111 protein-coding genes (2 of these 111 cut by a window edge) are annotated in these 113669 nt (G+C 54.6%); 68 read left to right on the forward strand and 43 right to left on the reverse strand.

Going from position 1 to position 113669, the window contains the following annotated elements; translation table 11 throughout:
• On the reverse strand, positions 1-486 hold the 5' end (the start) of the coding sequence (locus Q354_RS0101020; protein ID WP_027855982.1) for a PAS domain-containing protein. Its footprint begins 3039 nt before the window's first position; the window shows 486 of its 3525 coding nt (coding positions 1-486); the start codon lies at positions 484-486; its stop codon lies beyond the left edge, outside the window.
• Positions 487-888: 402 nt separating this feature from the next.
• Here Q354_RS0101020 and Q354_RS0101025 point away from each other — a divergent pair, with 402 nt between their 5' ends.
• The 3 genes from Q354_RS0101025 (at position 889) to Q354_RS0101035 (ending at position 7374) form a co-directional block, all read left to right on the forward strand.
• Positions 889-2232, forward strand: a complete 1344-nt coding sequence (locus Q354_RS0101025; protein ID WP_027855983.1) for an NAD(P)/FAD-dependent oxidoreductase — start codon at positions 889-891, stop codon at positions 2230-2232.
• A 235-nt stretch (positions 2233-2467) separates the two neighbouring features.
• Positions 2468-3448, forward strand: a complete 981-nt coding sequence (locus tag Q354_RS24165; RefSeq protein WP_051559787.1) for a LysR family transcriptional regulator — start codon at positions 2468-2470, stop codon at positions 3446-3448.
• 413 nt (positions 3449-3861) lie between these two features.
• Positions 3862-7374, forward strand: coding sequence for a class I SAM-dependent DNA methyltransferase (locus Q354_RS0101035; protein ID WP_211252177.1), 3513 nt, complete (start codon positions 3862-3864; stop codon positions 7372-7374).
• Between the two features lie 327 nt (positions 7375-7701).
• Here the strand turns inward: Q354_RS0101035 and Q354_RS0101040 are convergent, their stop codons facing one another.
• The gene (locus Q354_RS0101040; protein ID WP_051559788.1) at positions 7702-8595 is read right to left on the reverse strand and encodes a HalD/BesD family halogenase; all 894 of its coding nucleotides are present in this window, start codon (positions 8593-8595) and stop codon (positions 7702-7704) included.
• A 154-nt stretch (positions 8596-8749) separates the two neighbouring features.
• Between Q354_RS0101040 and Q354_RS0101045 the strand changes: the two genes are divergently transcribed.
• On the forward strand, positions 8750-8968 hold the full coding sequence (locus Q354_RS0101045) for a hypothetical protein (protein WP_156948116.1): 219 nt from the start codon (positions 8750-8752) through the stop codon (positions 8966-8968).
• Here the strand turns inward: Q354_RS0101045 and Q354_RS28965 are convergent.
• From Q354_RS28965 to Q354_RS0101060, 4 genes are all read right to left on the reverse strand, one after another.
• Complete coding sequence (locus Q354_RS28965) at positions 8931-9047, reverse strand: hypothetical protein (RefSeq protein WP_407637238.1); 117 nt, start codon at positions 9045-9047, stop codon at positions 8931-8933. The genes Q354_RS0101045 and Q354_RS28965 overlap by 38 nt on opposite strands.
• A gap of 203 nt (positions 9048-9250) precedes the next feature.
• Positions 9251-10192 (reverse strand): transcriptional regulator GcvA, encoded by a 942-nt coding sequence (gene gcvA, locus Q354_RS0101050; protein ID WP_027855987.1) that lies wholly within the window; start codon positions 10190-10192, stop codon positions 9251-9253.
• Between the two features lie 123 nt (positions 10193-10315).
• Positions 10316-11950 (reverse strand): BCCT family transporter, encoded by a 1635-nt coding sequence (locus Q354_RS0101055; protein ID WP_027855988.1) that lies wholly within the window; start codon positions 11948-11950, stop codon positions 10316-10318.
• Positions 11951-12214: 264 nt separating this feature from the next.
• Positions 12215-13084, reverse strand: a complete 870-nt coding sequence (locus Q354_RS0101060) for a DMT family transporter (protein ID WP_027855989.1) — start codon at positions 13082-13084, stop codon at positions 12215-12217.
• Between the two features lie 445 nt (positions 13085-13529).
• Between Q354_RS0101060 and Q354_RS0101065 the strand changes: the two genes are divergently transcribed.
• The 5 genes from Q354_RS0101065 (at position 13530) to Q354_RS0101085 (ending at position 19801) form a co-directional block, all read left to right on the forward strand.
• Positions 13530-14717, forward strand: coding sequence for an aromatic ring-hydroxylating oxygenase subunit alpha (locus tag Q354_RS0101065; RefSeq protein WP_211252178.1), 1188 nt, complete (start codon positions 13530-13532; stop codon positions 14715-14717).
• Positions 14718-14825: 108 nt separating this feature from the next.
• Positions 14826-16268, forward strand: coding sequence for an aldehyde dehydrogenase family protein (locus Q354_RS0101070; protein WP_027855991.1), 1443 nt, complete (start codon positions 14826-14828; stop codon positions 16266-16268).
• A 63-nt stretch (positions 16269-16331) separates the two neighbouring features.
• The gene (locus Q354_RS0101075) at positions 16332-17699 is read left to right on the forward strand and encodes an FAD-dependent oxidoreductase (protein WP_027855992.1); all 1368 of its coding nucleotides are present in this window, start codon (positions 16332-16334) and stop codon (positions 17697-17699) included.
• Positions 17700-17988: 289 nt separating this feature from the next.
• Positions 17989-19320 (forward strand): NAD(P)/FAD-dependent oxidoreductase, encoded by a 1332-nt coding sequence (locus tag Q354_RS0101080; protein ID WP_027855993.1) that lies wholly within the window; start codon positions 17989-17991, stop codon positions 19318-19320.
• A gap of 124 nt (positions 19321-19444) precedes the next feature.
• Positions 19445-19801: a cupin domain-containing protein gene (locus tag Q354_RS0101085; RefSeq protein WP_027855994.1), complete on the forward strand. Its 357-nt coding sequence runs from the start codon at positions 19445-19447 to the stop codon at positions 19799-19801.
• A 138-nt stretch (positions 19802-19939) separates the two neighbouring features.
• Here Q354_RS0101085 and Q354_RS0101090 read toward each other — a convergent pair whose 3' ends face one another.
• The 5 genes from Q354_RS0101090 to Q354_RS0101110 all read right to left on the reverse strand — a co-directional run bounded on the left by Q354_RS0101090 (position 19940) and on the right by Q354_RS0101110 (position 27284).
• A complete protein-coding gene (locus Q354_RS0101090) occupies positions 19940-20812 on the reverse strand; it encodes a helix-turn-helix domain-containing protein (protein ID WP_027855995.1) in 873 nt (290 codons plus the stop codon).
• A gap of 90 nt (positions 20813-20902) precedes the next feature.
• Positions 20903-21367, reverse strand: coding sequence for a carboxymuconolactone decarboxylase family protein (locus Q354_RS0101095; RefSeq protein WP_027855996.1), 465 nt, complete (start codon positions 21365-21367; stop codon positions 20903-20905).
• Between the two features lie 89 nt (positions 21368-21456).
• Entirely contained in the window at positions 21457-22380 is a 924-nt protein-coding gene (locus Q354_RS0101100) for a GGDEF domain-containing response regulator (protein ID WP_027855997.1), read from the reverse strand.
• Entirely contained in the window at positions 22377-26261 is a 3885-nt protein-coding gene (locus tag Q354_RS27100; protein ID WP_051559789.1) for a response regulator, read from the reverse strand. The genes Q354_RS0101100 and Q354_RS27100 overlap by 4 nt, the downstream gene beginning before the upstream one ends.
• 15 nt (positions 26262-26276) lie before the next feature.
• The gene (locus Q354_RS0101110) at positions 26277-27284 is read right to left on the reverse strand and encodes an ABC transporter substrate-binding protein (protein ID WP_027855998.1); all 1008 of its coding nucleotides are present in this window, start codon (positions 27282-27284) and stop codon (positions 26277-26279) included.
• Between the two features lie 197 nt (positions 27285-27481).
• Here Q354_RS0101110 and Q354_RS28130 point away from each other — a divergent pair, with 197 nt between their 5' ends.
• From Q354_RS28130 to Q354_RS0101125, 3 genes are all read left to right on the forward strand, one after another.
• The gene (locus tag Q354_RS28130; protein WP_027855999.1) at positions 27482-27814 is read left to right on the forward strand and encodes a hypothetical protein; all 333 of its coding nucleotides are present in this window, start codon (positions 27482-27484) and stop codon (positions 27812-27814) included.
• Between the two features lie 59 nt (positions 27815-27873).
• The gene (locus tag Q354_RS0101120) at positions 27874-28209 is read left to right on the forward strand and encodes a pentapeptide repeat-containing protein (protein WP_051559790.1); all 336 of its coding nucleotides are present in this window, start codon (positions 27874-27876) and stop codon (positions 28207-28209) included.
• Positions 28210-28293: 84 nt separating this feature from the next.
• Complete coding sequence (locus tag Q354_RS0101125; RefSeq protein WP_027856001.1) at positions 28294-28761, forward strand: YehS family protein; 468 nt, start codon at positions 28294-28296, stop codon at positions 28759-28761.
• 69 nt (positions 28762-28830) lie between these two features.
• On the opposite strand, the gene Q354_RS0101130 is transcribed toward Q354_RS0101125, so the two are convergent.
• The gene (locus Q354_RS0101130; RefSeq protein WP_027856002.1) at positions 28831-29355 is read right to left on the reverse strand and encodes a cytochrome b/b6 domain-containing protein; all 525 of its coding nucleotides are present in this window, start codon (positions 29353-29355) and stop codon (positions 28831-28833) included.
• Between the two features lie 278 nt (positions 29356-29633).
• On the opposite strand from Q354_RS0101130, the gene Q354_RS0101135 reads away from it, so the two are divergent.
• Positions 29634-30299, forward strand: coding sequence for a response regulator (locus Q354_RS0101135; RefSeq protein ID WP_027856003.1), 666 nt, complete (start codon positions 29634-29636; stop codon positions 30297-30299).
• On the forward strand, positions 30296-31762 hold the full coding sequence (locus tag Q354_RS0101140) for an ATP-binding protein (protein ID WP_027856004.1): 1467 nt from the start codon (positions 30296-30298) through the stop codon (positions 31760-31762). Before Q354_RS0101135 ends, Q354_RS0101140 begins: the two co-directional genes overlap by 4 nt.
• Here the strand turns inward: Q354_RS0101140 and Q354_RS0101145 are convergent.
• The 9 genes from Q354_RS0101145 to Q354_RS0101185 all read right to left on the reverse strand — a co-directional run bounded on the left by Q354_RS0101145 (position 31718) and on the right by Q354_RS0101185 (position 41418).
• Positions 31718-32437, reverse strand: a complete 720-nt coding sequence (locus Q354_RS0101145; protein ID WP_027856005.1) for a hypothetical protein — start codon at positions 32435-32437, stop codon at positions 31718-31720. The two genes, Q354_RS0101140 and Q354_RS0101145, sit on opposite strands and share 45 nt — an antisense overlap.
• 377 nt (positions 32438-32814) lie before the next feature.
• Complete coding sequence (locus tag Q354_RS0101150; RefSeq protein ID WP_027856006.1) at positions 32815-33783, reverse strand: formate dehydrogenase subunit gamma; 969 nt, start codon at positions 33781-33783, stop codon at positions 32815-32817.
• 57 nt (positions 33784-33840) lie between these two features.
• Positions 33841-34455: a formate dehydrogenase FDH3 subunit beta gene (gene fdh3B, locus Q354_RS0101155; protein WP_027856007.1), complete on the reverse strand. Its 615-nt coding sequence runs from the start codon at positions 34453-34455 to the stop codon at positions 33841-33843.
• Positions 34456-34469: 14 nt separating this feature from the next.
• On the reverse strand, positions 34470-37328 hold the full coding sequence (locus Q354_RS0101160) for a formate dehydrogenase subunit alpha (protein ID WP_027856008.1): 2859 nt from the start codon (positions 37326-37328) through the stop codon (positions 34470-34472).
• Between the two features lie 20 nt (positions 37329-37348).
• The gene (locus tag Q354_RS0101165; RefSeq protein WP_027856009.1) at positions 37349-37552 is read right to left on the reverse strand and encodes a twin-arginine translocation signal domain-containing protein; all 204 of its coding nucleotides are present in this window, start codon (positions 37550-37552) and stop codon (positions 37349-37351) included.
• Positions 37553-37871: 319 nt separating this feature from the next.
• Entirely contained in the window at positions 37872-38510 is a 639-nt protein-coding gene (locus Q354_RS0101170) for a TorD/DmsD family molecular chaperone (protein ID WP_027856010.1), read from the reverse strand.
• 3 nt (positions 38511-38513) lie between these two features.
• Positions 38514-40190, reverse strand: coding sequence for a 4Fe-4S binding protein (locus Q354_RS0101175; protein ID WP_027856011.1), 1677 nt, complete (start codon positions 40188-40190; stop codon positions 38514-38516).
• A 243-nt stretch (positions 40191-40433) separates the two neighbouring features.
• The gene (locus tag Q354_RS24175) at positions 40434-40985 is read right to left on the reverse strand and encodes a DUF3306 domain-containing protein (protein ID WP_051559791.1); all 552 of its coding nucleotides are present in this window, start codon (positions 40983-40985) and stop codon (positions 40434-40436) included.
• Positions 40975-41418: a DUF3305 domain-containing protein gene (locus tag Q354_RS0101185; RefSeq protein ID WP_027856012.1), complete on the reverse strand. Its 444-nt coding sequence runs from the start codon at positions 41416-41418 to the stop codon at positions 40975-40977. Before Q354_RS0101185 ends, Q354_RS24175 begins: the two co-directional genes overlap by 11 nt.
• A gap of 353 nt (positions 41419-41771) precedes the next feature.
• Here Q354_RS0101185 and Q354_RS24180 point away from each other — a divergent pair, with 353 nt between their 5' ends.
• The 3 genes from Q354_RS24180 (at position 41772) to Q354_RS0101200 (ending at position 45747) form a co-directional block, all read left to right on the forward strand.
• On the forward strand, positions 41772-42623 hold the full coding sequence (locus Q354_RS24180; protein ID WP_036228159.1) for a formate dehydrogenase accessory sulfurtransferase FdhD: 852 nt from the start codon (positions 41772-41774) through the stop codon (positions 42621-42623).
• A complete protein-coding gene (locus Q354_RS0101195) occupies positions 42623-43585 on the forward strand; it encodes a helix-turn-helix transcriptional regulator (protein ID WP_245600962.1) in 963 nt (320 codons plus the stop codon). Before Q354_RS24180 ends, Q354_RS0101195 begins: the two co-directional genes overlap by 1 nt.
• Before the next feature lie 539 nt (positions 43586-44124).
• On the forward strand, positions 44125-45747 hold the full coding sequence (locus Q354_RS0101200; protein WP_156948124.1) for a GGDEF domain-containing protein: 1623 nt from the start codon (positions 44125-44127) through the stop codon (positions 45745-45747).
• A gap of 78 nt (positions 45748-45825) precedes the next feature.
• Here the strand turns inward: Q354_RS0101200 and Q354_RS0101205 are convergent, their stop codons facing one another.
• The 3 genes from Q354_RS0101205 to Q354_RS24185 form a co-directional block, all read right to left on the reverse strand.
• Positions 45826-48504 (reverse strand): response regulator, encoded by a 2679-nt coding sequence (locus Q354_RS0101205; RefSeq protein ID WP_027856015.1) that lies wholly within the window; start codon positions 48502-48504, stop codon positions 45826-45828.
• Between the two features lie 315 nt (positions 48505-48819).
• Positions 48820-50958, reverse strand: a complete 2139-nt coding sequence (locus tag Q354_RS0101210; protein WP_051559792.1) for a sensor histidine kinase — start codon at positions 50956-50958, stop codon at positions 48820-48822.
• Positions 50955-52343 (reverse strand): sigma-54-dependent transcriptional regulator, encoded by a 1389-nt coding sequence (locus Q354_RS24185; protein ID WP_036228162.1) that lies wholly within the window; start codon positions 52341-52343, stop codon positions 50955-50957. The genes Q354_RS0101210 and Q354_RS24185 overlap by 4 nt, the downstream gene beginning before the upstream one ends.
• Before the next feature lie 309 nt (positions 52344-52652).
• Here Q354_RS24185 and Q354_RS0101220 point away from each other — a divergent pair, with 309 nt between their 5' ends.
• From Q354_RS0101220 to moaA, 6 genes are read left to right on the forward strand one after another with little or no spacing between them, the layout of a single operon-like run.
• Positions 52653-53462, forward strand: a complete 810-nt coding sequence (locus Q354_RS0101220; RefSeq protein WP_211252179.1) for a substrate-binding domain-containing protein — start codon at positions 52653-52655, stop codon at positions 53460-53462.
• Positions 53463-53471: 9 nt separating this feature from the next.
• Complete coding sequence (locus Q354_RS0101225) at positions 53472-54170, forward strand: ABC transporter permease (protein WP_027856018.1); 699 nt, start codon at positions 53472-53474, stop codon at positions 54168-54170.
• Positions 54171-54181: 11 nt separating this feature from the next.
• Positions 54182-54862, forward strand: a complete 681-nt coding sequence (locus Q354_RS0101230) for an ABC transporter ATP-binding protein (RefSeq protein ID WP_027856019.1) — start codon at positions 54182-54184, stop codon at positions 54860-54862.
• On the forward strand, positions 54852-55448 hold the full coding sequence (gene mobA, locus Q354_RS0101235) for a molybdenum cofactor guanylyltransferase MobA (RefSeq protein WP_027856020.1): 597 nt from the start codon (positions 54852-54854) through the stop codon (positions 55446-55448). Before Q354_RS0101230 ends, mobA begins: the two co-directional genes overlap by 11 nt.
• Positions 55445-56701 carry a bifunctional molybdopterin-guanine dinucleotide biosynthesis adaptor protein MobB/molybdopterin molybdotransferase MoeA gene (locus Q354_RS24190; RefSeq protein ID WP_036228163.1) on the forward strand — a complete coding sequence of 419 codons (1257 nt, stop codon included), beginning with the start codon at positions 55445-55447 and terminating at the stop codon, positions 56699-56701. The genes mobA and Q354_RS24190 overlap by 4 nt, the downstream gene beginning before the upstream one ends.
• 11 nt (positions 56702-56712) lie before the next feature.
• Positions 56713-57705, forward strand: a complete 993-nt coding sequence (gene moaA / locus Q354_RS0101245) for a GTP 3',8-cyclase MoaA (RefSeq protein ID WP_027856021.1) — start codon at positions 56713-56715, stop codon at positions 57703-57705.
• 31 nt (positions 57706-57736) lie between these two features.
• Here the strand turns inward: moaA and Q354_RS0101250 are convergent, their stop codons facing one another.
• The gene (locus tag Q354_RS0101250; RefSeq protein WP_027856022.1) at positions 57737-58042 is read right to left on the reverse strand and encodes a c-type cytochrome; all 306 of its coding nucleotides are present in this window, start codon (positions 58040-58042) and stop codon (positions 57737-57739) included.
• A gap of 193 nt (positions 58043-58235) precedes the next feature.
• Here Q354_RS0101250 and Q354_RS0101255 point away from each other — a divergent pair, with 193 nt between their 5' ends.
• From Q354_RS0101255 to Q354_RS24195, 10 genes are all read left to right on the forward strand, one after another.
• Complete coding sequence (locus tag Q354_RS0101255) at positions 58236-59219, forward strand: hypothetical protein (protein WP_156948126.1); 984 nt, start codon at positions 58236-58238, stop codon at positions 59217-59219.
• Positions 59220-59222: 3 nt separating this feature from the next.
• Positions 59223-59861, forward strand: coding sequence for a 5,6-dimethylbenzimidazole synthase (gene bluB / locus Q354_RS0101260; RefSeq protein ID WP_027856024.1), 639 nt, complete (start codon positions 59223-59225; stop codon positions 59859-59861).
• Positions 59862-59976: 115 nt separating this feature from the next.
• Complete coding sequence (locus Q354_RS0101265) at positions 59977-60456, forward strand: FKBP-type peptidyl-prolyl cis-trans isomerase (RefSeq protein WP_027856025.1); 480 nt, start codon at positions 59977-59979, stop codon at positions 60454-60456.
• Between the two features lie 132 nt (positions 60457-60588).
• Positions 60589-61638 carry a methyltransferase domain-containing protein gene (locus tag Q354_RS0101270; protein ID WP_027856026.1) on the forward strand — a complete coding sequence of 350 codons (1050 nt, stop codon included), beginning with the start codon at positions 60589-60591 and terminating at the stop codon, positions 61636-61638.
• A gap of 324 nt (positions 61639-61962) precedes the next feature.
• Complete coding sequence (locus tag Q354_RS0101275; RefSeq protein ID WP_027856027.1) at positions 61963-62268, forward strand: hypothetical protein; 306 nt, start codon at positions 61963-61965, stop codon at positions 62266-62268.
• Between the two features lie 9 nt (positions 62269-62277).
• Positions 62278-62832 (forward strand): glutathione peroxidase, encoded by a 555-nt coding sequence (locus Q354_RS0101280; protein ID WP_036228166.1) that lies wholly within the window; start codon positions 62278-62280, stop codon positions 62830-62832.
• Between the two features lie 51 nt (positions 62833-62883).
• Positions 62884-63903 carry an NAD(P)/FAD-dependent oxidoreductase gene (locus tag Q354_RS0101285; protein ID WP_027856029.1) on the forward strand — a complete coding sequence of 340 codons (1020 nt, stop codon included), beginning with the start codon at positions 62884-62886 and terminating at the stop codon, positions 63901-63903.
• A gap of 68 nt (positions 63904-63971) precedes the next feature.
• On the forward strand, positions 63972-64892 hold the full coding sequence (locus Q354_RS0101290) for an AAA family ATPase (RefSeq protein ID WP_027856030.1): 921 nt from the start codon (positions 63972-63974) through the stop codon (positions 64890-64892).
• Entirely contained in the window at positions 64885-65862 is a 978-nt protein-coding gene (locus Q354_RS0101295; protein ID WP_456085362.1) for a DUF58 domain-containing protein, read from the forward strand. The genes Q354_RS0101290 and Q354_RS0101295 overlap by 8 nt, the downstream gene beginning before the upstream one ends.
• The gene (locus Q354_RS24195; RefSeq protein ID WP_051559794.1) at positions 65852-67840 is read left to right on the forward strand and encodes a transglutaminase TgpA family protein; all 1989 of its coding nucleotides are present in this window, start codon (positions 65852-65854) and stop codon (positions 67838-67840) included. The genes Q354_RS0101295 and Q354_RS24195 overlap by 11 nt, the downstream gene beginning before the upstream one ends.
• Here Q354_RS24195 and Q354_RS0101305 read toward each other — a convergent pair.
• Positions 67826-68419, reverse strand: coding sequence for a uracil-DNA glycosylase family protein (locus Q354_RS0101305; protein ID WP_036228168.1), 594 nt, complete (start codon positions 68417-68419; stop codon positions 67826-67828). The two genes, Q354_RS24195 and Q354_RS0101305, sit on opposite strands and share 15 nt — an antisense overlap.
• Positions 68420-68477: 58 nt before the next feature.
• The gene (gene ftnA, locus Q354_RS0101310) at positions 68478-69014 is read right to left on the reverse strand and encodes a non-heme ferritin (RefSeq protein ID WP_027856033.1); all 537 of its coding nucleotides are present in this window, start codon (positions 69012-69014) and stop codon (positions 68478-68480) included.
• Positions 69015-69388: 374 nt separating this feature from the next.
• On the opposite strand from ftnA, the gene Q354_RS27105 reads away from it, so the two are divergent.
• Positions 69389-70087, forward strand: coding sequence for a M48 family metallopeptidase (locus Q354_RS27105; protein WP_051559795.1), 699 nt, complete (start codon positions 69389-69391; stop codon positions 70085-70087).
• A gap of 73 nt (positions 70088-70160) precedes the next feature.
• Here the strand turns inward: Q354_RS27105 and Q354_RS0101325 are convergent, their stop codons facing one another.
• Positions 70161-70964: a response regulator gene (locus Q354_RS0101325; protein ID WP_245600963.1), complete on the reverse strand. Its 804-nt coding sequence runs from the start codon at positions 70962-70964 to the stop codon at positions 70161-70163.
• Positions 70965-71862: 898 nt separating this feature from the next.
• On the opposite strand from Q354_RS0101325, the gene Q354_RS27110 reads away from it, so the two are divergent.
• Complete coding sequence (locus Q354_RS27110; protein WP_051559796.1) at positions 71863-72474, forward strand: TetR/AcrR family transcriptional regulator; 612 nt, start codon at positions 71863-71865, stop codon at positions 72472-72474.
• Positions 72475-72555: 81 nt separating this feature from the next.
• Here Q354_RS27110 and Q354_RS0101335 read toward each other — a convergent pair whose 3' ends face one another.
• From Q354_RS0101335 to Q354_RS0101345, 3 genes are all read right to left on the reverse strand, one after another.
• On the reverse strand, positions 72556-73029 hold the full coding sequence (locus Q354_RS0101335; RefSeq protein WP_027856036.1) for a hypothetical protein: 474 nt from the start codon (positions 73027-73029) through the stop codon (positions 72556-72558).
• 129 nt (positions 73030-73158) lie between these two features.
• Positions 73159-73734, reverse strand: coding sequence for a YceI family protein (locus Q354_RS0101340; RefSeq protein WP_027856037.1), 576 nt, complete (start codon positions 73732-73734; stop codon positions 73159-73161).
• A gap of 8 nt (positions 73735-73742) precedes the next feature.
• A complete protein-coding gene (locus Q354_RS0101345) occupies positions 73743-74300 on the reverse strand; it encodes a cytochrome b (protein ID WP_027856038.1) in 558 nt (185 codons plus the stop codon).
• A 558-nt stretch (positions 74301-74858) separates the two neighbouring features.
• Between Q354_RS0101345 and Q354_RS0101350 the strand changes: the two genes are divergently transcribed.
• Complete coding sequence (locus Q354_RS0101350; protein ID WP_027856039.1) at positions 74859-75800, forward strand: LysR family transcriptional regulator; 942 nt, start codon at positions 74859-74861, stop codon at positions 75798-75800.
• Between the two features lie 55 nt (positions 75801-75855).
• On the forward strand, positions 75856-76503 hold the full coding sequence (locus Q354_RS0101355; protein WP_027856040.1) for a YceH family protein: 648 nt from the start codon (positions 75856-75858) through the stop codon (positions 76501-76503).
• Positions 76504-76576: 73 nt separating this feature from the next.
• On the opposite strand, the gene Q354_RS0101360 is transcribed toward Q354_RS0101355, so the two are convergent.
• Both Q354_RS0101360 and Q354_RS0101365 read right to left on the reverse strand, forming a co-directional pair.
• Positions 76577-77182 carry a LysE family translocator gene (locus tag Q354_RS0101360; RefSeq protein WP_027856041.1) on the reverse strand — a complete coding sequence of 202 codons (606 nt, stop codon included), beginning with the start codon at positions 77180-77182 and terminating at the stop codon, positions 76577-76579.
• A gap of 121 nt (positions 77183-77303) precedes the next feature.
• The gene (locus Q354_RS0101365; protein WP_027856042.1) at positions 77304-78218 is read right to left on the reverse strand and encodes a LysR family transcriptional regulator; all 915 of its coding nucleotides are present in this window, start codon (positions 78216-78218) and stop codon (positions 77304-77306) included.
• A gap of 117 nt (positions 78219-78335) precedes the next feature.
• Here Q354_RS0101365 and Q354_RS0101370 point away from each other — a divergent pair, with 117 nt between their 5' ends.
• On the forward strand, positions 78336-79247 hold the full coding sequence (locus Q354_RS0101370; RefSeq protein WP_027856043.1) for a LysR family transcriptional regulator: 912 nt from the start codon (positions 78336-78338) through the stop codon (positions 79245-79247).
• Positions 79248-79377: 130 nt separating this feature from the next.
• Entirely contained in the window at positions 79378-79989 is a 612-nt protein-coding gene (locus Q354_RS0101375; protein WP_027856044.1) for a LysE family translocator, read from the forward strand.
• A gap of 51 nt (positions 79990-80040) precedes the next feature.
• Here the strand turns inward: Q354_RS0101375 and Q354_RS0101380 are convergent, their stop codons facing one another.
• From Q354_RS0101380 to Q354_RS27125, 6 genes are all read right to left on the reverse strand, one after another.
• Entirely contained in the window at positions 80041-81258 is a 1218-nt protein-coding gene (locus tag Q354_RS0101380; RefSeq protein ID WP_027856045.1) for an EAL and HDOD domain-containing protein, read from the reverse strand.
• A gap of 146 nt (positions 81259-81404) precedes the next feature.
• Positions 81405-82487 carry a diguanylate cyclase gene (locus Q354_RS0101385; protein ID WP_027856046.1) on the reverse strand — a complete coding sequence of 361 codons (1083 nt, stop codon included), beginning with the start codon at positions 82485-82487 and terminating at the stop codon, positions 81405-81407.
• Positions 82488-82779: 292 nt separating this feature from the next.
• Entirely contained in the window at positions 82780-83385 is a 606-nt protein-coding gene (locus tag Q354_RS27115; RefSeq protein WP_027856047.1) for a PqiC family protein, read from the reverse strand.
• Positions 83382-85022, reverse strand: coding sequence for an intermembrane transport protein PqiB (pqiB, locus tag Q354_RS0101395; RefSeq protein ID WP_027856048.1), 1641 nt, complete (start codon positions 85020-85022; stop codon positions 83382-83384). The genes Q354_RS27115 and pqiB overlap by 4 nt, the downstream gene beginning before the upstream one ends.
• Complete coding sequence (locus tag Q354_RS27120; RefSeq protein ID WP_084332425.1) at positions 85019-85669, reverse strand: paraquat-inducible protein A; 651 nt, start codon at positions 85667-85669, stop codon at positions 85019-85021. Before Q354_RS27120 ends, pqiB begins: the two co-directional genes overlap by 4 nt.
• Positions 85647-86138, reverse strand: a complete 492-nt coding sequence (locus Q354_RS27125; RefSeq protein ID WP_051559798.1) for a paraquat-inducible protein A — start codon at positions 86136-86138, stop codon at positions 85647-85649. Before Q354_RS27125 ends, Q354_RS27120 begins: the two co-directional genes overlap by 23 nt.
• 27 nt (positions 86139-86165) lie before the next feature.
• Between Q354_RS27125 and Q354_RS28430 the strand changes: the two genes are divergently transcribed.
• A complete protein-coding gene (locus tag Q354_RS28430; protein ID WP_169828845.1) occupies positions 86166-86321 on the forward strand; it encodes a hypothetical protein in 156 nt (51 codons plus the stop codon).
• Positions 86322-86393: 72 nt separating this feature from the next.
• The gene (locus Q354_RS0101405; RefSeq protein ID WP_027856049.1) at positions 86394-87053 is read left to right on the forward strand and encodes an HAD family hydrolase; all 660 of its coding nucleotides are present in this window, start codon (positions 86394-86396) and stop codon (positions 87051-87053) included.
• Between the two features lie 2 nt (positions 87054-87055).
• Here the strand turns inward: Q354_RS0101405 and Q354_RS0101410 are convergent, their stop codons facing one another.
• A complete protein-coding gene (locus Q354_RS0101410) occupies positions 87056-87709 on the reverse strand; it encodes a glutathione S-transferase family protein (protein ID WP_027856050.1) in 654 nt (217 codons plus the stop codon).
• Between the two features lie 127 nt (positions 87710-87836).
• On the opposite strand from Q354_RS0101410, the gene Q354_RS0101415 reads away from it, so the two are divergent.
• The 10 genes from Q354_RS0101415 to Q354_RS0101460 all read left to right on the forward strand — a co-directional run bounded on the left by Q354_RS0101415 (position 87837) and on the right by Q354_RS0101460 (position 97881).
• Positions 87837-88697, forward strand: a complete 861-nt coding sequence (locus Q354_RS0101415; RefSeq protein ID WP_027856051.1) for a LysR family transcriptional regulator — start codon at positions 87837-87839, stop codon at positions 88695-88697.
• A gap of 135 nt (positions 88698-88832) precedes the next feature.
• Positions 88833-89498, forward strand: a complete 666-nt coding sequence (locus Q354_RS0101420) for an SGNH/GDSL hydrolase family protein (RefSeq protein WP_036228172.1) — start codon at positions 88833-88835, stop codon at positions 89496-89498.
• Between the two features lie 110 nt (positions 89499-89608).
• A complete protein-coding gene (locus Q354_RS0101425; RefSeq protein WP_027856053.1) occupies positions 89609-90121 on the forward strand; it encodes a cyclic nucleotide-binding domain-containing protein in 513 nt (170 codons plus the stop codon).
• Between the two features lie 588 nt (positions 90122-90709).
• Positions 90710-92083 (forward strand): malonyl-CoA decarboxylase, encoded by a 1374-nt coding sequence (locus tag Q354_RS0101430; RefSeq protein WP_245600964.1) that lies wholly within the window; start codon positions 90710-90712, stop codon positions 92081-92083.
• A 258-nt stretch (positions 92084-92341) separates the two neighbouring features.
• Entirely contained in the window at positions 92342-93115 is a 774-nt protein-coding gene (locus Q354_RS24220; protein WP_084332428.1) for an ATP-dependent zinc protease family protein, read from the forward strand.
• 9 nt (positions 93116-93124) lie between these two features.
• A complete protein-coding gene (locus Q354_RS0101440; RefSeq protein ID WP_027856055.1) occupies positions 93125-94648 on the forward strand; it encodes an inactive transglutaminase family protein in 1524 nt (507 codons plus the stop codon).
• The gene (locus Q354_RS0101445) at positions 94645-95589 is read left to right on the forward strand and encodes an alpha-L-glutamate ligase-like protein (RefSeq protein WP_036228175.1); all 945 of its coding nucleotides are present in this window, start codon (positions 94645-94647) and stop codon (positions 95587-95589) included. Before Q354_RS0101440 ends, Q354_RS0101445 begins: the two co-directional genes overlap by 4 nt.
• Before the next feature lie 102 nt (positions 95590-95691).
• Complete coding sequence (locus Q354_RS0101450) at positions 95692-95973, forward strand: HlyU family transcriptional regulator (protein WP_027856057.1); 282 nt, start codon at positions 95692-95694, stop codon at positions 95971-95973.
• A gap of 467 nt (positions 95974-96440) precedes the next feature.
• Positions 96441-96842, forward strand: coding sequence for a hypothetical protein (locus Q354_RS24225; protein WP_036228177.1), 402 nt, complete (start codon positions 96441-96443; stop codon positions 96840-96842).
• 1 nt (position 96843) lies between these two features.
• Positions 96844-97881, forward strand: a complete 1038-nt coding sequence (locus Q354_RS0101460; protein ID WP_051559801.1) for an NAD(P)/FAD-dependent oxidoreductase — start codon at positions 96844-96846, stop codon at positions 97879-97881.
• On the opposite strand, the gene Q354_RS0101465 is transcribed toward Q354_RS0101460, so the two are convergent.
• Entirely contained in the window at positions 97856-98293 is a 438-nt protein-coding gene (locus tag Q354_RS0101465) for an RrF2 family transcriptional regulator (RefSeq protein ID WP_027856059.1), read from the reverse strand. The two genes, Q354_RS0101460 and Q354_RS0101465, sit on opposite strands and share 26 nt — an antisense overlap.
• 328 nt (positions 98294-98621) lie before the next feature.
• Here Q354_RS0101465 and Q354_RS0101470 point away from each other — a divergent pair, with 328 nt between their 5' ends.
• On the forward strand, positions 98622-99284 hold the full coding sequence (locus Q354_RS0101470) for an HAD family hydrolase (protein WP_027856060.1): 663 nt from the start codon (positions 98622-98624) through the stop codon (positions 99282-99284).
• Positions 99285-99299: 15 nt separating this feature from the next.
• Complete coding sequence (locus tag Q354_RS0101475; RefSeq protein WP_027856061.1) at positions 99300-100334, forward strand: S49 family peptidase; 1035 nt, start codon at positions 99300-99302, stop codon at positions 100332-100334.
• A gap of 112 nt (positions 100335-100446) precedes the next feature.
• Here Q354_RS0101475 and Q354_RS0101480 read toward each other — a convergent pair whose 3' ends face one another.
• Entirely contained in the window at positions 100447-101025 is a 579-nt protein-coding gene (locus Q354_RS0101480) for a Maf family protein (protein ID WP_027856062.1), read from the reverse strand.
• 412 nt (positions 101026-101437) lie between these two features.
• On the opposite strand from Q354_RS0101480, the gene Q354_RS0101485 reads away from it, so the two are divergent.
• The 15 genes from Q354_RS0101485 (at position 101438) to Q354_RS0101550 (ending at position 113359) form a co-directional block, all read left to right on the forward strand.
• Entirely contained in the window at positions 101438-101962 is a 525-nt protein-coding gene (locus Q354_RS0101485) for a YceD family protein (RefSeq protein ID WP_027856063.1), read from the forward strand.
• Between the two features lie 13 nt (positions 101963-101975).
• The gene (rpmF, locus tag Q354_RS27775; RefSeq protein ID WP_084332429.1) at positions 101976-102158 is read left to right on the forward strand and encodes a 50S ribosomal protein L32; all 183 of its coding nucleotides are present in this window, start codon (positions 101976-101978) and stop codon (positions 102156-102158) included.
• Positions 102159-102160: 2 nt separating this feature from the next.
• Positions 102161-103177, forward strand: coding sequence for a phosphate acyltransferase PlsX (gene plsX, locus Q354_RS0101490; RefSeq protein ID WP_027856064.1), 1017 nt, complete (start codon positions 102161-102163; stop codon positions 103175-103177).
• 102 nt (positions 103178-103279) lie between these two features.
• A complete protein-coding gene (fabD, locus tag Q354_RS0101495; RefSeq protein WP_027856065.1) occupies positions 103280-104212 on the forward strand; it encodes an ACP S-malonyltransferase in 933 nt (310 codons plus the stop codon).
• A 21-nt stretch (positions 104213-104233) separates the two neighbouring features.
• The gene (gene fabG / locus Q354_RS0101500) at positions 104234-104977 is read left to right on the forward strand and encodes a 3-oxoacyl-ACP reductase FabG (RefSeq protein WP_027856066.1); all 744 of its coding nucleotides are present in this window, start codon (positions 104234-104236) and stop codon (positions 104975-104977) included.
• Between the two features lie 167 nt (positions 104978-105144).
• A complete protein-coding gene (acpP, locus tag Q354_RS0101505) occupies positions 105145-105378 on the forward strand; it encodes an acyl carrier protein (protein WP_027856067.1) in 234 nt (77 codons plus the stop codon).
• Positions 105379-105462: 84 nt separating this feature from the next.
• Complete coding sequence (gene fabF / locus Q354_RS0101510; RefSeq protein ID WP_027856068.1) at positions 105463-106701, forward strand: beta-ketoacyl-ACP synthase II; 1239 nt, start codon at positions 105463-105465, stop codon at positions 106699-106701.
• Between the two features lie 118 nt (positions 106702-106819).
• The gene (gene pabC / locus Q354_RS0101515) at positions 106820-107629 is read left to right on the forward strand and encodes an aminodeoxychorismate lyase (RefSeq protein ID WP_027856069.1); all 810 of its coding nucleotides are present in this window, start codon (positions 106820-106822) and stop codon (positions 107627-107629) included.
• A 2-nt stretch (positions 107630-107631) separates the two neighbouring features.
• A complete protein-coding gene (gene mltG / locus Q354_RS0101520) occupies positions 107632-108657 on the forward strand; it encodes an endolytic transglycosylase MltG (RefSeq protein ID WP_027856070.1) in 1026 nt (341 codons plus the stop codon).
• 8 nt (positions 108658-108665) lie between these two features.
• Positions 108666-109307 carry a dTMP kinase gene (gene tmk, locus Q354_RS0101525; RefSeq protein WP_027856071.1) on the forward strand — a complete coding sequence of 214 codons (642 nt, stop codon included), beginning with the start codon at positions 108666-108668 and terminating at the stop codon, positions 109305-109307.
• Positions 109304-110293, forward strand: coding sequence for a DNA polymerase III subunit delta' (locus Q354_RS0101530; protein WP_036228180.1), 990 nt, complete (start codon positions 109304-109306; stop codon positions 110291-110293). The genes tmk and Q354_RS0101530 overlap by 4 nt, the downstream gene beginning before the upstream one ends.
• Positions 110294-110309: 16 nt before the next feature.
• On the forward strand, positions 110310-110660 hold the full coding sequence (locus Q354_RS0101535) for a PilZ domain-containing protein (protein WP_027856073.1): 351 nt from the start codon (positions 110310-110312) through the stop codon (positions 110658-110660).
• Between the two features lie 27 nt (positions 110661-110687).
• A complete protein-coding gene (locus Q354_RS0101540) occupies positions 110688-111464 on the forward strand; it encodes a TatD family hydrolase (RefSeq protein ID WP_027856074.1) in 777 nt (258 codons plus the stop codon).
• Positions 111465-111728: 264 nt separating this feature from the next.
• Positions 111729-112829, forward strand: coding sequence for a malate dehydrogenase (locus tag Q354_RS0101545; protein ID WP_027856075.1), 1101 nt, complete (start codon positions 111729-111731; stop codon positions 112827-112829).
• A gap of 122 nt (positions 112830-112951) precedes the next feature.
• A complete protein-coding gene (locus tag Q354_RS0101550) occupies positions 112952-113359 on the forward strand; it encodes a secondary thiamine-phosphate synthase enzyme YjbQ (protein ID WP_027856076.1) in 408 nt (135 codons plus the stop codon).
• A 69-nt stretch (positions 113360-113428) separates the two neighbouring features.
• Here the strand turns inward: Q354_RS0101550 and Q354_RS24230 are convergent, their stop codons facing one another.
• A protein-coding gene (locus Q354_RS24230) for a chemotaxis protein CheW (protein ID WP_084332431.1) crosses the window boundary here: on the reverse strand, positions 113429-113669 show its 3' portion. 323 nt of this gene lie beyond the right edge of the window; 241 of the gene's 564 nt are visible here — the last part of the coding sequence; its start codon lies beyond the right edge, outside the window; it ends in the stop codon at positions 113429-113431.

Below are 113669 nucleotides of genomic sequence, written 5' to 3' on the forward strand. Positions count from 1 at the left end.
AATCTCCGTCAGGTAAGGGTCCTGGCCGGGCGATCCGGCGATCACCTGGCGGGAATCGACGGCATCCAGCATCGGGTTATCCGTAATATCCCGCTGTATCAGGCGTTCGCTGAACAGCCTGGTGTTGCGGTGATCCAAGGTGCTGGCCGCGAAGACCCGCCCGTCGGGCCTGGCGACCAGTATGTAGTTAATAAACGGATAGATAGCGGGAAGGTCGTTCAGGACCCGATTAATTCCTTGATTGTCATCCAGATGGAGGGCTTTTCTGATAGCCCGGTTCTGGGCCACGGTCCGTGTAATCTGATTAACCTGGGCCTGCTTGTCCTCGATGCGGGAGAGGGCAAACTCAAGGTTGCCATTGAGCTGTTTCGAAAGGGCTTCTGACAGGCTGCGCCGGGTTTCGCTCAGGAAAAAATAACCCATTGCACTCATTACCAGTGCGACGACCAGTATCCCGGCGAGGATGATCCTTGGGACAAGCTTCATCTGCTACTCCTGTTAAGCTGCACCGGGGACACCGGGAACGATGACGTCTGCATCTGGCCAGCGACTTTACGACTGCATGAGCCAGCCGATAGCCGTCAGACTGAGCCGCGGGTTGGTTAACACCATCAACTGCTTCTATTTGCTGTTTATCGTATCAGGTTAGAGAGGATTTTAAATTTGAACTTTCACCGGGAGTGTCCGCGCGATTTATGCCGCTGAGGCGACAAGGTATAAGCGTCTGTTTTGCGCATTATAAGACTCGCTAATAGTCAGGTTATTACCTTGCCGGACTGACTGAATTTATCAAATATAGGGCCACCAACGCGTTGCATGGCAATTATGCGTCGCGCAGCCGGAGCCTGTCTGCTCCCATATAAACCGAGTTTCCATAAGGATAAAAACATGGCATTTCCCAAGCACTCTCCTTACGTCATTGTTGGCGCCGGTATCCACGGCCTGAGCACCGCCTATCATCTGGCACTGCAACTGAAAGCACAGGGTAAGGGCAGCGGCGCAGATATTATTGTGGTCGATAAGTCCGGTATCAGCGCAGGCGCGACCGGTATTGCCTGCGGCGTTATCCGCAATAACTATTTCCAGCCGGCGATGCGCGAATTGATGGCGCACAGTGTAAAAGTATGGGAGAGCGATCCGGAAGCTTACAGCTATCATCCGGTGGGCTACATGCAGATCAGTCCTGAATCGATGCATGCCGACGTGGCGTCTATCTACGAGCAGCAGCAGGCGATCGGTTACGAGTCCCGCTTTATCGAAGGCGAAAAAGACTGCGCCAACTATATGAAAGATATCTTCCATGACTGGCAGGCGCAGGGTATCACATCGGTACTGCATGAGATGCCGGGTGGCTACGCCAACAACACCAAGGCGATGTACGGCCTGGCGGGCAAAGCAGAAGCCGAGGGTGTACGTATCATGTCCGGTGTGACTGTGACCGGCTTCAAGCACGCCACTGACGGTGCTATCACAGCGGTAGAAACTGACCGTGGCGAGATTGAAACCGACTACGTTGTCATCGGTGCCGGTCCCTGGGCCAAGACTTTCTGGGATATGCTGGAGATGCCGAACAGCGTCGACATCAAGAACCCGAACGATGGCTCTATCGCCACTGATATCCCGATGTGGGTGTACTGGTCGCTGCAGGAAGGCACCCTGGGGGTCGATCCTAAGATGCAGGTGACCAACGACGGCAAGATGCCACCGGTTATTCATGTCGACAGCAATGCACCACTGTACTCAGATGAAGATGGCTCGCTGATCACTGATGAGATGTGGGGTATCTACTACAAGCCTGACTTCCACTTCGGTGGCGTGCAGGGCGGTGCTGCGCCGTTTATCGTCGATAAGCCTGCCGACCAGGTGAAGGTTGATCCGTATGGCCCTGAATCTCCGGAGTTTATCGTAGGTGCCGAGTTCGCCCATATGTGGGTTTCCGCGCTGGCGCACTGTCAGAAGCGTTTCTCCGGCACCATCGTGAAATACAAGGATGAGCCATCCGGCGGTATCGGTTGCTTTACGCCGGACAGCTTCCCGGTGTTCGATACCGTGCGTAAGAACTGTTTCTTTATTGCCGATTCCAACCACGGCTACAAAATGCTGGGCGTGGGTAAACTGGTGGCAGAAGAGATCTGCGGAGACAAGCCTGCGCTGCTGGAGCCATTCCGTCTGTCGCGCTTCGCCGAAGGTAAGCTGCACCCGGTATCTAACAGCCCGTTTCCCTGGAGCTGATTGTCCTGCGATCGTTTTAGCCGCATCACTCTGCCGGCCTTATCCTCGCCGGCAGAGACACTTTGTTCCCTGTATTGAACGTCAGAGGGGTTTCAGAGCATCCGCTGAAGTCCCTTGTTTTTTATGCGTTTTCCGGCTGTCATTCGACGCCGCTCTCTTGATCCCCACCTCTATCTGCGAAATAGTAAGGCGATGGGCTCTCACGCCCCTTTAAGATGCCGGAAAAGGTCCAGCCATGCTGAAGCAGGAAAAGTTTGTCGAACTCAGTGCACTGCGTATTTTTACCGTGGTGGCTGATTCAGAAACCCTCACCCAGGCCGCAGAAAAGCTGGGTATCACGCAGTCGGCTGTGTCCCAGGCGCTGAAGCAGCTGGAAACCCAGATGAATGTCGAGCTGGTGGTGCGGCGCTCGCGGCCGCTCAAGCTGACCGCCAGTGGTCGGGTGATGCGCCGCTATGCCCGCAGTCTGCTGGAGGATCATCAGCGTATGCATGCGGCGGTAGGCATGGCTTCCGAACAGGGCCTGGCGAAGCTGCGGCTTGGCCTGATTGATTCCTTTGCCGATGCGGCGGGGCAGCAGATCCTGGAACAGCTGATGCCCTTTGCCGAGCAGCTGACCCTGCGTACCGGTCTGGTCGGTCCATTGAAAGAAGCGTTACTGGAGCGGGATATCGATATGCTGCTGACCAGCGACCCGATGCAGGACCACCCGGAGCTGGAGATGCTGCCGATACTGCGTGACCCTTTTGTGGCACTGGTGGCGGAAAAACACCTGCCGCAATGTGGCGAAAGTGTTATTCAGCTTGCGGCTAACCTGCCTTTTATCAGCTACAACCGCCAGCTCCGGCTGGGCGGGCTGACTCAGCTGATTGCCCGGCGTCTCGGTATTGAGTTGCCGATTCGTTACGAACTGGATAGCACCACGACCTTGCTGCGTTTTGTGCAGAACGGTCACGGCTGGGCGTTTGCCCCGGCTACCTGCCTGATGCAGAACCCGATGCTGTTGCAGGGGGTGCGGATACTGCCGGTTGAGCCGGGCAGCCATGCCCGCTATATCTGCCTGCTGGCGAGGAAAGGGGAGTTTGGCGACCTGCCCCGGCAGATCGCCCGGATTTGCCGCGATATCTACAGTCAGCAACTGGTACCGCAACTGCCGGTTGCGGCACCCTGGCTGGCCGAGCAGGCGTATCCGATTGAGGAGTTACCAGCACTTTGAATGGCTGAGAAATGCCACCAACTTAGCAGGCAAAGCTAAGCTCATTTTCTTTCCGCTGTAGTAAGTAATTGGCTTTAGGCTTGTTCCATCAAATTCCGATGATCCAACCGGAGTGAATAGTGTTTTGGGTAAAAATGGGCCAGGTTTTACGATCCGTAGCCTGCCTCGCAGAGAGTTATAGTATCGCCTCTAGTAATGGAATTGCAGGTGCCTGCTTTCGACCCTAAACGGACATTATTAGAGTTATCTCCCTAGGGAACTAACGATACTGTTGCCAATAGTAGATTGTTACTCCAGTCCGGATACCTAAAAGTAAAAGTACTGTATGCGAACGCCTCAAGCTGATTTAGGTACCGCATAAATCGTCCAGTTGGTATTCTAGCCGTTTTTGATAGACATAAGGATGTGCCGCTATGGCCAGTATTACCGAGCCTACGGATCTTAGAGCTTTACTTCTCGCTAACCTGCCAGACCCTCAAGTAGACCCGGATACCTTAGAAGCTTTTATTAGTCGCTGGAAAGATGCCGGTGGTACCGAGCGGGCCAACTACCAACTGTTCCTGAACGAACTTTGCGAAGTGTTGGGATTGCTCAAGCCGGAGCCTGCTCGAGATGACCAGCGCGACAACGCCTATGTTTTTGAGCGTCGTGTAACGGAAGAGTTTGTCGACGGCGGTAACACCAAACGCTTTATCGACCTCTACAAGCGGAGCTGCTTTGTCTGTGAGGCCAAGCAATCGGGACTGGCACTAGAATCTGGACGCTGGGACAAGGCCATGCGCAAGGCCTTTAACCAGGCTGAAGGCTATGTAAGGGCATTGCCAGCGGTTGAGGGCAGGCCGCCGTTTATTATTGTGACCGATGTTGGCCGTCATCTAGAACTGTATTCCGAATTCAGCCGCAGTGGAGGCAATTACACCGCCTATCCGGATTCGAACAACTACAAAATCAAACTGGAAGACCTACGCAAGCCGGAAGTTCAGCAGCGCTTAATTGCTGTCTGGAACGACCCGATGGAGCTAGACCCAAGCCGGGTATCCGCACGGGTTACTCGCCAGATTGCCGACAAGTTGGCTGAGTTGGCTAAATCTCTGGAAGCTGCCAACCACACGCCGGAGCAGACCTCCGGCTTCCTGATGCGCTGCCTGTTCACCATGTTTGCTGAAGATGTCGGTTTGCTGCCACATCGTAGCTTCACTGAACTGCTCATCAGGTTGGAAGACCACAAGGCGTTTGCTCCCATGCTGGAGAGCTTGTGGCAAACCATGAATACCGGCGGTTTTTCGCCCATCCTGGAAGACAAGGTACTGAAATTTAACGGTGGACTGTTTTCCGATGCCGAAGCCATTGAACTGAACCGCGATCAGCGCCTGCTGCTAATTGAAGCCGCCAAATGCGACTGGCGATTTGTGGAGCCAGCCATATTCGGTACCTTGCTGGAACGGGCGTTAGATCCCCGCGAACGCCACAAGCTCGGCGCTCACTATACCCCTCGCAGCTATGTTGAACGGTTGGTGATGCCAACCATTATTGAACCACTTAGGGAAGAATGGGAAAACGTACAAGCCGCAGCGGTATCGCTGGAGAGCAAAGGTAAGCATAGCAACGCCGTGGCAGAGATCCGTGCCTTCCATCTACGCCTGTGCAATGTCCGCGTACTGGACCCCGCCTGTGGCAGCGGTAACTTCCTCTATGTCACGCTGGAACACATGAAGCGCCTTGAAGGCGACGTACTGAACGTACTCCACGAACTGGGCGAAAGCCAAGGCTTGCTGGATATGGAAGGTATCACTGTCGACCCGCACCAGTTCCTTGGTATTGAAATTAATCCACGTGCTGCCAAAGTGGCCGAAATGGTGCTGTGGATCGGTTACCTGCAATGGCACTTCCGCACCTATGGCAACACCAATCCCCCGGAACCGGTATTACGTGACTTTCACAATATCGAAAACCGTGATGCCCTGATCGACTATGATAGCCGCAGTGAACTGCTTGATGAAAACGGCCAGTCAGCGACCATCTGGGATGGCCTAACAATGAAACTCAGCCCAGTTACAGGCGGGCTAATTCCAGATGAAAGCGCTCGTATTCCGGTTTACCAGTATCATAACCCCAAGCAATCTGACTGGCCTGAGGCTGATTTCATTGTGGGTAATCCACCGTTTATCGGGGAAAAGCGTATGCGACAAGCTTTAGGCGATGGATATGTTGGTGCTCTTCGCGACACATACTCTTCGTTGCCTGCCTGTGATCTCGTAATGTACTGGTGGCATGTCGCGGCAGAAAGAGTCCGTACCGGAATAAGCAAGCGCTTCGGCTTTATCACCACCAATAGTGTCACTCAACTGAAAAACCGACAGGTAATTGAGCCACATCTGTCATCCAATTTGCACATCACGTTCGCTATCCCAGACCATCCGTGGATCGATGCGGGAGATGGGGCTGCCGTTCGTATTGCCATGACCGTCGCAGCTGTAGAAGCCGAAAACGGATCTCTATTGCTGGTGGCAGAGGAAAACGACTCGGGGGAAGACGCCAAGAATATTAGCTTTACCCAACATTCCGGACAAATTCACGCTAACCTTCGTGTGGGCGCCGCACTCTCGAAAGCTATTACTCTGTCCAGTAATTCATCAGTTGTGTTTCAGGGCGTTAAACTTGTAGGGAATGGTTTCCTTCTCGATGAAACACAGCGTAATAGTTGGATTTCAGTCACTCCGCTCTGGGAACGTTATCTGCCCCGACTAATTGCCGGCGCTGATCTTACCAAAGGTAGGGAAGCACGCTATTGCATTGACTTCTTTGGACTTACTTGCGAACAAGCTGCGGCTGCCTGCCCTCCAGCCTATCAACAGGTGTTGACTGAAGTTAAGCCTATGCGTGATAACAACAACGACCGCTTTTTCAGGGAATACTGGTGGCTATTTGGTCGTGCTCGCGGGGATATGCGAGCAGCATTATCAGGGCTTGATCGCTATATCATTACCAGTGAAGTTTCCAAACACCGTTTTTTCACCTTCGCCTCCACCCAGCGAACTATTGCTGATGGCTCACTAGCTGTAGTCGCATCCGAAAGCGCAAGTTACCTAGGGATACTGAGTAGCAGGATACACGTCCTTTGGGCATTGAGTCAGGGTGGCCGAATGGGAGTGGGGAACGATGCTCGCTGGCAAAACGGCCCTTGCTTTGAGAACTACCCTTTCCCCGACACCAGCATCAAGCAACAGCAGACCATCAGTGCCCTAGCTGAGCACATCGACTCCCATCGTAAACGTCAGCAAGCCGCACACGACAACCTGACCTTGACCGGCATGTATAACGTGTTAGAAAAATTGCGCAAGCAAGAACCTCTGACTTCCAAAGAGAAAAGTATTTACGACGACGGACTAATTGGCATTCTTCGTGAGCTTCATGACGACCTTGACCGAGCCGTTTTAGATTCCTACGGCTGGAATGATCTAGCTGATAAGCTGGTAGGTTTACCCGGTGCGACCACACCGTACCAGGAAAAACCCGAGGCTCAGACCGAAGCTGAAGAGGAGCTGCTGAAGCGGCTCGTGGCACTCAATCATAAGCGTGCCGCAGAGGAGACTCAAGGCAAGATCCGCTGGTTACGCCCTGACTATCAGAATCCAGATTACGGAAAAGAAGGGGCCTCTACTTATGACTCTGTTCAACTTGAGGCGAATGTCACGGTTACTCCCAAAGCAACCAAAGCTAAAAAGCTCACTTGGCCAAAAATCATGCCAGAGCAAATCGCCAGTGTTAAAGACGCTCTCCAGAAAGGCCATTACACTGCCGAAGCCATCACGGCTTTATATAAAAGCCCGAAAACAACCTTACCCAAAGTTCAGGAAGCGCTGGAATCACTCGCATCCCTGGGTCTAGTGACTCACAGTGTCGACCAGTATCAGTTGGTTAGTTAGTGAAGTGAGAGATAGTCCTCAGAACCTTAATTAACTCGATGTCTATACCTGGTTTCATATTGAAACATTCAGGTCTCACTATCCCTGTGGCGGCCTGCTGATATTTCGTTTCGGCTCGATACTGAGCCCGTATGGTCCCGTCTAATGTCCGCTTTGTGCCGAAAGCGGACTACATCCTGGATGGTTAGGCTTTGCAGTAATACCTATCTAGATCGAAGAGTTAATAAGAACCCGGCCGATAAGCCGGGTTCTTTTTTACCTTATGCCAGAGAGATAAATGGTTTGGCCTTCATTTCAGGCGGTGAACTATAGCGATGAAATAGCTATTTAATCGGTTAGGGTATCAGGGCGGTTGGTTTCGCGTACAAAATGGATCGGCAGTGCCCGGCCGTAGAACTGTTTGGAGTGTTCCGGGCGGTTTACCGTGTCGGGATCAGTCATATAGGTTGGCAGGGCGGTAATCCAGGCACCCGGGCCTCTCACTTCCTGTACCCGGTGCAGGGCATAGCGGCCTTTGAACAGCTGCAGGTAGCCTGGCTTCCATTCCAGTTCATAGACCCCTTCTTTATCACCACTGAGTACCCGGTTTACCCCTTCGATATTTTCGTCTTCCACCGAACGGATATTGGGGGCGTATTCAAAGGTGCCGCCCTCTGCAGGCTGTTCCACGGAAACGCTGACCGTGAATTCATTACCGTCGAAGTGCCATGGAAAGTAGTCACCATCTTCGAGAACGCCGTATGGGCAGCGTGCCAGGGGATCGGCCCAGGTATAGATCGGCCAGATACCGAGGCATTCACCAATAAAGCGGGTCATGATGTCATTGTCATACATCGCCAGCATATCGGAGTCTTCAGGGATGATATCGGTATTGATAAATCCGGCGGTACGGTGCTGCAGGAAGCGGTTAGGGTGCTGTTGCGGCAGCTCTGAATCCTCCTTGGTCATATAGGGATTGTGCTTCTGCTCCGAGCGGAAGATGCATGGCATCAGGCGATGGGCTTCCTGTCGCATCCGTTCCTGCGCGTCTGGGCGGACAAAGTCGGCGATGACGCTGCAGCCGATATCGTCTAACTGTTCCCGGCAGCGTGCTACTAGTTCTCGGGTTATTGGATGATCGAGATCGTGGATCGGATAGCTGTCCAGATCGACGATCTGCGCCAGGCGCGCCAGTTGCTGGTCGTAGCTTGCAATGGTGTTTTCTGCTGTTAATGCCGTCATAAGAACCTCACAGGTTTATTTTTGTTCTGGCTCTATATTCGCTGTGGGAGAAACTTTGCGTCCAACGCAGAAAAATGGTCGCGAAGATCGGTTTTTTGAATGGGGCTTAATTGGCGGGGGCTGCGAGCGCGCTTTATAAGAACGATGGAAGTTTTTGATTTTTCGAAGTGTGATTTTCAATACTAAACGACTGCCGGTCTGCTTTGTTGCGGCTTTAGGTGCTGATTTTCTCACTGAAGATGAGATCGGCGTTTTAAAGTTGGTCGGCACAGATAAAGAACCCAGCCGATTGGCTGGGTTCTTTGAGGGGATTATGCGCTGGCTGTTGCTTCAGCCTATTGTGGCTGAAGTTGGGCGACTGGCTCTTCGTTGAGCGCCCGCCAGATAGAGATAGCCATCAGGATGACCATCATGGCTGAAGGCAGGCCGGCGCAGATTGAGGCGGTCTGCACTGTCTTAAGACCTCCGGCGACCAACTGGCCTGCTGCGATAGCGCCGACGGCCAGTCACCAGTTCATGCGGCTGATCTGCGTTGCTTCCAAGCTGCCTCGTGAGCTTAAGGAACAGGGCTCCAGCGTGCCGGAATCCGTTGAGGTAATGAAGTTAGTCAGCAGTAGCAGGGATGCCTGGTTCGACATCCCTTGGAAATCGAAATTTAGTCGTCCTGGGCCGGTGCCGCTGTATTCAGGCCTCCTTCCTGTGCCACCAGAGACATCAGCCAGCGTCTGAAACACTCTACGCCGGATTTCGGACGCTGTTGCTGGTCGGGTTCCAGCATATAGAACTGGGACTTGGTGATCAGTGTGGTATCGACCGGCGGTACTAACAGGCCGCTGTTTAGATAGTCATCGACCAGGTTGGCCCAGGCCAGTGCCAGTCCCTGCCCGTTCAGAGCTGACTGAATCACCAGCGGATAGTTGTTGATATTCAGCCGACGGGTGCTGTCCGGTGGCGCTGGCAGGCCGCTCTCCCGAAACCAGTCGGTCCAGCTGACCCACTCCTCATTGACTTCCAGCGACAGCAAGGTGCCCTGGGTCAGGTTTTCCGGGTCTCTGAGCTGGGGGTTTTTCTCCAGATAGGCCGGACTGCAGACAGGAAAAACCGTTTCGCTGAACAGCGGCGTGACCTGCAGGTCCTGCGGCGGCGTGCGGCAGTAGAACAGGGCGATATCGAATTCGCTCTGCCTGACATCGCGCAGTGAGTCCACCGCCAGAATACGCAGGTCGATCTCCGGGTGCAGTTCCTGAAACTCACCGTAACGGGGCAGTAACCAGAAAGAAGCCATGGCGTTGGTGGTGACGACCGTCACCTGCTGGTCGCCCTGCCACTGCAGGATATCGCCGGTAGCCCCGGCCAGCAGCAGCAGCGACTGCTGAACGCTGTCGTAATATTCCGCCCCGGTGGTTGTCAGGCTGAGGGCGCGCTTGTCACGGATAAACAGGTTGCGGCCGAGATAGTCTTCCAGATGACGGATCTGGCGACTGATGGCGCCTTGAGTGACGCTTAATTCATCCGCCGCGCGGGTAAAACTTAAATGACGTGCAGCCGCTTCAAAGGCCACCAGGCTATTGAGCGGCGGTAGTGGTTTGATTCGCATCGCCTTCACCCCAAGGCATATGAACGAAAAGCCCGCTACCAGGCGGTAACGGGCTCTCTGGAATTTCCTCTCAGGCCGATTGAGCGACATCCGGTCGCTCAATCGGCTGATCAGTTTATTTAATCACACCGCCGCAGTGGTCGCATCTTCCTCTGCGACACGGTGCAGTTGCGCGATCGGCTCATCGCGCAGGGCGCGCTGTATCGACAGGGCCATCAGAATCACCAGCATTGCAGCGGGCAGGGCGGCACAGATGGTGGCGGTCTGTACCGTCTTAAGTCCGCCGGCCCAGAGCAGGCCGGCGGCGATGGCGCCCACCATGATGCCCCAGATGACGCGACTGGCTTGCGGCGGTTCCAGGCTGCCTCTTGAGCTCAGGGTGCAGAGTACCAGGGTGCCGGAATCTGCCGAGGTGACGAAATAGGTCACCAGTAACAGCGTTGCCAGTGCGCTCAGCACGGTGCTGACGTTCGCGCCGGAATGTTCCTCGATCTTGTCGAACAGGGTAAAGATCGCCTGGGTTGAATCCGCTTTAGTGGCGGTCAGGATAGCGCCGCCTTCAAACTTCGCCGCATCATCCGTCAGTTGCTGGGTTTCCACCTGAGCCTGATGGGCGGCGCGGTCATCGTGTTCATACTTCAGCGCAGCACCGCCAAAGGAGGCGATCCAGAAGAAGCCGAACAGGGTCGGTGCCAGCAAAGCGCCACCCACCAGTTCGCGAATGGTGCGGCCCCGGGAGACGCGGGCGATAAACATGCCGACAAACGGCGCCCAGGTCAGCCACCAGGCCCAGTAGAAGGCGGTCCACCAGTTCTGCCACTGAGAGTCTTTCTGGGCATCGCTCCACAGGCTCAGGCCGATGATATTCTGAGCGTAGTCTGCGGTGCCTTCGAGATAGGTATGCAGGATGTAACGGGTCGGGCCAAACAGCAGCACGCCGGCCAGTATCACCAGCGACAGCACCATGTTCCAGACAGAGAGCAGGCGGATACCACGACCGACTCCGGACATCACCGACATGATCGCAATCAGCGAGATTACCGTGATCATAATGATCTGGTTAGTGATGCTGACCTCAATACCGAACAGTTTTTCCATGCCGGTGCTCATCTGCACCACACCGAGTCCGAACGAGGTGGCAATACCAAAGGCGGTAATGGCAACAATCAGGATATCGACGAAGTGACCGAGCCAGCCGTTCAGGCGTTGCTCACCGAACAGGGGGATCAGTGCCGAGCGGATAGTCAGAGGCTTGCCTTTGCGATAGGAGAAGTACGCCAGGCCCAGGGCGGTCATGATGTACAGTGCCCAGGGATGCAGTCCCCAGTGGAAGAAGCTGACCCGCATCGCGGTCTGTGCGGACTCTTCACTCAGAGAGGTCTCCGAAAAAGGGTTACCGGCATAGTGCCACATCGGCTCGGCCACCGACCAGAACAGCAGGCCGATCCCCATGCCGGCGCTGAACAGCATCGACAGCCAGGAGCCGAGGCTGAACTCAGGTTTCTCGTTGTCTTTGCCCAGTCTGATATTGCCAAAACGGCTTAGCATCAGATAAATCAGGAAAACCAGGATGCCTGAGGCCATTGCCAGATAGAACCATTTAAAATGGTGGAGGATATCGGTTGATATTTCGCTGAATAAAGCCCCGGCTTTATCCGCTAAAACGCCACATGTGATGACAAAACCGATAATTAGTATTTTTGATATCAGGGTGACGGTGGGGTCTATACCCCGAAATATCCCACTATCAGTGCGCATTTAAAGCTCTCCGTTTTTATTATTATCTGATCGCTTTTAAGTGGTCTTTGTCGTCCTCTGTCTTTCTAAAAAACAGCGTCAGAAATAGACGTTAAAAGCAGTACAGCATGACTGAATGGAATGGAAAGCCCCGCTATGCAGCGGCGGGGATTCGTCCATTCTTCTTCAGGGAACACATATTGGTTAAAACATTGATCTGCATCAAACGACTTTTCGGCCGTTGTTGGATGAGCTTTGGTAATGATGTCTGCACGGCTTCCAGCGCTACTCAGATGTAGCCGGTGATGCCTGCCTGAGTTGTGACCAGACCATTAACAACGCCGCGCCAATAACCAGAACGCCGCCCAGCAGGTTATTGCCACTCAGAGTCTCCTGCAGCAGTAACCAGGCCCAGAATACCGAAGCAATCGGCTCGACTGTGGAATAGATCGCCACATCAAATTGCCTGCGGATAATACCGATTCCCTTAATCAACAACAGAAACGGAATAAAGGTCGAGACAATACCCAGTGCCAGGGAGGCGCTCCAGCCCTGATAGGATTGAGGCAGTTCGGCATAGCCGAGGATAGCGGGGATGGAGAACACCGCGGCACCGCCAATCAGTGTCCAGGCCGATGATCCCAGCGCATCGCCCGGCGGCATAAAGCGGGGCGCGCCCACCAGATAAGCGCTGTAGAACAGTGCGGCGCCAAGGCCGAACAGCATGCCGGCCGCCGAGCCGGAGAAGTTGCCATCCAGGGTGCAATAGATGCCAAACAGCGCGCCGCCCAGCGCCAGCAGCTTCAGTGCGGACAGCTGCTCTTTACGGCGTATCCAGCCCTGCAGAAAGACAAACAGTGGGTAAAGGCTGAGCAGCATCACCGTCAGGCTGACACTGATATGTTGCAGGGCCAGGAAATAGCAGAGTGAGGCAAAACCGTTAAATATTCCCAGTACGCCGGGGCCTGCCCGCAGGCGGCCGGTTTGGCGGGGCAGCAACAGCAGTAGCAGCAGGCTGGGAATCAGAAAGCGCAGCCACACCAGGCCCAGGGCGTTGGCGCCATCGGCATAGACCTCTCGGGCGAATATCGGTTGCAGGCTGAAGCCAAGGGCGGCCAGCAGAATAAGCAGGGCGCCCTGAAGGTAGTGTTTCATGTTGATCCTTAGCGAATGAAGGTGTGTTCAGGTGCTGTTTGGCGGGTATCCGTTGCATCGTCAGGGTATTGACGGTCTCTTTCAGGTATTACTAAAGATCATCTTATCTGTTTATTTTTTCTGTACTCTGGCCGGTGCTGTCTCGCGGGCCTCCTGCAGCGGCGGGCGATATTACTCTCAGCCACAGGCTTAATGCGCCCTTTGCGGTCGTTATTGGTATGCGCTGTTCGCAATCAGAACAGTTCCGCCGGTGGCCGTGTCTGCTCTTGTAAGTTGATGAGTTTTGCTCATGACCTCAGAGCCGAAAAATCGTTTTTTTCGGTTTTTTTTTCTTCGTACTATCACTCTCAACCAATGGAAATTTACAAATTGCGGCGCGCGGGCCCAAGCCGGCGCCGCATATCTAATAAGAACAACGGTTCCCTGAATTAAGGTAGAGAGTTCAATGACAACTAAAACAACCACTTCCCGTATCCCGATGGCGACCCTGGACGCCGTGCGCCAGCCAATCGCCGAAGCCAATGGCATGCCAAACGCGGTCTATGACGATCCGGCACTGTTTGAGTACGAGCGCGATCATGTACTGGGACGCAACTGGGCGGGGCTGGAGTTTGCCAGCGAGCTGCCAAAGAATGGCTTTGCCAAGCCGGTTGATTTTATGGGTCTGCCGCTGGCAATCATGCGTAACCGCGATGGCGAACTTAAGGTATTTCATAACATCTGCAGCCACCGTGGCATGATTTTGCTGCGTGAAGAGACCGAAGTGGAAGGCATGGTGCGTTGCCCTTACCACTCCTGGACCTACGACCTGAACGGCAACCTCAAGGGCACGCCTCATATCGGCGGTGTTGGCAAACATAAGGCCGAAGGCTTTGTGTGCGAAAAGCATGGTCTGAGGGAAGTGCGCAGTGCGGTATGGAACGGCATGATCTTTATCAACCTGTCTGGTGATGCGCAGCCATTTGAAGACTTTATCGCACCGCTGGTACAGCGCTGGGAAGAGTTCACCGGTAAGGGTGGTTTTGAGAAAGTTGTTGTTGCACCAACCGGCAGCAGCATGGAACTGACCGTCAATGCCAACTGGAAGCTGGCGGTGGAGAACTACTGTGAAGCTTACCACCTGCCCTGGGTACACCCGAGCCTGAACACCTACTCGCCGCTGGATCAGCACTACAACCTGATCGTCAATGACGATATGTCGGGCCAGGGCAGCTACACCTATAACCTGTCCGACGTGGCCGGTACCAGCCTGCCGCAGTTTACCGACTGGCCGCAGGATAAGATCCGCCAGGCTGAGTACATCTCTCTCTATCCGAACGTGCTGCTGGGCGTTCAGGCAGACCATGTTTTTGCCATCATCCTGCAGCCTCAGGCCAATAACCGCACACTGGAAAAACTGCAGCTGGCCTATGTCGGTGCAGAAGCAACGGGCGATAAGTATGCAGCCTGCCGCTCGGCGGTACTGGAAAGCTGGAAAGTGGTCTTCGGTGAAGATGTATTTGCCGTTGAAGGGATGCAGAACGGCCGTAAGTCACCGGCCTTCACCGGAGGTGTGTTCTCGCCGGTGCTGGATGGGCCAACCCATCACTTCCATACCTGGGTGGCCGAACAGTATGCAAAAGACGCTGAATAAGAGATCCGCTTCAGCTCAGATGGCTGCGGTTTGATAGCGCAGCCATCGTATTGGCAGCGGCCTGAGGGCCGCTGTCCTCAATAACCATAACAAGAAGCTCCGAAAGCCATGACTAACCCAACAAATCACTGGCAGAACTATATCGGCGGCCACTGGGTCGATGCAGAACAGACCCTGGATATCGATGATCCTGCGACAGGTGCCGTGTTTGCCAGTATCGCCTGTGCCGATAAAAATGATGTTGATCGTGCCGTCGCTGCGGCCCGTCAATGTGTTGACTCCGGTGTGCTGAGTGACTGCCGTCCGGTTAAACGTGCCGAGCTGTTGCAGCGTATCGCGGCAGAGATTCGTAAAATCGCCGACAAGGGCGCGCCTCTGCTGGCGCGTGAAAACGGCAAAACCCTCAACGATGCCCGTGACGAGTTTCTGATTGCGGCCCGTTATTTTGAATACTATGCCGGTATGGCAGACAAGATCGAAGGCAAGTCGATTCCGCTGGGTGCGGACTACGTCGACTTTACCGTCTACGAGCCGGTCGGTATCTCGGCTCAGATTGTGCCGTGGAACTTTCCGGTGGATATCTGTGCGCGCTCGCTGGCGCCTGCACTGGCCGCCGGTAATGCCGTTATCGTGAAATCGCCTGAAATCTCTCCGCTGGGTATGACCTGGCTGGCTTCCGCCTGCCATCGTGCCGGTCTGCCGGAGGGTGCCCTGAGCATCATCTGTGGCTACGGCCATGAAGCAGGCGCTGCGCTGATCGCCCACGAGGATATCGACCAGATCGTCTTCACCGGTTCGGTCGCGACCGGCCAGAATATCCTGCGCTCTGCGGCTGAAAGGGCGATCCCGAGCGTGATGGAACTGGGTGGCAAATCGGCTGCGGTGGTGTTCCCGGATGCGGATATGGATCAGCTGCTGAGCAGCGTCAAGTGGGGCATCTTCTTCAATGCTGGCCAGGTCTGCTCGGCGATGTCGCGCCTGCTGGTGCACCGGGATATCTATGACGACGTAGTGGCAAAAGTGACCGAACTGGCACAGAGCCTGAAAGTGGGCAACGGCATGGATAATGCCGACCTGACGCCGGTGGCTTCGGCCCGTCAGCAGCAACAGGTACTGCGGATGTGCGATCAGGCAGTGGCTGAAGGCGCACGCCTGGTCACCGGCGGTCAGGCCCCGGCGGATCGTAAGGGTTACTTTGTCGAAGCCACGGTATTCGCTGATGTCACACCCGAGATGAGCATCTTTACCGATGAGGTGTTCGGTCCGGTGATCGCGATTACGCCGTTCGATAGTGAAGAGGAAGCATACGCGCTGGCGAATGGGACCGACTACGGTCTGGTCGCCGGTGTATTCACCCACGACCTGACCACCACCATGCGCGCAAGCCGTGCCCTTAAGGCTGGTCAGGTATTCGTCAACGAGTGGTATGCCGGTGGCATCGAAACTCCATTTGGCGGTATCAAGCTGTCCGGGTTCGGCCGGGAAAAGGGCCAGGAAGCCCTGTACAGCTATGTAAACACCAAGAATGTGGCGATCCGCGTCAGCAAATAACGAACTGAAAGCCCCGGGCGCGGCCGCGAAGGTTCTGGCCGCGTCACTATAAGAGGTGCCCCCATGAAGAAGTGGCTCTGTGTAATCTGTGGACTGATCTATGACGAGGCCAAAGGCTGGCCATCCGATGGTATTAACCCCGGCACGCGCTGGGAAGATGTACCTGAAGACTGGATCTGTCCGGACTGTGGTGTCGGCAAGTCTGATTTCGAGATGATCGAGATCACGAATACTGCCGTTGCGGATGCGGTGGCTGAAGCTCAGCCAGCGAAGGAAGCGCCGATCGTAATCATCGGTAGCGGATATGCCGGATACAACTTGGCCGAAGCCCTGCGTCAGCGCAACAGTGAGAGAGAGATCGTCCTGTTTACCGCCGATGATGGTGCCAACTACTCCAAACCGGGATTATCCAACGCACTGGCGCGGGATAAATCGGCTGACGATCTGGTAACCGAAACGGTCTTCGAGATCGAACAGCGACTGGGTATGCGTATCTATGCCCGCTGTAAGGTGCAGTCGATCGATGCCGAAGCACATCTGTTGCACACCGACTACGGCATCCAGGCATACAGCAAACTGATTCTGGCGACCGGCGCCGCGCCGATCCGGCTGCCATTGCAGGGTGATGCTGCTGATGAGGTACTCAGCGTCAACGACCTGGAGGACTACCGCCGTTTCCGTGCTCAGCTGGAGCCGGGCAAGCGGGTTGCTATTATCGGTAATGGCCTGATCGGCTGTGAATTTGCCAATGATCTGGCCGCTAAAGGCTATCAGGTGTCTGTGGTTGGCCTGACTGGCTGGCCGATGGATCGCCTGCTACCGCAGGAGATCGGCCAGCAGTTGCAGCACAACCTGGCGGGATTGGGTGTCGACTGGCACCTCGAGAATACGGTTGCCTCGGTAGACAAAGCCGCGTCTGGCTACAGCCTGACACTGTCCGGCGGCGAAAAGATCGAAACCGATCTGGTGTTGTCTGCGGTAGGACTGGCACCTCGCACCGAGCTGGCAAAGAGTGCCGGTATCGAATGTAACCGCGGCATCGTGGTGAACGGGGGACTGCGCACCAGCGTGGCCGATATCTATGCGCTGGGGGATTGTGTCGAGATCCAGGGGCAGCTGCTGCCTTATCTCGCGCCGATTAACTTTGGGGTGCGGGCACTGGCCGATTGTGTATTGGGCAGACCGACCATGGCGCAGTATCCATTGATGCCGGTGATGGTTAAAACCCCGGCGTTACCGTTGACCCTGGTCGCTCCGGCCGCAGGGCAGGTCGGGCGCTGGCAGGTGGAGGGCGGCGAAGGCGGGATGCGGGCTTTGTTTGTCGATGACCAGCAACAGGTGCATGGCTTCGTACTGGCAGGTGACCTTACCTCCGAGCGGCAGCAGTGGACCGACCGGATCACACAGCAACAGGCCCTGTCCGTTGCCTGATACCCTGACGTCGAACCTGACTTTGAGCCTATAACGTTCTTTTGATGTAACGCGCTCCGCAGTATCCACTGCGGAGCAACCTCAACCCACAACCCTGAACAGACTCATCTAGCGCCTACCAATGACCTGAAAGCAGCCCCTGTGCGTCTGCGACGCATCAGTGCTGCCTGAAATACGCACAAGCCGGGAAAGGGCACCTGAAAAGTAGCCGTGCTGACCCCGATATAAAACCCAACATCCGGTAACGGCATTATTTACACCGTTGCCAACAATAATAATGAGCAGGCCAATGACTAACATAAAACTGCCGGTCGATGACCACAGTTGCGGTTGGTATGAGATCTTACCGCAACCATTGCGAGAGCAGGGGGCCGAGCCCCGGCCCCTGCGCGGTATACAACAGACAGACTGGCTGGTGATCGGCGGTGGCTTTGTCGGCACCGCAGCCACTCGACGCCTTGCCGAGCTGAACCCCAATGACCGGGTTGTCCTCGCGGACGCCCAGGCGATCGGACATGGCACCTCTGGACGTAATTCCGGCTTTATTATCGACCTGCCCCATAAGGGCGATCTGGAAGGGCCGGATATCGAGCGTAAGAAGAAATTTATCGCCCTGAACCGCGCCGCGATCAGTTTTCTTGAAGAACGGGTACAGCAGCACAATATCCAGTGCGACTGGTCCCATGCCGGAAAGTTGCAGGGTGCGGTGAGTGAGCGTGGGGTTAAGTTTCTTGACCACTTTCGCCAGCTTCTTAAGGAGATGGACGAACCGCATGAGGTGCTGGACCGGCAGGCCTTAAAACATAAGGTCGGGACTGACTACTACGACAGCGCACTGTACACCCCGGGCTGCATACTGATGCAGCCGGCGGCGCTGATGCGCGGCATGCTGCAGCATATGCCGGAGAACGTTACGACCTGGGAAAACACTCCGATAGAAAAGCTGGAGCGACGTAACGGCGTCTGGATTGCGAAAACCCGTGACGGTGAGATTCAGGCGAAGAAAGTGCTGCTGGGGACCAATATCTTCACCGAACAGCTGGGCTTCCTGAAATCCCGCATGTTGCCGATTATGACCTTTGCCAGCATGACCCGGCCGCTGACTGATGCCGAGCTGGCAGCTTACGGCGGAACCCTGGACTGGGGCCTGACACCGGCTGACTACGCCGGCACTACCCTGCGTATGACACGCGACCGTCGCCTGATTGTGCGCAATCAGTATCGCTATGTACCGTGCTACGGCAGCAGTTTTGAAGAGCGCCAGAAGATCCGGCAGCAGCACCGGGAAGCGATGGATGTACGCTATCCGATGCTGAAAGACCTGCCGTTTGAGTACACCTGGGGAGGGGTCTGCACCTTGTCCCGTAACTACACCTCATTCTTCGGCGAGCTGGAGCCGGGACTGTTCGCGTCCTGTTGCCACAACGGTGTCGGTGCCGCACGCGGGACTATCTCCGGAAAACTGCTGGCGGAACAGGCATCCGGTGGCGATTCGCGCCTGCTGCGCTATATGCGGGAAGTGTCTGGTATGCCCGCATTAGTGCCGCCGAAGCCATTTCTCGGCGTCGGTGTTCGTGCCCGTCTGAAGATGGCGGAATGGGTCAGTCGCAGCGAAGTCTGATCCAGTCCTCATCTCAGTGCGGGTGCACGGAGCCTTGGCCTGCACCGCAGGCCCTTTTTATTCCATGCCGGTGCCAGCATTGCGCTGTCACCGGCGTTAAAAATCTGGTTAAGAGAACCATTCGATGACCAAAGCAAGACTGATTAAACACAACGAACTTGAGTTTCAACATCGGGGCGGGCCGCCGGGCAGCGCTTCTGTGGCCCGTGCCGTGGGCCCCGATATCAGCAACAGTATGGCCGCCGGTTTTGCCCGTTTTGATGGCTGCGAGATCAGCTGGACACTGTTGTACGATGAAGTCATCGTGGTGATGGAAGGAACTTTCCGAATCCGTACCCCGGAAGCGCTGCTGGAAGCGAAGCCGGGGGATGTACTCTGGTTACCGGACGGTACCGAGTTGAAATATGAAGGTGAGCAGGCACTGATCTTCTATGCCGTGCATCCGGGGGACTGGAAAGAGCGGTTTGGCATCGAACCCTGAAAATACGCTACCCCGTTGGCAAGCGCCTCTCGTCTGACTATTGATGATATGTCGGAATGAAGGTGCTGAGATTCAGCACTGTCCGGGACTACGAAGCATCACTTCACAACGCCAGTTGGGGCGCCGCGATGTCAGGTTTCAAATACAGGGGGAGTCGTAACTGGCTAATTCGGTATCCGCAGGAAGCGATATCTTCTCCGCCCTGCGGTCTGCGTCGATCTGACGTCGGTATGCGGCAGGTGTCAGGCCCACCATCTTCTTGAATTCACGTGTCAGGTGGGCCTGGTCATAATAGCCGGCGATCAGCGCCTGCTCACTCAGGCTGGTCTTCTGACTGCTGGCTTTAATGACCTGCCGGGCCCGCCCGACGCGGGCAACCTGGCAATAGCGCTTAGGTGTCATTCCTACCTGATGGTTGAAAAGGCGTTCCAGCTGGCGCTGGCTCAGGCAGACCTGTGCTGTTAGCTGATCCAGCGTGTGGGCGGGCGCGCATTGCCGCAGCCAGTTGACCGATTTCTTAATCGCCGTATGGACCTGATCGGCTGCGCAGAGTCGTTCCAAAAGCCATCGGTTAAGACAGTGCAGGCGTTGCTCGATCAGGGGGCGTTCGGCGAGTTGCTCGTGCAAGCTGTGCCAGTGTGAAGCCTGCCAGATATCGGTTGCCGGAAGGATTTCCTGAAACAGTTCGCACATGGGTTGCTGAACGAAAGGGTAGGCCATCCCCGGGTAAAAATGGATGCCGATCATATCGATTCTTTTGCCCGGCATAAATGCGGTGGTCTGAGTCGTGGGGCCGCGGTAGAGTGCCGCATCGGTGAATGGCTGCTGATTCAGGCAGACCGCATCGGAAAAGTTCAGGATCAGACAGCTACCGCCGTCACCCGGCAGGTATTCTGTCGTGCGGCTTACCGCGGCCACCGGTCTGGATATCGTCCAGTAGTGCTTGATAAAGGGGCGCAGCGCTTCAGCCGGGTGGTGGAGCTGGAAGTTGAGATAGGATCTGTCCTTCATCGAATATGCCCGGTGGTTGCTGTGAAGGTGGTGACAGTGTAACACCGGCCCGGAAAGCCGGGCCAATGTTCGGTCACTCTGAGTTTCTGGTTAATCTGCGGCTTCGAGCATTGCGTGATCTTTAAAACTGATCGCGATCCGGTTCCAGCTGTTAATGGTCACGATGGCTAATGTCAGGTCGACCAGTGCTGTTTCGCTGAATTGCTGCCGGGTTTGCAGAAACAGCTGATCGCTGATCTCTGTACTGGCAATCAGGGTATTGGCCTCGGCCCAGGCCAGTGCGGCCTGTTCCTTATCGCTATAGAAGGGACATTCTCGCCAGACGCTAAGGCAGTAGAGGCGCTGCTCCGTTTCTCCGTCCTTGCGGGCTTCCCGGGTGTGCATGTCGATGCAGTAGGCGCAGCCATTAATTTGCGATACCCGCAGTTTAATAAGGTGCAGTAATGACTTCTCCAGAGTGCCTTTAAGCTGGCATTGTGCGAGGTATTTTTCCAGCCCCATCATGGCCTGAATCGCTTCGGGAGATTGGGTGTGATAATCCAGACGTTTGCTCATAACTGACTCCATTGCATGGTTGAATGAAGCCAGCTTAAAGTGGCGCCGGACTGCAGGATTGTATAATTCCGACATGCTCGCAGGAACCGTCAGGCCGGATCAGGTTCCCGGGCAACCAGGGTGCAGTTTCGGCCGCGGTCCTTGGCGGCATAGAGGATCTCATCTGCCTGCGCCAGCAGGCTGTTCTGCATGAGGTCGGTATCGTCCGGGTCAATCAAGACAACGCCTATGCTCATGGTGATCTCCAGCGACAGCTCATCGATCTCGAACGACTGATCCGAGATGGCGTGGCGAATGCGTTCGAACAGCTGAAACCCCTGGGTATGTTCCGCAGTCAGTACGATCAGAAACTCTTCACCGCCGTAGCGGCCGATATGGTCATAGGGCCTCAGGGTCTGGCTCATCCGTTTCGAGACTTGTTGTAACACCTGGTCGCCGGTGAGATGGCCGTGGCTATCATTTATCTGCTTAAAATGGTCTACATCACAGAGGCCGATGCACAGTGGCTGATGCTGGCGCTGGCTCCTGGCGACCTCCTTTGTCAGTGCATCCATCACTGCGCGCCGGTTCATCAGGCCGGTGAGTTCATCGTGATTGGCCTGATACATCAGGTGGTCTTTCATCCGCAGCAGTTCCTGCTGCAGCTCAAGCATCCTTTTTGCTACCTGCAGCCGTGCTTGCAATTCTGCGATCTCAAACGGCTTTGCGATGTAGTCATTGGCACCGGCACCGAGTCCTTTAACAATATCCTCAGTCTTGCTGCGGGCCGTCAGCATAATGATAAAGCGAGGCTCATCGCCGGCCTGCTGGCGTACCCGCTGGCAGAGGGTCAGTCCGTCAATGCCCGGCATCTCCCAGTCCAGCAGTAACAGCTGTGGCGCATCATCTTGCTGCAACAGTTGCCAGGCCTTGAGTCCGTCTTCAGCTTCAACAGGATCAAACCCCCATTTACGGGTGACCGATGCGAGTATCGTCCTTGATGTCAGATCATCATCAGCTATCAGTAGCTTCAAAGTACTGCCTCTTCAATTTCGGCTTTTAGTTGCGTAAATCGGTTTTCAAGCTCAGCAATACCCCGCTGGAGGCTGCTTAACTCACCGCTTTTTCCGGCGTTTTCCAGCTGACCGGCCAGCTGGGCGAGTGCGCAGCCTCCGATATTGGCTGAGGCACCTTTAATCTTGTGAGTCAGGGAGATCGCCTGCTCAAAGTCGCCGGAAGTCAGGTATCTTCTGAGCTGATCAATCTGTGTGGTCATATCGCTGATAAAGCCCTGTGCAACATTGCGGATAAGTTCGGGGTCATTGAGCAGGCGTTCGCTCATGGCGGAGTAATCAAATATCACGGGCAGCGTTTCTGCTATATGGCTGGTTTCGCCGGCATCCGTGTTTTCAGGTTTATCAGTAGTGTCATCTTCTCCGGATGCCGCTATCGGTAACCACTTGCGCAATGCCTGCACAAGATGCTCCGGTTCGACCGGTTTGCTGATGTAATCATCCATACCCGCCGCCAGGCAGCGTTCCCGGTCGCCCTGCATGGCATTCGCCGTCATGGCAATAATCGGTATATCCGGATTGGCGGCCTGGGTCAGGCCACTGCGAATACGTTGCGTCGTTTCATAGCCATCCATCTCCGGCATCTGGCAATCCATAAATACCAGGTCAAATGCTTTCACACTCAGACAGTGCAAGGCTTCCTGACCATTCTCCGCGATCGTGACCGAGAGGCCGAAACTTTCCAGTATTCCACGGGCGACAAGCTGGTTAGTCGCATTGTCCTCCGCGACCAGCACCTCTGCTTCGAAGTGATTTTCATCTGTGCCTGACAGCGAGGGGGCCAGCAGGGTATCCGACGGGATATGGGCTGTCATAAGCAGGCTGTTAAACAGTTGAGACTGGTTGATCGGCTTGCTGACAAAGCCATCCAGGCCATAGCTGTTGAGGTTTTTTAACCGGCTACGCACCGAGTGCGCCGCCATCAGGACGCATTTGAGTGTTGCGAAGGCAGGGTCTTGCTTCAGCGTCTGACAGAAATCCAGGCCGCTTTTTTCCGGCATCTGAAAGTCGATTAATGCGGTTGTAAATGGCTGCCCGCATTCGAGCGCCTGTTTCAGTAGCTGGCTGGCGCTTGCCGGAGTCTCGGCCAGAGACGCCTCAGTGCCCCAGGCACTCAGCACATCGGCCAGCAACTGGCGGTAAGTGCCGTTATCGTCCAGCACGAGGATTTTCTCATCCTTAAGGGAGGGCAACGCTTCGGAAATCCGTCCCTTATCTGAGTTTTCCAGCTGGATGCTGAACCAGAACGATGATCCCTTGCCTGATTCGCTACTGACACCGATCTCCCCATCCATCATAGCAACCAGCTGTTTGCAGATAGCCAGGCCAAGGCCGGTGCCGCCATATTTTCGGGTGGTGGAACTGTCGGCCTGGGTGAATCGTTCGAACAGGGCCTGACGTTTCTCTTCATCCAGCCCGATACCGGTATCGGTGACAACAAAGCGCAGTGTCGAGGAGTGCTCATCCGAATGCACACATTCATAGAATACCGAGATTTCTCCGTGTACCGTGAATTTCAGCGCATTACTGAGCAGGTTAGAGAGGACCTGTCGAATCCTGACCGGATCGCCCTTAAACCACTGATGCCAGACAGGGTTCGCAGGGCAGATCAGCTCCAGTCCTTTCTCATCGGACTGTGCAGCAAACATTGCCGCGATATCTTCGATCAGTAATCCCAGGTCAAATTCGATCGACTCCAGGTTAAGCTTTCCTGCCTCGATCTTAGAGAAGTCGAGGATGTCGTTGATGATACTCAGCAGGGAATCTGCGCTGCGCCTGACCGTTTCGGCGTACTTCTGCTGTTCGGGGGCAAGTGCCGAATTGAGCAGCAGGCTGGTCATGCCGATGATGCCATTAATCGGGGTCCGGATTTCATGGCTCATATTGGCCAGGAAATCACTTTTGGCATTGTTGGCGGACTCGGCAGTCTCTTTGGCCCGTTGCAGGGCCAGTTCGGCCTCTTTGCGTTCAGTAATATCCAGGTGGGTACCGATCATCCTTCCCGGCGTTCCCTCAGACTCCCACTCCACGACCTGTCCCGTCGCCAGAACCCAGACCCAGTGCCCGTCCCGGTGTTTCATGCGGGCTTCGCAAATATAGGTGTCGCTTTCGCCGCGCCAGTGTTGTTCCAGCAGTTCGCCTGATCTTTTCAGATCTTCCGGGTGGGCAAACTTTATCCAGGTATCGATAGAGGTGGGCGAGATCTCCTGCAGTGTATAACCGATGATTTCAGCCCATCGCTCGTTGAAGCTGACGGTGCCGCTTTGTACCTGCCAGTCCCAGATGCCTACACCGGTACAGTTAATTACCAGCTGGATCTGGGTTTTACTTTCAGCCAGTGCAATCTCGGCCAGTTTGCGCTCGGTAATATCGGTGCGTATGGAGACGTAGCTCTGGATGGTACCGTGAAGATCCTTAAACGGCACGATAGTACTGTGCACCCAGTAAAGGCTGCCGTCCTTACGCCGGTTACAGATCTCGCCACTCCAGACCTGTCCTGCGGTGATGGTTTTATAGAGCGAGTGGAAAAATGCGGGGTCGTGATAGCCGGAATTGAGAATCCGGTGGTTTTCACCGACCAGTTCGCGCGCACTGTAGCCACTGACGGATGAAAATTTCTCGTTGGCAAAGGAGATCGTACCGTTAATATCCGTCACCGACACCAGTGCATGCTGGTCCAGCGCAAACTTCTGCTCCTCAAGTTCCGACAGGGCTGCTTCGCGTTTGGCAATTTCGATATCGAGGTAATCGATGGATGTCATATTGCGCTGCAGGTTGCGCGCCATCTGGTTGACTGCTTCCGCCAGCTGGCCAATCTCATCCCTGCCCAGGGTCGAGATGCGATAGTCCAGCTGGCCGGCACCGATTCTTTCTGTGCCACTGTGAAGTAACTGGATTCTCTTCAGCAACCCTTTGCGCAGCAGGGCATATAGCAGTAACCCCATTAGCAGACTGGCCGCCACGGTCACCTGAATAATAGTGTCGGTTATCTTGTTCAGCGGGGCCAGTGCCTGAATCTTGTCGTAAACGACAACCAGGTTACTGACACCGTTCTCCAGTTGCAGCGAGTCGGTTTTCCAGATCAGGTCGCTGGACGGGACAAAGTAATCACCTGAGCGGTATCTGTCCTGATTACGGGATAGCTGATTAAACTCATCGAGCAGAATTCTGTTGTCAGAATCGGTCAGAAGGGCCGCGACTACTGGGTTTTCAGTCGCATTGAGATCCGAGACATCGGTCCTGAGAATCTCTGAATTTACCAGGGTCCAGTTGATCGCCAGTACTGCAAAGCCCTCGGTTTTGCCATTGACTCTGATCGGTGCGGTAAACCACTGGGTCAGGCCTTCCGGAAGCTGGAGCAGCTTGCGGAAACTGTCCGATACCGGAGGGCCAGGCATAGCGCTGGATTTATACTGCCGGCTTAATCCCGGATGAGCGCCGATATTTTTAAGCAGAAGCTGCTCGCCTGCCAGGCGGGAGCCATCAAAGCGACGGGTGCTGGCTGCAAAGACCTCAAGCGTCGGATCGGTAATGAGCACGTAATCCAGGTATTTATAGGTCGCGGTAAAGTTGTTTAGCAGCTGATTGATCCCGCGACTGTCTCCGCTATAGAGTGCCTTGTGCAACTGCCGGTTGCGGGTAACGATCATCGATGCCTGGCGATAACGTGATTCTTCAGTTAACAGCTGAGTGCGATTGAACCGGACGTTTGCATTCAACTGGTGTTCAATCTCCTTAAGGACTCCCTTCTTGGTCTCACTCAAGGTGAAGTAACCCAGGCCGCACATCACAACAGCCACCACCAGAACGCCGGAGAGGACCAGTTTAGGAACCAGTTTCATGATAGGAATTCCTGTCTAATCAACGAGTCTCACCATTTCTTTGGCTTGCGGAGAAAGTTCGATATTGAGTTTTTGCAGGCTGGATCGGTTGGCGAGAAACAGGGGAGGGTTCTGATATTCTGTTTGCAGGCTGGCGGGGGCTACCTTGTCTTTTAATATTCGGGCGGCTTTGATGCCGGATATTTTTCCCAGGGTATAAAAGTCGGCGACCGGGCCAAAGGCCGAGCCGTTAATGATGCCGGCCTTATTAGAGCTGAGAATCGGAATCTTGTGCACGAGAGAGATTTCGATCAGGGCATCTTCTCCGCCATTCTGGATAAGCGTGTCTGTGGTGGTGATCAGCAGATCCGTCTTGCCTACCAGCGAGAGAGCCATCTGCTTCAATTCGTTAATATCCGATGCTTCCTGATCGAAGGTTTTGATACCTGCCCGCCGCAGCAGTCTGATCAGGTTGGCGCTCTGGATCTTTGAGTTTGGCTCGCCTTTACGATGGAAGATCGCAGCGCTGCTGGTTTGCGGCGATATTAACCTCAGCAGCTTAAGGTACTGTTGCAATGGCACATAGTTGCTGGTGCCAACCAGGTTATTACCTGAATACTCAAACGATTCGATCAGGCCTGAATCGGCAGGATAAGTGACGATAGAAAAAACGATAGGGAGGTCATTGCCAACGATCTCTTTGACGACAGAAGTCCCGGGAGTGGTGAGCGAGTAGATCAGGTCGACTTCCCGGCTGAGGAAACTGTGAACAACCGTTCTCTGGGTGATCGTATTGGCGGCCTTTTCACCTTCCAGCAGGGTCAGGTTGTCACCTTCAATCAGCCCGGCTTCGGCCAGCCCGTCCCTGAAGCCCCTGATATTGTCGGGGTATCCGCTCCACACCGCCATGCCGATAGTGTAATGCTCGCCAGCCTGAGCGAACGCTGCTGTCATCAGTGTTGCCAGCAGCAATATAGAGCGCAGCAGGTGTTTTAACAGCGTATCGGCGAGTCGGAAGGGGATACTCTGTTTCACTGGTCGCATAATGATTTCCCTATCATATCTGGTGATTCCGTCCGCAAGCGCAACAGTCTGCTGCGATATCGTGACTTGCTTAAGGCAGCAACCTGAGCCTGCCCGGAATCCGAGTGCGGACTTGAGCCAATTTCATAGCAGTATAGACTCCCCGCAAGGGTTGGCCTACTTTGAGTCAGTCAACGATTAAACAGAGGCAGGGGTAAATGGTTCAGGATGATCGCGATTTTGTGGCAAAGCGAAAAAGGCTGATTTCCAGCTGGCCTGCGGTGGGAATTGCATTGATCGGCCTTATCGTCGGGTTTAGTCTCTGGCTGTTTTTCAGTTCACGCTGGCTGATCGATCCCTGGTTTGTGATGCAGCAGATTCAGCACGATCAGATCAGTCTGACAACGCTTCAGACCATGGCGTTACTGTTGCCGGTGATGTTTCTTGTATGTCTGATCCTACTGGCGCTGATCACCTTGCTGGCGTTTGCCGCTTTCGCCAACGAAAAACGCTTAATAAGAATTATCACGGCCAGTGCCGGGTGCCTGTAAATACTGTTTCTAGCTGTCTACACTGTGGCCTTCTATCAGGCATAACATGGAGACGTTGTGTGATTAAACTGAATAACGCAAACATCACGGGTTCGGATTTTGATGATGTCAATCTGTCAGGAACCCGCTTCGACAATGTAAACCTCAGCGCTTCGAGCTTTCACTATGCGACCATGAAAGGCTCGGGCTTTGACGATATCAACCTGTCGCAGTGTCGTTTCAACAATATCCGGGCTGAAGCGGTCCGGTTTACACGAGTCAATCTGTCCGGGGCGGTACTGAAAGATTGTTGCCTGAAAAATGTGGTAATAGACGGCTCGGAGCTGGAGGGTATGACCATCGAGGGGATTGCCGTGAGCGAGCTGCTCGACAGCTATCGTCGTCATAATCCCTAAGCGCCGGGATATCTGTTAGAATCCGCCGCTGATCTCCTTTTAGGTGCCTCAGGCACTGCATTCATTATCTGTCAGGAATAATCTGTGACCAAGAACGATATCCTCTGCCGCCTCTGCAAGCTTTTCGATTTTGATGCGACCGCCGCCAGTGCAGTCTTTGCTGCGGCTGATCATGAAGTATCTCCGGAGCGGGTAGCCGACTGGTTCAAAAAGCCGGGAGAAACGGGTTGTCGTAACTGTGACGACAAGGATCTGGCGATCTTTCTCAATGGCCTGATTAATACCCGACGTGGACGCAAAGAGGGGGCTCAGCCCGTACCCGAAGAGCAGCTCAGCAATAATATGATATTTAATAAGCTGAAGATCGCACTGAACCTGCAGGCAGATCAGCTGATTGAAATGATGGCGGCGGAAGGGATCGAGATGAGCAAGCATGAACTCAGTGCTTTGTTCCGCAAGATCGATCATAAACACTACCGCCCATGCTCACAGCAGCAGCTGGCGGCTTTTCTGCGAGCCACAGAGAAGCACCTGGCCGGCAACAAAGGCTGAGCGGTTTTAGCTGAACACTGACGGGCAGATGCAGGATCTGCCCGTCAACTTTATTCTGACCGGGTCAGGTCAGCGGCCACGTACCATCTGACGGATCAGGTTTTCCGGCCCCAGTCGGCTGAGCAAAACCACTGCCGTCACGTGTAGCGATACCAGTGCCAGAGTGGCATTGGCAAAAAACTCATGTATCCCTTCCAACAGCTCTTCTGCGGGCAATATCTCGGCCTGACAGGCCCATCCGCTCAGCGCCGTCAGCAGCAATGACAGCATCAGGGCGATAACCATAGCCCCACCGACCGGATTATGACCTTCCGATGGCGTATGCCGGCCATGGTTGAGTAGTTCTTGCAGTGAGGCTTTAAATGAAGCGGCTGTAGGAACAAAGTTTATAAAGCGGGCGTTTTTTGAGCCGATAAAGCCCCATAGCAAGCGCAGTGTCAGCATGCCGAGAATCCAGTAACCCGCCCATTCATGCAGGCGCTTACCCTCTTCAAACAGGGTGAAATTCAATACAAAGGCCAGCGCGACCGACCAGTGAAAGAATCGGATAAAGAGGTCCCATTTATTGCCACCGGGTGTCGGGGTGTTGTTCATATTCAGTCTCCGCGAGCGTTCATCTACAACAGTCTGTTGACTGCCAAGTCGTTGAGGCGAAGTCTGGCGCTGAATCCTTAAAGGTTTCTTAAGGGATCGGAATTATGCCCAGCCTTTCAAATATGGGGGTTCTTAAGTAAGCGTTAAGAAATCGCTGGTATCCATAGCATGGGGAGCTGCAATCCATTGTTTTAAAGAGATTTTGAATGCATTGTTGGCAGCCTCCACGGGATCGGCGACTATATCGCCTCGGACTGAACTGATCGAAATGGAATAAGATGAAACTGCTGTTGGTAGAAGATGACCTATTGCTGGGTGAAGGGGTGGTGACTGCGCTGGAGAATCAGCGCTATCGTGTCGAGTGGGCTCGGGATGCGGCGGGTGCCGAAGCGCTTTGCCGGGCCGCTGAATTTGATCTGATGGTGCTGGATCTTGGCTTGCCTGATATGGACGGTATGACGTTGCTGAAGCGTTTGCGTAATCAGGGCGTTAAGGCTCCGGTATTGATCCTGACCGCGCGCGATGGCATTGAGGAGCGGGTGCGCGGGCTGGACGCAGGGGCCGACGATTTTGTCTGCAAGCCGTTTGACCTGCAGGAGTTCCTGGCGCGGCTAAGGGCACTGAGCCGCCGGGGGGCGGGTATTGTGTCACCGGTAATCACCCTGGGTAATATCGAGATCTGCCCGAAGTCCTTCAGTGTCAGGCAGGCGGGGGAGGTGGTCAGCCTGTCGCGTTATGAATTTGACCTGCTACTGCACCTGGCCTCCCATCCGATGCGGGTATTCTCCCGCGATATGCTGGTGGACCAGCTCTACAGCTGGGATAAGGAGATCGGTAGCAACACGGTGGAGGTGTATGTGCACCACCTGCGCAAGAAGCTGGGAAAGGCCGTGATCCGCACGGTTCGCGGTGTTGGTTATCAACTGGGTGAGGCATCGGCATGAACCGTTCAATCAGACGCGGGCTGATGTTAATGCTGGTGGCTGCAGTCGTATTGTTAATCGGCAGCAGCCTGGTGGTCAGTTATCTGGATATTGGCCATGAAAGTGAGGAGATGTATGACGCCGAGCTGGCGAAAACCAGCCGTATCCTGGAATCGCTGCTGCTGGCGACCCATAACGCTGAAACTATCCGCCAGCTGGATGATCGGCGGGTGGAACACAATATGCCCGAGCCGTCGCTCAATGTCAGGGGCGACGATAAGGACGAGTATGATGAATCCGGCCACAAATATGAGAACAAGCTGAGCTTTCAGGTCTGGCATCAGTCCGGCAAGGCCCTGATTGGTAGTGGTCAGAAGTCGTTCCTGGGGTTCCCGGCCGGGCCAGGCTTTACCTATGCCGACTCGGACCTCGGCGACTGGCGTACCTTTGCCCTGTTTAGCGATCGGCTGCAGAGCTGGATCATCGTTGGCCAGCGCATGGACCTGCGCGAGGAGCTGACCGAGGAGATAGCCGAACACAATGTCGTGCCGATGATGGTGGTGATACCGGTGCTGCTGGTACTGATCGGCTTTATTATCCAGCGTGGCTTTATGCCGCTGATCCGCGTCAGCGGCGAGATCTCGCAACGGGGGCCGGATATGCTGACGCCGATCTCTGAGGAGGGGGTTCCGGCAGAACTGACGGATATGGTCAGCTCGGTTAACCGGCTGATGTCGCGGCTCGAACAGGCACTCGAACAGCAGAAGCGCTTTACCAGCAATGCCGCCCATGAGATCCGTACACCGCTGGCGGCCATCCGTATCCACGCCCAGAACCTGCCTGCTGAAAGCGATGATGTAAAGCGGGTGCGGCAGCAGATCCTGTCCGGGACCGATCGCCTGACCCATATGGTCAATCAGCTACTGACCCTGAGCCGCATCGAGGCAGCGGAGTCCTGCGGCGATCGCCGCTGCACTGATCCGGCAGAGCTGATTGAAACCCTGCTGGGCGAATTCCGTTTACTGACTGCCGAGAAGCAGCAACAGATCGCCTTGCTGGTACCCAAACCGGTTAAGGCCGAACTGAACCCGGATGCCTTTCTGATCCTGATGCGTAACCTGGTGGACAACGCCGTTCGATACACCCCTGCCGGCGGCCAGTTGCTGGTGGATCTGAAAGCCGAGGAGCAGAGTCTCGTAGTGGTGGTGCAGGACAGCGGACCGGGCCTGACCGCCGAGCAGCGCCAGCAGGTGTTTGATCGTTTCTACCGGGCAGGTGGAAACGATGTGGAGGGCTGCGGCATCGGGATGTCGATTGTCGCAGAGATCTGCCAGCGTTGTGATTTCCGTATTGAGCTGCAGGATAGCGATATTGCGGATACCGGGCTTAAGGTAGTGGTGACCTGTGAGGCGGCTATCCTCGTCGACGAGGGTGCCGGTTCAGGAACAGGGCTGGGGCCAGCGTTGCAGGCTGAGCCGGTATAACTGGGCTTCAATCTGCTTGTAGCGGCTGTCACTGGCCGCCTGTTTCAGGCGTTGCGCCAGTGTCTGGTTGGCCTCGCGGTCGGGGGATAGCAGCCAGATAGTCTGGCAACTGGTATCTCCGATCATGAAGGGCATCCCCGGGGCGGCGTCGATCAGGGCATTAATCAGTCCGTCGATGCCGCCCAGCACACCGCTGAGGCGGTTAAGCGAGAGCAGTCGTAGTCCTTCCTGATAGCTGTCGATCGGTTCCAGCGGTAGCGGGTGCTGGTTGCGGATGCCAAATTCCAGCCCGCCGATACTGCCGACCGGGTTATTGGGATGGGCATTCTGACTGTAGAGGATACCGACCTCCAGCCGGGTCAGAGCCAGCAGGGGTTCGAACCGTTCGGGCAGGGTTTCAGGATCGCCCGCGACCAGCAGGTGATCGCTGCGCGCCGGGGCCAGTGCCTGCTCCTTATCCGACACCCGTATCTCTCCCTCTATCTCCGCCAGTTGCAGCAACGCCCGGGTCAGACTGACGATCAGGCCATCAGGTTGTGTCTCTCTGTTATAAGCGTAACTGCCCATTTCGATAACGACGATCTCGGGGGCTTTGGCCTGTGCAGGTTGTAACGGACCTGCCATCAACAGGCCGAAGGTAACTAAACAGAGTATCAGAATGAGGAATTTGGGCATCGTCTGGGTCTGCAGCGTCAGGCTGAGGCCGGAGATCCTTGGCTCCTTCTAATTATAGGTGCAGTCTTTGCCTGGGGATTATTGCGAAGCGCCATAAAAAAGCCGACCCGAAGGCCGGCGAAATGTGCAAAAAGGAAAGCGGACAAACCGTAAGGACTGTCGCAGTAACCGGGCCTGAAACATCCTGTTCAGGCCCGCTGCGTCCGAACGGCAGCGCTTAACAGCACAGAGTGGAAGATGTCAGGGAACGGTCAGGAGACCCTCACACCTCCAGCCACGGCAAATGACGGTTTGCCAATGCCCCTGAACAACCCGGCCTGCCAGAACCGGGCAATAGCAATCGCGACAGGGGAGTGCCCACGATTGCCTCAGAGTCGTTACACAGTGTCCTTCGCCTCGCGGGCTTTAACCTCCTGATACCAGAGGTCGTGATGCTGCTTTGCCCAGGTTTCATCAACCTGTCCCGTGGTCATTCCCTCCAGTGCACCTTCAGTCCCGAGGGTACCGATATAGATGTGGCCCAGGGAGGCTGCGATCAGGATCAGTGAGCCTGCGGCATGCACCAGGTTGGCCCATTGCATGGTGTTGCGAACCTGATCGAAGTTGGGGAAGTCCAGGATCAGTCCGCTGACGCAGACGGCGATGCCAAACAGGGTCAGCAGCCAGAACCAGATTTTTTCACCACCATTCATATAGCCTGCGCTGGGGTGGGCGTTGCCGATAATGCCGCCGCCTTTGATAAACCAGGTCAGGTCGGTGCGGTTAAAGACGTTGTGCTTCATCCAGCGCAGGATCATCAGCAGCAGGCCGAGCACAAACAGCGGGCCCAGATAGTTGTGGGCTAGCTTGCAGGCCAGCATATAACTGGCCCAGAGGCCGTCACCCATGACGGACTTCAGTACAAACTTGCCATAGAGCAGGCTCAGGCCGGAAATCCCCAGAATGATAAACAGGATCGCGACCGTCCAGTGGTTAGCCCGGTCTAGTCGTGACCAGCGCTGGATGGTGTTGCCGCTGCGTGGGGCATCCAGCTTCTTCTGACCGACGATCAGGTAGAAGATCGCCAGCAGACCCAGGGTGCCGCCGACAGCGAATGCCCCGGCCGGGGTGATCCATTGATTGCGCCAGTAGCGCCAGTAATCGCCCTGCACATTGATCAGGTTGCCCGCTTCAGCCGTGCTGGATTGGGTAGTGCCGTTTTCGCCCTGACGGATCACCTGCCAGTATTCGGCTCCGGCAAACGCCGCCACGCGCTGCTCGGACGGCACTGAATCTTCGGCCTTAACAGGCAGGATGATCAGGCTGATAAGCAGGGCGGCCAGCTTGAGTAAGAGTTTTATCTGCATAGAACTGTTCCGACAGAGGCCGGCGACACTCAGGTGCGCACCGGCCTTATTACGCCCTTAGGCCTTTGGCTGGGCCGCATCGTAGGCCAGCTCTTCAGCCGACCCGTTGCTGGCCCAGGCACCGTCGGCGTGGCCACGGTAGATCACCCGCTCGCGGAAGATATCGGATACCTTATCCGCATCGCCCGCCAGCAGGGCCTTGGTGGAGCACATCTCGGCACACATCGGCAGCTTGCCCTCGGCGATACGGTTGGCACCGTACTTGGCTTTCTCCTCCGGGCTATGATCCTCCTCCGGGCCACCGGCGCAGAAGGTGCACTTATCCATCTTGCCGCGCTCGCCGAAAGAGGATTTGCTTGGAAACTGCGGGGCACCGAATGGGCAGGCGAAGAGGCAGTAACCGCAACCGATGCAGGCATCCTTGTTGTGCAGCACGATGCCGTCGTCGGTCTTGTAGAAGCAGTCGGTCGGGCAGACCGCCATACAAGGGGCGTCGGAGCAGTGCATGCAGGCGACGGAGATGGAGGTCTCATCCGGCAGGCCGTCGTTGACGGTGACTACGCGGCGGCGGTTGACGCCCCATTCCACTTCGTTTTCGTTCTTACAGGCGGTGACGCAGCCGTTACACTCGATGCAACGCTTGGAGTCACAGAGAAATTTCATATTAGCCATGTTCTGTTATCTCCTCAGGCGCTGGCTTTTTCGATACGGCACAGGGTCACTTTGGTCTCCTGCATATTGGTGACAGGGTCATAGCCATAGGTCATGGCGGTGTTAGCCGCCTCGCCGGTGACATATGGATCGGATCCCTGAGGGTATTTGTCGCGCAGGTCCTTACCCTGGAAACGACCACCGAAGTGGAACGGGATAAAGGCCACGCCGCGATCGACCCGAGGGGTCACCAGTGCTTTCACCTTGATGCTGCCGCCCTCGGGGCCATGCACCCAGACATCCTCGCCGTCGCGGAAGCCAAGGGTGTTGGCATCGGCCGGATTGACCTCGACAAACATCTCCTGCTGCAGCTCGGCCAGCCAGGGGTTGGAGCGGCTCTCTTCGCCGCCGCCTTCATATTCCACCAGACGGCCGGAGGTGAGGATGATCGGATATTCACCGGAAACATCCTTATCCTGGATCGACTTGTAGAGCGTCGGCAGGCGGTACATCGATTCGGAGTCATCCCAGGTCGGGTATTTGGCGACCAGATCGCGGCGTGGCGTGTAGAGCGGCTCACGGTGCAGCGGTACTTTGTCCGGGAAGGTCCAGACCACGGCGCGGGCCTTGGCGTTACCGAACGGGGCGCAGCCGTGCTTGATCGCGACGCGCTGGATGCCGCCGGAAAGGTCGGTCTTCCAGTTCTTACCCTCGGCTGCTTGTTTCTCCTCGGCGCTGAGGTCGTTCCACCAACCCAGCTGTTTCAGCAGCTTGTCGTTAAATTCCGGATAACCGTCGTTGATCTCAGAGCCCCTGGTGTAGGAACCTTCCGCCAGCAGGCTGATGCCATCGCGCTCGACACCGAATCGGGCACGGAATGGCAGGCCGCCCTCAGCCACCGGTTTACTGGTGTCGTAGAGAATCGGCGTACCCGGGTGGCCCATCTCGGCGCCGCCCCAGCACGGCCATGGCATGCCGTAGTATTCGCCATCCAGCGGGCCGCCTTCGCCTTTCAGGGTATCGAAGTTGAAGGTGTGCCAGTTTTGCTGGTGGGCCTTGAGGCGTTCCGGACTCTGGCCGGTGTAACCGATGGTCCACATGCCGGCATTGAATTCACGGGTGATATCCTCGATCAGTGGCTGGCTGCCATTGACCTTGATGTTCTTAAACAGCTGCTCGCCGAAGCCCAGCTTGTGCGAGAACAGGTACATGATCTCGTGGTCGGGCTTGGATTCGAACAGCGGCTCGATCACCTGGTCGCGCCATTGCAAAGAGCGGTTGGAAGCGGTGACGGAGCCGTAGCTTTCGAACTGGGTGGTGGCAGGCAGCAGGTAGACGCCGTCCTTGCGGTCGTGCATTACGGCGGCGTGGGTCGGATACGGATCGACGATCACCATCAGATCCAGCTTCTCCATCGCCTTTTTCATCTCGACGCCGCGGGTCTGGGAGTTCACCGCGTGTCCCCAGTAGAACATCGCACGGATGTTATCTTTCTGGTCCATGCGGGTCTTCTCTTCCAGTACGCCATCAACCCAGCGCGATACCGGAATGCCCTTGTTGTTGATCGGCTTCAGCTTCTGATAGACCTGCGGGTCGAAGCGGCCTTTGATCCAGTCAACGTCGAGGTTCCAGACTTTGGCCCAGTGTTTCCAGGCGCCGTCGGAGAGGCCGTAGTAACCGGGCAGGGTGTGGGAAAGTACGCCCAGGTCGGTGGCGCCCTGCACGTTGTCGTGGCCACGGAAGATGTTGGTACCGCCGCCGGAGATGCCCATATTGCCCAAGGCCAGCATCAGGATGCAGTAGGCACGGGTATTGTTGTTACCGGTGGTGTGCTGGGTGCCGCCCATACACCAGATTACGGTGCCGGGACGGTTTTCCGCCAGCATCCGTGCTGCGTGCTTTATCTCCTGCTCGCTGGCACCGGTGACATCCTCAACCTTTTCCGGTGTCCAGTTGGCGACCTCGGCGCGGACCTCGTCCATACCGTATACGCGCTGGCGGATAAATTGCTTGTCCTCCCAGCCGTTCTCGAAGATGTGCCACAGCAGGCCCCAGATAAAGGCCACATCGGAGCCCGGGCGGATACGCACATAGTCGTTGCACTTGGCGGCGGTGCGGGTGAAACGCGGATCGACACAGATCATATGCGCCTTGTTGCGTTCCTTAGCGCGCAGGATATGCTGCATCGCCACCGGGTGGGCTTCGGCCGGGTTGGAACCGATCAGCAGGATCGACTTGCAGAAGTGGATATCGTTGAAGGAGTTGGTCATAGCGCCGTAACCCCAGGTATTTGCCACACCCGCCACCGTGGTGGAGTGACAGATACGTGCCTGATGGTCGACGTTGTTGGTGCCCCAGAGAGCGGCAAACTTACGGAACAGGTAGGCCTGTTCATTGCTGAACTTGGCGGAGCCGAGCAAGTAGATTGAGTCCGGGCCAGACTCCTGGCGGATCTGCAACATCTTGTCGCCGATATCGCTGATCGCCTGATCCCAGCTGACTTTCTGCCACTTACCGTTTTCCAGCTTCATCGGGTATTTCAGGCGGCGGTCGCCATGACCGTGCTCACGCAGGGCCGCACCCTTGGCACAGTGACCTCCGGCATTGAAGGGGTGGTCGAAGGCCGGTTCCTGGCCGGTCCAGACGCCGTTCTGGACTTCGGCATAGACGCCACAGCCGACAGAACAGTGGGAACAGATGGTGCGTTTTACTTCGGTGGGAACGTTGTGTGCTACTGTTTTCGCCTGGGCTTGTTGCATCATGCCCGGCGCCATCATGCTGGCAGCAGCGACGCCACCGGTGGCAATACCGCTGTTCTTGAGGAAACGGCGGCGGCTCAGGCCAAGGCCCGCTGTGGCTGCAGCAGGCTGATCAGATTTTTTTGTCAGTCGCATCGTGTCTTCCTTACGGCGCTTCAGTTGCGGGCAGAGTCGTAATAGCTGCGGATATGATCGGTCTCACGGTAACCGCTGCTGTTGTCGGCTGGTTCTTCGGGGGCAGGGGCCTGCGCCTGTACCTGGGAGGCGAGGGTGGCCGCACCTACGGCACCTCCCGCCAGGCCGAGCTTCTTCAGGAAGCTGCGGCGGCCATTGTCGGGCCGGTTTGTCTTCTGGCTCATGTTTCTCTCCGCTTGTTATTGTTACGGAACCTGCGAACAAGTCTGAGACTTCCTCTGCGGGCGATAAAATGACTTAACGCGCGAATGGCTGCGCAGCGAAATGACGAGTCCTTTCCAAGCAGCCAGACAAAGCAGTAAGTTGTTTTAGCGCCCGCCCTTCGGGGCCTTGAGAGCCATCCAATATCTGCGTTAGCGATTTTCGTCAGGCAACCAGCATGACTGTAATCGCTGCCTTGATCTTGAATGGCTCTAAAGGCCAGAGTCGTTTCAGACTTATTCGCAGATTCCTTTGCCGGTAACCGCTCACCGGTTTCTCTCTTCAGAACTGCAATGTGCTCTCAGCCGGGGCTGTGGGGGCGAGTCGCAGGTAGTGGTTCTCTTCCTGTTCATAGAAGGCGGTACCCAGCAGGGCCACGGTGCTGTAAAACAGGGCGTTGTCCGCATTCTGCAGATCCCGGAAGAAGCGCAGTGCCCAGGGGCTGAGGTGGCGCTTCCAGAACTGCATCTGCTGGCGGGCACTGAAACCGGAACTGATCATCATGCTCATCACCTCGCACTGGGCGGCGATATGATCTTCCGGTTCCTTGATATCGGGCTGGCGCTCGTAGCCGAGCGAAGCCAGATCCTGGCGCAGGGTTGCCAGTGGCTTCTCCATCAGGGAGCCGGTGAGATACCAACAGCCAAAGGGCATCAGCTCACCGCGGCCGATACCGATAAACAGTTGCTGATACTCATCTCCGATCTGAGGCGGCTGGCTGTGTGAGGCGCTCAGGGCCAGTGCTGACCAGGCCCGGCTCATCGGGTTGTCTTCCTCTTCCGGCTCCAGTGTGGCCAGCCAGTCGAGTAGCGCAGCATCGGGTGCGCGGCGCAGCAGGCTGGCCAGCAGGGCGAAGATATCGGCGCGCAGGGCGTCCTGTTCGCTGATCGCTGCGGTGGTCTCTATCGCTGTCATGGTCATGGCTCAGATCTCCAGCTGCTTTTCCGGGTGGGCGGTCAGGTCCTGATAGATGTCCTGCACCCGGCAGTCTTCACACATCTTCAGGCGGTTGAGGGCTTCACCCTGAAACATCGGATGTCCCGCCAGCTTGTCGAGCATCTTTTCCACCGTGCTGCGCGGCGCAAAGGGCTTGCTGCAGCTGAGGCATTCGAAGGCGGGTTCCTGATGGAGCTGAAGCGGCTGGTCGCGCAGCGGGTCGAGGCGTAGTCGAGCCTGCAGCTCGATCGCATCTTCAGGACAGGCGGCATCACAGAGACCGCACTGCACGCAGTTGCGCTCGGTAAAGAATAGGGCCGGCGTTTCTCCGCCATCGGTCAGGGCCTGGGTAGGGCAAACGGCAACGCAGGAGACGCAGAGGGTGCAGCGTGAGCGATCAATGCTTACCTGACCAAAGGGAGCGCCCGCCGGCAGGGCGAGGACATCGCGGGATTGTTTTGTCTGAGTGGCTGTCTGGGCTGCCAGCTGGTCCAGAGCGCTAAGCAGCGTATCGCGCTTGGCGGCCGCCGGATTGAGCGCCAGGGAATGGAACCGCGCGGCGCTTTCCGGCGGCTGCCACAGGCTGAGGTCTGTACTGTCGATCAGGCTGAGGCGGATGCCAGCCAGGTTCAGCCCTTCAAGCATCGCCCGGGTGATACAGATCTCCCGCTGCAACAACGCGCGCATCGACGCCGGTTGCTGCGGGGTGTCCAGTAGCAGAACCTGGCTGGCGCCCATGGCGAGGGCGGCCAGCCAGATCTCCTGACCGGCGGCCGCCAACTCCTCCAGCTCAACCGGCAGCAGGTTACCCGGCAGCTGTTCAAACTGGCTCTCCAGAAGCTGGCGGCCGGCTTCACGATCGTGCAGGACGATGACGGCATCGCTGCCATCGGCGTCATAGTAGGCCTGCAACAGGTCGCGAATCTGGTCGATAATGCGCGACGGTTGCGGCAGGGCATAGCTGATGGCGCCGGTTGGGCAGGCCGTGCTGCAACCACCCGCGCCGTGACAGAGGTGAGGATCGATATTGATCAGCTGCCGGATGGAACTGATCGCATCCGCCGGGCAGACATCAAGGCAGCGGGTGCAGCCGGTCTGGCCACGGCCACTATGGGCACAGATATCATTGTTGATGCGGAAATAGCGTGGCTTCTCAAACTGGCCGATATAGTCCGGTAGTTGTTGCAGCAGCTGCGCCAGCTGATCGGGATCGCCGTGGCAGTGGAAATAGCCCGCCGGAGCCAGCTCCGAATGAAACAGTGGTCTTTCACTCAGATCGAGAATCAGATCAAAACGAGTACGGTGCTGTGCCAGCTGGGACAGCGATGCGTATTGACCATTGATCGCCACCTGCACCTCAAACTGTCCCATAAAGCCTTTAACGCTATGCAGTGGCATACGGAACAGCGGCATATCCGGTACCGCCGCCAGGGCATTTTGCAACTGCACTTCATCACTGTTCTGTACCGCTTGTGTCACATACAGGGTGATGCTGGCCATGCCTTTCAGCTGTGCTGCTGCGAGGCGGATCTGGTCCTCCGCACCAGCGATCAGCAGGTGTCCCTGTGTGTTATAGCTCACGGTCGCCGATGCCAGGCTCAGTGGCGGCAGCGCCTGTTGTCGGGCCTGCCGGCGGGCATCCCGGTTGATCTGCTCTTGTCTCATTTCTCACCTCATCTCCGGTCAGCTCTTAATAGGTTCTGGCTGAGCTGTCCCGGTGCAGGCTCTGCGGCCTGTCTGGTTATTAAAAGCAACTGCTGCTCCATAGTTGGCAGCAGTGAAGGGGGTTAAAGGCGGTTCAGGTCGGTTGCTTTCCGGGCTTTGCCCGGGCGCCTGCGTCAAACTGTCCCTGTCGCTGTTTTGCGCTGTATCAAAGCGGGGCAGTTCTGTTGCCTGACGGTGGGGCGCTCAGGCGTCCAGGTCTGCGTCACCGACCTCATCCGGACATTGATTCCATTGTTGTTTCGTCGCAGCTGCATGGGGCAACTGCTCTGCTTCTGCAGAGGATCCTTCTCCTGGCTGGGAAGCGGCTGTTTCAGTTTCTGGCTGGTGGTTGTCCTCAAGAGCGTCGCTGACCTTATCCAGGGCGGACTCCTCCTGCTGTTTTACCCAGCTGCGCAGCTGGGCGGCGGCTTCCTGAGTCAGCGCCTTCATCGTGCTGAAGTCCTCGTCATAGTCATTGAGTCCATCACGCACGTTGAACTGGGGCAGGTGAAACAGTTTGCGCAGTGCCAGCTTGCGCAATTCATCGCTGACGCCCGGTGACAGGAAGGGACTGAAATCTGACGACTCACCCAGCAACTCAACCTCCGGCATATCTTCGTCCGTGAGGGCTTCGGCTTCAGATGCCTCTTCCTGTTGCAGGGCTTCGGCTTCTGCATCTGGCCCGGCCTGCTGTTCAGCCTGCGCAGCGGCCTTACGTCGCGACCAGCGGTTGATAAATCCGTCTTCAGTTTCCACTGCTGCGCCCCCGTCCCTTTTTCTTTTTTTTACCTGCGTCGATCAGTTCGCCGTGGATGCCAAGGTAGGTGTCTATCCAGCACTGCACGGCTTCCGGCATCGGTGTTTCAAGCACCTGATGCTCACCATCCATAAAGGAAGCCGCTTCCTCCTGGCTGGCGGTGATATGTATCGGGGTGAGGCTGCCGTCGCTTTCATCTTCGCTGCAGAGCAGGAACAGGTGCGGCTGACGTGAATTCAGGTTAAAGCGGTAGGAGGTACGGTCATCGCGGTGCAGCTGCAGTTTGATCGCCGTATAGGCCGGATCGTCGTTCTGGTGTGGTAGCAGATCGGCGACGACCCAGCGCTCACTCTGCCAGCGGCCGCTCTGGCTGCTCTGCTGGCTGAGTCTGACCTGCAGTGGCCAGTGGTTGTCTGTTCTCAGGGTGGACATCTTTGAGGCTCCCGTGCGCCGCCATTGTTAGCGGGGCTGATTGCAAGACGCAGTTTGGTCGGTAACTACTTGGTCAGTAATTATTTGGTTGGTCGCTACTTGATCGGTAGCTACTTGATCGGGAGTCACTGCAATTGGCAGGCCAGTCAGCCTGAAGGGGCGTCAGAGCGGGTTTTTGCAGAGGGCAGGGTAGGCGTGTCCGGCATGGCTGGTATAAAAAGGGACAGTCGGTCAGTCGGCCTGGGACAAAATGTCCCGGATGCGGTGCCGGTGAAGCCATTCTTCTGGCTTCCAGCCGGGTACGGTTCTTGCTGGAGTGTTGCTAAAGACTTTATGGGTCAAAGGAGACCGCTATGTCCGAGCTGCAATGCCATGATCTGATCCTCAGTCAGGCCCAGGCCCAACTTACTGAAACCGTATCGGTGCTGGATGAGCGGGGAGAGCGCCGTCAGATTGAGATCGCCTGTGAGCGTCCGCTGACGATTTACCTCAATAAACGTGAGATTGTCACCCTTATGACGCTGGGCGATGACCCCGAAGCGCTGGTGCTGGGATACCTGCGTAACCAGGGATTTGTCCGGGCATTAACAGAGGTGGCGGCGATTCAGGTGGACTGGGAGGTGGAGTCTGCGGCTGTCGTCACCTACGGTGAGCCGGAGGGGCTGGAGGAAAAGCTGGCGCAGCGCACCGTCACCACAGGCTGCGGCCAGGGCACCATGTTCGGTAATCTGATGGAGCGGCTGACCGATATCTGCTTACCGACCCCGCAGGTACGCCAGAGCACTGTCTATCGGCTGCTGAAAAACCTCAGCGAGCACAACGATACTTACCGCAATGCCGGGGCCGTGCACGGTTGCGCTATCTGCGAAGGCGACAGGGTGGTGGCCTTTGTGGAAGATGTCGGCCGTCACAACGCGGTTGATACGCTGGCCGGACGGATGTGGCTGGATGGTATCAGTGCCGAGAACAAGCTGTTCTATACCACCGGGCGACTGACCTCGGAGATGGTGATTAAGGTCGCGCAGATGAATATCCCGGTGTTGCTGTCCCGATCCGGTGTCACCCAGATGGGACTGGCGCTGGCTCGGGAGTTAGGTATCACGATGCTGGCGCGGGCCAAGGGACGGCATTTCCTGCTGTTTTCCGGTGCAACGACACTTGAATATGATGCCGCCGCTGACGCTGACCATGGTGGTCGGGGCTGATGGCAAAGCTACAGATGCCAGAGCTACAGCAGACGGAATCTGCGACGGCGCTGAGCAGGTCTGCGCGCAACGCAGATCCTTTTATGAATGTGCGTCAGGTCGCTGAGTATCTGCACCTGAACGAGAAGAAAGTCTATGCCATGGCGGCTGAAGGTACGATCCCGGCAACAAAGCTGACCGGTAAGTGGTTGTTTCCGCGGGTGCTGATCGATCGCTGGCTGCTGGAAAGCTGTCATAGCGGCCTGATGAACGACCGTCTGATTCTCAGCGGCAGTGATGACCCGCTGTTGCAGGCGGCGACTAACCGATTGACCCAGAAGCTGCGTACCCGGGCCCTGTTCAGCTATACGGTGACCGGTACCCGGCTCGGACTCGATCTTCTGGCACAAGGCCATGCTGATGCCTGTGCCATTCACTGGGGACGGGCTGAGGATAGTGACCGCCAGCATCCGGCGCTGTTGCAACAGTACAGTCAGTCGAAGCAGTGGATACTGGTTCACCTCTACCGGCGTCAACAGGGCTTTATTGTGCGCGAGACCGATTGTGAGCGGCTCAGGCAACCGCAACAGGCATTTGCCGCCACTACCCGCTGGGTTGTGCGTCAGGAGGGGGCCGGGTCGCAGCGATTCCTCGGCGAGTGGCTGGCCGGACATGCCCAGCCGATAGACAGCCTCAGTGTGGTACAGACTGCCTATGGCGAGAGTGAGGTAGCAAGCCTGATCTCCCGGGGGGAGGCCGATATCGGGCCTGGTACTCTCAGCGCGGCGATGGAGTTTGGCTTAAGGTTTATTCCGGTGTGTGAGGAAAACTACGATCTGGTCGTGCCGCGCAACGTCTACTTTCGGCGTCTGTTGCAGCAGCTGTTTGAGTTTCTGCAGGGACATGAAGGGGCCGCTCTCGCACTGCGGCTGCAGGGATATGATCTGAGCCGTTGCGGGCGTTTAGTCTGGAGTGCGGACTGAAGCGGATTCCGCCGGTTTGAGACGCGGACATAAGTAAGGCCGATTCCCGTAAGAATCGGCCTTCGTCAGGTTCGATTCCGGTAACGAGCCGGATCGATACTGGTGATCAGGTTTGACGAAATTACTGTCACCAGGAGCTGGCGCTGGATCCCCGGGCCGGTATAAGCCTCGTCACCCGGGTCACCCCACTGGCCGTGCGCCAGTGGCCAGACTTGTCAGATGGCTGGAACTCTCGTTCTCAGTTCCAGTCTACGCATACCAACTACATTTCGTCACGCAGTTGCTTCTTTGCTGCAGTTCATATGGGTGCTGGCAACTCTAATTATAGAAGCCTTACGGCATTTATTAATGAAAGTTTAAACAGAAAAAACCGCTAAACGGGAATCGAATGCAAGGGCTTTTTATTGCAGTCGAACTCATTGGCATTGTGGGTATAATGAATAGCCTTACAGGAACTGTGGCTGGCGGTCATCACATTGCGAATTAAAAATCAGTTATTAGTAGGGCTATTATTGCTGTTTTGCGGTGCTGGTTTCGCCTTGTTTCTGACCCTGGGCCTGATTGTGCTGCCAAATGTCGAGCTGTTGGAAAAGCAGGCGCTGATCAAGGATATGGTGCGCGTAAAGAAGCAGCTTGAATCGACACAGAAGCAGCTTCATGCCTTTGCCCGCGACTATGCCGAGTGGGACGAAACCTACGCCTTTATGGATGATCGGAATGACAGCTTTGCGCAATCAAATCTGGTCGCCGGTACCCTTAATGCCGCCAAAGCGGATATTCTGCTGCTGTTTGATCCCGATGGGCAGGCACGCGGCCAGCTTTATAGTCAGGCCGCAGTGGACCTGCTGGGTGAACTCCGGATTAGCCGCTATCTGCTGGAAGTGCCTGACTCGCCTGATTACGGATTTATCCGGATGGGAGATCAGGTGCTGATGTTCGCCCAACAGCCAATTACCGATAGTGACGTGTCGCAGCCTCCCCGGGGCGTTTTGTTCTTCCTGAGATTTGTGGATTCCCAGATGGCCCGGTCCATATCGGAAAACCTGGGGTTTGATGTATCACTCTCCATTGGAGACCGAAGTAGTGCCGAAGAACGGATTGAAGTCGGATTTTTCGGGGGCGACCGGAGCCTGGCATGGCACTCCATAGACCTGCTGCTGGAGCCGAGATTCGTACTCACCATACGTCTCGTGCAGAGCCGGCCGTTTTACGCTGCAGCCTGGGAAACAATGGCCTGGGCGCTGCTGTCTCTTCTGGTGATGGGCGGGCTGCTGTCCGTCGGTGTTTTCTACTATCTCAACCGCAACCTGGTCAGGCCTATTCAGGCTTTGAAACAGCAGGCCGATCACTATGGAGAATCGGGTGATCCGACCATTCTGAAGACGCTTCGCCGCAGCGATGAACTTGGTATGCTGTCCGAAAGCTTCGTCAAAATGGCGGCCAGCCTGGAGTCGCATCGGCGCTCGCTGGAAACGGAGCGACAGCAGTACCTTGATGCCAGTTACACCGATGCCTTAACCGGGCTGAAAAACCGCCGCTTTCTGGATCAGTATCTCAAGGACTGTTTTGCCAGGGGCGGGGCGGATACCTGGTTGTTTGTATTTTTCGATCTCGATCACTTCAAGCATGTAAACGACCGCTATGGCCACGATGTGGGGGATATCGCCCTGAAGCAACTGGCCGGGCTGGTGCAAAGTCATAGCCGGGAAGGGGATATTGTCGTCCGCCAGGGCGGTGAGGAGTTCGTTCTGCTGTGTAACGGTTCCGATCTGGCCCAGGCCCGGCAGATCGTTGAGCGGATTCGGACCGAGGTCTCTGCTTACCTGTTCGGGCCACCCGGTCGTGCCTTTCATATGACCTGCTCCCTGGGGTTCTGCCTTCTCAGGCCCGCGCAGTGCATAGAAGATATCAGTGTCTGGTATGAGATGTTGAAAGCTGCAGACCTGTCACTCTACGGGGCAAAGCGCAGCGGACGTAACACCTGGGTTGGCGTCAGTTGTCAGGACCAGGATGTACTCCGGAAAGACTTCTCTAAGGTTGATCTTCTGACAGAGGAGGTGGCAGCAGGAGTATTAACCTTGCATAGTTCTCTGCCCCTGGGACAGCCTGTCGACTGGCACAGTGGTGAGGCGCAGGTCACTAAATCGCTGAACCAGAGCTAGTCAGGTTTACAGGCGCCAGCCGGAAGTCAGGCTGCCTAAAAGCCGGAGTTAAGATGGCTTGCCTGTCTCTGCCTCTGCCTACGCGGGTTGATAGCCCAGGTGGTGCTGAATGGTTTTCTCGGTCAGCGTCATTGCCTCATCCAGCTCGGCCAGATTGATTGCAGCGATATCGATAGTCTCCAGCTGACGTGCGATGTCTGCCAGCTCAGTTGCGCCAATCGAAAGTGCGGCCCCTTTGATACTGTGCGCGGTGCGTTTTACCTCATCATCATTGCGACCTTCGAGACTGTCTGCGAGGTCTTGCCGTAGTCCTTTGAGTTCAGTCAGATACATAGTTGCCAGCTGGTCAACCGGCAACTGTACATTCTGGCTCAGCTCTTCGAGTACGCTCATTTCCATTTGAGTCTCCATATTATGTTTCGGGGCAGACGCGGTACTAACTTTAGAGCCTCGGCGGTAGGCTAACTCCATGTCTGGCAGGTGTTGAGTGAGTATGCGGTTTAAGCTTAGTCTATCCAGCGGCTTAATCAGCAGGTCATCTATCCCGCAGCTCAGTGCTTTTCGGTAACTCTCACTCATCGCATCCGCTGTCAGGGCGATAATGGGCACCTTCGAACCGTCCTTCTCTTCCATTGCCCTTATCTGGCGGGTTGCCTCAAAGCCATCCATGATAGGCATGCGCAGATCCATCAGCACAAGGTCCGGCTTCTGGCGTAACCACTGTTCTACGGCTTCAGCACCGTTATTCGCCAGTGAGAACCTCAGCCCCAGAGAGTCGAGCATGCCGCAGACTACAAACTGGTTGGCTTCGACATCTTCAACCACCAATACATGCCCCTGCAGTCTGGGCAGTTTTTTTGCCAGTGGGGAGAGGTTCTGCTGATTCTGGGGGATCACCAGGGGGCGCTCCTCAGGTGAATCAGGAAAGCGGGCAATACAGTGTTCGGCCATTGTCAGCAGGTCCTGATGGGGCAGCGGCAGTCTGGCATAGCCTGTAGCACCGCTGTGCTTCGCCCTCAGGTAGTCGTTGATACTGTATTCGGCCGCCAGCAGCATCACCGGTGGCGAGTCAGGCTGCTGCTCTTTGAGGCTCTTAACAAAGCTGAATCCATCGTGCTCGGGCGGACAGTGGTTAAATATGATCAGGCCGTAGTGGGCGGCATCCTGGGTAACGGATTGCAGTGCCTGTTCTGTGCTATCAAGATGTTCGATGCGGGCTCCATGCGTTTGCAGCAGGCTTTGCTGGGCCTTGTCCGGGGTGGGCGATATCAGCAGAATGGTGCCGGCCTGGCTGAACTCACCCCGATAGCGGCTGGTTGTTGCGGCGGTAACCGGCAGTTTCAGTTCGCAGCTAAACAGCCTCTCTGCTGAGCGGTGATTTTCCAGTGTGCCGCAGAGCAGGCTGATAAGTTTGTCGCAGACAGACTTTTTGATATTGACCCTGTGCTGCGATAGATAGTCGTCGACCTGGCGGCTGTCTCGTTCGATGCTCAGTGGCTCTGCTCTGCCTGAAGGATAACTCTCACTGCTGTCCTGCAAGGTTATGGACAGCGACCGCGGCTCATTCATGCCAATGGCGAGGCGAATCTCTCCCTGTCGGGTTTGCAGCAGCGAGCGGTTCAGCATATAGGAGATGATCTGCATCAGTCGTCGCTGGTCGGACACAATATTGGTTGGGCAGCCGGGTAAAAAGACACAGCAGAGTCTGACGCCCGACCGGTCAGCCAGGGGCTTCAGTTCGAAAATCAGTTGTTGTAGCGCCCTTTGCAAATTAAATGACTGGTAATTCAGTTCGAGCCGGTTGCTGTTGAGTTCAGTCAGATCCAGTATGTCGTCCAGAAGCAATTTGAGCTCACTACCTGACTTCGACAGTATTTCAATCTGCTGGCGTCGGGAGCCGTTCAGCGATGTGGATGAGAGCAGCTCTGCGATTCCAAGGATTGCATTCAGCGGCGTGCGAATTTCATGGCTGATGACTGCGAGAAATTCGTTGGTTGAGATCTCCTTGCGGACACCTTTCTGGCGCAGTGCGTTGGAGCGTTCGATAAGCAACCCTGCCGCAAGCATCGAAATCGAGAGTATATTCAGCAGTAGCAGGAAGTTCCGGCTTTGCTCTGCTGTCGGGCCATTATCCGCGGCATAGAGCCATTGCGATGTTGCCAGCAGTAGGATTGCCGATAACAGCAGATACTCCAGTGGTTTGTCCTGCCAGCGAACCGTGACAATCAACGTAAGGGCGCTGGTGCAATACAGTGCCAGGGGCAGGTAGACGCTGATGCGGTGCACTGTTACGGAGTCTGCGGTAAACAGGTTGGGTATAAACAGGGTGATCGATGAGATCAGCGCGGCGGCCAATATCCCGATAGTACTCAACAGGCTGTTGGGTAGTGAGGATTGTGTTGGAAACAAGAGGCTCAAAAGCAGCGTGATGCTAAAACAGATCGGGGTGATAAAGCTGATCCAGCCGGCGGGCGGAGGCAGCTGATAAGCGGTTGTTGCCAGAAACAGGTCGAAAAAACTCAGCGTGGCCGTAATAACCAACGTCAGTGCCAGCCCGGTCAGCAGCGGATTCTGCAGCGACCTCCTGCAGAGCAGGGCAAGCGTTGCGGTGATGCTGAAGACGGTTGCAAGCAGCGCACTGAGAACATTAGTGCCGCTCAGGTTTAAGGGAAGAAACAGCAGGGTTTCTGTCTGAGTCGCTAAAAGCAGGAGTATGGGGGCGGCTATCGGTAATATTGTGCGCAGGCTTTGTTTCATACACCTTCCCTGGTGAGTCGAATCAGAATGCTGAATCCACCCAGCCGGGTGAACTCTCCTTGCGGTTGCTGCTGCCTACGGCAGAGGATGGCTCAATCTGCCATCGCCGCCCTGATAATTAGTTTATCCTAATATAGAGCGTTCGGTCGCCCGGTAAGAATAGTTTATCCTTCGCCCGAGTGCAGGTTGCTTACCTGATTTTTTGTGGTTTTATCCTTTTGTGTCGTCTTTTTCCTGCATTTAGCCGGAAATTTGCGTGCAGTGCCTGTTTTTCAGTAAGTCGTACGCGGTCAGCCTGTGGGCGGTTCGCCGGGTCTATTCCTGCGCAATTAAGCGTTGATTGGTACGTTCGACCGACGACAGGCGATCGAGTATGCCGCTCAGTTTGTCGTCGCTTTTGCCGTTATGTTCGGCCTTGCTGGGTAACCAGACGGTAAAGCAGGTGCCTGCCCCCGGGGTCGATTCGACACTGATATCGCCCCCGTGTCGCCTGATCAGGCCATAGCTGACGGACAGTCCCAGCCCGGAGCCGCTTTTCTTGGTGGTAAAGAAAGGATCAAAGATCTGTTTCAGATTCTCGGCGGCAATGCCGGAGCCGCTGTCGCTGACCTGGACGCTGGCGCCGATCAGTTGATGATTGTCGTCAAACCAGTCGCGGGTGATCAGACGGATCTGTCCGGGCCCTCCGAGCGCATGAATGGCATTGAGTATCAGGTTGACCAGTACCTGCTGAATCTGCTGTGGGTTTACTTCTACAGAGGCGTTGGCGTTGCATTGCAGGACGGCCTCGGCCTGGTGTTTATCCAGTGCATGGCGCACCAGCTGCAGAGTATCGGTTACCACCTGGTTGATGCTGAGAGACTCAAAGCTGTCCATCTGTCGAGAGGGCCTGCTGTACTGAAGCAGGTTGTTGATCAGTGAACGAATGCGGTAGACCTGATCGATAATGGCATCGATTTCGGCCTGAACCGGCTCGGCATTTTCCTGCAGTTCTGCGGAAATCAGGTCAATATTGCCGAGAATCACCGCCGCCGGATTATTGATCTCGTGGGCGATGCCGGCTGTCAGTTCTCCCAGGGCGGCGAGCTTTTCCTTATCCAGCAGGCTGCGACGGGTGTTTTTCAGCAGCCGGATATGCTGTTTCAGCGCTTCGGTGCGTCGACGCAGGGAGCGCGTACGCCGCTCTACGGTGGCTTCCAGCAGATCGTTGGCGTGGCGGATCTCGCGCTCGCGCTGTTCCAGCAGTTCCAGCATGGCATCAAACTGGCGCGCCAGTTCGGTCAGTTCATCGTCACTGTGCAACGGGCCGATTCTCGGTTCCATATTGCCGTCGCGTACAGCGCGTACCACGGCCTGGATCTGCAGCAGCGGTTTCAGCAGCAGGCGGGTGTGATTCAGCACGACTATGCTGGCGACCAGCATGATCAGGGCGATCATCAGGGCGGCTTCCAGCAGGGAACGGTAGTAGATCGCGGTAAAGGGGGCTTCATTGAAGCCGGCGTAGATCATGCCGATCTTGCGCTGATTGAAATCCATGATCGGCTTGTAGGCGGAGATATACCAGTCATTGACGACAAAAGCCCGGTCTATCCAGGTGTCACCGGCCAGCAGTACCCGCTGCTTAACCTCATCGGATACCCGGGTGCCGATCGCCCGGCGGGTTGTGCTGAAGGAGCCGTTCTGAGCATCGTTAAGTGTGTGTGGCACATTGGTGCTGATACGGACATCATCCAGGAACAGGGTGACGGTACCGAGGCCGCCCGGAGGCAGGCTTCCCGCGCCGTAGACCAGATCCCGGATCTTATCGACGCTGGCAGTGGTATTGTTCAGCAGCAGGCCCGAATCCAGCACACCCAGAGGCTCTCCCTCAGCACTCATCACCGGATGAAGGGCGCGAAGCACCATGCCGCGCTGCTCGCGGATCTGAGGGGTTGGGGCTGCGTGGGGCGTTTCGATCAGTTGGATATCCGCTTGTGCGGCCAGTCCCGGGCGGATCTGCTGCAGTTCCTCGGGGCTGTGAACCGAGAAACCACTGCGGGATTTACCTTGCATCAGTTCGGGCAGTACCTGTTGCAGGGAGTTTCCTGTCAGTTCGGTGAGCCGGGGCCGTGGGATAAATCGCAGAAAGCTCAGTTGGTGCTGTTGCCGGATCTGTTCCAGCTCCCGCCCCAACCGGATAAGATTATTGTCCCTGAGGTGGGGGTAAACGCGGTAGCTGCCGGCGATCTGCCGGAGGGTAGCCAGTTGCTCCTTTTGCACCAGTTGCAGGAAGCTGTCGGTGACAGCGAGGTCTGCGCTGACTTTCATATACAGCTGACGGTCGCTGTAGCTGTTGGTCCAGTAAGCCGCCATGATGGCAATGCCAATGGCCGTCACCAGCAGGGGTAACAGGGTCAGGAACAGCAGCTTGTTGCGCAGGCTTCGGTTGCCGGGCCACTTTAGCAGACGGTTCATGCCGGTTGTCCGGTGTCTGCGACCGCCTGCCAGGCTGCCAGTTTGCGATCCAGCGTTTTGCGTGAAACCCCGAGCGCGCGGGCGGCGGATGACTTATTGCCCTGATGTTGTTCCAGCGTTCTTAAAATCTGGTATTTCTCCAGTTTTTCCAGGCTCCAGCCATCGAAGCAGTCGTTTGATGCCGGCTCACTCGCGGCATTCGCTTCGTTAAAGTACTCAGCCGGTAACTTGCTCAGCAGGATGCAGCGCTCGATCAGGTTTTTCAGCTCACGGATATTGCCGGGCCAGGGATAATGCTGCAGAGCCAGCAAGTCGTCGTGACTGAAAGGGATCGCCGGTAATCCCAGCTCGCGAGATAACTTGGCGGAAAAGTGGTGTACCAGCTGGGGTATATCCTCTTTGCGATCACGCAACGGTGGCAGGGTAATGCTGAGCACATTGAGGCGGTAGTAGAGGTCTTCGCGGAAGCGACCGGCTGCTACTTCCTCCTTAAGATCACGATTGGTCGCGGCGATAATCCGCACATCAATAGTGGTTTCCTGTTCGCTGCCCACCGGTCGTACCGCCTTCAGCTCCAGTGCCCGGAGTAGCTTAGCCTGCATCAGCAACGGCATTTCGCCGACTTCATCCAGGAACAGGGTGCCTCCGCTGGCAAAGTTAAACAGGCCGTCGCGTGCCTTGTTGGCACCGGTAAAAGCCCCTTTGGTGTGTCCAAACAGCTCCGCTTCCAGCAGATCCGGGGCGATCGCCCCGCAGTTAACCGGTACAAATGCCCCCTGACGCTTGCTGAGCTGGTGTAGCTGGCGTGCGGCCAGTTCCTTGCCCGTACCGGACTCGCCCTCGATCATCACCGCTGAAGGCGTCGGGGCGACGCGCTGAATCACCTCCTGAACCTGGGTAATAGCGCTGCTGGTGCCGATCATCTGGCTGGTCGGAAATGCCTGTTCGACTTCACGCTGCAGTACGAAGTTGGCGCGGCTGATGGCGCGCCTGTGCAGGCAGCGTTCGACAGCATTCATCATCTGCTCGAGCCGGAAGGGCTTGAGAATAAAGTCCGCAGCGCCTAAGCGCAGGGCGTTAATCGCTGTTTCCAGATCGGCATAGGCGGTCATAAAAATAACGTCACTACTGCCATCTCCCGGCTGCAGGGCCTCATGCCACTCCATGCCGGAGCGGCCGGGCAGCTTGATATCGACAATCAACAGGTCGAAATGACAGCGTTTACGTAACTCCTCCGCCTCTTCGACGCTTCCCGCTACCTCGACCAGCGCAAAACGTTTGCCCAGTGCTTTTTGCAGAAAGCTCCGCATGCCCGCTTCGTCATCGACGATCAGTACAGATACGGCGGGGGTGCCGGCGGATGGGAAATTCTGATCGCTGTGCATAGGAGTCTCCGGAGATAACGCGGGCTGACAGGTTAGCGGGTCAGGTCAGTCGCTGGTGGGACATTTTGTCCTGTTGGTTGTTGTGGTTGGACATTATGGCCTGTTTTTGAGGGGGCGCATCATACGACCATTGGATACCTTTGGGCAAACTGCCGCTTGAAATCCGCCTTTAGTCGGTCATTTTGAGCCGGATTTGCTGAGATCGGTGAAGCAACTGCGCGTGATTGCACGACCGATCCGCATATTATGAATTGGCATTCATATTGCTGTACTTAGTGCATCGGTAACGGGATCTTAAGGAATCTGACAATGAAGAAATGGATGAAAGGGTTGTTGTCTGCGACTGTACTGTCGCTCTCTGTAGCACAGGCGGTCGCTGGGGAAACCGTTGTCCGTCTGGCCACCACCACCAGTACCTACAACTCGGGGCTTCTGGATGTACTGTTGCCGGTTTTTGAGCAGAAACACCAAACCCGGATTCATGTAATCGCCGTCGGAACCGGCAAGGCTTTGCGAATGGGACGCGCTGGCGATGTCGATCTGGTGATGACCCATGCGCCGGGGGCCGAGAAAAAGTTTGTAGATGAGGGTTTCGGTATCAACGCCCGCAGCCTGATGTATAACGATTTCGTCCTGGTCGGGCCTGCGCAGGACCCGGCCGGACTTAAGTCGGCGAACTCGGTCGCCGATGCAATGGCACGCATCGCGTCCGGCAACGCGGTGTTTGTTTCCCGCGGAGATGATTCCGGTACCCATAAGAAAGAGACCGGCCTATGGCATAAGGCATCGGTCACACCCACATTCAGCAGCTACCGAGAGGTGGGGCAGGGGATGGGTAAAGTGCTGCAGATCGCCGATGAACTCAACGGTTACACTCTGACAGACCGTGGCACTTGGCTGGCCTATGAAGACCGTTTGCAGCTGAAGCTGGTATTTGAAGGCGATAAGGCGCTGTTTAATCCCTATCAGGTGATTCTGGTGAATCCGGAGCTACATAAAGGCTTAAACACGCTGGGGGCGGAAAACCTGCAGCGCTGGCTGATCTCTGAGGAAGGCCAGAAGCTGATTGGCGACTTCCGCATCAAGGGTAAGGCGCTATTCCACGCATCGGCCAGCTAAGCGTCAGCAATGGATAGTCTGATCACAACCAGTATTGCCGCGCTGGAACTGCTTTTTAGCGGTGACGCCGAGCTTTGGACCATTATCGGCGTCTCCTTCCGCGTCTCGCTCAGCGCTATTGCCATCGCTGCCATCCCGGCTTTGCTGCTGGGATTTACGCTGGCTATGGTGCAGTTTCCGGGGCGCTGGGCGCTGGTTGCTATCTGTAACGCCCTGATGGCCGTGCCCACCGTGGTGGTTGGCCTGACGCTTTATCTGGTGTTGTCCCGCAGTGGCCCGCTGGGCGAGTGGCACCTGTTGTTCACTCAGCCGGCGATGGTGGTGGGGCAGGTTCTGCTGTGCTTTCCGGTGTTGGTCTGTATGAGTCATTCGGCATTTCAGAGTGTTGATAAGCGGGCCTGGGAAACGGCCCGTACACTCGGAGCCCCCTGGCACAAGGCGCTGCTGACGCTGGTCAATGAAGCCCGCTTTGCGTTGCTTGCCGCGCTGGTGGCGGGCTTTGGTCGCATCATTTCTGAAGTGGGCTGCTCAATGATGGTGGGCGGTAACATCCTCGGATATAGCCGCAATATCCCAACAGCGATTGCCCTTGAGACAAGTAAAGGCGAGTTCGCTCAAGGTGTGGCCCTGGGCATGGTATTGCTGCTGCTGGCGCTGTTGCTTAATTTTCTGCTGGCCAGTGTGCGGGGGCGGGGCCAACAGGTATGAGGAAACAGGATATGGCATTAAGGCTTGAAGCTCGTCAGCTGGTAAAACGTTTTGGGGCACGCGAGCTGTTCCGGATACCTGAATTTAATCTGCGGGCGGGCGAGAGTCTGTATCTTCAGGGTGAAAACGGCGTTGGCAAGACCACTCTGATGAAGATCCTTGCCGGACTCGATAAACCCTGTGACGGCTCTGTCCGGCTGTTGCCCGCCAGGCGGCGCTGGTGGCTGTCAGCACTGGATCAGAAGGTGATCTACCTGCATCAGACGCCCTATGTTTTCGCCGGCAGTGTGGCGGACAATATCGCCTACGGACTGCGCTATCGCGGCTTCGATCAGCAGACAATTCGCCAGCGCGTGGCTCTGGGGTTGCGCTGGTCGCGCCTTGAAGCTCTGGCTGAGCATGATGCCGTGACGCTTTCAGGCGGCGAAAAACAACGAATGGCGCTGGCACGGGCCTGGGTGCTGGAGCCGCAGCTGCTGTTACTCGATGAGCCGACCGCCAATCTGGATGTGGATTCTGTCAGCCTGGTGGCTGATATGGTGTCCGGCATGGTGGCGGATGGGGCGGCGGTAATAGTCAGTAGTCATCAGAAGACCGCACTTACCCGGCTCTGCCAGCGCCGGTTGCATCTGATCAACGGGCAGTTACGTGAAGTATTCTCCTCAACCCGACAGGAACAGTATGGGCATTAATTCAGACATCACCGCAGTTGTACTGGCGGGAGGGATGGCGCGGCGCATGGGCGGCGGTGACAAGGGACTCATCCAGTTCAGGGGCCAGCCTCTGATCAGTCATGTGCTACAGCGGGTCGAATCACAGGTGGGCCTGACATTAATCAACGCCAACCGCAATCACAGCGACTACCATGCGCTGGGATTTGAGGTGCTGTCAGATCCGCAGGCGGGTTATCAGGGGCCAATGATGGGGTTTCTGAGTGGCCTGCAGGCGTTAAGCAGTGAATGGCTGTTAGTCGTGCCCTGTGACAGCCCTTTTGTGCCAATGGATCTTGCATCCCGGTTGTTGCATGCGGCGCGGCAGCAGTCGGCCAGGATAGCGGTCGCCCGTGACGGGAAACGGATACAACCGGTATTTGCCCTTATCCATCGTTCGCTGCAGGAAGATCTGGAATGTTGCCTTGCCGATGGCGAGCGTAAGATCGATCGCTGGTATGCGCGTCATGTCATGGCCGAGGTGGATTTTTCCGACCAGCCGGCCGCCTTTATTAACCTGAATACCCCGGATGAGCTGGCTCAGATGGATAAGGGGACTGAAGCATGACGGCCGCAGTGAGTTGTTTCGATAGTTCGGTAGCCGGGCAGATGTTGCAGGTCGATGAGAGTCTTCGCCGTATTCTTGAGGCGGTGCCTCTGCCGGATCAGAGCGAAGACGTGCCGTTGCATCAGGCGCTGGACCGGGTGCTGGCCGAACCGGCGATATCCGCGATCAATGTGCCGCAGCAGACTAATTCGGCAATGGATGGTTACGCCATCCGGGCCGCCACCCGGGGGGGCGCTTTGCCGGCCCGGTTTGAGGTGGTGGGGCCGTTGTTTGCAGGCCAGTGCTGGGATAAAGCTGTTGCGGCGAGTGAGGCGGTGGAGATAATGACCGGGGCGCCTTTGCCAGTGGACTGCGATGCCGTTGTGATTAGGGAAGCTGTGCAGCGTACGGGCGCGTTTATTCAGTTCGATCATGCAGTCGCGGTCGGGGAAAATGTTCGCCAGGCGGGTGAGGATATAGCCCGGGGTAGCTGTGCGCTGGCTGCCGGGACACTGCTGCGGCCGCAGGAACTCGGCTTGCTTGCATCACTGGGATATACTCATGTCAGGGTCTTTAAACGGCTTAAAGTGGCGGTTTTCTCGACCGGCGATGAGGTGGTCGCTCAGGGGCAGGAGTTGGCAGCGAACGCTATCTATGATACCAATCGCTATAGCCTTCACGGTTTACTGGGCCGCCTCGGTTGTGAGGTGATCGATCTGGGTATCGTCGCCGACAATCCACAGGCGATGGTGGCAGTGCTGGAGAAGGCCGCCGCAGCGGCAGATGTGGTGTTTTCGTCCGGCGGCGTGTCGATGGGCAAAGCCGACTATATAAAGAGTGCGCTGGAGCAGGTGGGATGTATCGGATTCTGGCGTATAGCGATGCGACCGGGCAGACCGCTGGCCTTTGGTCATCTCGGAGACACCCCTTTCTTCGGCCTGCCGGGTAACCCGGTGGCGGTCATGGTAACCTTTATGCAGTTTGCCCAGCCCGCGCTGCGCAAGATGATGGGTCAGAGTCACTGGCAGCCACGCAGGATGGTGGCGCAGGCTGAAAGTAATTTCCGCTCCCGTGCAGGACGCACAGACTACAGTCGCGGCATTTGTCGTATTAACGATGCCGGAACGCTGGTAGTAGCGTCTACCGGTAAGCAGGGATCGGGTATCCTTTCCTCGATGGTCGAGGCGAACTGCCTGGTCGAAATTGGTGATAATACGGAGAAGGTTGCGCTTGGTGATCAGGTGGTCATCCAGCCATTCAGTGACCTTCTCTGAGGAGAATGAAAGTGGCAGAACAGTTAATTGACGGCTTTGGTCGCAAGATCACTTATGTCCGGCTGTCAGTGACAGATCGTTGTGATTTTCGCTGCGTTTACTGTATGAGCGAGAATATGACCTTTCTGCCACGCCAGCAGGTACTGTCGCTGGAAGAGATTGAGACCATTGCCCGTGCCTTTACCGAGATGGGGGTGACTAAGATCCGCCTGACCGGCGGCGAGCCTCTGGTGCGGAAAGATGTGTTGCAACTGTTCAGTAGCGTCGGGGCCCTGCCAGGCTTGAAAGACTTCTGTCTGACCACTAACGGTTCGCAGTTACGCCGCTATGCCGAACACCTTAAGGCGTCGGGCCTGAAACGTCTTAATATCAGCCTGGATACGCTCGACCCCGTGCGTTTTGAGCGCCTGGCGCGAAAGAATCGTCTGGATCAGGTGCTGGATGGCATCAGTGCGGCCAAGGACGCCGGCTTCGAGAAGATCAAGCTGAATGCTGTGATCCTCAAGGGCCGTAACGACGATGAAATAGTGCCGCTGGTTGATTACGCCCGCGATATGCAGGTGGATATCAGCTTTATCGAGGAGATGCCGCTGGGGGATATCAGCGAACATGACCGGGCTGAGACCTTCTGCTCCAGCGATGATATCCGCCAGCAGATTGATCAGGTGTATCCGCTGATGGCGACGGCGGAAAACAGCGGTGGTCCGGCGCGCTACTGGCGGATGCAGGACAGTGAAAGCCGTATCGGTTTTATCTCCCCGCATAGCCATAACTTCTGTGGCGACTGTAACCGGGTGCGGGTCACTGTTGAAGGGAAACTGTTGCTCTGCCTGGGCAACGAGAATGCGGTGGATCTGAAGGCGATACTGCGCCGCTATCCCGGCGAGATCGATCGGGTCAAGGACGCCATTCGTCAGGCGATGAACGTCAAGCCTGAGCGTCATCACTTCACGACCGACGGTGATGTGCAGATCGTGCGTTTTATGAATATGACTGGCGGCTGATCAAACCAGCCCTGCTTTCGGGGCCGCGCGATCAGCGGTCCCGGATATAGATGGCGATGGCCCGGGCCTGATTCGGGTCCAGCTGGGGAAAGTTCGGCATATTGGGAAAGCGATCGCTGCCATAGAGGATCAGGTTAATCACTTCACCGCCGCTCAGGTTTGTCGAGCGATTGGCCGGTACGCCCGCCAGGAAATTACCGCCCCCGGATTCTTTATGACAACCAGCGCAATGCTTGTTGTAAAGCAGCTTTCCGCTGCTGTTCTTCTGCTTATCATCGTCTCCGCAACCACTCAGACTCAGTATTACGGCAAGACAGGTGACGGCTGTAACTGACACTCTGTTCACACCTGCTCTCCTTTTGCGGTCAGACCCCTGATCTTACTAATCGGCCTGAAGTGTCGATAGTTTATAACTAAAGTGAATGTTCTATCGGTATAATCGGCGGCATAACTGATCCGGGACAGGTTAAATGTGATCCCGGTTACATATTTTGCAGGGGATCTCGGTGGAGATCTGGTTGGAGGGTTCAGTGGATAATCGGCTTCATATTACCAACGGCGATGTTGCGAATCAGGTGCTGGAAAAGCATGGAATAGAAGGGACATTTCTTGCCTGGGCCGATGTGATGCATGAAGGGCCGCTGCCACAGGGGTTGTCGCTGCAGGAGATGTCGCTGATCCGGGCAGGCTTTATCGCAGACCGTGGCTGGGCCAGTCAGTTTGAAGCCCGCACCCACTTTGAGACCCGGGATACGTTGTTTCTGGGAGCTGCCAGGGATGGTCAGGTGGTGATCTGGAATTCCTGGGAGCTGTATGACCAGCTGCACATGCTCCAGCTACTGCATCAATACAATACTGAAACAGCGGTGGGGTGGAGTGCTCCGCTACTGGTATTTGTCGATACCCATATAGGCTCTGCCGATGCCGATTATAATTTTGATAAGTCGCTGCAGGCAGCAAAGCCGGCAACCCCGCGTCAGTTTCAGCTGGCAGAGGTGGTCTGGCAGGCGGTGACTTCCGCCAATCCTCGGGCACTGGCCGCGGTGCTGGAAGAGGATCTTACGGTATTTCCTTACCTGCGAGGCGCCCTGCAGCGTTTCTTGCAAGAGTATCCCTCCGAGCAGGGAATCTGCCGTACCGAGCGCCAGATACTCGAGGCGGTAGATGATGGCGAGAACAGACCGGGGGCAATATTTGGCCTGTCTCAGAAAGCAGAAGAGATCGCGTTTATGGGGGATTCCAGTTTCTGGCAGTTTATGCGCGGGCTGATTCACTCTGACATGCCCTTGCTGGCGCTGAGAGGCGGCGGGGAGTTTATCCTGCCAGGTATGTTCGGTCCGGATGAGGCATTTCTGGCACAACGTCTGGAGCTCACGGAAGAGGGGCAGCAGGTACTGGATGGTGAACTCGACTGGCTGAGTAAGCATCAGCCTGATCGCTGGATTGGCGGTGTGCACCTGAATCCGGAAAACCTCTGGCGCTGGACCGGCGAATGCCGCTTTAAGCGGGGTTGACCGATGCTGATCTCTGAGCAGGAGCGTGACGCGCTCTATAAAACACTGTTCGCCCGACGTGATGTACGGCGTAACTTCCGGCCGGAACCTATACCGGAAGAGGTACTGCAGCGGATTCTGATGGCTGCTCATCATGCGCCCAGTGTCGGTTTTATGCAGCCCTGGGACTTCGTGCTGGTGGAGCAGCCGGAAACGCGGGCATCTATACGCGACGGCTTTGTCGAGGCCTCCGGGATGGAGGCAGAGATCTTCGAGGGTGAAAGGCAGCAGCTGTATCGCTCGCTGAAGCTGGAGGGAATTACCGATTCGGCGATGGGTATCGTTGTCACCTGTGATCGTAAGCGGATGGGGGAGCAGGGCTTGGGACGGGTGCTGAATCCTGAAATGTCACTCTACAGTACCGTATGCGCCATCCAGAACCTCTGGCTAGCGGCGAGGGCCGAGAATGTCGGAGTTGGCTGGGTCAGTATTCTCGATTATGAGGTGTTGCGCCGGCTACTGGGTATCCCGGATTCGGTTGACGTAATTGCCTACCTCTGTGTCGGATATACAGATGGTTTTGCGGCCAGTCCTGATCTGGAACAACGCGGATGGCAGGACCGGTTGCCGTTAAGCGAATTAATTCACCGTGAACGGTGGTAGCTGCCAATTATGACAGTTATGATGGGCGGCCTAAACCAATCGGGTGCGTAGAGGTGATTGGCATCGGCGTCGTTGCTCTCCTTAATCATCGTTCCCTCCTGTCGGAGAATTATCCATGCAGATCGCTGAAAACACCGTCGCTAATATCCATTACACCCTGAAAAATGACGCAGGTGAGGTGCTGGACTCCTCTGAAGGTCAGGAGCCTCTGCCGTTTCTGTGTGGCGCTCAGAACATCATCGCTGGTCTGGAAAAGGCACTGGTTGGTAAAGTCGTTGGTGACAAGCTGGATGTGACCGTTGCACCGGAAGAAGGCTACGGCGAAGTTCATGAAGAGATGGTGCAGGTTGTACCACATGAGAACTTCCAGGGTGTTGAGCAGGTGGAAGTAGGCATGCAGTTTATGGCTGAAGCGCCTTGGGGTCAGCAGCCTGTGACTGTTGTAAAGGTAGAAGAAGAAGGCGTCACTCTGGATGGTAACCATCCGCTGGCAGGCCAGACTCTGCACTTTAACGTTGAAGTCGTTGAAGTACGCGCTGCCACTCAGGAAGAGCTGGAGCATGGTCATGTGCACGGCGAAGGTGACGATCACTAAGAGTTCGCAAATGGCGCCATATCTGTGCGCCGTTTAGCTGTCGTCGGCAGGCGGCAGACAGTTGAATTTTGAAAGACGCGTGCACTGGTGAACCGGTCCACGCGTTTTTTATGGCTGAAGAAAAGGTGAAAGATGCATCAAGAGGTCCAGGAATATTACGGCAAGGTTTTACAGGGCAGCGATGACCTGCAAACCAATGCATGTTGTACAGATACCCAGTTGCCGCGCTATATCAAAGATGCGCTGAGTAACGTGCATGATGAAGTGATGATGCGCTATTACGGCTGCGGGCTGGTTGCGCCTGAGGCACTGCAGGGCTGCTCCATACTGGATCTGGGCAGTGGCTCGGGGCGGGATTGTTATGTGCTGGCTCAGCTGACTGGTGAGCAGGGGCAGGTTGTTGGTGTGGATATGACCGATGAACAGCTGGAAGTGGCGAACCGTCACAAAGCCTATCACCAGCAGAAATTCGGTTATAGCGCTGGCAACGTGACGTTCCATAAAGGCTATATCGAACAGCTCGATCAGCTTAACCTGCCGGACAACAGCTTTGATATCATCGTTTCTAACTGCGTAATCAATCTGAGTCCGGATAAAGAAGCCGTGTTTCGTGAAGCCTGGCGTCTGCTGAAACCGGGTGGTGAACTGTATTTCTCTGATGTCTATGCGGACCGCCGTATCTCTGCGAGCCTGCAGCAGGATCCGGAACTCTACGGTGAATGCCTCTCGGGTGCTCTTTACTGGAATGACTTCCTGCGTCTGGCCGCTAAGGCCGGCTTTGCTGATCCGAGACTGGTTGAAGATCGTCCGATCACTATCGACAACGAGCGGATTCAGGCAAAGATTGGTCATATTGGCTTTTATTCTGCCACCTACCGGCTGTTTAAGATCGAACAGCTGGAAGATGCCTGTGAGGATTACGGCCAGGCCGTGATCTATAAAGGGACACTGGCGCAGCATCCGGAATTCTTTCAGCTGGATGCCCATCACCGTATCGAACGTGGCAAAGTATTCCCGGTTTGCGGTAACACCTGGCGTATGTTGCACGACACCCGTTTTGCTGAACACTTTGAATTTGTCGGCAACTGGGATACTCATTACGGCATTTTCGATGGTTGCGGCACCCTGATGCCATTTTCCCGCAACGACGCGGATGAGGGTGGCAGCGGCGGTTGCTGCTGAAGCTAGCCCTAGCCAGTTAGCCCTATCCGGGCCTGATCAGGATGCAATGGCAGTATTTCTGTTCAGGCCCGCTTCCCTTTCTGCCTGAGATCCGACTTAGTCTGGCGCTAGGTTATCGGCACTCTTTCCCACTCCCGCCTGTAAAATCACGGCTTCATTCGCTAAAAAGCTGCACTCCTGCACCCTTGGGCTAAGCTGAAGACTGGTCGTAATCCAAAACTCGTATCGTTACGTAAACCCGACTAATAATCAGGCCAGCAGAGGGCAGTTTGGGCACCGCTACCAGCCGGTACGGGCTTAGTGGCCAAAACGGGAGACTGAAACATGAACGTCGCAGATTTTAAATCACTGGCTGAGGCGCACTCACTGAGAGCGGTTAACTTTATCGAATCCGGCTGTGGCCCAATGGTGATTGAGGTGGAGTATGACAAAGATTCAGAACCTGTCCGTGAATTGATTAAGGACAGCCATGGTGAAGTGGTGACCTGCAAAAACGTTACCCAGGCCTATGGGCTTTGCCAGAAGGCGGGGGTGCATAAGGCAAACCTGGTGCAGGTTATACCTCATGATGAAGCATGTCAGGCAGAGTATGCTGACTACCACCGCGAATCGATGCCCCTTACTTTTTAAGACACTATGATGAAATCGTTATTCGTTTCACTCTCGGCACTGCTTTTTACCCCGTCAGCTACGGCATGTACTGACCTGCTGGCGTATGAGGTTAAGACCCTGGCCGAGAACAAAACGGTCAATCTGTGTCAGGCCTACAGTGGCAAGGTAGTGCTGGTTGTGAACACGGCAAGCAAATGCGCTTTCACCGGTCAGTATGAAGGCCTGGAAAAGTTATATCGCGAATACCGTGACCAGGGCCTGGTCGTGCTCGGGTTTCCGTCGAATGACTTTGGTCAGCAGGAGCCGGGTACAGCGCAGCAGATCAGTAACTTCTGCCGCACCACTTATGGTGTGGAATTTCCCATGTTTGCCAAGGCCCGGGTTCGTGGCGCCGATGCAGACCCATTCTGGCGCAATCTTGTGACAGCCAGTGGTACCACGCCAAAGTGGAATTTCTACAAGTATCTGATTAACCGCAATGGCGAGGTGGTCGATGTTTACAGCAGCATTACCTCGCCTGACAGCGGGCGCTTCAGGCGCGCCATAGAAAGGCTGTTACAGGAACCTGTAAAGGAATCATAAGCAACCACGGCCGTGCTGAGCCAATAGTAAATCTGGACGGAGGAAGACAGGATGTCCAACGGAGAAACGCTTCGGGTAGCGGTTATAGGAGCCGGATTGTCTGGTACGGTAGCCGCCCGCTATCTGTGTGATCATGGCTGCGAAGTCACTTTGTTCGATAAAAGCCGGGGTACCGGCGGCAGGCTGGCGTCGTGCCGGCTTGGGGATAACAGTGTCGACCTGGGATTGCCGTTTTTCGAATCCGCAGGCGTACGGTTTAATCGCTGGCTGGAGCGGCAGGTTGAAGCGGGCATACTGAGCCACTGGTATCCATCCCACCAGCTTTTCAACGGAGACCTTATTGAATCTCCACGAGTCTATGCAGCTACCGCCAGAATGAGTGCCTTAACCCGCAGTCTTATCTCGGATTGCCACCTGATATCTAAAAAACGCATCTCGCTGGTCTGGCCCTCCCGAGAAGGTATTAGCCTGCGTGATGAAGATAATCGCCTCAGTGGTGAATTTGATGCGGTGCTGATCGCTACGCCAGCACCACAGGCTGTACCGCTGCTGGACGGTGTCGGACGCTTTCGGTCACGTGCGGCCGCAGTAGAGGTACAACCGGCCTGGGTGACCGCCCTGACCTTGATGGAACCGCTGAACTCACCGGTTGAGCTGATATCCGGTGAGCATGAGGTGTTTCATCGTCTGGTAAGAGACAGTGCAAAGCCGGGGCGACAGGGGGCGGATCGCTGGGTGCTGGAAGCCCGTGCCGACTGGAGTCGTCAGCATCGTCGTGATAGCCCGGATTATGTACAGCACAGAATGCTGACTGCCTTCGAGGATCTGCTGGGGCCGTTGCCTGAAATTAGTGATATTCGCACTCACCGCTGGCTGTATAGCCATACACAGGGCAGTGAGACTCAACTCTGTCTCTGGGGCGAAGATGTTTGCATCGGCGTCTGTGGTGACTGGTTTGCCGGTGGCGGTGTTGAGGGGGCATTTGAAAGCGGGCTGGCTTTAGCGGAAAAAGTAATGCAATCTCTTACCGCTGGCCGACCTGTTGAAGTTGAGGCTGAGCAGACCGGTTAGGGGTAATCTCCCGGGGCGGTCTTTTCAGCAGTGCCAGTTGTTCTGCGCAGTGATTTAAGGGAAAAGGGATGCAGTCAGAGATAGACCGGGCGATTGACGCGATTAGTGAAGTACTTTTTGGCAAGGAGAAGCAGATCCGGCAGGCGTTAACGTGCCTGCTGTCACAGGGCCACCTGTTGATCGAGGATCTGCCGGGGATGGGGAAAACCACGCTGGCGCATGCCTTGGCCCGGGTGCTGGGGCTGGATTACCAGCGGGTTCAGTTCACCAGCGATATGCTGCCCGCAGACATTCTCGGCGTATCGGTGTTCGATGCGGCCAGCGGCAGTTTTCGCTATCATCAGGGCCCCGTCTTTACGCAATTATTGCTGGCAGACGAGATAAACCGCACCACGCCGAAAACCCAGAGCGCTTTGCTTGAGGCGATGGAAGAGCGTCAGGTCTCGGTTGACGGAGACTGTTTACCTCTGCCGCAGCCATTCTTTGTTATCGCCACCCAGAACCCGGTGCATCAATACGGCACTTATCCGCTGCCGGAGTCCCAGCTTGACCGTTTTCTGATGCGGATCTCTCTCGGTTATCCGGAACATGACGCAGAGAGGGCGTTACTGCGGGGGGGCGATGGACGGCAGCGGATTGCGGATCTACCGGTTTGTCTGCATCCGGACATTTTAGTAGAGATCTCCCGGGCCTGTGACCAGGTACAGGTTTCCGAAAGCTTGCTGGATTATCTACAGCGCTTGCTGCGTTACAGTCGTGAAAACAAAAATTTCGCTTATGGTATCTCCCCGAGGGGCGCGCTGGCGCTGCTGCGTTGTGCAAAAACCTGGGCCTATATGCATGGCCGTAGTTACGTGGTACCTGAAGACCTGCAGGCGCTACTTGGGCCGGTGTTTGGCCATCGCCTGAAAGCCAGTGAGGAGTTTGCTGACTCCAGTGGTCTGGCGCTGGTGCAAAGACTGCTGGGCGAGGTTGATGTCCTTGGCTGAGACGATCATTCCCCGTGGCCTGACTAAGCGCTATCAGGACTGGCTTAGTCATCGACGTGGAAAGGGCACCAGTCTTGAGCTGAACCAGCGTCGTATCTTCATATTCCCCTCTGCCGCAGGGCTTGCCTTTATTGGCGTAGCGATCCTGCTCTTCCTGCTCGGAACCAATTACCAGAATAATCTGGTGATGGCGCTTGGCTTCCTGCTGACCAGTGTTTTTGTGGTGACGATCCTCCATACCTACTTCAACCTGTCCGGCCTGAAAGTGAGTGCTGTTCGCAGTAATCCATGTTTCGTCGGGGAGGAGGCCGGATTTGAGTTGCGGTTGGATGCCTGTCGTGGGCGCAGCCATGAAAATATCAGGCTAAGCTGGCCGCAAGGCGGTACTGCACTGGTCAGCCTTAAAGGGCAATCCTATCAATTCTGTACGCTTAACTACCCGGCGCAGCAGCGTGGTGTGCTGCGTCCCGGGCCTCTGAGAATAGAGAGTCGCTTTCCGCTGGGGATTCTGGTGGCCTGGAGCTGGCTGGGCATTGATCAGGGTACGGTCGTTTACCCTCAACCGCTGGCTTGCGGTGCACTGCCGGATTCGGCCGACTCAGAAGGCGATGGACAGGCAGGCATGCGGCAGGGGAATGATGACTTTGCCGGACTGCAGCCCTATCAGCCCGGAATGTCACCCCGACGGATAGACTGGAAAACCTATGCCCGGGGGCAGGGGCTTCAGGCGAAGCAGTATGTCGCGAATCAGAGTACCCATGTCTGGCTGGATTTCAGTTTGTGGCCGGGGACGGATCTGGAGACGTTGCTATCCCGCCTGACCTACTGGGCGTTGAGGCTCAATCAGGAGCAAACGCCCTTTGGTCTCAAGTTACCCCAGTGCCGTATAGCGCCCTCATTGGGACAGAACCATCTCGATGCGGTATTGCGTGCATTGGCCGTTTGTGGAGTCGGCACAGATGAAGCCTGAATTTCAGCTTTCACGACCGGCGCTGATCTGGCAGATGGTGGCAGTGCTGCTGGTGGTGCTGCCTCTGGTATGGGAGTTGCCGGTCTGGCTGCTGCTGGTGACCCTGATGACCACAGGATGGCGCTATATGGTCTATCTCGGGCGCTGGTCTTTCCCGCACTGGAGTATTCGTACGATCCTGGTCGCCGGACTGGGCTTGCCACTCATGCTGAAAATTGGCCAGGGTATCAGTCTGGACTCGATGGTGTCATTGCTGGTATTGGGATTCAGTCTCAAGATGCTGGAGATTTATAAACGCCGCGATGCATTGCTGGTGATGATGGTTGCTTACCTGGTAGCCGCCAGCACCCTGTTATTTGATCAGTCTATGACGGCTACCTTCTATGTGCTGTTTTGTATCCTGATTATCACCACCGCTCTGGGCGCCGTGTTTCAGAGCAGTGATAGCGGTTTATCGGGCCCTTTCCGCCATAGCGCCATGATTCTGTTGCAGGCGTTGCCGCTGATGGTGGTGCTGTTTTTACTGATGCCCCGTCTGCCGCCACTCTGGACGGTGCCGTTGAGCAGCACTTCGACCAAAACCGGCTTAAGTGAAAAGATGTCTCCCGGCGATATTTCACGCCTGACCCGTAACGCCGATATTGCCTTTCGGGCGGAGTTTGTTGATCGTAAGCCAGAGCAATCAGAGCTCTACTGGCGGGTCATGACGTACGGCAGCTATGACAAGGGCACCTGGTCCGAACCCGATGGAGCGCATCCGCTGTTGCCTCGCCATGTCAGCGTCACCGATATTGACCTGGCCCGGTCACTGGGAGATGAGCTGGCCTACAGTGTCGTGATGGAGCCAAGTTTTCAGCAATATCTGCCTGCACTGGATATACCTCTGGCCTTTTCGGCAGAGATACGTCAGTCCACAGATTTTACATTGCGGGCCAGTGAGCCTCTCAGGGAACGCTATCGTTACCAACTGCGTTCGGCAACTCAGTACCGCACTTATCCCAGAAGCGCTGAATCCCTGTTGCGCTATCTTCGCTTACCGCCCGGCAACCCGAAGAGCCGGGCGCTGGCGCAGCAGCTGGTGGCCGAGAATGCAGATGCTGAATCATACATCGCGGCTCTCCTGACCCGCTTTAACAACAGTTTTATCTATAGCCTGACGCCGCCGTTGCTGGGGCAGAATGATATTGATGACTTCCTGTTTGAGAGTCAGACCGGATTTTGCGGGCATTACTCCGGGGCACTGGTGTTTATGCTCAGGGCGGCGAATATTCCGGCGCGGGTGGTGGCCGGTTATCAGGGAGGCGAGTGGAGCCCCGATGGTAGCTATATGCTGGTCCGGCAATATGATGCCCATGCCTGGGTCGAGGCCTGGTTACCTGAAAGAGGTTGGGTGCGTTACGACCCGACTGCCGCGGTTGCACCGGAACGGGTACAGATGCCAGCGCAGGACATGTATCAGGATCAACCCGACTTTCTGGCCGATCTTCCACTGGCAGGCCTGCATCAGGCCGACTGGCTGGCGCAGCTGCGCTGGCAGCTGGATGCGATCGATTTCCGCTGGCAGCGCTGGGTACTGAACTATCAGAATCGCCAGCAGGGGCTGCTGGAACGGTTACTGGGAAAAGTCGACTCTATACGGCTGGTGTTTGCGTTAATGATCCCATTCGCGCTGATGTTGCTGGTTATCTACTGGCAGCAGAGACGGCAGGAAAATCCGGTTGTCCGGCCTGTTTGGCAGCGTCAGCTTGATAAGCTGCTGAGTAGCTTGATCCCGTTAGGATGGTCCCGTCATGAAGGCGAGACGCTGAGACAGTTTTGCGAACGGGTGGCCGAGGGGCAGCCCCAATGGCGCAATGAGCTGGTTATGCTGGCAGACTGTCATGAACGATTGCAATACAGCTGCGAGCAGGACCTGCGTCTGGAAAGTGCCATGATTGAGCAGCTGAAGCGTTGCAGGGATCAGTTAGGCCGTCGCTGAGATCAGCTTGATCCGTCGTTGCAGTTCAGGAACCAGCTGCTGTTCAAACCAGGGATTGCGCTTCAGCCAGATCTGGTTTCGTGGTGAAGGGTGAGGCAGCGGGATTATACCGTCCGGCGCCTCTTGCCAGTGGCTGACCCGCTCGGTCAGGGTTTTATACTGATCCTGCAGGTAGTATTTCTGAGCATACTGGCCGATTAATAGGGTTAACTCCAGATCAGGCATCTGCTGCAGCAAAAGGTGGTGCCATTTCGGCGCGCATTCCGGGCGCGGTGGCAGATCGCCGGAGCGGCCTTTGCCAGGATAGCAGAAGCCCATCGGGACTATGGCGATCCGGCTCTGGTCATAGAACGCTTCGTCACTCAGGTTTAACCACTGTCGCAGGCGTTTGCCACTGGCGTCATCCCAGGGAATACCGCTGGCATGGACACGGGTGCCCGGTGCCTGGCCTATGATCAGTATTCGCGCGCTGGAAGAGGCGCGGACAACCGGATTGGGTCCAAGAGGGAGTTGCTCTTTACAGAGATCGCATTGGCGGATCTGTGTCAGCAGGTCGTGTAGAGGGATGGAATCGCTCATTGTATCAGTTGCGGGATCAGAGCTATCTGATCCCGCATCGTCGCTTCGGTCTGCGTGATTACAGATCGTTAGTGGACGCGACTTCCATAATGCTGGTGCCTTTGTTGCCCACCAGATTGCCCACTTCCTTATCGATAAAGAACAGGCCCTTGCCGTCTTCGCCGATGATCTCAATCTTATCCAGGATGCCCTTAAACAGCTTTTCTTCTTCGTGCTGCTCGGATACGTACCACTGCAGGAAGCTGAAAGTCGAGTAGTCCTGATTGGTAAATGCGGTATGGGCCAGCTCATTGATCTTGCTGGTAACGAGGCACTCATGTTCCAGCACGTTTTCAAACAGATGCTTGATTGAGTCGAACTGGGTGGGTGGCTCTTCGATAGCGCCCATCTGAGCCAGAGAGCCCGTTTCGTTGACGTAGGTGAAGAGACGTTTCATATGTTCCATCTCTTCATCAGCGTGCTCACGGAGGAAATTGGCGCAGCCTTCATATCCTTTATGTTCGCACCATGCGCTCATCTGGAGGTAAAGATTGGAAGAGTAAAACTCCAGATTGATCTGTTCATTGAGCTTGTCGAGCATCTGCTGGCTAAGCATCAAAAGTCTCCTTAAATACTGCGGGATTTGTGAAGCGACTGCGGCGCATAAAGATCTGGCCCGGTAAAGCGACCTGCCTGTCCCTGATCAGACTAGCTGACCTCTTTAGGCTTGCAGAGCCACTTTTTACTGTTGGCTGAACGTGCACACTTAGTGCATAGATAAAGGCTTTTATGAGTGACTTCAGCAAGCTTGTCGAAATGTTTTTCGATATCATCCTTGCTGAATTTGCACAGGCTTTTAGCTTTCACCCTGTTACATACCGGGTCCGTTAATTTGTGGCTATTCTGTCATAATCGCCGATGCCATGCATCACTCTTAATCCTTTGTCGAGAGGCGGCCTGTGACCCTAAAGAACCGCCGGACTCCTGAAAATGAAGATGAATGAAACACCCCGATACACATTGGTTCGCAGCACACGTCGTAAAACTGCTGCCATTAAAGTGGACCATCAGGGAGTGAAGGTCTCGGTACCTGAAAGGGCCGATCCCCTATGGGTGGAACGTTGGGTAGCGTCGAAAGCTGATTGGATAGCCCTGCAGCAGGAAAAACTTGCCCGGCAACAACGTTGCCACGGTATTCGCATCAGCCAGGGAGCTGTAATACCGCTATTGGGAGAGTCATTGCAACTGGGCTGGGAGATTGGTAGTCGCAATCAGGTTTCTAAGGCGCCGGGGCGCTTAAATGTCCTGCTCTCTTCAAGAGGGCGTGGCGCTGATGACGAGCGTGTTAGCAGGTTGCTGCAGCAATGGTTTAAGAGTCAGGCCGCAGAGATATTCGAACCCAGGCTGCAGCAATGGAGTCAGCAAATGGGACTGGAATACAGTGGTTTTAAGGTGAAAGGCTACCGGCGGCGCTGGGGGAGTTGTGATAATCGCGGTGCAATCTCTCTTAACTGGCGGTTGATTTTGGTGCCACCTGAGCTGCTGGACTATGTGATTGTGCATGAGCTGTCTCATCTGCAACATTTCAATCACGGCAACGCATTCTGGAAGCTTGTTGAGCGTTACTATCCTGAATGGCGACAGGCTAAAGAAGCGCTGCAGCAGCGGGACGCTTTGCTGGAGTTCTGACAGATCCGATACCAGAACGGATCTGTCAGCAGGTGGGGTAATCGTCTCTGTAATAGACGTTAGCCTGAAGAGGTCAGATTTCCAGGTCGTTAACCAGTTGCTCGATCAGGACCTTTACCATCTCATATGAGAGTGGTTTGCTGCAGATAGCCGATACGCCTGCCTGCTGTATGGCCGCCAGATGGCTTTCGTTCTGCTCACTGGTAATCATCATGATAGGAACTGTTGGAATATCGCTATGATGGCGAATATGCTCGGTTAGTTCTTTGCCATCAACATTGGGCATATTGTAGTCAGTGACGATCAGGTCAAAACGCTGGCCAGCGCGTATACGCTCCAGCGCCTCTGAACCATCGCCCGCCTCAGTGATTTCGCCAATCGCAAGTGCATCCAGCATCTTCCGCACAACCTTACGAGACATGCGGCTGTCATCTACCAGCAGCACGCTCAGGTCTTCATGATCCTCATCATGATGTTCTGAAGAGGTGTCGCTGATGTAGTGTAATGTGCTGCGCAGGGCGGTGCAGAGCTCATCGCGGCTGAACGGCTTGGGTAGAATCGCAATAGCGCCAGCCTGGCGTATAGGTTCCAGGTAACGGTAGTGGGTCTCCGAAGAGATCAGCAGAAAAGTCACATCGCGCAGGGCAGGGTGTTCGCGCATCTGATTGACCAGTTCAGTGCCGGTCATATCTGGCAGGTGCATTGAAGATACGGCAATATCCGGCACACGTTTAAGCATCGACTCCCATGCGGGCGTTGCTTCCGTGAACTCGTCTATCTGTTCAATCCCGAAGCTTCTCAGGCGATCGCAGATTATATTGCGTTGCAGATTGGAGGGCTCTACGACTACAACGTACAGATCAGTTAAATCCATCATCTACTTCCGTCTCCACACGGCCTTGTATTTTCCCTGACTACGGCGCGTTTCTAGCTACCTGGAATACCATTGACCGGATCTGAATAATGACTTGCTACCAAAGACCCGGTGTAAGCTTTGCCGGTCTGAGGTTCAGGACCAAAAGAGCTTAGTTTTCAACGCAGTGTAAATGAATACCGACCCAAATGTCAGGCCAATGTCCATCTATTGTAGCGCATTGTAACGAATTGAGCTTTTTCCCGGCCTGGCTTCCCTCAGCGAGTGAGTAAAAGCGCCAGGATATGTGGATTTTTTGTGCAGTTGTGTCGCTGTTCAGGTGTGATAGGCGCAGCAGTGGTGTCTTCAGAGAGCCTTCTCAGGCTCGTATACCCGGTCTGTACTTTCGTTGTTATTTATGAGGCCGCATTCTGCGGATTATGCCTTGCGCGGCAGGAGATGTTTCGATGGCAAACCGGACAGAAAGCTCATTTAGGAGGGGGCTGGTTGGCAGGCTGCCCCTGGCAGTAAGGCCGGAGCGTATAGGCGGTAATCTCCGGCGAAAAGTACAGAGATTAGGTTCGTCCTTGTTTAAATTGGCTGTTCAGAACTTTCTCTTTGGAAGTACCTGAACTCCATGGGCCGTGATTCTGACTGCATGATTTGATCTGAGTCAGCAAACTAATCTGTTTGCATTTTTCCATTTGGTAACTGAGCGTAGCATTAGCCTTAATCCTGTCGCTTATAGAGAACGATCGTCGGGAGTGAAAGGGATGTCTGGGAGCTAGGAGCATCCGTGGGCCAAATCGTATAAAGGCTGGCGGAATTGTTCCTGATGCGAAATCCAGCGTATCAGATCGCACCAACAGGGTTCGGAGACACAATCACTGAACTTCAAGCTTTATAGCTTTGTGAGAGGCTAATGATTAGCAAAGGCAATGCCGAATTAACTCGGCTACATATATTACAGGCTGCAACAGATATTATCGCTGAGAAAGGTCTGGCGGCACTGACAGCAGGCAGTCTGATCAGCCGGGCAGGTATCAGCAAAGGTGGACTTTATCATCACTTTCGTCAGATGGATGAAGTGGTTCTGGCGGCGCTGGATCAGTTGGTGGATGAATATCTCGCTGGCCTTCAGACGGTTTCGGCCCAGCGCCCGGAAGTGCTTTTCGCCCAGCTGGAAACTGATCTGAGAGAGCTTTACCTCCAGCGTAGTCAGCGGATTAAGGCGTTGCACGGCTTTCTCGGTGCCGTTATGCACGTACCAGCGTTTCGCGGGCCCGTCACCAAAGTGTTACGTGGATTGAAGGAACGTCATCGTCAGCAGTTTAAGGCGGCATTTCCGCTGGCGCATACCGATACGCTGAATGCCGCCACAGAGATGCTGGAGACTTTTATCCTGGGATCGATTCTGCAGAGCTATCTGGAACCCGATGGCGATTATATGGCCCAGTGGCCGGAGTTCAGCAAGCACCTTTGGTGGCGTCTGAGTGAGGCATCCGGCAGTGTTCAGGTCTCTGCTGTCAGCTAAGTCGCTGTATCTGAGTGGTTGTATAGAAAGATAAACGCGAAAAATAAGTAGCTGGGAAAAAGTACAAAACGCCTCTGCTTTTCAGGAGGCGGATTTGTTCGCAGAATCGTCAGAATGGTCTGCTAATTGAGCGATCAGCAGCTGCCGTAGAGATTCGCTCTCCTTAAATCCGGGTAGCTCGATGTTACCCTCTTCTCTGGTTGTCAAACTCAGAATCTCTATGCCCAGGCGGGATCGGGATGCAACAGATTCAATATTGCGAAAAGTGATGCGTTGCTGCTGGTCCTGGGCTGGTTTTTCGATGAGCAACGAGCGCGGCGCAAGAGTGACAGAAGATTGCTGCCATTGTTCGTTCAGGTTGTCGATCTTGCGAAGCTCACGACTGCTCAGAAAGAAGAGCAGTGCCATAGGCACTAGCAACCAGGGTTTTGCCAGGTCCAGCAATAGCAGACCAATTGCAAGTCCGATCAGGCCCAGCTGAATGCGGCCGAGGAGGGACTGCAGTTGGGTGACCTTCTGGTCATTCCATTCGAAGTGGTTCGGGGATTCTGACATCAGAGCATATCCTGTTGCTTGTTTTCGACGCTAACTATACCGGCTTAGATCGATTGTTTGCAGCAGAAACAGAAAAGCGGCGCCAGTCGAGAACTGGCGCCGCTTTTTTAGTGTGCTTCAGGGGCGCTATTACTTGCGCTTACCTTCTACATTCAGGTCCAGATAAACTGTTTCTGATGCCGGGCCCAGGTTGTAGTTGATACCAAAGTCTTTTAGTTTCAGCTCAGTTGTGCCGGTGAAGCCTGCACGATAGCCGCCCCACGGATCTTTGCCTTCGCCTACTTTAGCAATCTTAACGTCCACTTCTTTTGTTACGCCATGCAGGGTCAGGTCACCGGTCATAGTGCCGCTGCCATTGCCATTAAACTTGATCTCTTTACTTTTGAATGATGCATCCGGGTATTTGGAAACATCCAGGAAGTCTCCGCTGCGCAGGTGCTTGTCGCGCTCAGCGTGATTTGAGTCGATAGACGCGGTTTTGATATCGACATTGATGCTGGAAGCGTTAGGATTGGCGGAGTCGTAGCTGAAATCACCTTTGAAATCATTGAAACGACCTACCAGCCAGCTGGTGCCCAGGTGGCTGATGCGGAACTCAATAGAGGCGTGCGCACCCGCAGTGTCGATCACATAGTCGGCGGCCTGTACCTGTGAGGTTGCCAGAAGGCCTGCAATTGCGAATCCTTTAATCATCTTTGCTTTCATGGTTAATCCTATTTTATTCCAAATATACGTTTCAGGGTTTCGTCTTTGTCGATGAAGTGATGCTTAAGCGCAGCCAGCGCATGCAACGCTGCCAAACTGACCAGTGCAGTGGCGATCCAGTAGTGAATTGCGCCGGCTACGTCTTCCTGGTTGTCTATCAGTGCCGGTAGGGCAGGGATTTCGAACCAGTTAAAGACCGCTATTGGACGCCCGTCAGCGGTAGAAATCATGTATCCCGACACTAATACTCCTAGCATCAGAATATAGAGCAAGTTGTGAACGGCTTTAGTCGCCAGTGTCAGTATCGCTGGCTGGGGTAGCTCGGCCGGAGGCTTATTGCCGGTGCGCCAGATAATACGGATAGTCAGTAACATCAGGACCAGAATACCGATACTTTTATGCCAGTGTGGTACGGTGCGGTATTCCGGATCGTAATATGTCAGGCTGTCGATGTAGAGTCCCAGTGGATACAGCCCGATAATTGCCAGCGCCATAATCCAGTGGATAGATATCAGGCCCCAGCCGTAGGAATTTCTATCGTTCAATAGTTTTTTGTTAAAAGCCATCAGATTCAGAACCTTATCTCATTTCTGCCGCTTATGCAGCGTGCCTATATGAACACAATTGGTTCAATTAGTGCCGTTAAGATTTGTAAACAAACTGTTTCATTTTTTGAAACTGATTGTGATTATCGTTTCCTGTAAGTCATCGCCTTAATGCGAGTCGCCACACTTTCTGCTTGCCGTGTAGCCGGGTGATCTGTCGGCGCTGTTTTCCGGTTTGGGGAAGAGCATTATTGCACCTGAGTGATTTGAAGCCTGCACAAGTGACATCTCCTTGGTCTGCCGTGCTTCTCCATAGTTGTACCTGTCCGTTGCTGCACCGGTCTGGCTGGTTTCTCGTGCGCGCAATCTCTATATGTCGACTCAAAGATGTCTGGAATTTCGATAACAAAGGATATCTGTTTCGCTTGGCGCTTAGCTGTCCGTCATTACCGCCGGACGACTGCGGCCCTTTAAGTGGGCGGAAATATCTTAGCTCGCCGCAAAATCCGGATACGCATTGATAAGCAGACTTTACTCATGCAGGATGTATGCGTCTAATGCATTTAGGTGATAGTTGTTATGCGTGAAGTGGATTTGAGATCGGTGGATCTTAATTTGCTGGTTGTACTGCGGGCGTTGTTAAAGCAACAGCATGTCAGCCGTGCTGCTGAAGAGCTTAATATGAGTCAGCCTGCCGTGAGCCGGGCATTACAACGATTGAGGAGACTGTTTCAGGATCCGCTGCTGGTGAAAGCCGGTCAGGGGTATGATCTGAGTGCCCGGGCGCTGGTATTGAGGCCAAGGCTGGAGATGTTGCTACAGGACGCCCATCAGTTGGTGAGCCCGCCTCGTTTTGAACCGGAGACGGCCAGCGGTGTATTGAAGATCACCAGTCTGGATCTGGAAGGGGCGCTTTATCTGCCTCAGCTCATTCGCCGCTTCAGAGACCTGGCACCAAAGCTAAGAGTAGAGCTGGTACCCCAGGTGGCAAGCCATTTCAAACTACTGGAAGAGGGCGATGTGCACTTCTGCCTCACCGGAATGACTCCATACCGAAATGCTGATCAGTTTCATCGGCTGGCTCTGGATCACATGGAATCGGTGGCCCTGCTCTCCTCGCGGCACCCGCTTGCGGCTGCTCCGATCAGTCTCCCCGGCTATGTGGAAGCGCCGCATGGTCTGGTGTCGATTACCGGCAAAGGCCCGGGTTATGTCGATGGCGTACTACAACAGTATGGCCTGCAGCGTGAAGTCATGCTGCGGCTATCAAGCTTTATGTCAGTCGCCGAGTATTGTGAGGGTTCAGATCTGGTATTTACTCTGCCGCGTAAGCTGGCCGAGCACATCGCCTGTGGCCGTGAGCTGGCGATAAGGCCTCTACCGGAAGAGGTTGTGAAGCAGGAAATAACTTTCTTTATCTACTGGCATAGCCGTTACCATTTTGATCCGATGTGTCAGTGGGTGAGAGAGCAGATCCGGGCTTTAATTGAGTTGGGCGAAATAGAGGGGACAAACAGCTGAAATCCCATTACATTGATCGGTAGTCCGAAATTTGCAATAGAAACGGGAGTAGCTAATGGATATCAATCTCTCTGCCAATGAAGCGCGACTGATCGGCTGTCTCATGGAAAAAGAGATTACAACACCAGACCAGTATCCGCTGTCGCTGAATGCTCTGACCAGTGCCTGTAATCAGAAGAGTAATCGCGATCCGGTTATGGAGCTGTCTGATGCAGAGGTGCTGGATACCCTGACAGAGCTGGGGAATAAACGGCTGATTCGGGAGGAGACCGGATTTGGTAGCCGGGTGATCAAGTATAAGCACCGATTCTGCAATACTGAGTTCAGTGAGCTACAGCTTTCTGAAAAGGAGTATGCGCTGGTCTGCGTTCTGTTGTTGCGAGGTCCGCAGACCCCTGGCGAGCTGCGGACCCGAACCAATCGCCTGTGCGAGTTTACCGATGTAGCAGAAGTCGAGAAAACTCTGATAGGAATGTCCCAGCGGGAAAACGGTGCTTTAGTTTCCCGGCTTCAGCGTGAACCGGGTAAACGGGAAAGCCGTTATGCGCAGCTGTTTTGCGGTGACCCGGGCGATGTTTGTGCGACTGAAGTTGCGGAGGCTGCGTCAGCTCCTGGCCGGATTGAACAGCTCGAAGCGCAGGTCAGCAGACTTCAGCAGCAGATTAATATGCTGGAAGAACGCTTAAGCCAGCTGGAATCTTAGCTTCTGCTAAGCGGATCTCAGAGAGGCAAGGGTGATCATAGTTTCCCTTGCCTTATCCGCTTCTCGGTTGCGATCAGCCGACGGCTACCTTGATGCCCAGTAAGACTAATGCTCCGCCAATGACCCGTTCCAGTTTGGTTCGAACCTGAACGAGACGGTATTGGATCGCCGGATGGCTGAGGGCATAGACGATGAGTGAGAACCACAACAGCTCAGTTATCACCGGGGTAATGCCAAATAGCAGTTTCATCTGCCAGCTTTCTGCATTTTCCAGGACCTGACTGAAAAGAGCGATAAACATCATCAGGATCTTCGGATTCAACAGGCTAACCATTAAACCGGATAGAAACGGATGTGATGAACCTGGTAGCGCCGCAGTATCATCAGGATCGTTCTTTTTGGGCTTGGTAAACAGGTAGGTTACGCCGATATAGAGCAGATAGGCGCTGCCTAACCAGCGAATAGCATCATAGAGTGCAGGGGTTTCATTAATCAGAGTCGCCAGTCCGGCGATGGTCAGCAAAACGTGAATTGCCAGCGCAGTCGCCAGTCCCAGAGCGGTAATCAGTCCCTGCCGGGATGAACCGCTGAGCGTATTACGCAGTACCAATGCTGTATTTGCGCCCGGAATCATTGCGCCCATCAACATTACGCCTGCCAGTATTAACCACTCCAACATCACGAATCCTTAACGTCTGTACACCTTAGAAAGGACGCCAGTGTAAGAATCAAAGTGATTCAGGGCTAATCGCTATTTTCGATAAAGGTCATAACAAATACGTATGACCTTTCCGCTCAGTTCAGACTGGATGATCGTGGCTGAGAGCCTGGAAGATACGCTCGCGCAAATAGCGATGGGCTGGATCATTCTGCAACCGGTGATGCCAGATCAGGTAATATTGCGCTGCCGTGATCTGTAACTCTGCTGGCAGGGATTTGCTTACCAGTCCGTAGCCTGGTCCCAACTGACGGGCAATATAGTCGGGAAGCGTCAGCAGATAATGACTTCGGGCAGTGATAGCCAGCGCCGAATGGATAAAGGGTACGGTTAGCTTCAGTTGACGATAGAGACCGAGTTGATTGAGGGCATCGTCTACCGCGCGGATTTTATCGCCGCCACCGGTAACCGCAATATGGCCGGAATCGATGTAACGCTGAATCGTCAGTTCACCTTCGGCAAGGGGCCCTTCAGCGCTGACCAGACAGCTATAGTTATCCGTGGCAATACAGCGGCCGTAGATATCATCAGGGATCTGGTCCAGCAGGCAGGTTGCCAGATCCAGCCTTCCCTGACGCAGACTGTCCATCATGCCCGGGTGCCAGAGGTGAAAATGCAGGTCCAGTCCCGGAGCATCCAGCTGTAACTGAGCCAGCACCGGAGGTAAAAGCTCCTGAGTGATGTAGTCGGTTGCGGCAATGTTAAATTGCCCCTGATATCCTGCCGGTTCAAAGTCACCGGGAACAAAAAGGCTTTCCAGCTGATTAAGCAGGTCGGGAAGCTGTTGCCACAGACTCTCGGCTCTCGGCGTCAGATGCATGTCGTTACCTACCCGTACCAGTAACGGGTCGTTAAATATCTCACGCAACTGCGAAAGATTGCGACTCATGGCTGGCTGGGTAATATGCTGCGTCGATGCCGCACGTGTGACACTGCGTTCATTTAGCAGATGGTAAAGTGAAAGCAGAAGATTTAGATTAATCCGGGAGAGTTCCATCACCGAAGCATATCAGGTTAGGTTATGACCGTGTACTCTCCCCTGTATCGTGAAGCTGTAAAGGTCCGGTGAAGCGGATTCACGTCCTTTGCACGGTACCAAATATGGAAATGGAAAATGTATCGCTTGAATCTTAATCTGCTGAAAGCACTGGAAGTGTTGTTAGAGCAGCGAAATGTCTCCCGTGCTGCGGAAGAACTGAACCTGACCCAGTCTGCGATGAGTCGTCAGTTGGGGCAGTTAAGAGAGCACTTTAGTGACCCGCTGTTGTTGCGTGAAGGCAGTGGTTTCCTGCTGACGGCCCGGGCGCAGCAACTGAAGCCCAAAATACAGATTATTCTGGAGCAGATCAGGAGCCTGGACGAAGAGGTTGGATTTGATCCGGCAACTTGCTATCGCAGCTTTAACTTTGCCTGTACGGACTATGTGGCTCAGTTTATATTTCCCGAAGTGCTGCAACACCTCTGGCGGCGCGCACCGGGCATAGATATCCGCTACCAAAATCTGGAAGCGGACTGGGTTCACAGGCTGGGTCAGAAACCGCTCGATTTTGTTTCTACCATGATTGAAGATATCCCGGAAAACGTGCAGGGGCACTATCTGGGCTCTGACGGTGCTGTCTGTCTGATGGCTATAGATCATGAGCTGGCTGCGGCGGCGCAACCATCACTGCAGCAGATGCTGCAGTACAAGTTCGTAACCGTAACCAGTGGTGGTGACAAGGATTCGTTCTTTGACCAGCACCTGATGGCAAATGGTCTAAAACGCCGTATCGCTTATTCAGTACCGTTCTTTTGTGCGGCCTTCAGCGCACTGGCAAGCAGCCAGCTGCTGATGGTTTTGCCTGAGCATATCGCTAACAACGCCGCAAAACGTTATCCGCTCATCACTAAACCGCTACCGTTACCGACACCTGAAAACCACTATCAGTTATTGTGGCACGGTATCTACCATCAGGATCCGGCACATCGCTGGGTGCGTGAGCAGCTGGCTGAACTGATGGGAAACTCAATTTATTCTCCCCGCTAGGTTGCTTCGGTATTAAAGGATGGGTATGCGTAAAAATCATAGCGGCGATGATTAATAGGCATTTTTTGCATGCTCTGGTTTGCTCTATGCTTGGTGTCCTTTGTAGTTGCCTGGTAAAGAGGATATAGCTTTGGAGCTTACAACCTGGTTTTCAATTGTGGCGATATGTTGCCTTGGTGCAATCTCTCCGGGACCGAGCCTGGCCGTAGTGTTACGGCACTCGGTGGGTAACTCCCGTATTCACGGTGTCTATACCGCAGTTTCACATGCCCTCGGCGTCGGTATCTGGGCGGCTTTGACAATTCAGGGGCTGGCTTTGGTCGTTGCCAGCTCTCCTCAGGCATTTCAGCTGATTACCTGGGGCGGGGCAGCCTACCTTGGCTGGCTCGGAATTAAGGCGATCACTCACAGAGGGGGCGGAGCCTTTGATGCAGGTAATGCAGATAGGGTGTCGTACTGGCGGGCAGCGCTTGATGGCCTGATGATATCGTTGCTGAATCCCAAGCTCGCGATCTTTTTTATCGCGCTGTTTTCGCAGTTTGTCGATCAGGATATGGCTCTGACATCACAGTTGATAATGATGTCCACTGCGGCTGTTATCGACGGCGCTTGGTATTGCCTGATTGCATTATTGCTATCGCATTCATCTGTACTGGCAGGCCTGCAGCGCCGGGCTGTGCTGATAGATCGCATCAGTGGCGCGGTACTGCTAGTGCTGGCAGTGAGGGTGGTGACGCTCTGACAAAAAACGCAGCGTCGAGCTGCGTTTTCTGTCGTAAGGCGGGACTATCTGTCAGGTGTTATACATCATCTGCAATGATTCTTCGGCCCATTCCAGAGCGTCGCTATAGGCGCTGCGATAGATATCCTGATTCTCGTCTTCGCTCATCAGGCCGAATTCGCCATTGATATAGTGCCTGACATTACACAACAGCGCACCGGCCGGGCCATTCTGGTGCCGGACCGCCTGCTCAATCTCTTCGCTGACGGCAATCTGTTCAAATATTTCGGTTTCAGTGATATCCAGCATCGCGCCCATCATTGAGAGCAGGCCGGTCATGAAAGCGGTACTTGGCGTAACGACATTGCCCTGCCGGGCGACCGATTCACACATCCGGCCTGTTTGCAGGATCTGACGAGTAAGTTCGGTGGGCTTGCTATTGTTTCCGGACAATGAGATCAGCGTAACCCATTTCTTGATTTCGCTGAGGCCGAGCGTGACGATCGCCTGTGAAATGCTTTCTATCTCATTTGCCAGTGCGTAGAGAGATGAGTTGACGATCTTCAGTAGCTTAAAGGTAAGGTTAGGGTCACGGGTGATGATCTGTTGTAGCTCATCCGGTGATATATCCGGATTTTCCAACGCCGCTAACAGCTGTACCACTACCATCTCGTTACCGGATAACTTGCGGCCTTCAACGATGGTTGGCTTGGAAAGAAAATACCCCTGGAATAATTTAAAGCCCAGTGCCATACACAGCTGGAACTCTTCGTGGGTTTCAACCTTTTCTGCCAGCAGGGTGACATTATAGTCTTGCAGCTTCTTCACATGCTGTATCAGGGTAGGGCCTTTGGTCTGCGTCAGGTCGATCTTGACGATATGGGCCATATCCAGCAAAGGATCATACTCGGGGCTATAGATGAAGTCGTCCAGGGCAACCCGGTAACCCGCATCGACAAAGCGTTTGACGCCGGCAATGGTTTCTTCATTCACCTCGACGTCTTCAAGCACCTCAAGTACCAGTAGTTCCTTGGGGAAGGCCGGCAGGCGGTCGTCTTTTACAAAACTTTCCGGAAGGTTCAGAAACGCAGGCAGCGTCTTAATATCACCGGCGTCGAATATACTGGTAAAACTGTTGATTAAAACATCGGATGTGGCTTTGTTGCCATCAAACACATTGGCGACGTTTTGTTTGTTGGAGCGGTACAGCAACTCATAGGCGACTACATTGAGCCGCCGGTCAAATATTGGCTGCCGTGCCATCAACACATCGCTGAGTGCGTTTTCCATAATCAGTCCTGATGAATACAAATGGTACGGTTAGTAATTGTAGTTACAGGCTGCGCGAAACTACAGTACTGTTACAAATTTTCTTTTTCCGAACCAACATCTGGGCAATGTGAAAAAGGTACGCTTTTTCAGTTGCTTACCGGCTCTCAGGCAACTTTGGCGCAGTTCACCTGATTCCTGCCATTATGCTTCGCGTTGTATAACGCTTCATCGACATCCGTGATCCATTCTTTATGGGTTTTATAGTCGGAACTGAATTCTTTGACGCCCAGGCTGATCGTGCAAAACACACTGTGCTCCGTGCACATTGGTGTTATAGCGGTCGCGACGCGGATACGTTCGGCCACCTTTGAAGCTTCCTTGATGGAGGCGCCGGGTAGCAAGATGCCAAACTCTTCGCCGCCGTAGCGGCCTGTTATATCGATTGAGCGCAGGTTGCGGCGGATTATCGCCGCAAGTCCCCGTATAACCTCATCCCCTACCGTATGGCCAAAGGTGTCGTTAATATTCTTGAAGTGATCCACATCGATCAGGATGAGGCTGGCGGTGTCGTTGCTGGTCTTTAGGCGTTGGTACATGTCCGATACGCACAGTTCCCAATAGGCGCGGTTGTATAGTTCGGACAGTCCGTCTTTACGGCTTATGACCTGTAATGAGCGTTTTTGCTTGTTCAGGTCCTTGGCGAGCCGGTGGCTGACGATGCCTACACATAGAGGAAAGCAGACAATCAATGGCAGTGTGGCTATGACGATGAGTAGCGAAGGGGCTGGCTGCCATTGAGGTTCATGTAACAAAACAGAGGCGGCAGCGCCTCCCAGGGCCGGAACACAGGCACGTCTCAGCATCTTGAAGCCACCGATACTGATCATGCTCATGCTTAGCATCGCAAGGATGGTCGCCGCGGGTAGCAGATTGAAGTCCATGACCGGAATCCAGAAGGCGGCGCAAAAGGCATCGATCCTCAGGTTGGACAGTTCGCAGCTGTAATGATGTTTGCGGCTAACCACCCGTGACCAGGCGATGTGGGGCCAGAGCAGGCCATTGATAATCAGCAGTGCCCATAGCCAGTCAGCTGCATTTTGTTGCAACAAGACTGAGGCAACAGCAAGCAAGGTTAAGGCGGTACCGATGGTGCGGGGCCAGATCAGGCGCTCCGCGAACTGGAGTCCCCTGGAGGTTCGCTTCAGACTGGGATAGAGCTGCAGGCGCGTCATTCCATTGACATTCATAGTCTTGGCTGTTGTTTAGAAACGGTCTGCTGAGTGTAGATCAAAACACCTTAGTATTAGTACCTTTTTCTTAGCAAATGTTAGAAATAAGTCTATAGAACTCTGTTCGAATTCGAGGGTAGCCACAGCTGGCGAAAGAGGCCGTATCGTTGTGGCGCCGGCTTTTCGGGGTGTCCCTTAAAGCCGATGCCAGCTGAATAAACCGGCAGTCTGTAGATCACTGGCCTGTTGAATGCCGGTGGCGATGATCCATGTGTTACGGGTATATCCAGTTTAAAACGTGTTTGATTTCTTACTTCTGACGCTGGCTGATGACCCCGGCCAGGTCGTCTGAAAGCTGACTGATACTGGTACGCAGCGCAGCCACCAGAGCATCGTATCCACTGTCGTTCAGAGGCACCTGTTTATTGAATCGACCGGCCTGCAGTATCTGGCTGTCTCTGGCTCGTTCCAGGCGCCAGTGCCCCTGAAATACTGCATGCCCGTCCATACTGCCATGGAACTGGTTTACCTGAATCCGCAGCCGCATCACCCAGTCTGCCAGTTCGCCGGCATAGCCGCTGTCCACCCGGCTCGCAGGCAGGCGCTGGTTGAGATCATTCTGTAACGCGTGGGTGATCGCAGTTTCCGGCAGTTCAGCCCATAAATGGTGCTTAGCCAGCTGTAAACGATGCGGCGCGGTCTGGACAATCAGTGATTCGGTATCCAGATACTCCGCCATCGTCAGGGGGGCCAGGCCGATGATCTGATCGGCTGAGACTTTAGCAGTTGTCGTATTTACCAGCTGATCGCCTGACAGAATATAGTAGCGGGTCTCGGGTATTTTCTGGGCTGTGCTGCAACCGCAAAGCAGGGCGAATATCAGCAGTGGCAGGGGTTTTAGTAACGAATATTTCATTGGGCAGCCTCGGGCAGAGGGTCCTGGGCGGGTGGCTTACCGAAAATCAGTGAATCCGGCTTCTCTTCGATGGTTTTGAGTACAGGGTCGAGGCCATTCATCGTTTTGCTGATATCTTTCAGCGTGCGGCTGAAATCACGATAGATCGGACCATCTGCTGACAGATCTCGCAATGTGGTGCGGGTTTCCACCAGGGTTCGGGCCAGTTCTTCAGGCAGTGCTTTAAGGGCCTCATCATTCAGCAGACTATTCAGAGACAGGGTGGTCTTTTCCAGCTGCTGTAATAGTTTACGTGACTGCTCAACCGAGGCCTTGGATTCTGCCAGAACCGCTTCTATCTCCAGATTATTGATCTTATCCAGTACGGCGACCACCTGTTGTTGCAGCTGTTCAAGGCTGCCGGGAATGGTAGGCAAGGTGGTATATCCAGCGGTCATATCCAGAATAGCGGGCTCGACATTGTCGTAAAAATCCAGATCGACAAAGGTACTCCCGGTCAGCAGGTTGCCAGTCTTCAACGTTGCTCGCATTCCGCTCAGCACACCGCGGGCAATATCGATATAGATCTGATCCAGCGCACTGCGCTGGTCGCCAAGGCCCATACGTCCTGGCTCGATCTTGATCATCACCGGTATACGGATATCCTCGCCCTGGTTGACTGTCCGCATATCCAGCGGGGTCGTACTGATGACTGAACCAATCCGGATGCCCCTGAACTCAACCGGTGCATTGGCTTTCAGGCCGCGAATGGACTGATCGAACAGCACCAGAAATTTGACGCCATAGCGGTACGGATGTTCGAGTATGCTCTTACGATTTGGATGCAGTTTGAAGCTGTCGCCATCTGCGACTTCGCTGCCCGGGCCTTTGTCGGGCAGGTCGTCAAATGACACGCCTCCGCTGAGCAGCGTCGCCAGGGAGTCGGTTTGTAGCTGAACCCCCTCGGCAGACAGGTCTAGGTTGATGCCGCTGGAACTCCAGAAGCGGCTGTTGCTGTTCACCAGCTTATCGAAAGGCGCATTAATGAAAACCTGATAGCGCCCGGTTCGGGTTTCGGCGTCAAACTCAGTTGCCTCGACCCGGCCGACATTGAAGCCACGATAACTGATCGGATCGCCGACATAGAGTGTGCCGCCGCTGTCATTCATCAATGTCAGGCGCAGTCCCGGGGTGTTGGGTGGGGTGACCGGAGCGCTTTCCAGTCCGCTGAAGCGATAGGTGATTTCCTTGCTATTGCCTGGCTCCAACTGGATATAGGCGCCGGATAACAAAGTGTCCAGCCCACTGATACCTTCTGTGCCGATACGGGGGCGGACTACCCAGAATTGACTGTCGGTATTCAGCAGAGGCTCGGCCGATTTGCTTAGCCGGGCTTTGACTACCACCCCGTCCCGGGCTCGATTTAGCTCGACTGACTCGACCTTGCCGATATCGACGCTCAGGGCCTTAACCCGTGTTTTTCCGGCTTCGATACCGGTCGCAGTGGCAAAGTTAAGCGTGACCACGGGTCCCTGCGTCGACCAGTGCTGGTAGACCATCCAGCCACCGATCAGCAGGGCTATAAGGGGGATAAGCCAAATGCTGGAGAATTGTTCCTTCTGGTTCAGGTTTGCAACCTGTGCTTCTGATTCACTCATGTACGATCAGTATCTCTGGTGGAGTTTTCGGTGACATCCCATATCAACCGGGGGTCAAAGCTCATTGCTGCCAGCATCGTCAGGATAACCACACCGGCAAACGCCAGCGCCGCAGCGCCGGGGTAGATGCTCATCAGGGCACCAAGTTGTATCAGTGCTACAAGTATGGCAACAACAAAGACATCGACCATTGACCAGCGCCCGACCAGTTCTGTCAGCAGGTAGAGTCGAGTCAGGTGTTTTGGTCGGTTATGCCCGCGTGAAACCGTAAAGCAGAGCCAGCACAGGGCGAAAATCTTTGCCATAGGAACCAGTACGCTGGCGATGAAAATGACCAGTGCAATCGGATAAGAGCCATGCTCCCACAATAACAGAACGCCGCCGAGAATCGTGCTGAGTTGCTGTTGGCCGAGGAACTCAGTGTTCATAATCGGCAGAACATTCGCCGGTATATACAACAGTATTGAAGTAATCAGCAGTGCGAACGTTCGTTGCAGGCTGGCCGGCTTTCGAATATGTAAGCGGCTCTGGCAACGGGGACAGCGTAGGGTGTCTTGAGGACTCAGGCGGCCACAGCTGTGACAGCAAAGTAGTCCCTGTGCGGCGGCGCTGTCTTTCGGAAAACTACTTTCTGTTTGCATGGGCATGCTCCAGCCAAATCCACAGATGGTGACGGTCTATGGCCGAGATAGCGGCTGTCAGGCACAGGCTGAACAGAACGTAGGCCCAAAAGGAAATGCCGAGAATAACGTCAGCCATAGAGGCGATTTTTATCAGGCTGACCAGGACGCCGATAAGAAAGACCTCGACCATGCTCCAGGGCTTGAGGGTAAAAAGGTAGCGACAGACCCGGTAGCCGTTGTGTGGATAGCGCCCCCGCTTCAAAGGGATCAGCAGGTAGAGCAGGGTGCTTAGCATGAGCGCCGGGATTAGCAGTATAAAAACTGCAACCAGCGCAGCCAGCACGGGATGGCCCTGAGTGGCCAGCTCAAAACTGCTGTGCAAAAGATTCATCACCTGTTCCCGCCCCTGTGCACGGAAAGCAAGAAAGGGAAACAGATTGGCCAGTAGCAGAAACAACAGGGCCGAAGAACTGAAGGCCAGTGCCTTGTTCATGGCGTTATATCTCAAGGCGGCAAGCAGATGACCGCAATTTGGACAATGAGCTTCCTGTCCCTCTTCCAGGTGGGGAAGGTGAATCAGCCGATCACAGTGATGGCAGGCGGTATGTTGATCCATGAGGTGCAACTTTATGAACAGTGGCTCTATTGTGTGTTCTGTATTCTGACTGAAATATGAATATCAATGAAGCCATAAAGAGAATTCGTCAACTGGACTAAGCTTTCTGTAACGATGGCAAGGGAGAATTCTATGCATTTGGTGATGTTCGATATTGACGGCACTCTTGTACAATCGACTGGGCAGGATGTCAGTCACTTTACAGGTGCGGTACATGATGTACTTGGTGTCCACATCTCGACAGACTGGCGGGACTACCAGCATGTTACAGACAGTGGCATCCTGCGCCAGGTATTGCAGCAGACGGTGCCAAGAAAAGTGCATGGTTTGTTTTATCGGCGTATTCGCCAGCGTTTCATTGATCGTCTGAAGTGGCAGCTTAAGCATGAACCCTCACTGACGCCCCCGATACCCGGGGCCGGCCAGTTTATCGAACGGCTGGAACAGCGCGATGACGTGACTATTGCGATTGCTACAGGTGGGTGGCTTGAAACCGCCATTCTCAAGATGCAGGCTGCCGGAATCTACTGCAGAGATCGCTACCTGGCGTCCTCATCGGATGACTATGATCGCACGCGCATTATGAGAATAGCGGAACAGCGGGCCCTGAGTGGCCGGCGGCCGTTGTCCCGCACTTACTTCGGTGATGGCGAATGGGATCGCGAAGCCTGTCAGCGACTGTGTTACGACTTCATCGCCATCGGTAACCGAGTCGATCATCAGGTGGCGTTTAGCGATTTCTCTGACCCCAACGCTATCCTTGCGCAGATGAACCTGAATCGGCCGGAGTGATATCAGGCAGGCTCGTATTTGCTGATAACTTCGGTTTCGGACTCGGCCGCGCGGTACCATTCACGCATCGCATTATCCTGCAGCCAGTGCTCAACATATCCGGCGGAGCGCTCTGGTAATGAGATGTTATAGCTGTCGAAACGGCTTGCCACTGGGGCAAACATCGCATCGGCTATAGAGAAATCACCGAATAGCCAGGGCCCCTCAGACTGCTTTGACAAACACTGTTCCCAGATTTCGATAATCCTGTCGATATCTCTCTGACACGCCTGCGAGGGCGTAAAGCCCGCAATATTTCTGCGGCAGTTCATCGATATCTCTTCCCTCACAGCAAAAAAGCCGGAGTGCATCTCTGCACTGATCACTCTGGCAAGTGCTCGGCTGGCGGCGGATTGCGGCCAGCCGTTGCCATCCAGCCACTGTTCACTGATATATTCGCAGATCGCCAGAGAGTCCCACAGAGTCAGGTTATCTGCTTCCAGGACCGGCACTTTTCCCGCAGGACAATGTTGCGCCAGACGGCTTGCAGTATCCTCCTGAGCCAGCGCTATACGGGTTTCTTCAAAAACGATGCCGAATTTTTTCAACAAAATCCACGGGCGAAGAGACCAGGAGGAGTAGTTTTTGTTTGCGATTATCAGTTTCGGTAAAGTCATCGGGCGGGCTCCTTTAGCTGCGGCCATTCTCTGAGTGGAGCCATAGTGAAAGATCGCTATCTTTGTCACAAACGAATAATCTTTACAGCTGCTATTCAAGTTGTTGATAGAGGGGGGAAAGGTCTCAATGGATACGGATTTGCTGCGTAGTTTCGTGGCTGTGGTGGACACCGGCAGCTTCACACGGGCGGCAAAACAGATCTTTCGCACTCAGTCTGCGATCAGTATGCAGATCAAGCGGCTGGAAGAGCAGTGCGGGCGGGTGTTGTTTATCCGTAACGGACGCTCGCTGGAACTGACTGAGGAAGGGCGTTCACTGTTAGGGTACGCACGGCAGATTCTGCAATTGCATGATGAGGCGCTCACCGGCCTGCGTCAGCGCAGAAGCTACAAGCCGCTCCGGCTTGGTTGCCCGGAAGACTACAGTCGCCAGCTGTTACCCGATCTGATCATAATGCTGCGCCAGCGCTTTCCTGGCCTCCAGCTTGAAGTCTCGGCGTCTCCAACACCGGTGCTGCGCCAGCTGCTGGACAGCGGTGAACTGGATATTGCCGTTGTTACGCGCCAACCGGGTGGCGATGAAGGCTACAGCTTGTTTCAGGACCGGGGTGTCTGGCTGGCCGCGCCCGGTTTTAACCTGCAACAGTGTGGTTCGGTACCGCTGGTTCTGTACGATTATGAGTGTAAGTTTCACAGTGCGGCCCGGGACGGGCTGGAGAAACAGGGGCGGGATTATGAGGTTCTCTGTACCAGCAGTCACCCGGCATTGCTGTTGGAGTTAGTGCGTCGTCAGCAAGCCGTGACTGTCGTTGCCAGTTGCACCGTACCTGATGACCTGGAAGTGATTGAAGGGTTTGGCGTGGAGATGCCACCGCTGCCGGTTATCGATGTTGTAATGCTGGGCAGCGCAGAAGGGCATGAGTTGGTGACAGCACAGCTGTTACGTGAATTGGCCGGGCAGTATCGTCTATCAATGAAACAATCCTGATTATTTCTTGCTGTGGGGCCTCTGCCCCTGCCTGAGGCTGCTATTCTCAAGTTAGGAGGCAACTGCATTGACGCAGCGAGGACAGAGCTTCCATTGGAGGAACAGGACGTCATTCATCCGATAAGGAATAGAGTGATGAAACAGATATTGGTATACGGAGACTCTCTGAGTTGGGGAATCATTCCCGATACCCGGCAGCGTTTTAGTTTTGACAAGCGCTGGCCCGGAGTTATGGAGCAGGTTTTACTGGAGAAGGGATTCAATATACGCGTATTTGAGGATTGTCTGAACGGACGCCGCACCGTCTATCAGGACCCGTTTAAACCGGGGCGCAGGGCGCTGGATTCAGTTAGTCAGTCAATTGAAAGCCACTCACCGCTGGCATTGGTGATTCTTTTCCTGGGTACCAATGACCTCCAGTCTACCGATCAGTTCAACGCCTGGCACGCTTCCGAAGGGATGGCTGCGCTGGTGCATGCTGTGCGTGCGGCACCATTGGAGCCGGGGATGCCATTACCGGAAGTGTTGATTGTCGCGCCGCCGAGAATCAAACATCCTCAGGGGGTGATCGGGGCGAGGTTCAGCGGCGCAGAAGAGCGAAGTTGTGGTATCAGTGAGCGTTACCGTCTGGTGGCTGATCAGCACGGTTGTCATTTTTTTGCGACGGATGACGTAACCCCGGTGAGCCGGGTCGACGGTATACATCTTGATGAATACCAGCATAAGGTGCTTGGGGAAGCGCTGGCACATCGTACAGAAGCGATTTTATTTGAGACAAGAGCAGAGCATCGGGCCATGTAGCGGGTCGGTGTTCAGAAGGGGTACAGGCACTGTTTGCTTATACTCGGGTATTTCTAGCCGTGTGGCAGATAGGTTGGGGCTGCCGCACTTTGTGACGGAAGGGTCAGATTATGAACCCGATTTCAGTTGAACAACTCATGCAGGATTTCCCACTGGATTACCTCAGAGAACTCTCCACGTTGGGTGCGATCTCTGATGACACAGTGATGAATCTGCTCAACGAGGGGCGTATTCTGCAACTTGCAGAGGGGGAAACTCTTTACCATTTCGGGGAAAAGGTGAAAGGGTTCTACGTGATTCTCAGCGGAGAAATTGATCTCTATCAGAACCACCTGGGTAGCGAGGTGTTGATTCATCAGTATCAGACAGGAGAGCAGATTGGTTTTGTGGGTATGATCGCCCTGCACGATCGGATGGGTAGTGCGATAGCCAGCTCGAACACGGTCGTATTGGAGCTATCTGCTTATCAGTACTTTGATCTGCATCTGACCGCATCCCAGGACTTCGGTTTGCTGACGCTCAATCTGTCACGGGAGATGGCCCGAACGATAGGAAACCTGGGAAACTGCGTGGCAGAGCTACGGGCGGAAAATGAGCGCCTCTCGGCACAGGAACACCACTGACTACTGATGCACAAAGCCTGCGCTGCAACTCCAGCGCGGGCTTTGTGGTTAGCGCAAACGCCAGGCCAGCGTTCATTATGCCTGCAGGGGGGGCTTAAAGATCGATTTGGACTCTCCCGGTTGCCGACTTGGGCCTGTTCAGCTAGATGGCCCGGAGCTAAGGCTCAAAGTGTATCTACCTGGCTCGGATTCAGTGTGGGCAATCATGGCCACCCCTGATACGGCAGGATAGGAATACAGCCCGCGTTCTATTGCAGGACCCTGAACATCCTCCCCGTCCGGATCACTTATATCTCCGGCCTGCTCCCATACCTGAATATTGCGTTCCGGATCTCTTAGCCACGTTTTGAACACTACTTGTTATGCAGGCTGGCCATGCGCTGCCGGCACACAACCTGTCGATGTCTTTATAGTCCGCTTCTTCGCCCGCAGGGAAAGCATATCTCTGTTTGCCGGTGTCTCAGGTAACTGCTTTCAGATAACCCGCCGCTGGTTAGAGGTCGTTTGCTAAATAGATGATCGCAATTGTAATTTTCTGCCCAGATGGTTATATGAAAGGAGATTCTGAGCCGTATATGGGAGATCAGCGTGATTAATAGAACATGGAGCCGCCTGCGTGAACTGTGGAACGGCGTAGCGGTATTTGGACAGAGCAACGATGAAAATCGCTTCTCTCCTGAGCTTCCTGATGCGGAGTTACCACGATTGCGTCAGTGGATGGATGCCTGTCTGGATGCCCGGGGCGGAGAGGTGTCGGCACGGGCGCTGGCAGCCGCGCTGGGTTATGCCTATATGGACCTGAATGAGGCAGGCCGGTTACGCTTCCTGCGTTTACTGGCGACGGAGTACGGCCGGGATAATCGGGTTATCGAAGCGCATATCCTTGACTGGCAGCAGGCGGGTGACGAGGAAGCGCGTCAGGACGCCGCGCAGAAGCTGCATCATGTATTGGAACCTCCCCGCAGCCGGCTGTTGACGCTGTTCAACGAACTGCCGGAGGGCGTGAAGTTTCTGGTTGATATGCGGGCCGAGCTGCTGGACTGGCGTCGCGATCACCCGGAACTTAAGCCACTGGAACAGGATCTGAAGCGGCTGCTGATCTCCTGGTTTGATATCGGATTCCTTAAACTGGAGCAGATCAGCTGGCGTAGCCCGGCAGCCTTGCTTGAGAAACTGATTGCCTACGAGGCGGTACATGCGATCCAGAGCTGGGATGACCTGAAAAACCGCCTTGATTCGGATCGACGCTGCTTTGCGTTCTTCCATCCCCATATGCCGGATGAGCCGCTTATTTTTGTTGAAGTGGCGCTGGTGAACGGGCTGGCCAACAGTATCCAGAACCTGCTGGACGAGTGCGCACCGTTGCAGGACCTTCAGCAGGCAGATACCGCGATTTTCTATTCCATCTCCAATGCACAGCGCGGACTGGCGGGGATCAGCTTTGGTAACTTCCTGATTAAGCGGGTGGTTGCACTGCTGGAACGGGAATTTCATCACCTGCAACGGTTTGCGACACTGTCTCCAATCCCCGGCTTACGCCGTTGGCTTGATAAGGGGCTGGCTAATCCGGAATCTATGCTGCTGCCTGCAGAGGAAAAATTGCTGCGGGATGCCGGTTTGAACCTGGCGGATCTGTTACTGAAAAACCGATGGCAGGAAGATCCAGAACTGGTGGCCTTGCTGGAACCGTTGATTTGCCGGCTGACGGCCCGGTATCTGGTCAAGGAGAAACGTCATGATGGTAAAGCGGTCGATCCGGTGGCAAATTTCCACCTGAGCAATGGTGCCCGGGTAGAGCAGATTAACTGGCTGGCTGACCGCTCGGTGAAGGGGATTCGACAGTCCGCAGGGATGATGGTCAACTACCTCTATCAGCTTGATGAGATTGAACAAAACAGCCAGCAGTACACCGAGTCCGGAGGCGCCGCTCATAGTGCGGAGGTCGGGCGTTTGCTCAATTAAATTGGCTGTTCGCGTCGACGCGATGCAAGCACAGGTCTATCCTTTCTAAATAGCAGTTGGCCTGTCTGTTACAGGTGGGCCGACTTTCAATAAGCTGAATTCCAGAGGTGGATGGTACCTGATCTGCAGTTGATTTGTTTAGGTGACCTTCGGTATCCCAGCTGTAAAGTCCTGTCCCGGAAAGATCAGAGCTTTCATCCTGATTCGCCCGGCACAACCTGAATTCCCGCACCGCGTGGGGAATCTGGGAGTAAGAAGATGAGAGTATTTCCGCTGCTGCTCTCGGCTCTCTTGCTTCAGGGATGTGTAGCAACCGAGAGATTGCAGCATCAGACGATCCAGGCCATCGACCGGGCCAATCAACAGTGCAGAAGCCTGTCTGACCGGGTAGCTGGCTTACAGCTTGCTCATCAGGAAACGGACGCAGAGATTAATAGTCAGCGCCGTTATCTGGAGAAGATTAATCAGAAAGTTACCCCCAAACCGGTCCCTGTACCGCCGCCAAGGGAGTGTGAGCCTGTCAGAACAGCGGCTTCCGACAACAAGATAGTTGTAGGGGAGGTCGAATGGGCGCTAATGGACTACGGCGGCTACCTGAAAGCACAGAAAGCCCGGATGGATACAGGGGCGACCACCTCATCGATCAGTGCATCCGAAATCACCGACTTTGAACGCAACGGCGAGCGCTGGGTGCGCTTTGTACTCGAAGATGGCACCGAACTGTCTAAACCGCTTGAACGTGTCGCCCGCATCAGTCAGGCATCCGCGTCTGCAGACCGGCGTCGCATTGTCAGACTCGGTATAAAACTGGGTGATATCTCCCAAAACGCAGAGTTTTCGCTGAAAGATCGTAGCCACCTTAAATATGAGGTCCTGATCGGACGTAACCTGTTGCGCGATCTGTTAGTGGTCGATGTGGCCAACCGGTTTATGTTGGGCTCCAAGCCCAAAGTGCCAAAGCAAAGTATCCCGAAAAAGAAAAAGGCCAGCAGTAAAGAGCCCGATAAGAAATCATCCGGTCAGACCGAATAGGGGGTTCTGATGCAGCAAAAGGTCCCTTTTTATATCCTGTTGCTTTTGCTGGTTGGAATCGGCCTGGGTAGCGCAATTCATCGACATATCGATTTGGAAGTGCCCTGGACTCCGGGGGAAACCCGTGAAGTCTGGAGTGTGGAGGCCCGGCTGGAATTCACTGCACGTGACAAACCGGTGATTGCGCTGCTGGCTATCCCAGAGACCCAGCCAGGCTTTACGCTGTTAGAGCAGGGCACGGCATCACCGGGTTACGGTCTGAGTTATCTGACAGAAGAAGACGTGCCGGCAGTACGTTGGTCGACCCAGAAAGCGACCGGTAAACAGGTACTGTACTACCGTGCCCAGTTTCTGCTCGATACCCGCACCGATAAAGTCTGGCCTGGCCCGCCGGAGATTGAGCCTGCACCCATTCTGCCAGAACTGGAGAATGTTGCCGCCGGGCGCTTGCTGGATGAGGTAAGGGCTGATTCCGCTAACCAGATAACCCTGGTCGCTCAGATTCTGAACACGATTAAAGCCAATGATCAGAAAGTATCGCTGCTGAAGCAGGGACGGGATGACGTCGAACTGGCGATTATGCTGACGCAGCTGGCGGGTGTGGCTGCGCGTCCGGTGACGGCGGTCAACCTGCGGCATAACCGGAGGAACCAGGATGGAATTCCGTACCTGATGGTTTATGAGGAAGATCAGGTGGCTTTCTTCAACCTTCAAACCGGTAAAGAGGGTAAGCCGGCGCGGCTATTGCTCTGGGAGATGAACGGACAGCCTCTGATTGACCTGGAAGGTGGCCGAAATACCCGCATCAGTTTCTCCATGGCACGTGTGATTGTGCCGGTGCAGCAGGCTATTGAAGAAAAATACCGAGACCTGTCGCCGATTCGAATTTCCCTGCACAGCCTCCCCCAGGAAGAGCAGCAGCTGTTTCGTGGCTTGCTGCTAATTCCGGTGGGGGTCATGGTGGTGATGATTGTCAGGGTGTTGGTCGGCCTGAGAACCTCCGGTACCTTTATGCCGGTACTAATTGCACTGGCCTTAATGCAGACCGCACTGGGCGCCGGATTGGCGGGGTTTGTGGTGGTGATTTTTGCCGGTCTGGTCGTGCGTAGCTATCTTTCACGGCTCAACCTGTTACTGGTTGCCAGGATCAGTGCGGTCATTATCGTGGTGATACTGCTCACCGCTACATTCTCTGTGATCGCCTACAACCTGCGCCTGGTTGAAGGCCTGAATATCATGTTCTTCCCGATGATCATAATCGCCTGGACCATCGAGCGACTGTCGCTGCTGTGGGAAGAAGAGGGGGCTAAAGAGGTGCTACAACAAGGGGGCGGTTCGCTAATGGTGGCATTACTGGCCTATGTTGTAATGTCCAACATCTATGTGCAGCATCTGACATTCAATTTTCCGGGACTCCAGTTGGTGTTGCTCGCGTTTGTATTGATGTTAGGTAGCTATACAGGCTACAGGCTGATCGAGCTGGTCCGATTCAGTCCTCTGGCCGATAAAGAAAATACGGATCAGTTGCGATGAGCTGGCTGGTATCACCGCGACGTCTCAGGGAGTTGGGTGTGCTCGGTATGAACGAGCGCAACATCCACTATATTGCCGGTTTTAATGAGCGCCGACTGTTTCCGTTGGTGGATGATAAGTTAAAGACCAAGGAGATAGCGCTGGCTTCGGGGCTGGCCGTGCCGACCCTGATTGGCGTAGTGCGGTATCAACATCAGATTAATGAGATCGCCGAAGTACTGCATAACCAGGCCGCCTTCTGCATCAAACCGGCTAAAGGTAGCGGTGGCAAAGGTATACTGGTTATTCACGATCACGATGATGAGCTGTATTACAAACCCAATGATCAGGGGTTGACGCTGGGAGACGTCAAACGGCATCTTTCCAATATCCTGGCCGGACTTTACTCTCTCGGTGGTCAACCCGATAAAGCGATCATCGAACAGCTGATCCACTTTGATGATCACTTCAGCGGCTACAGTTTTGAGGGTGTTCCGGATATCCGTATCATCGTTTTCAAAGGCTATCCGGTAATGGCGATGATGCGTCTTTCTACGGCAGCTTCTGACGGTAAGGCAAACCTGCATCAGGGTGCTGTCGGCGTCGGCATCGATCTGCGTTCGGGGCGGGCCTCTCATGCGGTCCAGTATGACCGGGTGGTACATAAGCATCCGGATACTGGATTGCCGCTGTCAGAAGTATCAATTCCCGAGTGGGACAAGCTGATGGTTATGGCAGCTCGTTGTTATGAGATGTCAGACCTGGGTTATATTGGCGTGGATATCGTACTTGATGCCCATCGCGGGCCGATGCTGCTGGAACTTAATGCCCGACCGGGATTGGCTATTCAGATCGCTAACGGCCGCGGACTTGCCGAACGACTGGTGCAGGTGAAGACATTCGCCGAGCGCGCCCGGATGCCGGATGAGCGGGTAGCACTGGTGCAACAGTCTTTCTATTGATGGTGTACACTGGCGGTTTTATCGTTCGGGTTACCTTGCGGCTTTTCTGCCGGCATCAGGGTAATCCGCAGGACATCTATCTACGCCCGATGGAGGATTGTTATGGGGTTGTTTTCTGCGCTTAAATCGATGTTTTCTGGCGCTGAAGGAGAGGCGAGTTCCATTACTGTGCATGATGCAGTTGAGTACAACGGATTTGAGATTGTTCCTATGCCGCAGAAGGAGAATGGACAATATCGGGTTAACGGCATAGTGCGTAAAGGCGATCAGGAACACCGCTTTATCCGGTCTGACCTGGTTTTTTCTGAAGCTGATTGCGTTGAGCTCACTGTGCGTAAAGCCAGGACAACGATTGACCAGATGGGTGATAAGATCTTTTCATAGTCCGTCTGCTGTATTTGCAAGGGTCTGGGTTTGCCGGACCCTCCTTCAGTCGCCTGTTAATAAGCGTTGTTGCAACACTTCAACAGAGATTTCCCCTTAGGCAACCATCTGTAAGTAAGTAAGTAAGTAAGTAAGTAAGTAAGTAAGTAAGTCAGACCGGCCCTGGTTTTTAGCCGCTTAAGAACAAGGTGGTATCTCCATGGATGCACCTATGTCAAATCGGTTTTTCGATGACTAACAACCCTGCAGGCCTCGAATAACGAGGGCCCGGGCAGGCCTTTCGTTCTAAGGTGCATGGCAAACACTTCTTATACGGCTGCGCAGCCTCCTTATACTAAGGCCGATTTTTCATCTGCAGAGGTCTGCTTGGCTTGATGGGTGTCTTCCTTAGACGATAGCCAAAAAGATTGACGGACATTTTTGATGCGCCTATAAATGTATTAAATATACATTTATAGGCGCATGGCATGAAACGTTCTGAAGCATTACAACCTCTGAGCCGCGACCATCATCAGGCGTTGGTTTTCTCTAAGCGACTGTTGCAGATTTATAGCCGTGATCAGGTGGCCGCCGAAGCATATTGGAGAGAGTGGCGACAGATTGCTGGCAAAGATATGTTGCGGCACTTTTCTGAGGAAGAGCAACGCTTTCTGAAGTTACTCCGGCAGGAAAACGCCAACGATCTTGAGCAGCGGCTGTTAAGCGAGCATACGCAACTGCGCGCCTTGATGGCACAGGATCAGGTCGATGCAGCCATAGTCTTTGCTGATCTGCTGAAGCAACATGTTCGCTTTGAAGAACGGGAGCTATTTGGCTGGATAGAGTCCCATAGTCCGGAGGCGCTGCCGGAAACTGCCGCGGAGGTTTGAGATGTTGCAAAGTGAAGCCTTGATTATAGGAGCAGGCCCCTGCGGCCTGTTTCAGGCATTTGAACTCGGATTGCTGGGAATCAGAGCGGATATCATAGATGCGCTGCCCCACGCTGGTGGTCAGTGTATGCAGCTGTATCCGAATAAACCGCTATATGATATTCCCGGTTTTACCGAGATCAGTGGCAGCGGCCTTACTCAGCGACTAATGCAGCAAATCCGTCCATTTAAACCGCGGTTCTGGCTCGATGAACGGGTGCTGTCGATCAATGAAACAGAAGGCGGGCGTTTAGCTGTCGTCACTGATGCCGGGCGCGAGTTTGATGCCGCAGCAATTATCATTGCCACCGGAGGAGGAGCCTTCAGTCCGGTAAAGCTCAAGGTAGAGGGCGCTGAGTCTTTTGAGGGTAAGCAGCTGTTCTATTCGGTTGCCGATCCCGCAGTTCACCATAACAAGCAGCTGGTGGTGTTGGGAGGCGGAGACTCTGCATTGGACTGGGCGCTGAATCTGCAGCCCCATGCTGAATCATTGGTGCTGATTCATCGTTCTGCCAATTTCCGGGCGCAACCAAACAGTATCCGCAAAATGCAGAAGCTATGCGACGAGATGCAGATGCAGTTTCTGGCCGGACAGGTGGTTGGGCTGGATACAGAGGAGGGGCAGCTGAAGGGTATCCGCGTTCAGAGTGCTGATGCAGTAATAAGGCGGCTGGAAACAGATCATCTGCTGGTCTTCTTCGGTATGACGCCCGATCTGGCAAGTCTGAAAGCCTGGCAGCTGGAGCTGGAGGGAAGTCAGATACGTGTTGATACTGCTCGGTTCGAGACCAGCAAGCCCGGCGTCTATGCTGTGGGTGATATTTGCTGGTACCCGGGCAAGCGCAAATTGATCCTGAGCGGCTTCCACGAGGCGGCCCTGGCCGCATACGCGATTAAAGCACGAACTAATCCGGACCAGCCACTATATACCCAATACACCACAACCAGTCCGATCGTGCATCAACGGCTAGGCGTCAAGCCTGAGCCCGATCTGTACTGATCAGTTGTTGCTGCATGGCCGGACTGCTTAGCAGCTGAGCCAGGGTGTATTCCCTCAGTACATCCATAAACGCTGCCTGGGCGCGTCCAAGTGCGTGCTGTAATGAACAGAATCCTGTTAGGCGGCAACTTTGCTCGGCGCAGTTGATCAGCGGAGCAATGCCCTCTGACTGGGCGACGACATCGCCGATATTGATCTCTTCCGGCGGCAGCGCCAGGCGAATACCGCCGTTTTTGCCACGAAAGGTTTGCAGATGGCCAGACTTTGACAGGGCATGTACAACTTTACGTAGGTGTTCTACCGATATTTCGTAAAATGCGGCTATCTCTGACAGGGTGGTCAACCGGTCGTTATTGGTCGCGGCAAAAAAGAGTACCCGGAGTGTGTAATCAGTAAAGCGACTCAATTGCATAATAGTGATTCTTTAAAATGTGTGCTGAATATACGTTTACGCCAGCTGAGGCAGAAAGTACAGCACTGTTATCTGGAATCAGCCCGGCGGGCGCTATCTTACTGATCTGTGACAGCTGATAACAGCTTCTATGACAGTGGACTGAAACTCTGGCCGGATTTTCGCACGTCGTGGCCCATCTGCCTTTCCGCCGGTTTCCTGTTGCTACATTTGTGTGGTTGAGCCTTCTATAGCCAGCCTATTCTGGTGTCGGAGTATGAATGGGCTGTACACCGCAGCGCGCGAAGGTAATATAGCGGCTGTTTTGGCGTCTTAGGGGGAGTTCCCATTGTACAAGCTGCTTATTTTTGACTGGGATGGCACTATTATCGATTCGGCCGGGCGTATCGTTTCAAGTATGCAAAGCGCCGCACGGGACCTGGGGTTGCCTGAACTGACCGATGACGCGGTACGCAATATCATCGGACTGGGATTGCCAGAGGCGATCCGCATTCTGGTGCCCGGTATTGACGATGGAAGTCTTGAAAAGCTGCGCCAGCTTTATAGTAAGTACTATATTACAGACGATCCTACGCCAGCTGAGCTATTTCCGGGCGTAAAGCATTCATTGGAGAGCCTGCATGCCAGGGGTTACCGTCTGGCCGTTGCTACAGGCAAGAGCCGTCGGGGGCTTGATCGGGTGTTCGCGGATACAGGGCTGGGCTGGTTGTTTGAGGCCTCGCGTTGCGCTGATGAAACCACCTCCAAGCCAGATCCGCATATGTTACAGGAAATTTTACAGGAAACCGGTGTCAAAGCGTCTGACGCAGTGATGATCGGTGATACTGAATATGACCTGGACATGGGCGTTCGTGCCAGCATGGACGTGATAGGCGTCAGTTATGGTGTTCATCATCAGGATCGCCTGAAAGCATTCGATCCGGTGTTGATTGCACACAGATTTGTTGAACTGGAACAATGGCTGGAGTGTCAGAGTTCAGTCGTTGAATAAAGGGGTAGAAGAACCGTGGCGGAAAATCATTGGAATGAACCTGAAACCAGCAGCAGCGAAAAACCTGCAAATAAGGTTGAGGCAGCAGTTCTAGCCGCGAAGAGCGGTAGCGAGAGCGGCAAAGAGTGGAAACTGCTGGAAAAACTGCTGAGCGGGCTTTATACCGAACAGCGTCGGTCACGCCGCTGGGGCATATTTTTTAAAGCCCTGACATTTGTTTACCTGTTTGCGTTGTTGGGGCTGTTCTGGAGCAGCAGCGAGCTTACGACCGATGCCAAGCCAGAGGCACATGTTGCAGTGGTTGAGATTCGTGGTGCTATTGCCGATAACCAGGATGCGAATGCAGACACGATTATCTGGGCATTGCGCGATGCTTTCGAGGCCGATAGCTCTAAGGCAGTGCTTTTACGCATCAACAGTCCGGGGGGCAGCCCGGTACAGTCAGGTTATGTGTTTGACGAGGTGAAACGGCTCCGCGCGCTCTATCCTGACAAGAAAGTATATGCCGTTATCACAGATATCGGAGCCTCAGGTGCATACTATATCGCGGCTTCGGCCGATGAAATCTATGCAGATAAAGCCAGCCTGGTCGGTTCAATCGGTGTTGTAGCCGGAGGCTTTGGCTACGTCGACCTGATGAATAAACTGGGTGTGGAGCGGCGCCTGTATACTGCCGGCGAGCACAAAGCCTTTCTGGACCCGTTCAGTCCACCTAATAAGGATGAGTCTGTTTTGTGGCAACAGGTCCTTAATACTACGCATCAGCAGTTTATTGAGCAGGTTAAGATTGGCCGAGGTGATCGCCTGAAAGATGATCCGAAACTGTTCAGTGGTCTGGTCTGGACAGGGGAGCAGGCGGTGGAGCTTGGTCTGATTGATGGACTCGGTAGCTCTAGCTATGTTGCCAGAGAGCTGGTTGGGGTGGATGAACTGGTGTCTTATATGCCAAGCCCGAGCCCGTGGGAGCAGATTGCTGACGAGCTGGGCGTGAGCTTTGCCCGTACCATCAGTACTCAGCTTGGTCTGGGATCGACGCCCCAACTTCGGTAATAACCTGATCTGATATTATAAAGGGCAGCCCGGCGAGGCTGCCCTTTTTTGTGCTTCTTCGTGCCGGGGCTCCTCCAGGCTGCCTTGGCAGCTCTGAGAGATAGCCGATTACTCAGATAGTGTTGATGCCTTCCTGTTCGAGCATTCGGATAAGCCGTATCAGGGGCAAACCAATCAGTGTGTTCGGGTCATCACCTTCCAGTCGCTCGAATAATGCGATTCCCATACCCTCTGACTTAAAGCTGCCGGCACAGTTATAGGGCTGTTCAGCCTGAAGGTAGTTTTCGATCATTTGCTCAGAGAGTTCGCGAAAGTGAACATGGAAAGGCACGACTTCCGATTGAATGGAGTCCTTGGCGGCATTGTAGAGCGCCAGGCCGGTGAGGAATGTGACTTTACTGCCTGACGCCGCCTTAAGCTGGCCAACAGCTCTCTCATGGCTATGGGGTTTGCCCGTGATTTCACCGTCCAGTATGGCGACCTGGTCGGAACCGATAATCAGTGCATCAGGGTGCTGTACCGAGACCGCTTTGGCCTTGGATTCCGCAAGCCGCTTCACCAGCGCTTCAGCATGCTCTCCACTCAGAGGTGATTCGTCGATGTCAGGTGAGCTGCACTGGTAGGGAAGGCCGAGTTTATCCAGCAGTGTGCGGCGGAAGGGAGAGCTGGAAGCCAGTACGATATTGGTCATAAGGGTCTGATGATACTAGTTATGTTGACACGCCTGATCGGAATAATCCCAGGGCGGGGCTGTATTAAGGCGTGTAAGCTGTTTTTTGCGAAGACTAAAGCAATATATCAGGCGCTGCCACCGCTTATGCTTGATTTAACAGCTATTGCAAAGGTATGGTGGCGCTCCCCAAGGATTTGTCCGCCCTGAGTGGTGCAGATTCAAGCCAATACAGCAGGATTTACGGCAGCAGTAATCGGATTGCTGTGTAGTGAGTTCGGTCGTATTAAACTATGGGTACGGCCAGTTTTGGCTACAGTTGCTGTCCTGCTGTATGTATTGCAGACAGTTGTGAAAAATGATTGTTTTATGTTGGCTTAAAAGCCCATAAGGCTTTGACAGAAAGGGCTTTCGGCCCTAGAATTGCGCGCTTATGTCGTACGGACCATTACCGAAAAGAATTGACCCGCGAAAGCTTGCTGAGCGGGGCGTGCGGATAGAAGGGGACGCGTCCCTGGAAGAGCTGCCAAACTTCTCATCGATGCTTTGCAATAACGATGGCAAGATTGTAGTAGATCTTCAGTTCGATCTTGACGAACAACGTATCCGCACCATTAAAGGCAGTGCCAAGGGTCATGTGTTTATGACCTGTCAACGCTGTCTCGAGCCGGTCGAAGTCGCAGTAGAAGCTTCTTACAACCTTGCAACTGCATTCAGCGAAGAGCAGGCAAAGACTTTGCCTCGCGGTTACGATCCGCTGATTACTGCAGAGGAAGAAGTGGAATTGCTGGCAGTGGTGGAAGAGGAGCTTATCTTGAGCCTGCCTCTTGTGCCCGGTCATGCAGACTGCAGTATACAGACTTCATTCGGTGAACCCGAGACGGCGGAAAAAGACACCGATCAATCAAACCCATTCCGTGTATTGGCCCAATTAAAGGCCGATAAGACGTCGAACTAGGAGCTAGTTAATCATGGCAGTTCAGAAGAGCAAAAAGTCCCGTTCAAGACGCGATATGCGTCGTTCCCACGACGCTCTGGGCAACCCAACTCTGTCCGTAGACACCACTACTGGTGAAACTCACCGTCGCCACCACGTTACTGCTGACGGTTTCTACCGTGGCAAACAGGTCGTTGAAGCGAAAGACGCTGAATAAGCTTGTTGAATACCTATACCATTGCGGTTGACGCGATGGGCGGGGACTTCGGTCCCCGCGTTATAGTTCCTGCCTGTATCCGTGCGCTTAAACGCCACCCTCTTCTTTCTCTGCAGCTGGTAGGCTGTGAAGAAGATATTAAGCCTCATCTCCGACGTCTCAAATCTGAAATCCGTAACCGGATTGCGATTATCCACACTGACTCTGTAATCGAAATGGATACCAAGCCCTCTGTCGCTCTGCGTCAGGGAAAGGGAAGTTCCATGTATCTCGCGTTGCAGCAGGTTGAGTCTGGCCAGGCCCGTGCCTGTATCAGTGCGGGGAATACCGGTGCGCTGATGGTTCTTGGGCGTTATATCCTGCGAACCGTTAAGGGTATTGATCGCCCGGCAATTATTACGGCTGTGCCTACAATGAATGGTCATGCCTATATGCTGGACCTGGGCGCCAACGTGGATTGTAGTGCCGAACACCTCCTGCAGTTTGCTGTTATGGGATCGGTGATGGCTCAGGCGGTTGATGGCCAGGCGTCTCCCACGATCGGCTTGCTCAATATCGGTCAGGAGGAGATTAAGGGGAATGAGCAGGTGAAGCTGGCGTCCCGGCTTATAGCCGAGCATGGCGCTCTGAACTATATCGGCTTTGTTGAGGGCGATGACCTCTTTGCGGGCGCCGCAGATGTTGTTGTCTGTGATGGCTTCGTGGGCAATATTGCTCTTAAAAGCAGTGAAGGCCTTGCCCGGCTGATCAGAAGCAAGGTGCGTAATAGCTTTCGGCGTGGAATTTACCGCCGTATACTGGGATTGCTCGCCCGGCCGGTGCTTTCTGAATTGCAGCGCCAGCTCGACCCTTCTCGTCATAATGGCGCCAGCCTGCTTGGCTTGCAGGGTATAGTGGTAAAAAGTCACGGTGGTGCTAATCGCAAGAGCTTTGGTTATGCGATTGATCAGGCAGTGGCTGAGATAGAAATGGATGTGCCGAGAGAAATATGTCGCCATATTGGAGATCATCTGGCGTAAGCGTTATATGAGCGGTTTTAATTGATCGTGAATAATGTAAACTACGGCCCAATTCGCCTGATATATCAGGCACCTGAATTAAATTGATCATTAGAGGAAGCCATGTCGCAGTCTCTTGCATTTGTCTTTCCCGGACAGGGATCCCAGCAGGTAGGAATGCTTGCTGAACTGGCAGAGTCCCACCAGGTTATTAAGGATACCTTTGCTGAAGCATCCGCTGTGCTGGGTTACGACCTGTGGGCATTGGTACAGGATGGCCCTGCAGAAGAACTGAACTCCACAGATAAGACCCAGCCTGCATTGCTAACAGCAGGCGTGGCATTGTGGCGTCTCTGGGGCGAGCAGGGTGGGGCGAAACCTGCGTTGGTCGCAGGTCATAGTCTGGGTGAGTACACGGCGCTGGTGTGTGCCGGTGCGCTCAGTTTCGCTGATGGCGTCAGACTGGTTAAGCTGCGCGGTGAATTTATGCAGCAGGCTGTCCCTGCAGGCAGTGGTGCTATGGCCGCCATTCTGGGACTGGGTGACGATCTGGTTGCTCAGGCATGTGAAGAGGCCGCCCAGGGAGATGTTGTTTCTCCGGTGAACTATAACTGTCCGGGACAGATTGTTATCGCAGGCGAAAAAGCTGCGGTAGAGCGTGCCATTGATAAGTGCAAAGAGGCAGGCGCAAAGCGTGCTGTTCCATTGCCTGTAAGCGTTCCTTCCCATTGCGCGCTGATGAAGCCGGCGGCAGAAAAGCTGGCTGCCGAGTTGGCTGCTATTGAAGTGAAGCAGCCTGAAATTCCGGTGGTACAGAATGTTTCAGCAGCTGTATCGGCATCTGTGGATGAATTGAAGGACAGTCTTCTGGCGCAGCTATATAGCCCGGTGCTATGGACAAACAGTATCCAGTCTATAGTTGAACAGGGTGTTGACACGACTATCGAGTGTGGGCCTGGAAAAGTATTGTCCGGGCTGAACAAGAAGGTCCATAAGCCGCTTACTGTTGTGTCTATCGCTGATGCGGCCGGACTGGAAAAAGCACTGGCGCTGTAATTCCGTAATGAGGGATATGAGATGAGTATTGAAGGTAAGGTTGCACTTGTAACCGGAGCAACGCGAGGCATCGGTAAGGCTATCGCTGAAGATCTGGGGCGTCAGGGTGCAGTCGTAGTCGGCACCGCCACCAGTGATAAAGGTGCAGCAGCTATTTCTGAATATCTGCAGGCTGCAGGCATTAAAGGTACCGGTATGGTACTGAACGTTGCCGATTCTGAATCTGTGGATGCAGTGATCAAAGCCGTTCAGACTGATTTCGGCAACGTCGAAATCCTGGTGAACAACGCCGGTATTACCCGTGACAACATCCTTATGCGTATGAAGGATGATGAGTGGGGAGATGTTCTGAACACTAACCTGACCTCTGTCTACCGTCTGGTTAAAGGTTGCCTGCGTGGCATGACAAAAGCGCGCTGGGGCCGTATCATCAGCGTCAGCTCCGTTGTCGCATCAATGGGCAACGCCGGTCAGGCAAACTATGCTGCGGCAAAGTCAGGTATGGAAGGTTTTACACGTGCCCTAGCGCGTGAGGTTGGTTCCCGCAATATCACAGTTAACTGTGTAGCGCCTGGCTTTATTGATACCGATATGACCAGTGGTCTGGCGGAAGAGCATAAAGAGAATCTCAAGGCCCAGATTCCTATGAATCGTCTGGGTCAGCCTGAAGAAATCGCTGCAGTTGTTGGTTTTCTGGCCGGTCAGGGTGGCGCATATGTCACTGGTGAATCGATTCAGGTCAATGGCGGCATGTATATGGCGTAAGCCATACACATCAGTAATTGTTTTTTTCGGCGAATTGTTGATAATGAGCCGTCAGGTTTGAGAGTAAAAATAAGGCGGTGCCCTTGAACTAGGTATACCGCTTTTAATAAAATCCACGCCTCGCATCTAAAAGGTGCGCTGGTGTTGATAAGAAGATAGGAAGAGTTATGAGTAACATTGAAGAGCGCGTTAAGAAAATCATCGCTGAACAGCTGGGTGTTAAAGAAGAGGAAGTAACCAACGAAGCTTCTTTCGTTGAAGATCTGGGCGCTGACTCCCTGGACACTGTTGAGCTGGTGATGGCTCTGGAAGAAGAGTTCGAGACTGAGATCCCGGACGAAGAAGCTGAAAAAATCACTACTGTTCAGCTGGCTATCGATTACATCAACGCTAACCAGTAATCGCTACAGTCAAGAATACCCGAAAGGCCGCATCTATCTTGATAGTGCGGCTTTTCTTTTTTCTGCATAAGCAGGAGGAGCATGATGTCACGCAGGCGGGTTGTTGTGACCGGTATGGGCATGGTTACCCCGGTCGGTAACAGCGTTGAAGAAACATGGAGCAATATCCTCTCAGGAACAAGTGGCATTGCGCCAATTGACCAGTTTGACACCACACAGTTTGCTACTCGCTTTTCGGCTTCGGTAAAAGGCTTTGATGTAAGCCCTTATATGAGCCCGAAAGAGGCTCGTAAGATAGATCTCTTTATTCAATACGGGATGGCTGCGGCAACTCAGGCTATCGAGGATGCCGGTCTGGTAGTAACAGAAGACACAGCACCCAGAATCGGGTGTGCCGTGGGGTCTGGTATTGGCGGTCTTCCGATGATTGAAAAGAATGTCGAGCTGCTGAACACTAGTGGTCCTCGTCGTGTATCCCCGTTTTTTGTTCCGGGCAGCGTTGTTAATATGATTGCCGGGAATCTTGCTATACGTTTTGGCTTTCAGGGGCCAAATATCGCTATCACTACAGCCTGTACTACAGGTACCCATAACATCGGGCAGGCAATGCGCATGATTCAGTATGGTGATGCTGATGTGATGATTGCCGGTGGAGCGGAGATGGCAACGACACCGCTGGGCATTGCGGGATTCTCTGCTGCCAGGGCGTTGTCTACCCGAAATGATAACCCTGAGGCTGCAAGTCGCCCCTGGGACGAAGGTCGCGATGGCTTTGTACTGGGAGATGGTGCCGGTATCATGGTGCTGGAAGAGTACGAAAGAGCTAAGGCCAGAGGGGCGAAGATCTACGCTGAACTTGCTGGCTTTGGTATGAGCGATGATGCCTTTCATATAACTGCTCCGCCAGAAAATGGTGCCGGTGCTGCGTTATCGATGCGCAATGCGATCCGGGATGCTGAGATTGATCCCGAACAGGTGGGATATATCAATGCCCACGGTACCTCAACTCCGGCCGGAGACCTGGCGGAAACCAATGCCGTCAAAACGGTGTTTTCTGCGGTTGCCAGTGACCTGGCGATCAGCTCGACCAAGTCCATGATCGGGCACTTGCTGGGAGCGGCAGGAGCGGTCGAAGCAATTTTCTCTGTGCTGGCGATCCGGGATCAGGTTGCACCGCCCACAATGAATCTTGACTCGCCGTCGGATGGGTGCGATCTCAATTACGTTCCACATGAGCCGCAGCAGATGGCAATCAACACAGCACTTTCCAATTCATTTGGCTTTGGCGGTACCAACGGTACGCTGCTGTTTAAGTCTGTTTGAATAGCGTCCGGCGGCCAGCTGCCGGAACACTCTCTCAGTATAATATTTCCATTTATTACAAAGGTTTGCCGTTATCGCGTCTGCCTTGTGTTAGGTGATGTATTCAGAGGAAGTTGGCATGCAGTCAATCTGGGTTAACGGCAGAAAGTCAGAGCAGCTTGATGTCAGGGATCGGGGGCTGGCGTACGGTGACGGGCTTTTTGAAACCATCAAAGTTTCGGCTCATTCTCCCGTGTTCGCTGATCAGCACTTCCGGCGTATGACCGATGGTGCTATAGGACTTGGAATGGATCCCGGCGCCGTGCTGCAGCTTCGGCAAGAGGTAGAAACTATCTCACTGCCGGAGCAGGCGGTGATGAAGCTGATCCTGACGCGGGGTGTTGGTGGAAGAGGCTATAGTCACGCCGGTATCAGCAACACGACCCGCGTTATCATGATCAGCGAAATGGCAGATTATGGCGATCGTGCCGAAGCAGGAGTGAAAGCGCGTTTCTGTAAGCTGGAGCTGGGACTGAATCCAGCCCTGGCCGGGATTAAGCACCTCAACCGGATAGAACAGGTGCTTGCGAGAAATGAATGGCATGACCCTGAGATAGCCGAGGGGATTGTTTGCGATTGCGAGGGGTATCTGGCGGAAGGCACTATGAGCAATCTATTCTGGGTGCATCAGGGTGTGCTGCAGACGCCGCTGCTGGATCGATGCGGCGTCAGTGGTATTGTGCGGAACCGCCTGATTGATCTGGCGCGCGCTGCCGGGCTGGCTGTGGAGGAGGGGCGATATCGACCCGCCCAGCTAGACCAGGCCGAAGAGATTTTTTTCTGTAACAGCCTTATCGATATCTGGCCAGTCGTCGAGCTGGCTGGGCAAAAGTACCCTGTGGGTCAGGTCACCCTTGAGCTACAAAGGCTGTTGTCTAAGGAGATGTAAGCGTGAAAAAGGTAGTAACTTTTGCGCTCGTTCTGATTCTGATCACTACGGCGGCAGGCTTTGTCGGCTGGAATCGCTATCAGGCGTTCCTGGCAACGCCGCTGGCGCTGGCAGAAGAGCGTGTTCTAACAGTTGAAAAAGGTACCGGTTTTAGCCGGCTGGCAAGTCAGTTACAGCAGGAACAGCTTATTGAAGAGCCTCTGTTACTGAAACTGTATGGCCGTCTGAGTAAGCTGGCGGCACGGGTCAAGGCGGGTGAGTACCTTATTAAGCCAGGGACGACGCCGGTGATGCTGATCGATCAACTGGTTGAGGGTAAGTCGATCAGTTACAACTTTACCATCGTAGAAGGTACCTCATTTGCAGAGATGAGACGCTCGCTTGAAGCGAACGAGGTGCTAAAGCAGGAGCTTTCAGGTTTATCTGAAACGGAGCTGCTGAAAAAACTGGGTATTCAGTACAAATCTGCAGAAGGTATATTTCTGGCCGAAACGTTCAGTTTTCACCGCGGCGCGTCCGATCTTGATATTCTGAAACGCTCTCATGCAATGCTGACACAAACTCTGGACAGGGCATGGAAGAATCGCCCGGCCAAGCTGCCATATAAGAATATGTATGAAGCGCTGATTATGGCGTCGATTGTAGAGAAGGAAACAGCGCGTAGTGAGGAGCGTCCGCAGATTGCCGGGGTGTTTGTAAGACGCCTCTGGAAAGGGATGCGGTTGCAGACGGATCCAACAGTTATCTATGGTATGGGGGAGCGCTATGAGGGTAATATCACCCGCGCAGATCTGCGCCGTCCGACACCTTATAATACCTATGTTATCAACGGCCTGCCGCCTACGCCTATCGCACTGGTCGGTCCGGAAGCCATCACTGCGGCACTGAATCCACAACATGGAAAGTCGCTGTATTTTGTTGCCAAGGGCGATGGCAGTCACCAGTTCTCCGCTACGCTAAACGAGCACAACCGTGCTGTACGTAAATACCAGCTGAAGCGGCGTAAAGATTATCGTTCCAGTCCCTGAGAGATTTAATGGCTACTCCAAGTAAAGGTCGTTTTATTACCGTGGAAGGCACCGAGGGTGTCGGTAAATCAACCAATATCACCTATCTGTGTCAGTTATTGCAGGACAGGGGAGTGGAAGTGGTATTGACGCGTGAGCCGGGTGGTACGCCTCTGGCAGAGGAGCTTCGCGGGATGCTGTTGCAGCCACGGGAAGAGTCCGTATCCGAGGACACAGAACTGTTGCTGATGTTTGCGGCGCGCGCCCAGCACATTAAGAACGTTATACAGCCAGCCCTGGCGCGAGGGGCCTGGGTCGTAAGTGACCGATTTACCGATGCGACATTCGCCTATCAGGGGGCGGGGCGGGGCGTGGATCTGCAGCAGATATCGTTGCTGGAACAACTGGTTCAGAAAGGGCTGCAGCCTGACCTGACCCTGTTGTTGGATTTGTCGGTCGAAATTGGCCTCAAGCGTGCCAGTGAGCGAAGTGCGCCGGACCGCTTTGAGCTGGAAAAAGTAGCTTTCTTTGAACGTGTGCGTCAGGGATATCTGGACCGGGCTGAAGCGGACCCGCAGCGGTTTGCTGTGATCGATGCTTCGGTTTCGCTGCAACAGGTACAGCAGCAAATCGATACAGCGCTGAACCGCTTTATGGAGGCATCATCTTGAGCCGACAGGTACTTTATCCCTGGTTGCAGGAGCGTTGGCAGTACCTGACCGACCTGCACCAGAATAAACGCTTACCCCATGCGCTGGTTTTTACCGGTCCCCGGGGGATAGGCAAGGCGCAGCTGGCCGATGCTTTCGGTCGTTACCTGCTCTGTCAGTCCCCTGCAGACGGCCAGCGTTGCGGTCAGTGTCGCTCCTGTCAGCTCAATGATCACGATACCCATCCGGATCTGTTCCGTCTGGAACCGGAAGAGGTTGGCAAGGTGATTAAAGTGGACCAGATCCGGGCCTTAACTGATTTTGTCTACAGTACCGCCCAGCAAGGCGGGTACCGGGTGATTATTCTGGACCCCGCCGATGCGATGAATACGGCGTCTGCCAATGCCCTGCTGAAAACGCTGGAAGAGCCTGGCAAGGATACTATCCTTATTCTGATTACAGACCGTTTTGGTCAGGTCATGCCAACCATTAAGAGTCGCTGTCAGCGGGTCGATTGCCATGCGCCTGACGAGGCGACTGCCGTGCAGTGGCTGGCAGCTGAGCTGGAGACAGACAGGGATAAGGCGCTTAAACTCCTGCGCATCACCAATGGCGCCCCGCGTGCTGCCTGCGCATTCGAGAAAGAGGGGCTGGCTGAGGAGCGCTCTGAGCTGGTGCGAGGTCTGGCGGACGTACTTAAACAACGCAGAACCGTAGTCGATGTGGCGCAATCCTGGCAGAAGCTAGACCTTGAACGATTGCTTGGCTGGCTGTACAGCATGCTGGGGGAGATTGCGCGGCTTTCTGCCGCTGAAGGCGTCGATATACGGCAACTGGATGCCAGTAATATGCTGCAGGCTGTTGCCAAAAAAAGCAGTCCGGTTAAAATCTTTGCTCTCTCCACCCGGGTCCAGGAGGAACGGCGTGGATTGATGTTAAGGCAAAATCCAAATAAACAGATGTTGCTGGAATCTCTGCTGCTCGACTGGGCGGCATTGGCAACATGACGGAGACGCTCAGCCCATGGCCGCTATACCTCGCCTGAGTCACGGAATACTTTCTCTTCAGATTGAAACCAAGGAAGACCTTTACCAGGCATATATGCCCTATGTCACGAATGGTGGGCTTTTCATTCCGACGGCCCACAACTACCATCTTGGTGAAGAGGTGTTCATGTTGCTGGACCTGATGGAAGAGGGCGAGAAAATTCCAGTGACCGGCAAGGTCATCTGGGTGACCCCGAAGGGAGCTCAGGGCGGTCGCGTACCGGGTATAGGTATTCAGTTTACTGCTGATGACTCGGCTCTGGTGAATAAGATAGAGACCCATCTTGCGGGTGCGCTAAATTCTGAGCGTCGAACTAACGCCCTCTGATTCCAGCTCCGGTATTTTCTTTTTTATATGTATATTGATTCCCATTGCCATCTGGATAAGCTCGACCTTACTCCTTACGATGGCGACCTGAGCGCGCTGTTATCGCAGGCAGAGCAGTGTCAGGTTAGCAAGATGCTCTGTGTCTCGGTTGAGATGGAACAGTTCCAGCGCATGTACAGCCTGATCGAGCCATATAGCCAGGTGTTCGCCTCTGTCGGCGTTCACCCGCTGAGTGCTGATAAGGGTGTGGTATCTGTTGAGGAGCTGATTGCGGAAACTACGCGGGAGCGCATCGTGGCTATCGGTGAAACCGGGCTCGATTACTACTATCAGCAGGATACTATCGAGCTGCAGCAACAGAGCTTTCGAAATCACCTGATAGCCTCGTCCCAGAGTGGGTTGCCCACCATTGTGCACACCCGTGATGCCCGCCAGGATACGCTGGATATTATCCGTCAGTCCGGCGACCCTGAGGTTGGCGGTGTGCTGCACTGTTTTACCGAAAGCTGGGAAATGGCACGTGACGCGCTTGATCTGAACTATATGATCTCAATTAGCGGTATCGTTACATTCCGAAATGCAGAAGAACTGCGAAATGTAGTTAAGCAGGTTCCGCTTGATCGCTTGCTGATTGAAACAGATGCGCCTTACCTTGCGCCGGTTCCTTACCGGGGTAAGAAGAATGAGCCCAGGTATGTCGTTGAAGTCGCGCAGTGTGTTGCCGACATAAAGGGGGTCAGGCTGGAGGAGCTGGCTGAGATCACCAGTGAGAACTTCTTCAGGCTGTTTTCCGCAGCAGCATAGAAATTACAGATTGATCTTTAAAGGCCGCCAAGCGGCTTTTTTTGTGTCTGAAGCATGGGCAAGCACTCTACCTTGGCTCTCTCGGGCCGGGATGCTGTGACTGGCAGCGTTACATTCAGTGCTTTTATCGCTTATTACCCGAAATTAGCCGCTTGTTGTCGCTTTCTTGTAAGCTTCGTCAGTTACTTTGCGATATATATGGCATTATACTTTTGTATAGAACAATAAAAACACTATAACTATATTTCTGAGGGTAGTAACTAAATGAGACGTCCAGTTCGTATTGCTGTTACCGGCGCGGCCGGCAGCATTGCAAATAACCTTTTGTTTAAAATCGCTTCCGGCGAAATGTTTGGCAAGGATCAGCCTGTAATCCTGCAGCTGGTAGAGATGCCGCAGGCGATGGAGGCGCTGCGTGGTATTGCGATGGAGCTTGAGGATTGCGCATATTCCCTGCTGCATACCATCACATTGCATGACAACGTAGAAGATGGCTTTAATAACGTTCACTATGCACTGCTGATCGGTGCCCGTCCCCGTGGGCCAGGTATGGAGCGTCGTGATCTGCTTGAGGTCAATGCAGAGATCTTTACCCGTCAGGGTAAGGCGCTGAATGATTTTGCTAACCGCGATGTTAAAGTACTGGTCGTAGGTAACCCGGCCAATACCAATGCACTGATTGCCAGCCGCAACGCGCCCGACCTGAGCCCATGCCAGTTTACTGCGCTGACTCGGCTGGATCATAACCGCGCCCGCGGTATCCTGGCGAACCAGACCGGTGCCAGCCCGAAAGATATCAAGAATGTCATTATCTGGGGCAACCACTCAACCACCCAGTTCCCTGACCTGCACCAGGCGACTATTCTGGGCCGCTCGGCGATGGCGCAGATCGATACCCAGTGGTATCGCGAAGAGTTTATCCCCAAGATTCAGACGCGTGGCGGTGAGATTATCAAAGCCCGCGGCCAGTCCTCTGCCGCTTCCGCGGCCCAGGCGATTGTCGACCATATGCATGACTGGTCGCTCGGGACTGAAACCGGCGAAGTGGTGAGCATGAGTATTTGCAGTGATGGCAGCTATGGCATCGCTAAAGGTATCTTCTACTCTTTCCCGGTGCGCTGTGACTATGGCCGATACCAGATTGTACAGGGGCTGGAGATCAACGAGTTCGCCCGCCAGCGTATGACCGCTACCGAGCAGGAGTTGCTGGACGAGAAATCGATGGTTGAACACCTGCTGCCGGCCGATACAGAAGATTCTCATATCAATCTGTCAGCCTGTCTTCGCTCCGGTGTGACTCTCTATGCTGATGGCACAGGGCCTCAGGCTGACTCCAAGTACCTGACAACTAACCGCGTAATGTAATTCTGCATTAGCGGTAGTATCGCCTGAAGGCTCCTGGATTCGTTCAGGGGCCTTTTTTATTGTGTGTTACCATGCGCCAGAAGTGGTCAGGTTAGCGCTGCATCAGCGTCAGAGGGGGTAGAATGGTCGAAATTATTAAGGTAAAAACCGGTTCCCAGGGGCTCTACGAGTTTACGGCACAGTTGCAGGCTATGGTGCGACGGTCGGGACTACGGGAGGGACTCTGCTCATTGCTTATCCAGCACACCAGTGCCAGTCTGACCATTCAGGAAAATGCAGACCCAAGTGCGCGTATCGACCTTGAAAACTGGCTATCCCGCCTGGTACCGGAAAATGATCCGCTCTATACCCATGTATTTGAAGGGGAGGACGATATGCCCGCTCATATCAAGGCAGCATTAACGTCCACGACGCTTTCGATACCGGTGATTCAGGGAGAACTGGCGTTGGGAACCTGGCAGGGCGTTTATTGCTGGGAGCATCGCCACCAGGCCGATTACCGCAAAATTGCCGTTCATCTGGGAGGGTGATGTTGCAGTGGGGGAGGCTGTATAAGGTTGAACGCGGTTACCCTGAATAAGGATAACCGCGGCGAGGAATCAGAATTCGTCGTTCTGATCAGCGGGCGTGATGCTGACCAGCATCTTGATCAGATCCAGCAGGATGATCAGCTGATTGCTGTAGTAGCAAACGCCCTGTACAAAGCGTTTGGAGCCCTCTTCACCGGAAACGTTCGGTGCTCGCTCAACGTCGTTCTGAGGCAGGTTGATGACTTCATCAACGCTGTCTACCACGAGTCCGACAACTTCCTGCTCGTTGTATTCAACCACAATGATTCGG

The sequence above is a fragment of the Marinobacterium jannaschii DSM 6295 genome, assembly GCF_000620085.1.
In the GTDB taxonomy this organism is placed as follows: Bacteria; Pseudomonadota; Gammaproteobacteria; order Pseudomonadales; family Balneatricaceae; genus Pontibacterium; species Pontibacterium jannaschii.

Coding starts and splice junctions, on each gene's coding strand:
- mobA (WP_027856020.1), top strand. CDS start 54,852: ATGGGCATTAATTCAGACATCACCGCAGTTGTACTGGCGGGAGGGATG.
- Q354_RS0101160 (WP_027856008.1), bottom strand. CDS start 37,328: ATGCGACTGACAAAAAAATCTGATCAGCCTGCTGCAGCCACAGCGGGC.
- Q354_RS0101040 (WP_051559788.1), bottom strand. CDS start 8,595: ATGACGGCATTAACAGCAGAAAACACCATTGCAAGCTACGACCAGCAA.
- Q354_RS0101145 (WP_027856005.1), bottom strand. CDS start 32,437: ATGCCCAAATTCCTCATTCTGATACTCTGTTTAGTTACCTTCGGCCTG.
- Q354_RS0101075 (WP_027855992.1), top strand. CDS start 16,332: ATGAAGAAGTGGCTCTGTGTAATCTGTGGACTGATCTATGACGAGGCC.
- Q354_RS0101265 (WP_027856025.1), top strand. CDS start 59,977: ATGCAGATCGCTGAAAACACCGTCGCTAATATCCATTACACCCTGAAA.
- Q354_RS0101325 (WP_245600963.1), bottom strand. CDS start 70,964: ATGATGGATTTAACTGATCTGTACGTTGTAGTCGTAGAGCCCTCCAAT.
- fabD (WP_027856065.1), top strand. CDS start 103,280: ATGTCGCAGTCTCTTGCATTTGTCTTTCCCGGACAGGGATCCCAGCAG.
- rpmF (WP_084332429.1), top strand. CDS start 101,976: ATGGCAGTTCAGAAGAGCAAAAAGTCCCGTTCAAGACGCGATATGCGT.
- Q354_RS24185 (WP_036228162.1), bottom strand. CDS start 52,343: ATGCACAGCGATCAGAATTTCCCATCCGCCGGCACCCCCGCCGTATCT.
- ftnA (WP_027856033.1), bottom strand. CDS start 69,014: ATGCTTAGCCAGCAGATGCTCGACAAGCTCAATGAACAGATCAATCTG.
- Q354_RS27110 (WP_051559796.1), top strand. CDS start 71,863: ATGATTAGCAAAGGCAATGCCGAATTAACTCGGCTACATATATTACAG.
- Q354_RS0101460 (WP_051559801.1), top strand. CDS start 96,844: ATGTTGCAAAGTGAAGCCTTGATTATAGGAGCAGGCCCCTGCGGCCTG.
- Q354_RS0101285 (WP_027856029.1), top strand. CDS start 62,884: ATGTCCAACGGAGAAACGCTTCGGGTAGCGGTTATAGGAGCCGGATTG.
- pqiB (WP_027856048.1), bottom strand. CDS start 85,022: ATGAGTGAATCAGAAGCACAGGTTGCAAACCTGAACCAGAAGGAACAA.
- Q354_RS0101465 (WP_027856059.1), bottom strand. CDS start 98,293: ATGCAATTGAGTCGCTTTACTGATTACACACTCCGGGTACTCTTTTTT.
- Q354_RS0101410 (WP_027856050.1), bottom strand. CDS start 87,709: ATGACTTTACCGAAACTGATAATCGCAAACAAAAACTACTCCTCCTGG.
- Q354_RS0101360 (WP_027856041.1), bottom strand. CDS start 77,182: ATGTTGGAGTGGTTAATACTGGCAGGCGTAATGTTGATGGGCGCAATG.
- Q354_RS0101225 (WP_027856018.1), top strand. CDS start 53,472: ATGGATAGTCTGATCACAACCAGTATTGCCGCGCTGGAACTGCTTTTT.
- Q354_RS0101185 (WP_027856012.1), bottom strand. CDS start 41,418: ATGTCCACCCTGAGAACAGACAACCACTGGCCACTGCAGGTCAGACTC.
- Q354_RS0101365 (WP_027856042.1), bottom strand. CDS start 78,218: ATGGAACTCTCCCGGATTAATCTAAATCTTCTGCTTTCACTTTACCAT.
- Q354_RS0101080 (WP_027855993.1), top strand. CDS start 17,989: ATGACTAACATAAAACTGCCGGTCGATGACCACAGTTGCGGTTGGTAT.
- Q354_RS0101345 (WP_027856038.1), bottom strand. CDS start 74,300: ATGGCTTTTAACAAAAAACTATTGAACGATAGAAATTCCTACGGCTGG.
- Q354_RS0101135 (WP_027856003.1), top strand. CDS start 29,634: ATGAAACTGCTGTTGGTAGAAGATGACCTATTGCTGGGTGAAGGGGTG.
- Q354_RS0101535 (WP_027856073.1), top strand. CDS start 110,310: ATGGCCGCTATACCTCGCCTGAGTCACGGAATACTTTCTCTTCAGATT.
- bluB (WP_027856024.1), top strand. CDS start 59,223: ATGCTGATCTCTGAGCAGGAGCGTGACGCGCTCTATAAAACACTGTTC.
- tmk (WP_027856071.1), top strand. CDS start 108,666: ATGGCTACTCCAAGTAAAGGTCGTTTTATTACCGTGGAAGGCACCGAG.
- Q354_RS0101340 (WP_027856037.1), bottom strand. CDS start 73,734: ATGAAAGCAAAGATGATTAAAGGATTCGCAATTGCAGGCCTTCTGGCA.
- Q354_RS0101485 (WP_027856063.1), top strand. CDS start 101,438: ATGTCGTACGGACCATTACCGAAAAGAATTGACCCGCGAAAGCTTGCT.
- fabG (WP_027856066.1), top strand. CDS start 104,234: ATGAGTATTGAAGGTAAGGTTGCACTTGTAACCGGAGCAACGCGAGGC.
- Q354_RS0101170 (WP_027856010.1), bottom strand. CDS start 38,510: ATGACCATGACAGCGATAGAGACCACCGCAGCGATCAGCGAACAGGAC.
- Q354_RS0101205 (WP_027856015.1), bottom strand. CDS start 48,504: ATGAAACAAAGCCTGCGCACAATATTACCGATAGCCGCCCCCATACTC.
- pabC (WP_027856069.1), top strand. CDS start 106,820: ATGCAGTCAATCTGGGTTAACGGCAGAAAGTCAGAGCAGCTTGATGTC.
- acpP (WP_027856067.1), top strand. CDS start 105,145: ATGAGTAACATTGAAGAGCGCGTTAAGAAAATCATCGCTGAACAGCTG.
- fabF (WP_027856068.1), top strand. CDS start 105,463: ATGTCACGCAGGCGGGTTGTTGTGACCGGTATGGGCATGGTTACCCCG.
- Q354_RS24190 (WP_036228163.1), top strand. CDS start 55,445: ATGACGGCCGCAGTGAGTTGTTTCGATAGTTCGGTAGCCGGGCAGATG.
- Q354_RS0101545 (WP_027856075.1), top strand. CDS start 111,729: ATGAGACGTCCAGTTCGTATTGCTGTTACCGGCGCGGCCGGCAGCATT.
- Q354_RS0101085 (WP_027855994.1), top strand. CDS start 19,445: ATGACCAAAGCAAGACTGATTAAACACAACGAACTTGAGTTTCAACAT.
- Q354_RS0101035 (WP_211252177.1), top strand. CDS start 3,862: ATGGCCAGTATTACCGAGCCTACGGATCTTAGAGCTTTACTTCTCGCT.
- Q354_RS27100 (WP_051559789.1), bottom strand. CDS start 26,261: ATGAAACTGGTTCCTAAACTGGTCCTCTCCGGCGTTCTGGTGGTGGCT.
- Q354_RS0101380 (WP_027856045.1), bottom strand. CDS start 81,258: ATGGAAAACGCACTCAGCGATGTGTTGATGGCACGGCAGCCAATATTT.
- gcvA (WP_027855987.1), bottom strand. CDS start 10,192: ATGCGAATCAAACCACTACCGCCGCTCAATAGCCTGGTGGCCTTTGAA.
- Q354_RS24180 (WP_036228159.1), top strand. CDS start 41,772: ATGTCCGAGCTGCAATGCCATGATCTGATCCTCAGTCAGGCCCAGGCC.
- Q354_RS0101140 (WP_027856004.1), top strand. CDS start 30,296: ATGAACCGTTCAATCAGACGCGGGCTGATGTTAATGCTGGTGGCTGCA.
- Q354_RS0101130 (WP_027856002.1), bottom strand. CDS start 29,355: ATGAACAACACCCCGACACCCGGTGGCAATAAATGGGACCTCTTTATC.
- Q354_RS0101110 (WP_027855998.1), bottom strand. CDS start 27,284: ATGCGACCAGTGAAACAGAGTATCCCCTTCCGACTCGCCGATACGCTG.
- Q354_RS0101305 (WP_036228168.1), bottom strand. CDS start 68,419: ATGAGCGATTCCATCCCTCTACACGACCTGCTGACACAGATCCGCCAA.
- Q354_RS24220 (WP_084332428.1), top strand. CDS start 92,342: ATGAGAGTATTTCCGCTGCTGCTCTCGGCTCTCTTGCTTCAGGGATGT.
- Q354_RS0101385 (WP_027856046.1), bottom strand. CDS start 82,487: ATGAATGTCAATGGAATGACGCGCCTGCAGCTCTATCCCAGTCTGAAG.
- Q354_RS27105 (WP_051559795.1), top strand. CDS start 69,389: ATGAAGATGAATGAAACACCCCGATACACATTGGTTCGCAGCACACGT.
- Q354_RS0101270 (WP_027856026.1), top strand. CDS start 60,589: ATGCATCAAGAGGTCCAGGAATATTACGGCAAGGTTTTACAGGGCAGC.
- Q354_RS0101550 (WP_027856076.1), top strand. CDS start 112,952: ATGGTCGAAATTATTAAGGTAAAAACCGGTTCCCAGGGGCTCTACGAG.
- fdh3B (WP_027856007.1), bottom strand. CDS start 34,455: ATGGCTAATATGAAATTTCTCTGTGACTCCAAGCGTTGCATCGAGTGT.
- Q354_RS0101070 (WP_027855991.1), top strand. CDS start 14,826: ATGACTAACCCAACAAATCACTGGCAGAACTATATCGGCGGCCACTGG.
- Q354_RS28130 (WP_027855999.1), top strand. CDS start 27,482: ATGGTTCAGGATGATCGCGATTTTGTGGCAAAGCGAAAAAGGCTGATT.
- Q354_RS27115 (WP_027856047.1), bottom strand. CDS start 83,385: ATGAAATATTCGTTACTAAAACCCCTGCCACTGCTGATATTCGCCCTG.
- Q354_RS0101065 (WP_211252178.1), top strand. CDS start 13,530: ATGACAACTAAAACAACCACTTCCCGTATCCCGATGGCGACCCTGGAC.
- Q354_RS0101230 (WP_027856019.1), top strand. CDS start 54,182: ATGGCATTAAGGCTTGAAGCTCGTCAGCTGGTAAAACGTTTTGGGGCA.
- Q354_RS27120 (WP_084332425.1), bottom strand. CDS start 85,669: ATGCCCATGCAAACAGAAAGTAGTTTTCCGAAAGACAGCGCCGCCGCA.
- Q354_RS0101290 (WP_027856030.1), top strand. CDS start 63,972: ATGCAGTCAGAGATAGACCGGGCGATTGACGCGATTAGTGAAGTACTT.
- Q354_RS0101335 (WP_027856036.1), bottom strand. CDS start 73,029: ATGTCAGAATCCCCGAACCACTTCGAATGGAATGACCAGAAGGTCACC.
- Q354_RS0101275 (WP_027856027.1), top strand. CDS start 61,963: ATGAACGTCGCAGATTTTAAATCACTGGCTGAGGCGCACTCACTGAGA.
- Q354_RS0101150 (WP_027856006.1), bottom strand. CDS start 33,783: ATGCAGATAAAACTCTTACTCAAGCTGGCCGCCCTGCTTATCAGCCTG.
- Q354_RS0101280 (WP_036228166.1), top strand. CDS start 62,278: ATGAAATCGTTATTCGTTTCACTCTCGGCACTGCTTTTTACCCCGTCA.
- Q354_RS0101355 (WP_027856040.1), top strand. CDS start 75,856: ATGGATATCAATCTCTCTGCCAATGAAGCGCGACTGATCGGCTGTCTC.
- Q354_RS0101195 (WP_245600962.1), top strand. CDS start 42,623: ATGGCAAAGCTACAGATGCCAGAGCTACAGCAGACGGAATCTGCGACG.
- Q354_RS0101350 (WP_027856039.1), top strand. CDS start 74,859: ATGCGTGAAGTGGATTTGAGATCGGTGGATCTTAATTTGCTGGTTGTA.
- Q354_RS28430 (WP_169828845.1), top strand. CDS start 86,166: ATGACCGCAATTTGGACAATGAGCTTCCTGTCCCTCTTCCAGGTGGGG.
- Q354_RS0101425 (WP_027856053.1), top strand. CDS start 89,609: ATGAACCCGATTTCAGTTGAACAACTCATGCAGGATTTCCCACTGGAT.
- Q354_RS0101025 (WP_027855983.1), top strand. CDS start 889: ATGGCATTTCCCAAGCACTCTCCTTACGTCATTGTTGGCGCCGGTATC.
- Q354_RS0101370 (WP_027856043.1), top strand. CDS start 78,336: ATGTATCGCTTGAATCTTAATCTGCTGAAAGCACTGGAAGTGTTGTTA.
- Q354_RS0101445 (WP_036228175.1), top strand. CDS start 94,645: ATGAGCTGGCTGGTATCACCGCGACGTCTCAGGGAGTTGGGTGTGCTC.
- Q354_RS0101210 (WP_051559792.1), bottom strand. CDS start 50,958: ATGAACCGTCTGCTAAAGTGGCCCGGCAACCGAAGCCTGCGCAACAAG.
- Q354_RS0101415 (WP_027856051.1), top strand. CDS start 87,837: ATGGATACGGATTTGCTGCGTAGTTTCGTGGCTGTGGTGGACACCGGC.
- Q354_RS0101420 (WP_036228172.1), top strand. CDS start 88,833: ATGAAACAGATATTGGTATACGGAGACTCTCTGAGTTGGGGAATCATT.
- Q354_RS0101440 (WP_027856055.1), top strand. CDS start 93,125: ATGCAGCAAAAGGTCCCTTTTTATATCCTGTTGCTTTTGCTGGTTGGA.
- Q354_RS0101090 (WP_027855995.1), bottom strand. CDS start 20,812: ATGAAGGACAGATCCTATCTCAACTTCCAGCTCCACCACCCGGCTGAA.
- Q354_RS24195 (WP_051559794.1), top strand. CDS start 65,852: ATGAAGCCTGAATTTCAGCTTTCACGACCGGCGCTGATCTGGCAGATG.
- Q354_RS24165 (WP_051559787.1), top strand. CDS start 2,468: ATGCTGAAGCAGGAAAAGTTTGTCGAACTCAGTGCACTGCGTATTTTT.
- Q354_RS0101450 (WP_027856057.1), top strand. CDS start 95,692: ATGGGGTTGTTTTCTGCGCTTAAATCGATGTTTTCTGGCGCTGAAGGA.
- Q354_RS0101175 (WP_027856011.1), bottom strand. CDS start 40,190: ATGAGACAAGAGCAGATCAACCGGGATGCCCGCCGGCAGGCCCGACAA.
- Q354_RS0101220 (WP_211252179.1), top strand. CDS start 52,653: ATGAAGAAATGGATGAAAGGGTTGTTGTCTGCGACTGTACTGTCGCTC.
- Q354_RS0101095 (WP_027855996.1), bottom strand. CDS start 21,367: ATGAGCAAACGTCTGGATTATCACACCCAATCTCCCGAAGCGATTCAG.
- Q354_RS0101060 (WP_027855989.1), bottom strand. CDS start 13,084: ATGAAACACTACCTTCAGGGCGCCCTGCTTATTCTGCTGGCCGCCCTT.
- Q354_RS0101055 (WP_027855988.1), bottom strand. CDS start 11,950: ATGCGCACTGATAGTGGGATATTTCGGGGTATAGACCCCACCGTCACC.
- Q354_RS0101165 (WP_027856009.1), bottom strand. CDS start 37,552: ATGAGCCAGAAGACAAACCGGCCCGACAATGGCCGCCGCAGCTTCCTG.
- Q354_RS0101405 (WP_027856049.1), top strand. CDS start 86,394: ATGCATTTGGTGATGTTCGATATTGACGGCACTCTTGTACAATCGACT.
- Q354_RS0101540 (WP_027856074.1), top strand. CDS start 110,688: ATGTATATTGATTCCCATTGCCATCTGGATAAGCTCGACCTTACTCCT.
- Q354_RS27125 (WP_051559798.1), bottom strand. CDS start 86,138: ATGAACAAGGCACTGGCCTTCAGTTCTTCGGCCCTGTTGTTTCTGCTA.
- Q354_RS0101480 (WP_027856062.1), bottom strand. CDS start 101,025: ATGACCAATATCGTACTGGCTTCCAGCTCTCCCTTCCGCCGCACACTG.
- Q354_RS24225 (WP_036228177.1), top strand. CDS start 96,441: ATGAAACGTTCTGAAGCATTACAACCTCTGAGCCGCGACCATCATCAG.